The organism is Bradyrhizobium sp. 26S5, from assembly GCF_036923295.1.
Classification (GTDB): domain Bacteria; phylum Pseudomonadota; class Alphaproteobacteria; order Rhizobiales; family Xanthobacteraceae; genus Bradyrhizobium; species Bradyrhizobium septentrionale.
This window is the reverse complement of the sequence record NZ_CP145950.1, coordinates 1-85,920: the sequence shown is the minus strand read 5'-3', so window position 1 is coordinate 85,920 and position 85,920 is coordinate 1. Positions and strand designations below refer to the sequence as shown.

The window sequence follows — 85,920 nt, the reverse complement described above, 5'->3', positions numbered from 1 at the left end:
TCGCCGTCGGGATCGCAGCCGGAGCGGCTTCGAATGTCACGCTCGCAAGCTCGACCGCCGGCCAGGCGTCGCCACCCGTGTAATAGCCGTACGTCTTCAACACCGCTTCCAGCGGCTTGCCGCTGTCGAACAGGCCTTCGCTGGCGACGCGATCGATGGCCACCTCGATGCGAGAGCTTGGCATCATAAGCACACGTTCGACGAGAATGGCGGAATCTGCGCCTTCCTGGGCTGCAGCAATGCCGTCGCGCGCTAGGAGTTGCATGCGTAGCGGACGGCCGCTGTCTTTGGCCACAAGCGCGAGATCGTAGGTCATGTCGGCGCTGGTATTGGCGATCCGCCAAATCTCGCGCTCGCCCGACTTGACTGTGATGTGCGGGTAAACTTGGCCGTTTACGGTGAAGAGCCAGCCCTTGTCGTCGGCGAAGCAGGTGCCGCGCACCGTCGTTCCGGCGCCGCAAAGCCCGGCATCGTGGTCTCCGACCGGCAGGAAGCTGGCTTTGAGGGTCGCCGGATCGCCTCCCGAGACCGAACCGATCTGGTGATCCTTCAGCATCAGGAAGCGTTCGGTTGGCTGAGCGCCGCTTGTTACGCGCGCGCCACCGCTGGCGCTGCCGGTTGCGCCCTGGACGAAGATGAGCCCGGAGAGGCCAGCGCCGACCTGCGTGCGCGCATTCATGTGGACGTGCGGGTGATACCAAAACAGGCCTTCTGGATGATCCGACGGCAAAGCGATCCGGTAATTCATTTCTGAGGTTGTGTTGCCGTAGTAGGCGCCGTGAGCCGCGCAGTTCTTGGCGCTCGGCGAGGTCGTGCTCTCACCCTCCGGAATCGTGCAAACGTAAACGGTGTCGCCGACCGGCTCGAGGGCCTTTGCGCCCTTGGTGTCGAGGTCTGGCGTAACAAGAAGCCCGTGCGTGTGAAGGTTCGTGGAGCCTGTTTCGCCGGCGCTTAAGTGGTTGACCAGCTTGATCTCGAGCGTGCTGCCGGGGTTCACCCGCCAGACTTCGGGAGCGAGAGCATCATTGTAGAGCATCAAGCCATCGACCGAAATCCGGCGGGCTTCAGAGCCGGGAAAGGTGACGCCGTCGGGCAGATCGAAGCTGACAGAGCCGGCGTCACCAGGTGATTTGTTCAGATCGATCTGCTTTGCCGTCAGCGTGACTGCCAGTTTCTTGTGGTCGGCGGAAGCGCTGCAATTGCCGGAGGCGCCGACGCGATCACCCGCGATCGCCGAGCATGGCCGGGACGCGACCATGTCAATAAGTTCGGCGGCGCTTACGGGCCCCGGGTTGGCCATGAGACCAATCAAGATTGAAAGACTGCCGGTGCTAATAAGGAGTTTCGTGTTTGCCCGCATGTTTGACCTCCTTTCATTAGGTTGCGTTCTTTTTCGTGCTCCGCTTCCTGGGCTTTCGGCGCAACAGCCGAAAACGGGCTTGCTCATCGGCTTTCTCGGCTTCGGCTTTCGAGTTGACCTCGTCCAGGTACCGCTGGGCGTCTTCCCGCGTTTGGATGGACTGGACCTTCGCAAGGATCGCCTGCACCTCGGAGGGCGGCGAGAGCTCCTGATCGAGTCGCGCCGCCGCAAGGAGGACGCCTGGCAGATTGCCGCTGTTGACCGTATCGGTCGGCCGCGGCATGAGCTGCCGAACTCTGGGCGCCTCGAGGGGAACGGGTGTTGGCAATCGTTTCGGGCAGTCGCGCGGCTGTGTCAGCGACAGCAAAGGAAGCACCGTATTGGCTGCTGCGTCTCGTGCCGTCAGCGGCTTGATGCCGAATGCAGCCTCGACGGTCGCCGGGATCGTGGCGTGGTCATAAAGCCTTCCATCGACGACATTTGGCGGGATCAGCGGCGACACCACCACTGCTGGGACGCGAACGCCATACTGAGCGAAAGTGAAACCGAATTGATTGTATTTGGAGCCTGGCTGCGTATCGCCGGGCGGGACTGCCCGCGGCGGAATAACGTGGTCGTAGAATCCGCCGTGCTCGTCCCAGGTGATAATGAGGAGGGCGGTGGCCCAATGGGGCGAATTTCGAATTGCTTCGTAAGTTGACTTGATCAGCGCTTCGCCAGCAGTCACTCCGTCGAGAGGATGCTGGGAGTTGCCGCCTTTGTATGTGCCGCCAGGAACGTCGCCGTAATTTGGTTCGATCCAGGTATAGAGCCAAGGGTAATTTGCGTTGGCTACATCATTGGCGAACGAAGCGTAAGGCGTGACATTCGCATGGTGGATGTTCTTGAGCGCGGTCGCCATCGGCAGATTGTCGCCAGCATAGATGCGCCATCCCGAACCGAACTTCGCCCCGAGGGCATCGAAGATCGAGCCATGGGGCAGCTGAAACCCGGAGACGGTCTCCCACGTAAACAGTTCCCACGACGTCGGACTGTGGTCGAGTCCGCCGGACGAAGCGCCGCAGGCAAAGAATCGGTTTGGGAACGTAGGGCCTGGAATTGAGGCAAACCAGCTATCGCAAACAGCGAAGGTCGAGGCGAGTTTTGTCAAGACTGGCAGTTGATCCGGCGAGAAGCATTTCATGATGGCGCCCGCGTTGCTTCTAACATGCGCGGCGTAGTCGGCGACGAACCCGCTGTTGTTGATCGGCGGATAGCTGCCGCTTGGCGGGTAAGTTGCCGTCGGTCCACAGAGCTGCTCGACCGTATCCGTGAACTCGTGGCCGGGATCGGCAGCCATCGCCGAATCGGCTGGGTGGCTGACCGGGTAGGTTCGTCCTTGATATTGGTTGGCTTCCGACCCGGTAAGTCCGTTGACCGAACGTCGCCGGCCGGTGACAGCGTCCGTTCCGACAATGCCCGAGAAGCCGAGCATGTGATCGAACGAGCGATTTTCGAGCATGAGTACGAAAATGTGCGAAAGAGGAGGACTCACTTCGGCTCTCCGTGGCGGCCTTAAAATCGTCTTTGCTCGCGTGCGCTCTGCAGCCTTCTCGCGATCAGCTTGCGTGCGTGCACAACTTTTGATGTTAATAATGGGTCTGCTCGCTCAACACGATCCGGCAAGTGGCGTTTGGTGTCAATGGGCGCGCCGAAACATTCGGGGCAAGGGACGCTCACGCGAAGCTGACACGAGTGACTGCTAGACGCTGTTCAGCAGCGTCTGGTCCGTGCGTCCAGAGCGACGACGGGTAGTGGACGTTGTCCCGGTGCAACGGGAAGGCAACGACGAGATTGTGCTAAAGGTGAGGATGATCGACACTTGAACTTTCGATTGTCGTTGCTCCGTCGCGACCCTCTGTCCGGCACGCAAGCTCTCGTCCCAGACGGACTCCGCTTTTGCTGCCCAAGTCCGAAAACACACTTTCGCAGCTCGAAACGGACCTGAATTGACGTCCCGGCCGCATGGATTGGGGTTAAACGCAGGTGGTCACAAAATTCGGCCGGGCTTATTAGGAATTCTTCCTTCTTCGGCGGTTTTTTAGCGCAATCGGGGCATCGGGGGAGGAGTCCTACTGTCTACGCCGTCACGACTGCTGGGCATCCGCGCACCGTGTCGTGCGCGCGGTCTTGCGCTCTTCCTTTGCAGCCTTCGCTTGCGCGACCGCCGCATTAGTCCGGCGATGCCTTTTGTGAGGTGCGGCCGGTTCGCATGGGCCTTACCGCAAATGAGATACGGAGTTGGCTATCGCCTATTGCCTGAGTAATTTGCTCTGGAGAGTGATTCTTCAGGCGCACAAGCTTATGGGGATACCATGAACAAGCACTTTTCTTCCCAGCGCATTGTTTCTGAGAGGCGCTCGCGGAGTGACGGCGATGATGTCGTTCTCACAACGCGGATTGGGCGCACCTATAGGTTCGAATCCGCTCATCGCCTTCCCAATCTACCCGATGGCCACAAGTGCAAGAATCTACACGGACACAACTACCGCATGGAAGTCGTGATGCAGGGAGGGTTGGACGGTAGGGGCTTCGTGAAGGACTTCGCTGAGATGGATGCCGAGGTGGGGCCGTTGATTAAACTGGTCGATCATCGACTTCTCAACGATGTCGAAGGACTGGAGAACCCGACCGCCGAGATCATTGCCAGTTGGTTCTTTGAGCGCATTCCTGATTGCGAGAGCGTGCGGATTTATGAGAACGACGATTGTTGGGCGGAGGTTAGCTGATTGAGTTTGGGCCGGTCCGAGACGACTGGATCGCCTTTAACGACCCAACGCCTTCTCCAGCGTGATGTTGATCTCCGGCAATACGTAGCCGCGATGGTCGACCCGCTCGACCGCGAGGATGGACTTTGGGACAATTGGTGCCCGTACCAGGAATGCCGAGGAGAACCGAGTCTGATAACGGCCGCCGATCACAAGCTCGTTGGCGGCATGTGCCGCGATGACCTCGTCGTCCTGCCGGGCTAGGTCAAAGCACCCGATCCGTCCCTGGGTATCAGTGGCCGGGAGTGACCAGGCGCGATCAGCATAACGAAGGATTGCCGGGCCAAATAGTCTCCCAAGTACGCCTCGGCTTGCATCAGGATTTCCGAGCTGAAAGACGGTCGCGAGGAAATCTCGCCCGTCGATGACACACATTCCGCGTGTTGTAACGAATGTCCAATGCGACCGCGAGGATGACGCCGGTGCAGCCGACCTACGTTCCGCCGCCACGTATCCCGGTGCCGGCGCCGACCTATGTGCCGCCGCGCATTCCGACGCCGCCGATCGTGACTCCTGCGCCGCGCGCTCCGATTGATCTTCGCCCGATCAATCGCCCGTCGGCACCGGATGTCGTGCACCTGCCGCCCCAGCCCGTGCCTGCGCCGGCGCCTCGCTCCAGCCGGCTCACCGGCCCCACCGGTGAGCCGCCCAAATGGACGTCCTTTTTGCTGTCCAATCCCATCCAAACCTCCGTTCCAAGCCGGAGGCTTCTTCGCACATTCATTCTAACTCTGAAGCCAGGGTATCGGCTTCGCGCTTACGTTTGTTCTGTCGCGGGTGCCATTGTTGGGATGATTTGTTTGAGAGTTTGAAGCGCTTTGGTGGTCTGGACGCCAAGTTGGCTACGCTGCAACCAGTTTGGGGATGCGGATCAGGTTGTAGGCGATCAGATTGACCTTGGCTTCCTTCAGGCGTTGCCGAAGGGGCTCGTCGTCGACGAAGCGCCAAGCATTTTGCATCGCATCGATGAGGGTGCCTTCGTTGTAACGCGGCGGCGGCCGAGTTTCCTTGTCGTCAATTTTGGAATTCTGCAGTTGTGCGGTCTCACCTTGGCGCAGCTCCGGAAGCAATTGTGCTTCATCGCCATTTTCGTCGACGGGCTGCCAGTCCGGGAATGCTGCGTGCCAACCGAGATCGATGCTCTGGCGGCCGGAGGCGCGGAGCTCGAAGCCATGGACGTCGAGAGTTGCGTTTGTCTGCCGATAGCGGAAGTCGAGCATCAGCGCTGCCAGATAGGCCCGCGCGACGAGGTCGAACAGTTTCTTCTTATCGGATGACAGACGAAGCCAGACCTCGCGCAGCTTATCGATCGTGTTGACATTGGGAATGACGGCGTGATGGCTCGCGCCCTCCAGTCCCTTATCGTAGAAACTGCCGCTTGCACCTTTGCGGATCATCGGAGGCTCTGGCATGGGGATTGCGCTGAACGCTTGGCCTACCTGCAGTCCGGTCACGATCTTCGGAACGTCCGCTATCAAGCTCTGCGGCAGGTAGCGTACCTCCGCGCGCGGATAGGTGATGATCTTCTTGCTCTGACCGTCATAGAGTTCCTGCGCCACCTCGAGCGTCTTGCTGGCCGGCCAGCCGAAGCGAGAGCCGCACAGTTTCTGTAGTGACGGCAAATCGTGCAGCTTGGGTGGCCCATGCCGCTTTTCTTCGACGCGCACCGCAAGCGCGCCCTCGAAGCCCTGAGCTGCATTAACGATATCCTGGGCGACCTCGCGACGGACAATCCGCTCCTGCGGCGCGTGACGCATCTGGAATTGCCCTCCGGCAACCTTCGCGGTCGCAACAACCTCAAAATAGGAGAGCGGCACGAAGTTTCGGATTTCCAGTTCGCGCGTGCAGACAATCGCCAAGGTCGGCGTCTTCACGCGACCAACCCCGATCACACGCCGAGCACCTTGCCCCAGGATGACGGTCGCGGTGCGCGTGAGCGACAGGTTGTAGATCTGGTCCGCCTGCCGTCGGGCGACGGCCGCGGCGTAAAGCCTGGCATATTCGGCATTGGATTTTGCCCGCACGAACGCGTCGCGGATGGTCTGCGCGTCCTGCGCGGTGAATAGTACCCGGAGCACCCGGCCGCGGTAATTGTAATGCTCGAGAATTTCCTGACCGATGAGCTGGCCTTCGCGGTCGCAGTCGGTGGCGAGCCAAACCTGCTGGGCGGTGCGTAGGGCCTCTCGGATGGCTTTGAGCTTGGCGGCCTTGTTGCCGCCCTTTGCCGGGCGAGTACCATAAAGACCCTCCGGCCGCAGGAGAATCGGCGACCAGCGTTTCCATTCCGGCGCCACATCTTCCGGTTCGAGCAGGTCGAACAAATGACCCTCGGCCGGCAGAACATCTGCCGTAGCGCGACCCAACGGCTTCTCCAAGGAGGAGTGCGCCAACTATCTCAAAAATTCAGGGTACGTTTCCGTATAAACACATCATGCTCTAGCTGTACCGCCATTTCCGCTAGCCCGTCCTATTCGTGAGAGTGCGTTTTTTAGTCCGATTGATGTGGCCGCACATCTGCTCTGACGAGGCGCGCGGGATTGCCTTCGGCTTTCACCGCCTGACGACCGGTACTTTGCAACGCGCTTGAGGGATGGGTTGGGCGAACGGGGGGCGGACGCCCCGCCGGTCAAGGACCGAGCGGCAGCAGCGCGCCTGGCAAGCCGCGGATCAGGTCGGCTTCGGGACATGCCGCGGCAAACGCAAGGCGAATGCGGCTCGTGGTCTCGACGACACGGGCAGCGAGTTTCAAGAGACGAAGACGCAGCGTCGCGAACTCGGCTGTGGCCAATTCCCGGGCTTTGGGAATCGCGTCGCGCACGGTCAGCATCAGCCAATAAGCGGCGGTGTCGAGAACGAGGCGGACTTGATTGGCGAGCGCCGAACGGCAGCTGGTGCGATCGGAGGCGAGCTGTGTCTTATGCACCTTGATCAGATTCTCGGCTTGGCCGCGCGCGCAATACAGGCTGTCGTAGATCCACTCGGCCGAGCCGACATCGAGGCTGGTGACGACGAAACGGATGTCGAGGCCGAGCATCGTCGCCTCAATACGGGCGACGGTACGTCGTTCGCGATCCCAGGACTTTGCCTTGTGGCGCGTCTCGGTATAGCCACGCAGAACCGGCAGGTTCTCGATGGCGCGTCGCGTGCGGATGCCGTCGGCGGCCTCGTCGACTTTTCTGGCGAGCGGCTTGGTGCCGGACAGACCGAAGATGTAGTCGATGCCGTTGGTCTCGCACCACGCCATTGCCTCCGGCCGGGCATAGTGCCCGTCGCCACGGAACGTAATTCGCGTGTTGTGCCACCGCGTCCGGATATGCCGGATCAGGCGGCGCAGGTGGGCACGCACCTCGACGCCGCCCGGCGTCTTGCCGGGCCGCAGCACGACCGCCACGGGCCGGCTCTTCTCCGTGTCGTAGACGTGGATCGGCAGGAAGCAGCGTTCGTCATAATGAGCGTTGAACAGCGAGAGCTGCTGATGGCCGTGGACGACATCGCAGGTATCATCGATGTCGAGCGTGACGGATGCCGGCTCGCGCGGGTAGCTATCCATCCATGCGTCGACCAAAGTGTAGGTCAGTCGGATCACGTCGCGCAGGCGCGGAGCATTCTCCAGCCGCGACAGCGTCGGTTGGGAACACAGATCGCGACCCGTGTCCGGCAGCCGTCCGCAGGCCAGCTTGAATGCGGGATCGGACCGCAGATGATCGAGGTCGTCGGCGTCCTCGTAGCCGCAGCAGATCGCGAACATGCGCGCGCGGAACATATCGACAAGGCTGTGCACGACCCGCGTCGGATCGCGCCGATCCGGGAACACCCGGGCCAAATTGTCGGCCAAGCCGAGACGCCGCTCGGCCATCGCCAGAAGCATCACGTCCCCGTTCGAGGTCAGCCGACCGCCATCGAAGGCAGCTGTGACTTTCTTGGCGTGAACGGCTGGAAACGAGAAGGGCAGAATCATATCGTCGGTCATGGCGGGCGTGGCGTTCGCGGTTGAGGTGATGGGGTTGGCTTCGCAACCGAATCCTACGCCGCATCAGCGCTTTACACCAGGCTCGCCAGCCTCTCAGGCGCCCTCTGACGAATAAGACGGGCTAGCTCCTTTAGGTCGACGACTGTCATTTCTTTGCCTCAACCGATTCTCAACCGGCCGGCGGAACGTCGCCTAATCACTGCTTCTCTGCAGGGGCGCTGAGGCCACTAGGCGGTGCAGGCGGGGGTGATGGCGGTGGTGGAGTTTCCGCGGCGGGTGCCGCAGCAATGCAGTCGCCCGCCCAGATCTTGGTGCCCCTGACCGTGCCGACCAGTTTGCAACCCATTGGCGCTTGCGGCCTGATCTGAACGGGCGGCCTTTTAGCCGCCTTCGGGGGAGCGGCTTGTGCAAATGCGCCGGTCGTAAAGAGCGGCGCGATAAGTCCGATTAGCGGTTTCATGGGTAGGCCCGTTCTAGGTGGTGTGGACTCTAAGGATTCCCTTTTAGGAGCAAATCAGATTCAAGGCTGCTTTTGGGGAGGCCGCCTTGGGTGTGATGGACCGTTTGGTATTGAGCGACGCGGCGTGGGAGCGGATAGCGCCGCTGATCATAGGGCGCCCCGATCAGAAGGGCTCCACCGGGCGCGACAACCGGATGTTCGTGGAAGGTGTGCTGTGGATCGTGCGTACGGGGTCTCCCTGGCGCGATCTTCCGGAGGTGTTTGGGGACTGGAACAGCGTGTTCCGGCGCTTCAGTCGATGGAGCATCAAGGGTGTTTGGTGGCGGATCTTCGAGGCGATGTCCGATGATCCGGACTTCGAATATCTGATCGTCGATTCCACCATTGTTCGGGCGCATCAGCACGCCGCCGGCGCCAAAAAGGGGGGTCTGAAGATCAAGCGGAAGATCAAGCGATCGGCCGCTCGCGCGGCGGCCTGAGCACCAAGATACATATGGCCGTTCGAGGCTTGGGATGTCCGGTGCGGTTCACGCTTACCGCAGGTCAGAAGGGCGATGCACCGCAAGCCGCCGCATTGATCGAAGGCTTATCCGCCGAGGTCGTCATGGCCGATACGGCCTATGACGCCGATCACTTGCGCCAAGCCATCGCCGCCAAAGGCGCGCTCGCCGTGATCCCCAACAACCCGTCACGCGCGCTCAAATATCCACTCGACAAGCATTTCTATGCCCAGCGTCATCTCGTCGAATGCTGCTTCTCAAAGCTCAAGCAGTTCCGCCGCGTCGCAACCCGCTTCGAAAAAACGGCCCGGAACTACCGGGCCGTCGTCACTCTCGCAGCCATCGTTCTATGGATGCGCTAGTGTCCACACCACCTAGGGCGTCTTCCATGATATTTTCCCCACTGCTTCAAACATAGGCTTTCAAGCTTAATGCAACCCAAGGGCGCGCGAAAGCCGCCCCGGGAGGGGCTTTTGGCTGGGCTGGCGGGGAGATCCAGTGCCATGCCGACAAAAGTCGCTAACCCCAATGGCTAATGGCGCGAAGCTGCGTTTTGATACAACCTGACGATGCTGCCTATTCCGCGTGGGCGGCGCCGAGTGGAAGCATCCCTGGCTTCTTTACCTGAAGAAGCCAGGGAATCGCTGAGGCACCCTTGTGGCTTGAGCGCGATCAAGAAAGCGACGCGATTAAGTTGCTGCGGCGCATCCGCCATTTTCCGGCATCGATCGGCGGGGCACAGGTCGTAGCTCCGCCTCATTCTTTCGCTGACATGGTCAGTAAGTCAGCGCGGGACACAGGCGCGCGGGCGACTGCGCCCGGAGTGAAGCGCTTGCACCGCCAGCCGCGATCGCGCTCCTCCGGGCTGCGCTTCGCGTTGCAACCGCCGCTTTTCGCTACGGTTCTCCGTTGAATAGCTCAATACGCGGCGTAGCGTAGGGAAGCGCCACACTGGCCCGCCGCCCAGCGAGGCGTTGCCCCGGCTCGGCCGCCCACGGCCCCCAGCCAGCCGGGCTGGGGCAGCCGGCTCCATCGACTACGAAGATTAGGACGGTGCCAAAGCAGCTCAAAAACCTGCGCGTAGCCCGCCAGCAATATGATGGTGGATACCGATCTCAGCGCAGCGCAAACGGCTGAAATACTCCTCGGGCTGATTAGTGCAGCTCAGCGCTCAGGAGAGCGAGATCCGGATGCTGCAGCGGGCCGGCGTCCCGACGGCATCCGCTGAACTGCTGCTCGTCCGGATGCGAGCCAAGGTCGATAATCTCTGTCGGGAGCGGGATGCCCTCAAAAAGGCTGCCACTGGGCAAGCTACCCACCCGATCGAGATCCAGCGGACCTGAGAGCTGGTTCACACTCGCCGAAGCTGCCCTCGGCTATCCTCGTCACGCCGCTTACTCTCGAGGAGACCGACGATGATCGCATTCGCCAAAGTGCTGTTGCGTTCCGCGAGCGTGGACGTCGGCGGCTCCGATGGGCTCAAGACCATCATGATCTTTTGCGGCGCAGGCCTTTTGCTCTCCCTTCTTGCGGCGATGACCTATGGCCTGAACCTCGCTGCAGACTTTTTCTGAAGGTCTGGCCGCCGCGCTGCACATCCCTATCCTTCCTTCAGCACCGCCTTGACCTCACCTGCCGACCAGCTTTCGCCCTCGGCGATCGCCCGCACCTTTGCGTCTCCGCCGACCAGCAGGTGAGAACTGAGATCATCGTCAGCCGGCATGACGACGATTTCCGTCTCGGGCTTCCAGTTCAGCGTCAGATCGAGGTCGCCGGGAAATATCTTCCAGCGCGAGCCATCGTCGAGCTCGACGATGTGGCTCTCGGAATGAGATCTGATCTTCACGGCGCAGCCCAGGTGCTCGCGCGCTACTTCTGGCCCGAGGGAGCCTGAGCGTTCGAGTTGTTCGGGTTCTGCTTGTTGGCTTCGTGATATCCGACGACGCATCCCGCCGCCGCGCCGAGCTTGCCATGGCCGGCCATGTGGCCAGCGACACCGCCGACGATGGCGCCCTTAATGCATCCCTTGGCTTCCGCCGGCGACGCGAAGGCGAGTGCGGTCAGGCAGGCTATTGCCAATATCGTCTTCATGGTTCCTCTCCGAATTTATGCCTCTTCGGGAGATCAAGTCGCCTGACGGAGGGCCGTTCCGCTCTGGACGGCGGATGGTCGCCGAAAATCGTGAACATGCCGGCGAGGGCGCGACGAATTGCGCGGCTTTGCGCCACCCCGTGCACTGCGCACACGGTATTGTACGACCTTACCGAGCCTATCGGATCGCATTCCCTGAAAGATATGCTTCAGGACGCATCGGATCTGGCCGCGATGGCCGAGGCTTTGAGCCAGTCGGCCGACTACCGAGTGTTGCGGCGCCTGATACCGCGGGCCGCGTCCCAGCCGACCATCGGGCAGGTTGCAAGACCAGCGTCCTAGTGGACACCGAGACGACCGGCCTCGATCACGCCAGAGACGAGATGATCGAGTTCGGGATGCTCAAGTTCGACTATACGCCGGACGGGCGGATCGTCGGCGTCCGCGACACCTTCTCCGCCTTCCACGAGCCGAGTGGTTCTATTTTCGGCGGACGTTACGGCACTCACGGGCATCACCGCCGAGATGGTGGCCGGTCACAGATTCGACGATGCGGCCACCGCGACCTTCGTAGACGATGCAGTCATCGTCATAGCGCACAATAGCGGGTTCGACAGGAAGTTCGCCGAGCGCTACTGGCCGGTGTTCGAGCACAAGGCCTGGGGCTGCAGCATGAGTGAGATTGGCTGGCGCAAACACGGCTGCGCGGGTGCTCAACTCACTCCGCGGCAGGCAACGTAGGCAGAGCTACCTGGGTTAAACTTTGGCGGTCCTTGCATTCGTATTTATGGCCAGACTTTGATCGGGAACCGACAGTATATTGCGCCTCGATAAAAGCTTCTCGTCGACATCCAGTAGGCGAGGCAGGTCCGAACCCGGTCGAGCTCGTTGCAGCCGACGAGTCTGCGCCGGAAAGAGCGCGCCAAAAACATACGCTTCAGCAGGACATCGACGGACGAATTGGCGTGACCGTACAAAGTCAGCTCGCAGCACTTGAACGTTGCCGTGCTCGCACGATCAGGCGTCGAGCTGCACAAGCGCTTCCCGATCCAGCAAAACGAGTTGACGCTGGGTTTGTCCATCGAACCTTAGCATCTTATCATCACGCAAGATCGAAAACGCGCGCGACACGGTTTCGAGGGTCAATCCAAGATAGTCGGCGATGTCGCGGCGATTCATCGGCAAGCTCATGACGTTCGGATGAGCAAGCCGCTCGTCCATTTCCAGAAGGAATGCGGCTAACTTCTCGAGCGCCGTCTTTCGTCCTAGCAGAAGCATGTGGTTCTCGGCGTGCTGAAGATTGCGCGTGACGAGGTTGAGAAGGCTTGCCTGGCCCGGCTCCCGCTGCGCAATCGTATCGAGCAGGCTGCTTCGGCTCGTGATGCGAACCTTGGCCTGAGTCACTGCTTCGGCGGTGAAGCGGTGAATTATCCCATTCTCAAGCCCGAACATATCATCCGCGAGATGGAACGAGTTGATTTGCCGGCGGCCATCGCAGAGCATCTTGTAGGTCCGGATTGTACCAGAGACGATCTGGTAGACGTACTCGGCCTCCTCTCCCTCCCCAAATACTTCCATCCCTCTGCGATAGGTAAATTCGCTACAGATGATCTGCTGGCCGGCAAGGGCCGCCAATTGCCCATCAACCGCAGGGCGGCTCACTGTGGTAGTCCTGATCAACATCGCAGAACTCCGTACAAAATGGACGTGGCGGTGAACTCGGGAACTTTAGGCAACGGGCGCATGAGCGCACTTGATCTGGCGCAATTCAAAGCAGCCTACCGTGCCCGCCATCATCAGCGAGATCGCGGAAGTCCGTCCGACGGCAAGGTGACGCGAGGGACCCGAGCAGCGCATAGCCGAGGCTGCCCAGCATAAGACCGAAGATGCCGACCTGCGGCGGCAAGCCTGATAGGGGGTATCAAGATTCGGCAATGGCAATTCTTAAGTCGGATTAATAGCTTGTCCTCGAACTTGGCCGGCGAGTGTGGCTTCGCCGGTACAGCCTACCGGCAGCATCTCCCCTACAATTAGAACTGGAATAGTGAAGTAGGCGCTCCTGCCTGGCCTCAACGCTTCGGGGACAACTGAAGCGGACTGGGAGAAACACATATGAAGAAGATTTTGGTTGGCGCGATGGCGCTGAGCCTGTCGGTACCGGCAAGCGCGGCGGATTTAGCGGCCCGTCCCTACACCAAGGCGCCTCCGCCGATGGTGGCTCCGATTTACGATTGGACCGGCTTCTACATCGGCGCCAACGGCGGCTGGGGCCAAAGCCACAACTGCGTAGATTTCGTCACTGCTGTGGGGACCGTCGCGAGCGGCTGCGGTGATCGTTCCGGCGGCGTGGCCGGTGGACAAATTGGATATCGCTGGCAAACCAATCAGTTCGTATTTGGATTGGAAGCTCAAGGCGATTGGGCCGACATCAAGAACACGCGCGTGAGCCTTTTCGATCCGACGCTCTCGACCACCGCGAAGACTGATGCAATCGGTCTCTTCACCGGCCAGCTCGGTTGGGCCTGGAATTCGGCGCTGCTCTACGTGAAGGGCGGCGCTGCTGTGACCAGCAATCGCCTGACCATATTCGACAACACCACCGGGATCGGTTTGGTCTCGGCGGATAGCACGCGCTGGGGCGGCACCTTGGGTGTCGGCTTTGAGTATGGCTTCGCCCCCAACTGGTCGATCGGTGCGGAGTACGACCATCTGTGGATGGGGCACGCAAATAACTCCTTCTCGGTGGCCGATCCCCGCCTCGCTGCCGTACTCAACGACCGGATCAGCCAGGACGTGGATATGGTCACCGTGCGCTTGAATTATCGCTTTGGCGGCTACGGCGCTCCGGTCGCGGCGAGATACTGACCTTGTCCTAATACTTTTCTCCAATCAATTAGGCCGGCATCTCTGCCGGCCTTTTGTTGGAGAGAATATGTCTGAAAGATCATCTCCCAGATCGCCAATCTGGCCGGCCTAAAGCCGTCACGAGGTGGCCGACTACATCAATCTGGCCTTTGAGACGTCGGGCATCGCCGAAATTGTCAGGGCACCGGCGCGCCATCAAATGCGTTGATTCCGGATTGCGTGTATCGACGATCGTCGCGGACCAAAACTGGTTGCTCCGCGACGCGTCACGCCAGGTAGTCTAGTCGTCGTCATCTTCGGTTTCGATCTGATGTTCAATCGCATCTCGCATCCCGCGCATCGCCGCGTATGTCGCGAATGCCATCCTCTTCTTCTGGTCCGGTGTTAGCGTCTTATAAAGCGGTTCCCACGTGTCGGCGAGCTTCTTGAGGTCAACCGCGCGTTGACTCAGTATTTCTGCTCGACGTTGCATAAGTTCGACCGGATTGCGTTCACCAATTGCTTCCATTGGGCTGCTATCGCGCAGTTCGGCCACCCGCTCGAAGCGGACTTGTCGGTTCTTCGCTCTCGCACGGATGGCCCCTTCCACGGGCGGCCAGTATTTTTCCTGATCGGGCGTAAGCTGCAAGGCGGCCTTGATCATGCCGACGCGCGCATCCGTCAAGGCGTTGAGGTCGGCGGCGCTAGGATGCCCCATTCCTACCGTGGAAGAGGTCTCCGCTGCGTAGGCAAGTGTTGATGCTGTTAAGAGAACTGCGGTTGCTGCAAAGGCTATCGTTCTGATCCTCATCGCAAACTCCTGGGTCTCGTGTCGTTCGCCCCCCAAGCAGAAGGCCATAGGAGTTCTGAAGCAGATTGATTTGGGTCAAGTAGACCCTCACTTACCGGCGAGTTCCGCCGGCTGTCGACTCGGACGCTCGAAAGCAGCACGCGCAGACCTGACCGGCAAACCGCGGCTCGATGTCGGACAGCCCGTCCGGCCAGCGGTCAGCGTTCAGTAGTGCAATGTGACGCTTGCAGTGGCAGTAGGCGCGATGGCCCGCGATCGATCAGACGTTGTCCAATTCCATGTCGGAGCTATCGCTGAAAGTTGGTGACGGCGGGAATCGGGAAGGCGGCATATCGTGGGGGTGCTTGACGCCTCCACTTCTCCACCGAAGGAGCGATATGCCGTGTCCAAAGATAACATCATCAAGTTGGTTCAGCCAGGAAACGTCGACGATCAACTCACCGAAATCTTGCGCAATGGGGCGCGTGCTCTGTTGGCCCAGGCGGTCGAGGCCGAGGTCGCGGACTTTCTCGGCAAGCATGCCGATTTGAAGACTGCGGACGGCCACCAGCGCGTCGTGCGCCACGGTCACCTGCCGGAACGCGAGGTGATGGATGGTATCGGTCCGGTCGGCGTCCGCCAGCCGCGTGTACGCGATCGCAAGGCGGAGGCTACCGATCCCGACCGCATCCGGTTCTCTCCGTCGATCCTGCCGCCCTACATGCGCCGCTCGAAATCGATCGAGACGCTGCTGCCGATCCTTTACCTGAAGGGCATCTCCACCGGCGACTTCTCCGAGGCTCTGGCTGCGCTGCTCGGCAAGGATGCTGCCGGGTTGTCGGCATCCGCCATCGGCCGTCTGAAGGACGGTTGGCTTGACGAACACACCGCGTGGCAGAGGCGCGATCTGTCGGCGAAGCGCTACGTCTACATCTGGGCCGATGGCATCCATCTCCAAGCACGCCTCGAAGACGAAAAGCAGTGCATCCTGGTGCTGATCGGCGCGACGCCGGAAGGCCGCAAGGAACTGGTCGGCTTCACCGATGGCGCCCGCGAGAGCGCGCAGGACTGGCGCGATCTGCTGCTCGACCTGATGCGGCGCGGGCTCGGCGTGCCACCGCGGCTCACCATCGCCGACGGCGCGCTCGGGTTCTGGAAGGCCGCCGGCGAGGTCTGGCCGAAAACGCGCGAGCAGCGCTGCTGGGTACACAAGACCGCCAACGTGATCGCCAAGTTGCCGAAGAGCCAGCAGCCTAAAGCCAAACGCGCGTTGCAGGAGAGCTGGATGGCCGAAACCAAGGCCGCCGCCGAGCTGGCGTTCGACGCCTTCATCGAGAGCTATACGCCCAAATACGAGAAGGCGGCCGACTGCCTGAGCAAGGATCGGGACACGCTACTGGCGTTCTACGACTTCCCGGCCGAACACTGGAAACACCTGCGGACCACCAATCCCATTGAAAGCACCTTCGCTACCGTGCGCCACCGCACGATCCGATCGAAGGGCTGCCTGTCCAACAGAACGGCGCTCGCGATGGTCTTCAAACTGCTTGAGGCCGCGCAGAAAAGCCGGCGTCGTCTCGATGGCCACAACCAGTTGCCAAAACTCGTTCTCGGTGTGACATTCAACGACGGGATCGAGGTCATCGCCAAACCGACTGACCGTCAGCCCATAACCGCCGCCGCCTGACCGGCCGCGCCGTCACCAAAATTTGGCGATAGCTCTCCATGTCGCCGAGAACGATGAACCGCCCGGGGGCATCCCATTCGATGCATGGCACCAGACGGGTGACAAGCTGAGCGATCAACACCGGTCGGCTTGCGGGAATGGTCCAAGCTGATTTACTGTCAACGCGATTGCTTAAGTAGGAGACGGACGGTGGCGACAGGTGTTGTGAAGTGGTTCAACGCGACCAAGGGGTTTGGCTTCATTCAGCCGGATGACGGCGGTCAAGATGTTTTTGTGCACATAAGCGCGGTTGAGCGGGCTGGCCTCTCAGACTTGCGTGAGGGGCAGAAAGTCTCTTACGAGGTCAAGGTGGATCAAAGGCGTGGTAAGAGCAGCGCAGAAAATCTGCGTATTTGATCTTGTGTTGTAGGCACCTGATTCTCGGCCCCAGCCTCAGTCGGGCGCCCACTCGAAATGGTCCCACTGCGTTCACAGCGCTGGGGGCCGTTTCATCCTATAGATCCAGGGGCGCAGGATGCGGTCAGATCAGGCCGAGCTTCGTCGCGAGTGCCGTGGCTTGGGCGAGACTTCCCGCATCGAGCACCTTGCGGGCGTTGTTGAGATGAAAATTCACGGTCGCGAACGACATATTTTCGAGGGTGGCGATCGACTTCATCGGCTTTCCCTCAGCCGACCATTTGAGGCAGAGGGTCTGCTTGGCCGTCAGCTCGAAAGTTGGCTGCGCGGTCGGCTTCGCATTGTGCTCTTCAAGCTTGGCATGCAGGAACGCGACCGCCGTGACGGCGGCGATCTGATCGATATCCTTATCGAGGGTCAAGGACGGTTTGCTCGATGCGAGCGTCAGCATCGACATGTGCCGGCAGGCCGTCCGTATCGGGATGCTGATACCCGATCTGATCCCGAAGTCGCCGGCCTCGGAATAGAAACGCCGAACCTCCTTCGTTTCCGAATGGCGGGAGCCTCCGGAGCACCAGGTGAATGGGCGCAAAGTCGTGCTGGCGGTTTTTACGACCGGATCAATCGTCGTGTAGTCGCTGTCGAAATAGTGCTTCAGCCACTCCGGCGAATAGTTCGAGTAGGCATAAGTTCTGGATGGCTGGATGTAGAGATAGGCGTAGCAGTCAAAGCCCAATTCCTCCACGAGATCCGGCAGCGCGTCCCTCAGAACTTCCTGCGTTCTCGCGGCAGAAGTGACGTCCGTCAGTCGCTGAAACCAGGTTTTTAGGTCCATTCTCCTCGTATCCATTATTTCTCTGAAGACTTCTTTCTGGCGGCGAGCACCCGGCTCGATTCGGCGCAGGACGCAGTGATGGTGAGATTGATGTCTGGTGGTGGTGCCGGCTGTGAACGGTAAAAGCTGGCGATCTTCCACGCCACACAACGATTTTCGCTGCGCCGCTTCTTGTGCACATTGTCGCGAGGGTTCAACGTGAAGCGCTACGCGGTTCGGTTCACCGCGAGATCCTCATGACACATCGTGGACAGATAGATTAAGTTGACTCGCCAACTCGGCGAAGCTCCTGTTTTCGTGGTTATGACGTTGGTGCATAGGTGTCGTTCCACTCTCCTCGCGTCTCATGCAGTCTGACGTAGCTTGTTATTTATAATTGGCGCAACAAATGCGAAAATTTAGAGGCCGGATTGCAGAAACTGGTGGATCGAGCATCGCGATCGATGGCGGCTTCAGTCGCATTGCGTGTGATCAGCCCCGATAAGCGCCCGGGAACACGATGTCCTGATCGACAAGGACGTTGAACTGATAACCGGGGCGAATCTCCAGCGTCGGCTGCACGTCGAGGTTCTTGTTGATGGTGCGCTCGGCGACGCGGCCGAAGGTTTCCGCAAAATTCCGCCTTGCGGCGTCCGACGCGGTCTGCTGCGTCGCGAGCGTCGAGCTTTGCGGGGCCGCCATATCCATGCCCGTGCCGATGATCGCGAGCAGGATCGCGGAGCCGAAGGTCTTGAAGTAGTGGTTGTCGACCTGGTCGGTGAAGCCGCCATAGCCTTCCGCGTCCGTTCCGGCCATGCCGCCGATCTGGAGCGTCGAACCGTTCGGGAAGATGATGTCGGTCCAGATGACGAGGACGCGGCTCTGGCCGAAGGAGATCTTGCTGTCGTAGCGGCCCATCAGTTTCGTGCCTTGCGGGATGAGCAGGCGGTAGCCAGTGGCGCTGTCGAAGACGTTCTGGCTGACCTGAGCGGTGATGCGGCCCGGCAGATCGGAATTGATGCCGGTGATCAGCGTCGCCGGGATGACGGAGCCGCGCTTCAGCTCATAGTAGGAGCGCGGGGGAACGACCTGGTTCGGCAGATAGCCGAGCTTGGCGAGGTCGGAGTTGAAAAAAGTCTCCTTCTTCGCTTGCCCGTTGGGATCGAGGTTCTGGCCGTTGAGCCCGGTCAGAAGCGCCAGGCTGTAGAGGTCGGTCGGCGAGGATGAGGCCGGTGTCATCGCACCCGGTTTCGCCGGCGACGTGGCCGCCGACGCAGCCTTAGGTGGTGTGGACACTAGCGCATCCATAGAACGATGGCTGCGAGAGTGACGACGGCCCGGTAGTTCCGGGCCGTTTTTTCGAAGCGGGTTGCGACGCGGCGGAACTGCTTGAGCTTTGAGAAGCAGCATTCGACGAGATGACGCTGGGCATAGAAATGCTTGTCGAGTGGATATTTGAGCGCGCGTGACGGGTTGTTGGGGATCACGGCGAGCGCGCCTTTGGCGGCGATGGCTTGGCGCAAGTGATCGGCGTCATAGGCCGTATCGGCCATGACGACCTCGGCGGATAAGCCTTCGATCAATGCGGCGGCTTGCGGTGCATCGCCCTTCTGACCTGCGGTAAGCGTGAACCGCACCGGACATCCCAAGCCTCGAACGGCCATATGTATCTTGGTGCTCAGGCCGCCGCGCGAGCGGCCGATCGCTTGATCTTCCGCTTGATCTTCAGACCCCCCTTTTTGGCGCCGGCGGCGTGCTGATGCGCCCGAACAATGGTGGAATCGACGATCAGATATTCGAAGTCCGGATCATCGGACATCGCCTCGAAGATCCGCCACCAAACACCCTTGATGCTCCATCGACTGAAGCGCCGGAACACGCTGTTCCAGTCCCCAAACACCTCCGGAAGATCGCGCCAGGGAGACCCCGTACGCACGATCCACAGCACACCTTCCACGAACATCCGGTTGTCGCGCCCGGTGGAGCCCTTCTGATCGGGGCGCCCTATGATCAGCGGCGCTATCCGCTCCCACGCCGCGTCGCTCAATACCAAACGGTCCATCACACCCAAGGCGGCCTCCCCAAAAGCAGCCTTGAATCTGATTTGCTCCTAAAAGGGAATCCTTAGAGTCCACACCACCTAATCTTCTGCGTGTCGATGGCGAGCGGCGAATCCAGCGCGATGTTGCTCGCCTGCAGACGCGCCATTCTCTGGCGCTGCCGCTCCCGGAGGAGCTGTTCCTGTCCTTCGCGGGCCAGACGCGCCCGCCAGGCTTCTTCGGATTCGAGTGCGCCGCCCCTCGGCTCGGCGACGGCAGGCTGTTGCGGGACGAAGGGATTTTGCGGGGCAGGTTTCGGCTCGGGCGTCGGCGCCGCGGGCGGAGGCTGTTGGCCGTCGCCGATGAGGCCGTCGGCAACGCCGCGCTTCATCTGATCGGCGAAGGTCGTGGCGGGCGCGCCGCCGATCGAACCCGTGTCGGACGTTGAGCGGAATACAAGTCCCCGCGAGGTCAGTCCGTAGAAGATCACCGCGAGGAACACGATGCCGAGCACGGCCGCGGCGATGATCGGCAGGCGGTTGAGACGGCGAATGTCCTTCGGCGCGCCCGTCCCGCCGGAGCCGCCGCCGAGCTGCAGAGATTGGGTCATGCCTCCCCTCCCCTCAGCTGCGCTTCATCACCGAGACCGGGCTTGCCGGCAGCGCGCTGGTCGCGGTCGTGGAATAGACGCGACCGATCTCGATCGATCCGGTCGAGAGGCGGGCGAGCATCTGTCCGTCCATGGAGGCGAGCACATAGGCGAGCCGGATGGCTTTAGGATCCTTGGTGTCCTGATCGGTCGTGACCGCGTAACCCCAGCCCCGCAGCGAAGTCTCAAGGGCCGAACCGAAGGCGGAGCCGTCGGGCTTCAGGACAATCGTCGCCTTTCCCTGGCCGATTTGTTCGGCAAGGCGTGGAACGAGATCACCGGCGACGGCCGAAGCAGCGGGGGCCAAGAGTTCGGCTGGGGCGGTGCTGGCAACGAGTCCGCCGGTTCCGAAAGTCGCGCATCCGGAAAGAAGGGCGGCCGTGAGGAAGAAGGCGGCCGCGCGTGCCGGGCGAAAGGTGGAGAAGAAAGGGCGGATCATGCCGTCACCCTCGCCTCTGGATCGTGATTTTTTCCTGGCTCCAGCCGACGCCGGAGACAAGGATGGCCCTGTCGACCGCATAGTCGACGATCATCATGTTGCTCTTCATCCGATAATTGACGATGCGGTTCTGCCCGCCCGAGACTACGAACAGGACCGGCGCGTCGCGCGAGGCGACCGACTCCGGGAACTGGATGTACGTCTTGGTGCCGTCGCTATAGACTTGAGTCGGCCGCCAGCCCGCGCTGCCCGAGACCGAATAGCTGAAGTTCAATTGCTCTGCCGGCACGCCGGCGCCGCCCGTCTCGATCCGGGCGTTCACATCCGCCAGGCGCGAGGACACGTCCTCGGGATAGTCGAAGCCGACCCGCGCCATGTACTGCGTGGCGTGGGACTTGAGCTGGATGTGATAGGTCCGTCGCGACGTCGTCACCACCATGGAGGTGACGAGGCCTGGCTCGGTCGGCTTGACGATGAGGTGGATCGCCTGGCCGCCCGTCGCGCCGGAGGTCGCGGGCTCGACCTTCCAGCGCACGGTGTCGCCGACGAGCACGTCGCGCACGACCTCCCCGCCCTCCAGTTCGAGGTCGCAGACCTGCAGCGGTGAGCAGACAACAGATGGCTGCACTTCGCCATAGAGGAAGATCACCTTGCCATCGGCGCCGCGCGTCACGAGCCCGGTTCGGCCGCGCCATTGGCCGGAGATATCCATCCCCTTCGCTTCCTTCCGGTTGAGGCTCTGGGCATCGGCGCTGTGGAGGCCGGTGATGGAAACGAGGGCGGTCGCGATCAGAAGGGCCGCCCGGAATGTTGGTCTTGTTGCAGTCATAGGTAAGGGCGCGCCTTTCAGATCTGAGCGGTCCAGTCAAAATCCTTGAGGTAGAGACCGATCGGGTTGAGCCGGATCACCGCCTCATCCTGCGGCGGGATCAGCACGACGCTGGCCACGCCCCGGAAGCGCCGGGTCGCCACTTCCTTGCCCTTGCGGTCGCGCTCATACTCGGTCCAGTCGATCTGGAAGGACTGCGGCGACAGTGGCACGACATTGTTGACCTCGATCGCGACCGTCGCGGTCTTGGCCTTGTCGAAGGGAGAGCTCGAGCGGAACCAGGCGTTGACCTTTTCGGTCGCGGGGTCCGTCGTGCGCAGCATGGCGTAGACGCGGTCGATATATTGCTTCTGCACCACCGTGTCCGGCGTCACCGATCGGAAGTTGGTGATGAAGCCGGCGAGCGTGGCGCGCACCACGCGCGGGTCGGCGTATTCGATCTGGGCCGGAAAGCCCGCACTTACGGACGAACCGAGCTTGTCGACCTCGACGATGTAGGGAACGAGCTTGACCTTCGTGCTCTGGTAGAGCGCATAGGCCGTACTCATGAGCGCGAGGCCGAGGCTCGCGATCCCGACAATGCGCCAGGCGCTGGCGGCCTTCACATAGGAGCCGTAGCGCTCGGTCCATTCCTGCCGCGCGGCGATATAGGGATTTTCGGGACTGTCGGGGGAGGCCAAAACGCGTTTCTTCCGTCATTTCTCGTGTTTTTGGGGCGGAGGGGGCGGCGATCCGCCGCCGCTCTTCTCAAGCTTGGCGTTGGCGAGCCCGAGCAGAGATCCGGCATAGGCGCCGGGCGCACCGATCGCCTTGTCGCGGGCGGCCGAGGCGAGCGCGCCTCCGGCCGAGGCCGCGCCACGCAGCCCGGCAAGGGCGGCGCCGCCGACCGATGAGCCGCTCGCGCGCGCCGCCGAGAAGGCCGCTGCGCCGGCGTTGGCCCCGCCCATCGCGAGGGCAGCGCCTCCGGCCGCGAAACTCGCAGCCTGCGCGCCGTGCCGGATCACTTCCATGCCGCTGCTGACCGAGGCGCCTTGAACCACGCCCTGGACGATGGACGGCACGTACATCGCGAGGATGAAGACGACGACCGCGATGCCGGCGATGGCGAGCGCGGTCTGGTACTGGTCGCCGACCGACGTATCCTGGGCGAGGCCGATCAGTACGTCGGAACCGATCTTGGCGATCATGACGAGCGACATGAGCTTCATGCCGACTGAGAAGGCGTAGACGAGGTAGCGGATCGCAAAGTCCTTGGTGAAGGACGATCCGCCGAGGCCGAGCATGATCATGCCGGCGAGAAGGCCGACATACATCTCGACGAGCACGGCAAGGAAGATCGCCGCGACGAGCGAAAAGGCGATGACGCTGACGATCATGGCGAGCGAGGCCGAGAGCGCCAGTGCGTTGTCCTGAAACACGCCGAAGGAAATCTTCTGCGACATGGCGGAGGCGACCGTCAGGCCGGCATTGAAGACGTTCGCCGGTGAAGCCGAGCCGCTGCCGCCGCCGATCTGGAACAGGCTGTCGACCACGGCTTTGGCGAAACTCGGCCCCTCCGCCAGGACGAAGGCGAAGAAGCCGATGAACATGATCCGGCGCACGAGCTCGGCGAACCAGGCTTCGATCGTCGCGGCCTGGATGGCGAGCCAGACCGCGGCGATGCCGACCTCGATGCCGGCGAGGATCCAGAACAGCGATTTTGCGGCGTTTGTGACGGTCGATTCCCACCCCTTCGCGGCCGTGACCACCTGGTTCTCGACCGTCGTCAGCACGCCCCCATCCGCGGCGGCGATTGCCGGACCGACGGTGCGAAGAAAGACGGCCGCTGTGACAACAATGGCAAGCACCGTCGAAGGACGGGTGAGAAAGGAGGCCGTCACCATCGCGGACGCATCTCCTGCCCGCCCGACATCGACGGCGCCGTCGATTTGAAGAACTCCTGCCGGCGCGCCTGGGAGAGATCCTTCTCGGCCTGCTCCGACTGATACCAGGTCGCCATCATCGTCATCTGTTGCGAGACTAGCCCGCGCAGCTTCTGCATCTGGGCGACCTGCTGTGTCGCGATCTGGTGGCCGACCTGCAGCGCCTTCATCTGGCCGTCGGCGCCTTCCGACATCGTGCGGAGCTGCGACATGGTCGCCTCCTCGCTCGAGAATTGATCGGCGGTGAGGCTGGCGGCGCGCAGCGTGCCGCCGATCGTGTCGCGGTTGGTCGAGGACCAGTTCTGATAGGTCTGCGAGAAGCTGGCGTTGTTCGGCAGACTGGTCTTGAAGTCGGCGTAGCTCTGGAAGCGTTGCTTCAACACATCGTCGATATTGCCCATCGAGAAGGCGATGCCCTGGCCCTGGCTGACGACGTTCCTGAGCTGGTTAAGATCGTTCTGGACCTGCCCCCAGACGTGGTTCGGCAACTGCGCGGTGTTCTGCAGCATGTTACTATAGATCTTCAACTGGTTCTGAATCTGCTCGGCGAGCTGCGTGATCTGCTTGATCTGGTTGTTCACCTGCTCGGCCGATTTGCCGACCAGCGAGACGAGTTCGCTGTTGTTGAGCATCTGCGTCCACTCGGTCGCGCCGCCACTGAGGGCGCCGCCGTCGGCGACGGCGGATCTCGCCATGAACGGCAGCGCCATGGCCGCGACTGCCGCGCCGCGCAAAAATTCCAATCTAGTCATGGGCGAGTAGCGTTTCGGCATGAGCGATCCCCCTGGTCTGGAGCCAGTACGCCGGCCAGGTGCGGCCGTGCGCTGTCTTGAGTTCCGTGATGCGTTTGAGATCGTCCCGGCCGGAGGCGCCGACGAAGGCGAGCGCGACCGGACCCAGCGCCATCTCGAACAGACGCCGGCCGGCGGGAGAGGTGACGTAATATTCGCGCTTCGGGATCGCGTTGGAGACGATCTCGACCTGGCGCTCGTTGAAGCCGAGGCGTTCATAGAACTCGCGCGTTCCCGGTTCGCGCGCCGCGCCGTTCGGCAGGCAGATCTTCGTCGGGCAGGATTCCTTCAGCACGTCGATGATGCCGGAACGCTCGGCGTCCGAGATCGACTGGGTGGCGAGCACCACGGCGCAATTGGCCTTGCGCAGCACCTTCAGCCATTCGCGAATTTTGTCGCGGAAGACGGGATGGCCCAGCATCAGCCAGGCCTCGTCGAGCAGGATCAGGCTCGGAGCGCCGGTCAGGCGCTTCTCGATCCTCCGGAACAGATACGTGAGCACGGGCACGAGGCTGCGCTCGCCCATGTTCATCAGCTCCTCGATCTCGAAAGTCTGGAAGCCGCCGAGGGTCAGCCCATCGCGCTCGGCGTCGAGCAGGTGCCCCATCGGGCCGTCGACCGTGTAGTGGTGCAACGCGTCCTTGATCTCGCGCATCTGCACGCCCGACACGAAATCGGCGAGCGAGCGTCCCGGTGCCGCCGCCATGAGGGTGACCTGGCGCGAGATGGCATTGCGATGATCCGGCGTGACGCTGACGCCCTGCAGCACCACGAGTGTCTCGATCCATTCCGACGCCCAGGCGCGGTCGGCGTCGGTCGCAAGTTCGGCGAGCGGGCAGAAGGCGAGCTGTAGCCCCTCCCCGGCCCCGCCGCCGATCTCATAGTGATCGCCGCCAGCCGCCAGCGTCAGCGGCATCAACGACCGGCCCTTGTCGAAGGCGAAGATCTGCGCGTCCCTGTAGCGGCGGAATTGCGCGGCGATCAGCGCCAGCAGGGTCGATTTGCCCGAGCCGGTCGGACCGAAGATCAGGCTGTGACCGACGTCGTCGGTGTGAAGGTTCAGCCGGAACGGCGTCGAGCCGGATGCGACCTGCATCAGCGGCGGGGAACTTTCCCGATAAAACGGGCATGGCGCGATCGGGCTTCCCGACCAGACAGAATTGAGCGGCAGAAGGTCGGCGAGGTTGCGGGTGTGGATCAGCGGCTCGCGGACGTTCGCATACCAGTTGCCGGGCAACGAGCCGAGAAAGGCCTCCGTGGCGTTCAGCGTCTCGATGCGGGCGCCAAAACCCTCGGCCTGGACGACACGGCGAATGCCCTCGCACTTCTCGCGTAGCCGTTCGGCATCGTGATCCTGCAGCACGATGACGGGCGTGTAGTAGCCGTAGGCGACGAGCTGCGAGGCGGCTTCCGCGATCGCGTCCTGCGTCTCGGCGACCATGGCCATGGCGTCCTGGTCGACCGAACGCGACTGGGTCTGGAACAGCTGGTCGAAGAAGGGCCGAACCTTCTGCTGCCATTTCTTCCGGGTTCGCTCGAGCCGTTCGCGCGCTTCGATCTCGTCGAGGAACATGAAGCGCGATGACCAGCGGTAGGTCAGCGGCATCTGGTCGAGGACATTGAGGATGCCGGGCCAGCTTTCCGCCGGCAGGCCGTCGATCGCCACCACGCCGACATAGCGGCCGTCGACCGTCGGCGTCAGCCCGTGCTGGTATTCGGCGGTGACGAGCCAATCGAGGTACATCGGGACCTCGGGCAGCCGAACCGGATGGTTTTCGCCAGTGATGCAGAAGCGCACGAACTGAAAGAGTTCGTCATAGCGTGCGCTGCGGGATCCACCGCGCTCCTCGACTGTGCGGGTCCGCATGCGCTGGATCGAGAGCAGGTTCGACAGATATTGCTCGATCTCGCGAACCGATGCCCTGAAATTGCCGAGCGCCGTGTCGGCAAAACTCGCCGAGCGGCTGTCCTTGTCGGAATAGACATATTTGGCGAGCCCCGACTTACGCCGCTCCGGCGGCCGCCAGCTCAGGATCAGGGCGTGGCGGCTTTCGTAATGTCCGCTCTCCCGTTCGAAATGCGCGCGCCGCTCCTCGTCGATCTCGCGCGTGACCGCGTCGGGAAAATGGCCGTCCTTGCGGGCGGGATAGTCCGTGGTCGGAATGCGCAGCGCCTCGACCTGGATCATCCAGCCCGAGCCGAGGCGGGCCAGGATGGCGTTGATCTGGCGGGAGACGTCGTTGCGCTCGGCGTCGGTCGAGCTCTCCGAGTCCGGCCCGGCGAAATACCAGCCGGCCATCAACGATCCGTCCTTAAGCAGGACGATGCCGTCGTCGACCAGTCCCGCGTAAGGCACGAGATCGGCGAAGGACGGACCGGAATGGCGGAAGGAATGCAGCGCAACCATGCCAGGTCCTCAGAAGCGCCGCCAGGGCGATGAGGTCGGGCGATAGAGCTGGCGGTAGCCGACATGACGCATGTAGACGCGCCGCATCGCCGGATCGGCCTTCGCCATCATCCGCAGCAGACCGACGGTGAAGGTCCAGATCGCGATGCCGAACAGCGCCGCGTACCAGGTGAGCACCACGAAGATCAGGATGACGGCCGCAAGCCCCGTGAGCAGCACGAGTTCGCGGTCGGCGCCCATCAGCAGGTTGGGGCGTGACAAAGCACGGTGGATGCGCGAGCGGGCGAGCGCGGAGCCGGCTTCAGCCATGAGCCCCCTCCCCTGCCCTGATGTCGGACGAAGCGGGGGGTGCCGTCACCGGTATGCCGATGGAGGCGCCGGTCGAGCCGAACAAGGCGACGATCTGGGTCGAACCAAGCAGGATGCCGGCGACAAGCACGATGTACATCAGCCGCCGCGCGAAATCGTTGAGCTCGCCGCCAAAGATCAGCATGCCGCCGGCCACCGCCACGGCCGCGAGCGCGATGAAGCCGGCGACCGGGCCGGTGATGGATTTCTGGATCTGCTCGAGCGGACTTTCCCACGGCAGGCTGCCGCCCGAGGAGGCAAGCGCGGGATGAGCGATCAGCAGGCCGAGCGCGAGCCCCAGCACGATGCGGGCGGCAAGGCGTTCAGACGACATCGGCTTCCTCCTTTGGGACATAGGATTCGGTCTGGTAGCGGCCGTTGACGAAGCCCTCGACGTGGAGGATATCGCGCAGGACGCGGCCCCTCGTGGTCCGCTCGATCGAGACGATGAGGTCGACGGCTTCGCCGATCACCTCACGCATCGGTTGCTGGCTCACCTCTGCGGTGAGCTGCTCGAGCCGCGCAGGGCCGACTCGGCGGTGTTAGCGTGGACAGTGGCGACGCCACCGGGATGCCCCGTGTTCCAGGCCTTCAGCAGCGTGAGTGCGGCGCCGTCGCGAACCTCGCCGACGATGATGCGGTCGGGCCGCAGGCGCATGGTGCTCTTGAGGAGCCGGGCCATGTCGACGGTGTCGCTGGTGTGCAACGCGACGATGTTGTCGGCCGGGCACTGGATCTCGGCGGTGTCCTCGAGGATCAGAATCCGGTCGTCGGGGGCCGCTTCGGATATCTCCGCGATGATGGCATTCGCCAGCGTCGTCTTGCCCGAGCCCGTGCCGCCAGAAATGACGATGTTGAGGCGGGAGGCGACGGCGTTACGAATGATGCCGGCCTGGCGCTCCGTCATCACCCGGCTCTTCACATAGTCGTCGAGCGGAATCAGCCGCGATGCGCGCCGGCGGATCGTGAAGGCCGGCGCCTTGACGATCGGGGGCAGCAACCCCTCGAACCTGTGGCCGCCAATCGGCAATTCGCCGGAGATGATCGGCTGCTCGTCATCGGCTTCGGAATTGAGTGCGTGCGCCACGCTCCCGATGACGATCTCGGCAGCAGCCGCTGTCATCTCTCCGGTCGCCGCTATGCCGTGGCCGAGCCGTTCGATGAACAATCGGCCGTCCGGGTTGAGCATGATCTCCACCACCGAAGCATCATCGAGGGCGACGCAGAGCTGGTCACCCAGGGCCTCCTGAAGCTTGCGGATCAGGCGCGGATGGGAACGCAATTGCGTCATCGCGACGGGCTCCCTTCAGGCCGCTTGCGGGAGCGATTGATCGAAGAGCAGTAGCAGGCTGGCCGCACACGCTCGAAGTTTGCCTGGTCTGTCGGCAGCAGGCCGACGACCGCTGTGGTATTGCCGATCGGCTTGGGTGCTCCGATTCGGGCCATCGGCCAGCCCACGCGGCGCAGGATCCGCTCGATGCGAACGTCGGTTTCCGTGTCCAGTTCGCGGTAGCCGTTCGCTAGCGACCATTCGATGATCGCGGCGAACATCGTCCAGGTGGCGTCATGGAGCGCCTTCCCTGCCCTCCCCGTCTCGATCGAAGTGTCGACGCAGAACCGCGAGCTTTCGATCATGGCGGCGTGGGGCTTGAACAGTCCCGACGCTATGAGTTCAGGAAGGGGCACCGACAGCACGTTCGGTCCGGTCGCCGGCAGCAATCGGGCGCAGCCCGTGACCTCGCTCCGATCGGATAAAGTCAGGATGTAGGTCGGCCGGCAATTGTCGATCTGGTAGGCTTCTCGGCCGTCCCGAACCTCGACCTCCCAGTTCATACGCTCGCGGAAGGCGCGGGCGCGAAATCTATGCATCGAATCGAGCAGGACGGCCGAGTTACTGTATGTTTTGGGTGGGACGGCGATTGCCCGCATGCGTATTGCTCCGAATCTCTCGAGTTCGGAGGCCTAAAGGCCATCATCGTCAGGGCGGCGCGACTAATGAAATTATGAGTGCGATTCGCGCCTGCGGGGGTGAGTCGGGGCAAAATGGCCCCGAAAACGGTCTCGCAACGCGGAAATTTGGGCTTTGAACCCTAATAAAAGTATGAGTGTCTCGGCTGGAGTTTATAAACGGCCGCGCGCCGGCATGGCATTGAATTCGTTTGATGATTCACGAGACTAGCCCAGCTGAGAGGCGCAACTCTGGCACGAGGGTTAACGCCTCGTTAACTTTAATTGGCTGGACGGAATCGCAAAATCATGTCCATCCTCAAATCGGGTTGATGGCGATTTGCGGGCTATAACCCGAAAAGAGGGTTCAAGTTCGAATGCAAAGGCAAAGTGCGATTGCTGCGAGTCCTGAAGCACCCGAAGACAAGATCATACGGCACGCCGCGTTGCTGTCGGGTCAGCTTCAGTCGATTCGCGAGAAAATGTACCCGCCCGAGGCGCAAAAGACCCTCCGGCGGTTTATGACGCATGAAGTCTCGAAGCTGATCTCGCTCTCCGAAGCGACGCTGCGTGCGTTGCTACGCACCCTGTCGTCGGAGGGCAAGGGGCCGCTGCCCACACGCCTCGACAACAATTATCGCGTTTACACGCTCGACCAGGTCAACGAACTCAGGCGTCTGCTTGCGGAGCAGAGACCGTTAGAAGCGCTCCGCTTTCTCCCCCATCGGCGTGATGGCGACCACCTGCAGATTATCGGCGTCGTCAACTTCAAAGGCGGCAGTGCGAAGACGACGACGGCTGCGCACCTCGCCCACTACCTAGCGCTGAATGGCTACCGCGTTCTGGCGATTGATCTCGATCCGCAAGCTTCGCTTTCGGCAATGTTCGGTGCGCAGCCGGAGGTTGACGTCGGCGAGAATGAGACGATTTACGCGACGCTACGCTATGGGCCGGAGCGCCGGCCGATGGCCGATATCGTGCGCAAGACCTACTTCCCCGGCATTGATCTTGTTCCGGGCAATATCGAAGTCATGGAATACGAGCACGAAACACCGCGTGTGCTCGCAACGAGGTCAGCACCAAAGGATGAAATCTTCTTCGAGCGGCTGCGTCTGGCGATCGCGGAGGTGGAAGACGCCTACGACGTCGTCGTGCTTGATACGCCGCCATCCCTAGGCTTCCTCACACTCGGCGCCATCTACGCCTCGACTGGCATGATCGTTACCGTTCATCCAGCCATGCTCGACGTCATGTCGATGAGCCAGTTCCTGTTGATGATGGAAGGCCTCATCGGGACTATTCGCGACGCCGGCGGACGGCTTCAGCAGGACTTTCTGCACTACCTCATCACTCGCCACGATCCGAACGACCAGGCGCAGGCGCAGGTCGTCTCATTGTTGCGGCATCTGTTTGCCGATGATGTCCTAGCGCCAACCGCGGTTGAAAGCACTGCAGTTGAGAGCGCAGGGCTCGCCAAGCGAACGCTGTACGAACTCGAGTCTGGCAATATCGGGCGCGATACGTTCCGGCGCGCCAAAGATTCCATGGACGCTGTGAACGATAGGATTCTCGATCTGATCAAGCAAAGTTGGGGACGGCCATGACTAAGAAGCCGGGAGGCAAGTCGATCATCGCTAGCTTCGGCGCGTTGTCCGCGAACGCGGCCGAAGAACGAGATTCGCCGCCCGCATCCGGACATGGCGAGCCACCACGTCCGCTCGGCAGGGTTGGTGCGGGTATCATCGGCGCGACCCAGCGCACGCTCCAGGAGATGCGCGAGGAGCGCGATCGCCTACAGGCGCTTGTTGCGAAGGGCGGCGACCAAAAGCTGGCGCCGGACACAATTGACCCCTCCCCGTTTATCGACCGTTTGCCCGACGACGGCGATGCGGATTTCAGAGCTTTCAAGACGTCCTTTAGCGAGCAAGGACAGAAAGTTCCAATCCTTGTCCGTAATCATCCGTCGAATCCCGGTCGCTACCAGGTCGTTTACGGACGCCGGCGTCTGCGGGCGGCCCGCGAGCTTGGGATGCCGATCCGCGCACTGGTGGCCGACCTGAGTGATCACGAATTGGCATTGGTCCAGGGCATTGAGAATTCGGAGCGCCAAGACCTCAGCTGGATTGAGCGCGCGTTATTTGCCGCTCAGATGGATGCGCAAGGGCTCAGGCCGCGGGACATCAAGGCTGCGGTCAAAGCTGATGATGCTGAAATGACGAAGTTTCGAACGGTCGTTCAGGTCGTTCCGGACGACGTGATCCGGTCGATCGGCCGGGCTCCGAAGACGGGTCGACCGCGATGGACCTTGCTGGCGTCGTTGGTCAAGAGCGATGCCGCAGCGGGGGATCGGATAAGAGAAACCTTGGCAGCTGCCAAGGTTTCGTCGTCCGATGAACGCTTTCAGAGCGCGCTCGCCGCGGCTTCAAGCAAGGTGGATGATGGGGAGGCAACCGCCGAGATCTCACTCCAAGCGACGAACGGTCCGTTGATTGGCAAGGCCACTTTCGGGCGCTCCGGCGTGAGGATTCAGGTGCAAAATGAGCAAGGAGCGGCGTTTGCGACCTTTCTTCGTCAGGAGTTACCAGAGCTCGTCGAACGATTCATCGCGCAAGCGCGGTGAATGAGGCCGGGGCCAAAACCTTGGCAGCTGCCAAGGTTTTGGCCTTGCAGGCGACAAGAAAGTCGCCCTTGCCACTGTGTGCAACGAAGGAAAGGACGTAACCGCAAAAGAAAAAGGCCCCCGAAACGAATTCCGGAAGCCCTTCTCGTCTACCTAGCAGTGTTGAGAATCGCACTTCCCCGAATCGCAGTCAAGAGTCCCGCGAGGGAATAAGCGCTGTTTCGGCGAGCAGATTTCTTTTGCCTAGCGATAGGTGAAGAAAAATGCAGACGCACATTACAACGACGCCCTTCGGGCGGCGGCCGATGACGCTCGGCCAAATCTCAAATCAGATGGCTGCACGGACTGCGAAGCCCGAAGCGATCGTGCACAAGTGGCAGGTCTTCCAGAACATCCGGGAGGCGAGGGAACTTCTCGGCGCGACGGATCGATCGCTCACGATTCTCAACGCGCTCCTGACCTTTCATCCGGAGACGGCGCTCACGGGGGATGCCGAGATCGTGGTTTGGCCCTCAAACGTTCAGCTCATGGCGCGGGCCAACGGCATGCCGGCGACGACGCTGCGGCGTCACATCGCTGTGCTGGTCGACTGCGGTTTAGTCGTCCGGCGCGACAGCCCGAACGGCAAGCGCTTCGCCCGGAAGGGCCGGGGCGGGGAGATCGAGCAGGCCTATGGCTTCGACCTCTCGCCGATCGTGGCTCGGGCTGAGGAGTTCAAGGACCTAGCGGAGGCTGTTGGGGCCGAGAAGAAGGCGTTCCGTGTTGCAAAGGAACGCCTCACACTGCTGCGCCGGGACATCGTCAAGCTGATTGAGGCCGGCATTGAGGAGGGGGTGCCAGGCAACTGGGGTAGGGTTCAGCAAAACTACCAGACGATTATCGGTCGGCTACCACGATCGGCGCCCAGGCAGCTTCTAGATGACGTCTGCATGGATTTGCATGCGCTCTATGCGGACATACGCGCGGAGCTGGAAACATTCACGAAATCACAGAATCCGGACGCCAATGAGTCCCATTCTGGTCGTCACATACAGAATTCAAATCCAGACCCTAATTTTGAATCTGAATATAGCCTTCCAAAACAGGTTGAAGCGAGCAGCACCGTCGAGGAAACCGACAACGTTCGGAGCTTGCCGAAACGTGAGCTGCCCTTGGGAATCGTGCTCGATGCCTGTCCGAATCTGCTGGAATTGGCACGAGGCGGCGAAATCCGCCACTGGCGTGACTTCCTGGCGGCGGCGGAGATTGCTCGGCCGCTACTGGGGATCAGTCCCAGCGCCTGGCGCGAAGCACGTGAGGCCATGGGTGAACAGCATGCGGCGATCACGCTGGCCGCGATCTACCAGCGGGCGGATCAGATCAACAGCGCCGGAGGGTATCTCCGCAGCCTGACCGACAGGGCGAGGGACGGTAAATTCTCGACCTGGCCGATGGTCATGGCGCTGCTGCGGGCGAAACTCGATGCGCAGAGGACCGCGGGGAATGCCGGCGGTCCTCGATCTGAACGTTCGGTTGGCACCGCGCCAAGCCTCCGCGTGTCGGAAGCGCTGCTGAAAAACCTGCAAAGGCCAAAATCGCGATGAGGGCCGAATTCATCTTCCACGGAAGCCGCGGCGCTACGCCATATCCGTTTCGGCGAAATCATTGCCCTTGTAGAGCAGGGGCAGGTGATAGGCCTTGGCGCCGGCATAGGCGAAGCAGTCGCCGAAATTCAGGTCCGCCTTGTGGCCGACCACCTTCCCGTAGCATTTGGCGGCATCCACAGCCTTTCGGCCGATATCGGCTGAAACCATGATCTCCTTGATGCCGAAATCCTCCAAGAACTTTGCGACAGCCGACTGTGAGGTTTCGATGAAGTGCACAGGCACTGGCTTACCCTTCATGCCATTCTCGTCCGCCTTCTTCCGGGCGAGGCTGATCACCGCCTCATAGACGGTCGGCGGCGACACGAGTAACTGGGACGAGGAGCTATCAAGCCGCGCCAGCAGATCCCCGGCGTCATTTTCTTCTCCCAGGATGGCCACGATCGCGGAGGCATCGATATACATCAGATGTCGCCCCACATGTCGTCGGTGAAGGTTTTCATGTCGAAGGAGCCGCCACCCGGCCCCATTGTCCTGGCGATGGCAATGCTCGCTGCCGCGCGCTCGCTTGCCGGCTGTTTCTCACGGACGCGCTGCAGCTCATGCTCGAGCGCGAGACGCACAGCCTCGGTCTTGGTCCTAGACTTTGTGGCCGCCTGCAGCTTCGCCGCAAGGGCGTCGACATCATCATCACGAATGAACAGAGGCATCAGATATCCCTTCCGAGATATCTGAATATCGCAAATTAAATATCTACGCTAGGAGATTGAGATATCTTGGCCTCAGTCGAGCCAGTTCTCAACGATCAGGCCGTCGACACGGCTGAACTCGTTGATATCGGCGGTCACCAGCGTCAAACGGTTTGGTCGCGCGCAACCTTTATAGTAAAGTAGCGCGCAACTGATGGAGATCTCATATGGCGCGGCCCAAGCATACCGATGACGGCCTGACCAAGTTTCAGCGCTACCGCCAACAGCAGCAGCATCGCGGCATGAAGCAGCTGCGCATCTGGGTGCCTGATCCCCACAAGCCGGAATTTGCCGCCGAAGCGAGGCGGCAGGGATTGCTGCTGCGCGGCCGGCCCGAGGAAGCTGAGGCGCTGGATTTCATTGCCGCCGCGACTGAATGGCCTGAATCGTGAGGAGAGGGGATCTCGTCACGGTTTCGGCACAGGGCGACTACGGGAAGCCCCGTCCGGCGGTCGTCATCCAGTCCGATGTGCTCAATGCGGCGGACAGCGTGCTCGTGGTCTTGCTCACCGGCACGATCGCCGATGCCCCGCTATATCGTCTCACCATCGAGCCGACGGCCTCGAACGGTCTCAAACTCGTCTCACAGGTCATGGTCGACAAGGTTCTGGCCTATCCGCGGGCCAAATGCGGCCCGGTGATAGGCCATCTGTCAGGCGCCGATATGCTGGCGCTGAACAACATGCTGTCCGTGATGATCGGGCTCGCCGACTGATTGGACAGCAATAAAGAGGGGAAGGCCCGATGAAGATCATCTTCGACTGGAAGACACTGAGCCTTGGCAAGCCGCCAATCCACGCTCCAAAAGAATCGGCGACTAACCGATCTCTCGAACTGTGTAGAGTCTGCACGTCGAGTTGATCCTGGCTTTTGAACGTCTGGCAGTTCCTTCGTGACAACGGGCTTTCGAACCGCGTGTTCAAATCCTACAACGACATCCTCGATCACTGTTGCTACGCGTGGAACAAACTTATCGACCAGCCGTGGCGCACCATGTTTATCGGAATGCGCGATTGGGCATATCGGTTCTAATCAGCGGAGAGCGGCCTCAGAGGCCTGCCGCCTTGGTCAGATTGACGCGGAACCGATCCCGGCGGCGCTGATAGCGCCGGGTCATCTCGGCGGAGGCGTGGCCGAGCTGCTTCTGGACATAGCGCTCGTCGACCTCGGCCGAGGAGGCGAGGCCGGCGCGCAGCGAATGTCCAGCGAACTTCGTCTCTCGTTCGCCTTCGGGCAGGTCGGCGCGCACCCCGGCGGCGAGCGCCGCGCGTTTGACCAGTCGGGCGACCTGCTGGTCGGTCAGGCGATCGGGCCCGACGTCCTTGCCTTGCCCGCGCACCCGCCGAAACAGCGGGCCGTGGCCGATCCGGGCCAGTTTCAGCCAGATCTGTAGCGCGACGACTGGGCAGGTCGAGTCCGACGAGCCGCGGCCGATCTCGATCTCGCGCCAGCCGGTCTTGCCGCGCAGGGTGACAATCAGGCCTTGGTCGAGGATTTCGACCCAGCCACGGCCGTCCTCGGTGTCGTCGCGGTGGAGGTCGAGGCCGACGATTTCCGAGCGCCGCAGGCCGCCGGCGAAGCCCAGCAGCAGCATGGCGCGGTCCCGCAGGCCGCGGAGCGTGCCCCGATTGAGCGTCTCCAGCATGGCGATGACGTCCTCCGGCAAAACGGCTTCCTTCTGTCGGGGCGGGGCGGCGTGGATGTTGCGAATGCCGGCCAGGACGGTGGCGATGTGACGGTCCTTGCGGTCGAGCGGCGTGCCGCGCTGCGCGTAGGTCCAGGTCAGGGCCGAGAGGCGGCGCTCGATCGTGGACACCGAATTCGGCTTGCGGTCGGCGGTCGCGGCGCCGGAGGCGCAGGCGGTGATGTAGAGCCCGACCGTCTGCGGGGCGGGCGGAAAGACCTCGAGGCCCTGGCGCCGGCACCAGCCGGAAAAGTGCGTCCAGTCGGCGGCATAGGCCCGGCGGGTGTTGGCCGAGCTCGCCGCCTCGACATAGTCGCGGGCCCGGTCGGCGAGCCGTTCGAGATGCGCCGGCACGCCGGATTCCGCAGCCGGGAGCGGGGAGGGGAGGCCGCCGCGCGGCTCGGCCGACACCTCCGCGGTCGACAGATCGGCTTCCGCCCGCGGGCTCTCAGGCGGTGCGGCGCTCTGCGGAGCGCGATGTTCCGGGTTCTGGGCGCTGAAAACGGGCATGCCCTCTATAAAGAGCAAAACGACCGATAAGGCAACATTATCGGTCGTTGTTATCCACTGACAGGCCCGGCGGTTTCATGTAAAATGGATAGCAAAAAGCGCCGCGCAGGCTTACCCTTTCGCATGCTCGCGCGTCGCCGAATCGTCCCCGACCCGCCGCCGACCTTCGCCCCCGCGCCGGCCTGGTTGCGTCGTCGCGCACCGCCCGACTTCGTCACGGAAGCGGTGTTTTATGCCGGCGCGGCGCTGGCGGCGCTGCATCCGATCGCCCGTGACGAGCACCCGCTCGGCAGTCTTTGGCGCCAACGTCTCGCGCTCACTTGCGCGGCCGCGCTCGCGCGTCAGGGCGGGCGGACGGAGGACGAGGCGGCGCTGCGCGACCACTGGTACTTGCGCCGCGACGCCGACGACCCCGGACCGGGCGGGCGTATTCTCGCCGCCTGGCGCAAGCTCGGCGAACGCGCCTCCTCCAGCGACGTGGAGGGATGGATCTTTGCCCTTGCGACCGCGCTCGGCCATCCGCTCGGCTCGCTGCCGAGCGAGATCGTCGAACTTGCAAGCCGGCACACGCAGCGGCAGCACGCCATGCCGGTGCTGGCCGCCGCGGAGATCATCGCCGCGAGTGGCCGCGTCCTGCCGAACGAAGAATTGGTGCCGCTGTGGCTGGCCGACGCCGTCCTCGCCCACCAGCTGCGCTGGCCGGCACCGGTGCCGCTGCTCGCGGTGCATCTATCGCGCGGTGCGCTGCGCAAGGCGCAGCAGCACCTCGAAGGGGAGACTGTCTTCATGAACGCACTCTGTGCGGCCTACGCGACGGCGGCCGTGGCAGCGATCGACCTCTACAGTGATCTCGCACGGCGGGCGACACGCCTGCTCGCGGTCGCGCCGAAGTTGCGTGGCAAGGATGCCGACATCATGGTCGGGATCCTGATGGTGGAAGACGCCCAGTCCGCCGGCCCCGGCAAGACGGCGAGCGACCGCAGCACGCGGCGGCTGTTCGAGCGGCTGGTGTCGCTCGGCGCGGTGCGCGAGCTCACGGGACGGCCGACCTTCCGATTGTACGGGCTCTGAGATGGGCCGGCGCGCGCGAGCCAAAGCGGACCTCGACATCGAATTGGCCGACCTGCCGCCGGAGCTGCGCTGGCGCGAATGGATGGGCCGGGTCGAGGCCGTGATCTTCGCCTCGCCCGGACCGGTGACGCGCGAGGCGCTCGCGCGCGTCGTCGGTCGCGACTGCAGCATCGACCTGCTGATCGATGACATCCGTGAGGATTTGCGCGGCCGGCCCTACGAGCTCGTCACTGTGGCCGGCGGCTGGCAGCACCGCACCCGTAAGGTGTTCGCCGAGGCAATTAGGACTGCGACGGGATTGGGCGACCAAGTGCGCCCGCTCTCTCAGCACGAGAGCCTGGTCTTGATGTGCATTGCCTATTATCAACCGATCACCCGCGGCGAGCTCTCCCAGTTCTTCGGCAAGGAGGTCAGTCGCGATCTGATCGGCTACCTGCGCCGTCTCGGATTCATCGCATGGGGACCGCGCGCGCCCCAGCCGGGGGCGCCCTACACCTATGTCACCACCAAGGGCTTCTTGTCGCATTTCGGCTTCGAGACACTACGCGATCTTCCGGATATGGAAGCGCTGGAGGACGCCGGCCTGCTCAGCAAGGATAAAATGTTGGCCGGGGAGTTTCCTGTGCTGGCGTCGGACGAGGCCGACCAACTCGAGGCGGACCGAGACGAAGAGTAAGCGGCAAGCTGAGGCCGTTCACGCGGCGTGGTTCCATGGCATAAGCGCCTCGATCTGGCTGCTCGGCCAGCCGTTGGCGATGCGCTGAAGCGTGAGGGTGAGCCAGGCGAACGGATCGACGTTGTTCATCTTCGCTGTCTGCAGCAGTGTCGCGATGGTCGCCCAGGTTCGTCCGCCGCCGTCGCTGCCAGCGAAGAGGCTATTCTTTCTCGTAATTGTTTGTGGCCTGATGGCGCGTTCGACGATGTTGGAGTCGAGCTCAATGCGGCCGTCGGTCAGGAAGCGCTCGAAGATGGCACGGCGCGAGACGGCATAGCGGATTGCCTCGGCCAGTTTTGATTTGCCGGAGATCCGCCGCAAGGTCTGCTGCCAGAGATCAAAGAGATCTGCGACGACCGCCGCGGAGGCTTGCTGACGCGCGGCAACGCGTGCGTGGGGACTTTGACCGCGCACGGTCTTCTCGACCTGCCAGAGCTTTGCCATCCGCTCGACCGTCGTCGTTGCCACTTTCGAGCTTCCTGCAACATGCAGCTCGTAGAACTTGCGTCTGCTGTGTGACCAGCAGCCAGCCAATGTGATGCCATCATTGCCGCGATCGGCGCGCGCCAACTTGTTATAGGCGGCATAGCCATCCACTTGCAGGATGCCCCGATAACCATTGAGATGGCGGACCGCGCATTCGCCGGAGCGGCTGTCTTCGAAGCGATAAGCCACCATCGGGGGACCGCTGCGGCCAAAGGTGCGGTCATCTCTGGCATAGGCCCATAAGTAGGCCGTTTTCGTCGATCCGGAGCCGGGAGCGAGCGTCGGCAGGGTGGTTTCGTCGGCAAAGACCCGTTCGGCCTTCTTGACCTCGCTGAAGATGTAGTCGGCCATGATCTCGAGCTCGAAGCCGAGCTTGCCCATCCATTGCGCCATCAGCTGGCGGTCGAGCTCGACATGATCGCGCGCGTAGATCGCCTCCTGCCGGTAGAGCGGCATGCCATCGGCGTATTTGGCGACCGCGATCTGGGCCAGAAGCGCTTCCGTCGGAATGCCTCCTTCAATGATATGGGCCGGAGCCGGCGCCTGGATTACGCCGTCCGCGTTCTTGAAGGCATACTTGGGACGGCGCGTGACGATCACACGGAACTTCGCTGGCACCACATCCAGACGCTCCGACACGTCCTCGCCGATCACCACCTTCTGCTTGCCGGCATGCTCAGCAAGGTCTTCCGGCTCAATGACGGTTTCGATCCGTTCCAGATGGGGCGCAAAGCCCTTGCGCCGACGCGGTGCACGCTTGCCATCCGCTTGCTCATGGCCCTTGCTGACCTGGGCCTTGATTGCAGCGATGCCGGTCTCAATTTCCTCGAAGACAAAGGCCTGCTGTTCATCGTCGCCGTTCGCAGAGCCGAGCTTTTCCGATCGTCGGCCGAACCGGGCGCGGTCGAAGGCCTTCAGGATCTGCGTCAGCCGCTCGATACGCGCATCGGCATCGGCGTTGCGCACCCTGAGATCGGCGACTTCGCTCTCCAGAGCATCGGCGCGGGCCGCCCTCTCGGCCAGGGCAAGCACCATGGCTCTCAGCGTCTCTACGTCATTCGGGAGGTTGAGATCGGGCGGCGTCATTGGCCCGACCAGAGCACATTTTGCCCCGGTTCTCTTGCCTTTTCAGCTCACTGATTCACTTCGCCGCAGCGCTTTTACCCAACAATCTCCGGCGGCTTGACCGCCACGGTCCGGACCCGCTTCCAGTCCATTCCATCCACCAGTGCCATCAACTGCGCAGGATTCATCTGCACCCGATGATGCCCGATCCGCGGCCAGCAGAACTTCGCCTTTTCGAGACGTTTTAAATAGAGGCACACGCCGGAGCCATCCCACCATACGATCTTTATTCTGTCGGCACAGCTCGTTTCATTGTACGTCCCTTTGTCAGATACCGGGTAGGCGGATCATTCTATCATATTGATAATCAATGTAGTTTCTCGGCCGACGCTCGATCACGCGCTGCACCGCTATACGTACTGTTTCCGAGCTCAGCGCGTCGACAGGAACCAACCATTGCGAGCCCTTGATTGCTTGTGTGGCCGGCAAGATGTCCTTCAGCACCAAGCTCTTTGCTGATCCGACACAAATTCCAAAGTGTGCCGCAGCCTTCGCAAGGCTGATCATTTTGCCGTCGGACGATGCGGGGTCGTATTCCGGCAAGCCCAGGCGTTCGCGCATTTCCCGCACGCGAACAGTCGTCCAGGTCTCGCCGTCGCCGGTCTTGCAGCGCATCCGATTGAGCGACACGGCGAGCTCTCGATCAGGCCAATGACCAGCGAGTTTACGAAGTGCGTCAACGGCAGTCGGTGCCATGTCGCCCGGATATCGGCCCGTCTTAACGCGAGCAACGCGAACCTCCGTGTGCCGGCCGCCGGTCCAGTGGATGAGCAGAACCGCCTCATTGGTGTTCCTATCGAGATCGCAAACAATCTCTCGGACCACAATGTGAACCAGCCGCTGCTTGGTGCGCGTGTCCGTGGACGGTGCATTCCAAACCCGCGGAAGATCATGCGCAAGTTGCAGAAGCAGGGCGCGGTCGATCTTGGGACTTTCCGCCGATGCGGTGCGCAGCTCCTTTATACGACCTTCAAGCTCGGCAACCCGCTCCAATGCGCCATTCCAGCGCGCCTCGAGTTCGCGGGCAACGTGGCGCTTGGCCGGATCCACAAGCTCGTACCGGCGTGCGGCAAGAGACGCTTCGTAGCGTGCGACCTCAAGCTCCCGTTCGACGGCCGTGATGATCTCTTGTCTTGAGCGCTCAACCTGGTCGGACGCCAATATCGCTGCTTCAACAGCCCGATCGGAGACGGCCTCAAGGATTTGCAGCGCGACCGCACGATCGACCCGCACCCCGCCGATGCCGATGCCGATACATAGGCCAGCGCCGACATGGGCGTCATCGCCGCGGCATTGATAACGATGGGCATTCCCCTTGGCCTGGCCGTAGAACACACGCATCATCCGCCCGCAATGGCCGCACCGCATCAATCCGGTCAGAAGTGCGCGTCCCCCGCGCGCCGATTTTCGCGAGCAGTTCTTCTTCATGTGGGCGTTTTCCAGCAGCAGCCTCTGATTGTCCTCATACTCCTGCCAGCTGACATAGCCGGGATGATTGTCGCGCAGGAGAACATTCCATTCCTCCCGCGGCTTTTTGAACCCGCTGACCTTGCGGGCGCGACCGTCCACGATCCGTGTCTTCTGGGCGATTCGGCCAAACGCATAGGCGCCAGCATAGAGCGGATTGTGCAGGATCTGCATCACCGTGTGATAGGCCGGCGCCTTCCAGCTGAGCTTGTAGATTTGAACGTTTTTTAGAACCACAGGCATTTTGATGTCGGCAGCACGCAGCCAAAGAAAGACCTGCCGGGCGCTACCGAGCTCGCGGAACTTCGTGAAGACGAGTCGAACCAATCCCGCCACATGTTCGTCGGGATCCATTTCGATCTTGCCGAGTTCACTCCAACAAAATCCAGGTGGAAGCATGAAGCGGTACTCGCCGCGCTTGGCCTTAGAGTCCCGAGCGGCGATTCCACGTTGGCGAAGCAGGCTCAGCTCATACTCCGACATCGTTCCCTTCAGTCCGAGAAGCAGGCGGTCGTTGACAAGCCGCGGATCATAGGCGCCGTCGGGATCAATGACCAACGCGCCCGCGAGGGCGCATAGGTCGATCAAGTGATGCCAGTCGCGTCCATTGCGCGCCAGCCGCGACGCCTCAATGCAATAAACGGCACCGACGTTACCCGAACAAACCATCGCCACAAGCCGCTCAAATCCGGGCCGTTGAGTGCTGCCAGAGCCTGAGCGGCCAAGATCATCGTCAATTACCGCCACCGACTTAAATCCGGCGGTTTCCGCGGCCTGCGCCAAGTCATATTGCCGCCGCTGGCTTTCGAGATTCCCCATAACTTGGGACATTGTCGATTGGCGAACATAGACGACGGCGGCGCGGTCGAGGTGATCACGTGTGATCTTGACACTCATGGTCACCTCCCGACATCTGAGCGGGTTCGACGCCAGCCGCTTCCAGCAACAGATCGGCGAGCGCCTCGATCAGACCTTTGGGATTGGCGCCCAGCGGGTTCTGGGGAATCCGAAGACGCAGATCCAGACCCAGTTGCATCGGCTCGCGATATTGGCTTTTTCTCCGCACGTCCTTTCTCCCTCTTCAAAGAAGGACGGGATTGTGCGCCCGACGCCTGAGTCGCGCCCAGAAGCTTCAGAACAGCAGCAAATTCGTTCAGCCCCTCAATACTGACCTGCGGCGGTCCTAGCGCCATGCCGGCGCAGTAGCTTTCGTCGAGCATCCAATTGGGAACTTCGCGGCTAAACCCACGCCGCTCCTCTGTGTAGATGCATTTCAGCTCCTTGCCGCGTCGGAACGGTGCCACCTGAAGCGTCCGCCCAAAAAGCGGATGCCACGGATACGCAATCTTCGCGCTTCGAAGACTGTATGCAGAATGTCGAGTGTTGGGCTCTTTTGGCCCGGAAGACATAAAGCGCACCGTCGAACGGATCTGAGCCCGCATCGCGCACAAGCGCAACCAGGCCATCGATACCCTTGCGGAAGTCGACTGGATGGCTGGCGAGGAACACCTTCACGCCCGAGGGAATCATGCCGAACGCACCGCCCGGATCACTCGCTGCAAGTGCGCCTCGTCGACGTCCACGCCGGCACGCACGACGACCTCGCCAATGGCAATCTCAATCACTGTGCCTGCCACAGACGCCACCACGCCCTCGCAACTCGAGTGCCGCGACCGATAATGCCGCTCGGCCCGAGCATCACGGCGCCAAGCGAACAGCTGCGACGGGTGAATGCCGATCCGGCGGGCGATCGCCGAGACGCTCGCGCCAGGCTCCAGCGCCTCTGTCACAATTTGCGCCTTGAACTCGTCCGACCAGCGTCGGCGAAGCTGCCGCGGCGCTCCCTCAAGACGGTCGGCGACCGCTTCGATCATATGGAAGGTTCTAGTTCCAGAACTAGGCGCAGACATAGAAGCTCACATCGGCTCACAAACTCAGCAGCCGATAGCCGATCGCTTACCACTCCGCCAGACGGGGTTTCTTTGCCGCTTACGACGAAGACGACCATGTGACTTGAATTGCTGCCGAGGAGTCTCCGACAATGCATTGACGAGACATTTTCCCGGTGGGTTTTCCCTTGGGGGCGCGCTCGGGGGGCGCCTGACTGGCTCACTCGCTTTCTCGTCAGCAGCGAAAGAGGCGGGTCCTTCAGCAGCTAAAGCGGCCGTAAGCAGTCGTAGCAGCGCCGGTCAGCGCATCGCGCTACTGGCCGGACTCTGCCCGTCGGAGGGGGCGTTGTCGTAATTGATCCTCACTGCAACAGCTTATTGTTCGGGCAAGCTTTCGGAAAGCTGACGAAACCCACGGGAGTTCGGTTATACGCAGGGCGTCGTCTGACGCCCCGCGCCTTAGTCGCCCAAAGCAGAACTCAGCGCTCAAAAAGATTGCAGTTGGCGTTGCCGACGATCACTGTCCGCTCGATTTGCTCCGGACAATCCTGCAACCACGCAAAGACATCTTCGAGCCTATAAGGCGTTACGACTTCACGAGCACTCGGCTTGATGTCTGGACCTTCTATCAAATAGAAGCGTCCTTCAGCCGTCCTGACCATGCGGTCCCGTATTTCACCCTCGACCCCCGTGGTCGGGTCGAAATCTGAAAATACGCGCGTTGCAAAGTTGAACGCTCCGTCAAGTTGACGACGCGCTGTCCGCTTCGGCTTCGCTCGACGTCGCTTGGTTGCGCACTTAAGCTTGCGGCCCGACACCTGTCTCTTGAACATCTGCACTCTTCCTTTGCGATGCGCCGCCGCGGATTCGGCGAGCGCGCTCTTCGCTCGCCGCCATCGCAATATGGCCAATTGAAAGAGCCCGTGCTAATCAGTAGATACGTTTCTAACCAGCGGCTGTGACATTTGTAAGATCACAAACGCTCGCGAGTTTAGCGCGGCCGTTGGAATGATGCTTCAGCTAGCCTGCACACTCCGGCCGCCACCACTTCGCACCCATTGACCGAATGCGCGCGTGAGAGCCTTGGCGACGACGTTGCCGGACGACACCGCCAAGGCTCAACCACACAACGGATAGCCCCTTAGATGGCTCGTACCAGCATGGGGGCCATTTCGGCCAAACTTGGGCAGGGTAGCCCCCGTCAGCCGCGCGTACCCATCCTTGGCGGCTCATCGACCGAACGAATGATTGAGCTGCGCGCTTGCCTCAGACTGAGCAAGTGAACCGCGGCTGGAGATCGGATAGCGGCATCTCGTCCGGCCATCTCGCCGCGTCCATCTGGACGTTGTGCGAGCACCAGTCCTTGCAAACGTCGGTCAAGCCGTCTCCAGCCGCTGCTTAATCTGCTCAGCTTGTTCCTTCGTCAGCTTCTCAGCCAAGCTGTAATCCTTCAGTTGGGCCGCCCCCTTGCGATCCCGATCATAAACCATCCAGTCGACGCTACCTCTTCGTACGAGGAACCTAGCCTGTATCGGTGCCATGTAATTCTCCGTAAACTCCGTCACCCACTATGAACGACCGCAATAATATTCGCGAAGAATATGTAGCACCCGGTCTGCGATGCTTCTGTGAACTTACGCACACACACCGGAGCCCAGATATAGATACTTCGACCAACGCCAATCAGCCGAAAGCCCCTCGAAGATCCCGCCTGAGGTCGTGACTCACTCTAACTCAAATCTTGGCCGCAACTCACTGCAAATACGTTCGAGCCGAGAATGTAACTCATAGAGATCCGCCGGCGCCGCTACCACAGTTGTGCGGAACCCGAGCTGCCTGTCCTCGCTGACCTGAAAGAAGTTGATCAGTCCAAACCGTTCTAGGATCAATTCATGAAGCTGGTCTTTGGTGATCTTTTGCTTTTGTAACCCAATTAAAAAAGCCGATGCTAAGATTGCCCTCCTTTTGCGTCTTCCGCAGCGCAACTGCAAGGCGCGCGTTGCGGCACCCGTAATTGCCCGGGGGGCGATTGTGAATCGACGCTGAACATTGACCCCGCACGCGCGAAGTCAGTCAAGCACTTGCGACGCCGATCGGCGTCCGGAGCCCACGCAGATTCACACTGGTGGCGCTATGGGAGGCCTCGGATCGGATCTGCGGCAAGCGGCTCAGGGTAATGATTCCGACGTTGCTGCCTTCGCTGGAGCGGCATGGCCGGCTCAAGCTCGGACCAGGCCGATTGAGCACTGGTGCTCGGCGTCAGCGCAGCCAAGATTGATCGGCTGCTGGTCGAGACCAAGATTGCCGCGGCCGGCGGTAACCGCAAAGCGAAATCACGACTGGCTGGTCTCCTTTACAGTTCGATTCTTACACCGCACGGCGGCTACCGACACATATCGCCGGACGCCCATTGATCGGCCATGCAGTCGCGCTATGCATGCCAACTCGGTGGGCTCCGAAGGGGGTGACCACCGTGGTGGCTTGCCAACGACGATCCAACTGAGCAAATTGGGTTCGGGGAAGAGAGCTGTCCACAAATGGTGCTCTCGGCGACGGAGCAGATGATGCGACGATCCGCATGAAACCGCAGCCGGAACCATCAAGCCGGGAAGTTCTTGCTGGCCTTGTTGAGCGCGTCACATACCACAACGACGGGAATGGCTACTGCGTTTTGCGGATCAAGGCGCGCGGTCACCGCGAACTGGTCACTGTAGTCGGGCACGCCGCGGTGATCTCCGCTGGCGAGTGGATTACCGCATCGGGCGAATGGGTCAATGACCGCACCCATGGCCAACAGTACAGGGCGAAGTTCTTAAAGACCTCGGAACCGACATCGCTCGACGGCATCGAGAAATACCTCGGCTCCGGGATGATCCGCGGCATCGGGCCAGTCTATGCCAAGAAGCTGGTGCGCGCCTTCGGTGAGAAGGTGTTCGATACCATCGAGGCGGAGCCCGAACGGCTGCGCGAGGTAACGGGCATCGGCCCGGTTCGGGCCAACCGGATCACGGCCGCCTGGGCTGAACAGAAGATCGTTCGCGAAATCATGGTCTTCCTGCACAGCAATGGCGTCGGCACAGCGCGGGCGGTGCGCATCTATAAGACCTATGGCGCGGACGCCGTACAGGTCATGACCGAGAACCCCTACCGCCTCGCGCGCGACATTCGCGGCATCGGCTTCAAGACTGCCGACGCGATCGCGATGAAACTCGGCATCGAAAAGACCGCAATGATCCGGGTTCGGGCCGGGATCTCCTATGGGCTGACCGAGGCGATGGACGAAGGGCACTGCGGTTTGCCGACGGATGAACTGGTGCCGCTTGCCGAGAAGCTGCTTGAGGTCCCGGTGGAACTGGTGCGCATTGCGCTTGATCTCGAACGGACAGCAGGCACGGTCATCGCAGACAGCGTAGGCGAAACGTCCTGCGTATTTCTGGTGGGCCTGCATCGGGCGGAGCGCTCGATTGCCGAGCGGCTGATCCGGCTTGCGAATGGCACACTGCCCTGGCCCTGGATCAATCCAGACAAGGCACTGCCTTGGGTCGAGCAACGGATCGGGCTTACCCTTGCCGAAAGCCAGGTCGCTGCGATCCGGCTCGCATTGATGTCCAAAGCGTTGGTCATGACCGGCGGTCCTGGTGTCGGCAAGACCACCATCGTCAAAGGTATTCTCCGCATTCTCGCAGCAAAGGGCGTGAGGCTCCTGCTATGCGCGCCGACCGGCCGCGCCGCCAAGCGCATGACCGAGGCGACCGGTTTTGAGGCTAGGACGATCCACCGGTTGCTGGAGGTTGACCCCAAGGGCGGCGGCTTCAAGCGCGGCGAAGACAATCCGCTCGACTGCGACCTGCTTGTTGTCGACGAAGCCTCAATGGTAGACGTCATGCTGATGCAGTCACTCATCAAGGCAGTGCCAGACAAGTCTGCCCTTTTGATCGTCGGCGACATCGACCAGCTTCCTTCGGTTGGGCCAGGCCAAGTGCTGGCCGACGTCATCTCATCCGGTGCTGTGCCGGTGGTGCGTCTCACCGAGGTGTTCCGGCAGGCCGCGCAAAGCCGCATCATCATCAGCGCACATCGCATCAATCAGGGGGCTATCCCCGATCTCAGCCTGCCCGGCACGGATAGCGATTTCTACTTCGTGCAAGCAGGCGATCCAGAAACCGCCGTACAGCGTATCATCGAGTTGGTGAAGACACGGATCCCCAATCGCTTCGGCCTCGACCCAATTCGCGACATTCAGGTTCTGTGTCCAATGAACCGGGGCGGCGTCGGTGCGCGCTCGCTAAACATCGAACTGCAGACGGCTCTGAACCCCGCCGGCGAGCGCAAGGTCGAACGCTTCGGTTCGACGTTCGCGTCCGGCGACAAAGTGATGCAGATCGAAAACGATTACGACAAGGAGGTCTATAACGGTGACATCGGTTATATCGACGATGTCAGTTCCGAAGACAGCGAACTCACCGCAAGCTTCGACGGCCGCTCGGTCATTTATGAGTTTGGCGAGCTCGACACGCTGGTGCCGGCCTACGCAGCAACTATCCATAAGAGCCAGGGTTCAGAATACCCTGCCGTAGTGATCCCGGTGATGACGCAGCACTACACCATGCTGCAACGAAACCTGCTCTATACCGGCGTCACCCGGGGCAAACAACTGGTAGTTCTGGTCGGTCAGAAGAAGGCCGTTGCCATCGCGGTTCGCAACGTTTCGGGGCGGCGAAGGTGGTCGAAATTGAACGAGTGGCTGGCGTCAAGAATAGCGTCGATGCCGACAAGATGAGGGCCGACGATGAATGTGCGCAAAGCGCATAAGATTTGGATTGAACAGTGCGAAGCGGCTCAAACGATCAAGGCGCGATTCGGGCTCACGGCGGCCTTCGACTACCTTGTCGGTGAGAAGTTGATGAGTTTTACCAGTACTGCCTCCAGACATCCCCGACTTCGCGCGGGAACTGCCGCGGTTCTTTTCCGAGGTGAGGCGCATGTTCACGCCGGATGAGATTGGCGCAAACTTGGTGCAAATCGAGCTTTCGCAAAGCGAAAGGAACGTTGATGTTTTGAAAGATGATGGTTTTCTTCTTGAGATTCCGGCCGCAGTCGCGGAGTGCGTTCTCCAGTTCATTCTGGTCAAGGAATTGCTGACCGCGCCATCCTCGGTACTTCGTGACAGAATGGCAAATTACTTCTCGATGTGGCGCGCCGCTCACCACCAAAATCGCCAACATTTCCGGTGGGGTCGTAAGGTCCCACCGTCATGATGACGCTGGAACCCGTTCTCACCCCGCATGGTTTGCTGACGCTGCGACAAACGGCGCAAGCTCCTGCGTTGGAGCCCGATCAGGGCTTGCGGCTGGAGAAAGCATTTTTACGGGGCTCAGGGCACGGATTGTTGTGGCTCGGCGCCGACGAAGTCGCGACGGTTCTCCCGCCGGTGTTGTCGTATTGGCGAGAGCTTGGAATGCGCTACATGACTGCACTGTGCGCTCTTCCTAGTGTTGGAGACGGCCGGACCAAGCCGCCTGTGCCAATCCCCGCCGATGGCGAGCTGGACACGATGGCAGCGGCCGTTCCGCCGATGACCGGCGCGGAATACCTGACGACGTCTGTCCTGGCCAATCTTTGGCGAGGTATGGATGCGGCCTTTGATGCCGAGTTGGTGCAGGCCAAGCTCTCCGTGCAGGAGTTCCTCAAGAGCCGTCATCCGGCATGGAATTTGGTTGGGCGCGTTCATTTCAACCTCGCGGAGAACCGGAAGGACGAAGAAGCCCCGTTCGCGTTTCTTGCGACCTACACGACCCGACTTTCGGCTGAGGCCAAGGCCCAGCATCTGCCGCTCGGCAAGGCCTTGCAGGAGTATTCCGGTGCGAGGAACCGCCAACGCCTGCTCTCGCTGCTGATGCCCGTCCAGCGTGCCGCCGAAAGTTGCCCTTGGTTGAAGACCATGGTCGATGCCGGCGATATCTTTCACCCGCTGCGCTGGAGCCCACAACAGGCTCTGCAATTCCTGAAGGATGTTCCCGCGCTCGAAAGCGCCGGGGTGGTCGTGCGAATGCCAGCGAGTTGGCGCATGAACCACCCCGCACGCCCGCAAGTGAAAGCAACGGTCGGGGGCAATGCGCCATCACAGCTGGGGATGGACGCGCTGCTCGACTTCCGAATGGAGGTGACGCTCGAGGGCGAAAGCCTCTCGAAGGCCGAGATCAAGCGACTCCTGGCGCATTCCGATGGATTGACCTTAATCCGTGGCAAGTGGGTCGAGGTCGATCATGAACGACTGCATCGCACACTCGAGCAATTTGAGGCCATCGAGCGCCGCGCCGCCGCCGATGGTCTTTCGTTCGGTGAGGCGATGCGTCTGCTGGCTGGGGCTGGCATTGCCGGAGATAAAACTGCCGCACCAGCCGACATCGATTGGAGCCAGACCGTTGCCGGCCCCTGGCTGGCGGAGACGCTGGCGACCCTGCGCCATCCCGATTGGCTCATGCGGGTCGACCCCGGTCAACATTTTCAGGGTACGCTGCGACCCTATCAGCAGTCGGGTGTGCAATGGCTCTATCTGCTAACGCAGCTCAAGCTTGGGGCTTGCCTTGCCGACGATATGGGGCTCGGCAAAACCATCCAGGTGTTGTCGCTGCTGCTGGTGATCAAGAATGAGGACATGGCAATTCGGAAACCTTGCCTGCTCGTAGCCCCCGCCTCGTTGTTAGCCAATTGGGCCGCCGAGATTTCCCGATTTGCGCCAACTTTGAAAACAGTCGTGGTCCATCCATCGGCTGCGCCGTCCGAGAAACTGAACACTTACAGTGCGGACAGATGCGCAGATGTCGATCTCGTAATCACGAGCTACGGCTTTCTGACGCGTACGCCTTGGCTAGAAACTACATCATGGCGGTTTGTGGTGCTCGATGAAGCACAGGCCATCAAGAACCCGGGCGCTAAGCAGACAAAATCGGTCAAGAGGCTCAAGGCAGAAATGCGCATTGCGCTGACCGGCACGCCCATCGAGAATCGGCTCGGCGACCTATGGTCGATCTTCGACTTTATCAATCCTGGCCTGTTGGGATCGTCGAAGGAGTTTTCGGCATTCGTCAAACGCCTCGCCGACCGGCCACATAACCCTTACGGTCCGCTCCGCCAACTGGTGCGCCCCTATATCCTGCGACGGCTGAAGACCGACAAGAGCATCATTGCCGACCTGCCCGACAAGACCGAGGTGAAAACCTTCTGCCCCTTGAGCCGCAAGCAGGCGGCGCTTTATCAGCAAGCAGTGGCGGAACTGGCCGGCCATCTCGAAGAGGTCGATGGAATAAAGCGGAGAGGTATCGTCCTAGCTTTTCTCATGCGTTTGAAGCAGATCTGCAACCATCCATCACAGTGGCTCGGCGACGGTGCGTGGAATGAGGAGGATAGCGGTAAGCTTGTGCGTCTGCGCGACATCGCGGAAGTGGTTGCCGCCCGGCAGGAGAAGGCACTTATCTTCACCCAGTTCAAGGAGTCAACGGCGCCACTAGTGGCGTTCCTGGGCTCCATATTCGGAAGGCCCGGCCTCGTCCTGCATGGTGAGACAGAGGTTAAGAAGCGCAAGGACCTGGTGCGCCAATTTCAGGAAGACGAAGACGTCCCGTTCTTCGTGCTCTCGGTCAAAGCAGGCGGCACCGGGCTCAATCTCACAGCGGCCTCGCATGTCATTCATTTCGACAGGTGGTGGAATCCGGCTGTCGAAAACCAAGCTACCGACCGTGCCTTCCGGATTGGACAGACCAAGAACGTGCTTGTGCACAAGTTCGTTTGTCGCGGCACCGTGGAGGAAAAGATCGACCATATGATTGAGTCGAAGAAACAATTGGCTGGGGATTTTCTTAGCGGCGGAGCTGACATCCTGTTGACTGAGATGAAAGATGAGGAGTTGCTTAGACTCGTGACTCTCGATTTGGGTGCGGCGATGAAGGAAGGGGATGAATGAGCTACTACGGGTGGCATGCTTACGTGCCGGTAGCTGAGAAGCGGCGACAGGCAGAACGCAAGTTGGCCAAGCTCAAGAAGCAGGGACGATCCGTTGCGCCCGTGAGGATCGAGGGCCGCACAATTACCAAGAGCTTCTGGGGCAGATCTTGGTGCGTCAACCTTGAACGATACAGCGACTATGAGAACCGCTTGCCGCGCGGCCGGACCTATGTCCGAAACGGCTCCGTTATCGACCTGCAAATTGCCAAGGGCGAGATATCGGCAATGGTCGCCGGGTCTGAGCTCTACCAAATCAAAATTGTCATTGCACCGGTTACGCGGGCACGCTGGAAATCCATCTGTCGGGACTGCGCCGGGACCGTCGATTCGCTAGTTGAGCTCCTGCAGGGCCGCTTGGCGAAAGGCGTGATGGACCGGGTCTGTCGAGAGGGTGACGGCCTGTTTCCGTCGCCGACGGAAATCAAGCTGTCCTGCAGCTGTCCAGATTGGGCGGACATGTGCAAGCACGTTGCGGCAGCACTGTATGGTGTCGGCGCCCGGCTAGATGAAAAGCCTCAGCTTCTTTTTGTGCTGCGTGATGTGGATGAAACTGAAATGCTCGCCAGCGCTGGACAGGATTCTCCGCTAACAACGGCGCCAGGCGCGGCGAAGGTGCTTGATGAAGGCGATGTCGCCGCTCTATTCGGGCTGGAGATGGCCGAAACTCCTCATACCCCAAATCCTGCCTTAACAGTCGCAAAGAGACCCCAACAGTCCAAGGCGCAAAAAGGCAAGATATCTGCCAGAAAGACCAAACGAGCAGCGAAGACAGATGTCGCCTTACATCGTGCGACTCGGGTCAGTTCGGGAACGAAAAAGACAGCCCGAGCAAGTGCCAGGAAACGGCGCACATCGGGGATGTCCCGATCGTTGTTGAACTATGTCGGGCCGAGGTTGCCAGAATGAATGTTGCACTAAACCGCTACCGCGGTAGGGAGCAGCATGGCTGCGGCCTGAAGGGGGCCGCGCCACAGAGTGCGCGGCAGCGGCATTAACGATCCTTCGCTGCGCGTCGCGCAGTCCGACCCGTGGGTGTGAATCGACGCTGAACATTGACCCCGCACGCGCGAAGTCAATCAAGCACTTGGGGCGCCGATCGGCGTCCGGACCCCACGCCGATTCACACGCTGGTCGGGATGGCGAGGCGGCCCACGAACTGGAGGTCGAGAAGCTCCACGCGAAGATCGGACAATTGACGGTCGAGCAAGAGTTCTTAGCCAGGAGGTCCGGAAGATGAGCGCGCCGGATCGCCGAGGATTGCTTCAGCGCGATCATGAGAGTCTATCGATCCGCCGGCAATGCCAACTGCTGAGCGTTGCGCGATCGAGCGTATATAGGCCGCCGCGGCCGGCCAATGACAACGACCTTGAGCTGATGCGACGCATCGACCAGCTGTTCACGGCCTGGCCGTTCCTGGGCTCGCGGCGGATGACGGCGATGCTCAATGCCGAAGGCCGTCGCATCAATCGCAAGCGCGTGCAGCGGTTGATGCGCAAGATGGGCATCGCGGCGCTGGGACCAAAGCCCAGAACCACAAAGCCGGCGCCGGGACACAAGATCTTCCCGTATCTCCTGCGCCATATGGTGATCGACCGGCCAGGGCTTTCTATATCTGGTGGCGATCATCGATTGGGCGAGCCGTGCGGTACTGGGATGGCGCCTTTCGAACACGATGGACACATCGTTCTGCGTGTCTGCGCTCGAAGAGGCCTTGGCGCGCCTCGGCCGGCCTGAGATCTTCAATACCGACCAGGGTAGCCAGTTCACCAGCGCGGCCTTCACCGGCACGCTGGCCGCCACCGGCGTCAGGATCTCGATGGACGGTCGCGGCCGCTGGATGGACAACGTGTTCATCGAGCGGCTGTGGCGCTCGCTCAAATACGAGGACATCTATCTCAAGGGTTATTCGGATGGCCACGAGGCCAAAGCCGGAATCGCCCGACCCCATCAGGCGCTGGAAATTCGCGCGCCGATGGCGGTCTGGCAGGCCGGGGCGCATTCGGCGAAGAGGCTGTGGATATGACGCTTCTCGCAAGCGAGAAGCTTGGACAACGCTGCGCGTTGCCCACATCCCCACAGCCACAACAGCAGCAAGCAAGAGTAGCGTAAAGTATTGGGAAGAACGAACGGCAGCAGCTCCACTTAAGAACCGGACCCGGTGGTCCTCAGCAAAGGGTCCACTGCACCCAGCAGGCTACCCCCTCTTGGGTACGAAACGTTTGCGCCTGCGCAGTCTTAATGCTCGTCAGGATTTTGCACTTTACATCCTGGGGCTAGAGCCGACGTCGCCGGCGTGTATTTTAAGCGGGCGGCGTCGCGCCCTGGCATGGTGGTAATTTTACCACTGTTCCCCGGCGTCAAGACGCGGAACTCTGGTTCGCGATTGTCTCTTCTTCGGATTTGGTGTGCGATCAAGCTAACCAATCTCGACTGACGCGGGACTGGCCATGTGGCCCCAGCAATCGCCCCCCGGGCCTCCAAGGGTTGCTGGGGCCGCTTCGTTTGGATTCGCCAGACGGGCCCCAAATACCTATTTTACGGGCATGTCGATCAGCCGAAAAGCGATCGAGATCCCGCCCGAGGTGGCCCGACAGTTGGCAGCGGCGCCGCCTATCGCGCGCAGGCAAATGCGCTTGAGATCGAGGCGCAGGCGAAGCGCGCGGCTAGCGGATGAATACGACGCCGCGCAGGAGCGGGGGAGAGATCAAGAGCGCTGGCAAGCCTAATTCTTCCACGCTGGGCGAGCGTTACCGAGATCGGTCTTACTCACAAAGACATTCACGAAGCCCGCATCAGACCCAAGGCAGGCAACACTCGTCGATGGTCGGGCGCCCAGGCACATCCACGATCTGAAGATCGCGAAAAATCGATAGAGCCGCTTCCGCCTCGGCCGGAAACCGCGCATCGGGCGCAAAGCGTCGTCTCGCTGACGAGCCTGACGCCGCGCAGGAGCATGGTGAAGTAGCAAGGCGGCAGAACAATCCCGGAAGCGTTGGGCATGTTCCGGAGGAGAACATAACGCCACTGCTGGCGAACTCGGCCTTTCCCGCAAGGAGCGCGTCGGGCATGGCGAGAGCAGGTCTCCTTCGCAACGCCGGCTACCGGTGCCAGTGGGCGGAGCGCGGGCAGCACTGCGACCGGGCTGGCGCGCCTCCGACCAAAGCCTGGTGCCTCTGGGGACCTTGCCGAGCGCCCCCTAGCGGCTTCACTCCACGCCGTATCGTGCGCGATCATCCGCGATGGCTCATCGTCGTTACACGAAATGGTCCGGCCGCTTCTTGCCATCTGGTAGCTGCCCTGCGGAATGGCTCGCCGGCGGGCGCCTTGTGTGCACGGCAATGCGGCACGGTTGGCGCCGTGCACGTCGTTCCGAATTGGCATGACATGGTAGGCCACGCGGTGTAGGCCACGCGGTGCCCATTCACCAGAGCCCTGGAGATCGTGATGGAGTCGGCTGCCTTGGCGTCACAAGCCCGCTCGTCACCTTCGTTACTGGACCGGCCCTGTCGTCGAACCGAAATGGCTTCAAGACGGGTGCTTGGTCTTCTGCGTTGGCTGTCAGCATCACAACAGCCGGCTGAAACTTGCCGATCTTCCCGGATTGTGGACTGGTACGATATCTCCGCGCCGACTGGACTGGGGCGAAGTGATAAATTTCGCCAAAGGCGTCTCCGGCTTCGAGGTGGCCTTGCTGCGTTTGCTCACCGGCGCTAACGCTGGTCTTGAGGTTGGCGGAGAGGATGCACGATGAGCAAGGCGCGCGAGTTTATCGATTTCTGGATCGAGAATAGCGTTCACGCTGTCGAACAGTATCGGACTGTCGGCGCGTCGCAGGATGTGGCCGAGCTGAGCCGCCGCCTCATCGATGCTGCCAAGGAACAAGGTATACCGGAAGCGGACTTGGAGGCTGAGATCGGCGATATCTCCGACTACATCGCAGGGCAGCTCGAGGCGGCGAATAGGGCTGAGAGCGAACGGCGTAAGCTGACGTAGGACGCTATTCGTTCTTGACCCAACTCAGCTGTCATTTGAATACGACGACGATGATAATAAAGAGGCCGCCAACTGAGGCGCCCTTACTCATGGGCGGCTTTTGGTCCCGGGCCTTCTCCGTTTGACTTGCTCGATCAGAGGCCGGATTAGATGTTTAAAAGCAAGGCCGAGACATGTGATCACCACCAAGATCGGCCAGTATGCTCATTCCGCTCGATGTCGCCCACCAATCCGGGATGATGTCGCCCGGGGTGACGAGGCCTCTTCTGGCTCCGATACGGTCCCGCCTTTCGGCTTTGCGAAGGGGACCTGGATGCCGACGGAGAGGTTTGCGGTGCGCCATGTGCGCGATATGATCAGATTGAAGTCGGCCGGGATGCCGACCCGCGAGATTGCGCGGCGGGTCGGCACGGCCCCTTCGACGGTGCGGTTGACGATCCGCCGGTTCGAGGCGGCGGGGCTGACCTGGCCGTTGCCAGACGACGTCACCGACACGGTGCCGGAGGCCCGGCTGTTCGCCAACGCCGGAGCCGGTCCGGGCACCCGGCGGCAGGCGTCACCGGATACTTCACGCCGACTTTCGCCGCGCCGCCGACGCTCTTGCGCAGCGCGTCCATCAGATCGACGACGTTCTCGCCGCGCGGGCGCTCCTTCGGAGTGATCGGCTTGCCCGCTCGCTTCTGGTTGATGAGATCGACCAGCGCCGTTTCGTACTGGTCTTCGAACTTGTCGGGTTCGAAGTTGCCGGCCTTCTGCTCGACGATGTGCCGGGCCAGTTCGAGCATATCCTTGGTGACTTTGACGTCATCGATTTCGTCGAAATACTCCTTCGGATCGCGCACTTCGTAGGGGTAGCGCAGCAGCGTCCCCATCAGGCCTGTCAATCGGCCCTTTAATTGCGGGTTGTTGTCAAGCTGTCATTCTTTCTCTCCAGTGGCACGCCCGTAGCGATTGCTCCGTCGGAGCTGGTCGCGTTGCGGAGACGGAGCGATCGCGGATGGCGACACGATCGCCTGACGGGATTGGATAATCGATGTCGTTGGCTGCTCCGGCGTAAATGGATTGATGTCGTAGCTGGGGTCATGGTCCTTTCCGAGGTCGCGAGCGCCTCATGATGATGTCCGGATCGAGCGCCTCAACGTTTGCAGCGGAGTGCGGACGAACCGCCACCAGCCGATTGACCGAGGTCGCCACGACCACCGTCCCAGCGGGACATCGCCAGTCCGGCGGGGCCGGACCAGGAGCTTAGAAAATAGGATTATGCCTCCTTCGCCTGCCCCCAGTCGAACGATGTGCCGTCCACCCAGATGCAGTGCAGGATTACGGCGATCTTCCGGGCAATGGCTACCTTTGCCTTCCTCATCCCAATCCGCTTTGCGAGCTTCATGCCCCAGGCCTTGAGGCAAGACCATTTCTTTGTTCGGTACAGCAGAACGGTTGCGGCCTCGAATAGGTAAGTCCGTAGAAGTCGATCGCCCCAACGGGATATCTTGCCGTTGGTGTCAGTTTCGCCAGATTGGTTGCGTCGCGGCGTAAGCCCCAGATAGGCGCCAACTGTCGAAGCGGATCGGAAGCGTGAGGGATCATCGATCGTATGGCGGACAGTTAGGGCAGTCACGACGCCAACACCCGGGACCGTCATCCGACGGCGCGTCGTCTCGTCCTGTTTTGCCAACCGGCGGACTTGGTCATCGAACTTATTCTGTTGCTGACACACGTTCTCATGGATCGACAAGAGCGGGGATATCACGCTCAGGAGCTGATGATCATCGCCCAAGAGCTCGTGGACCTGGTGGCGAAACTGCAGGCCGATTGCGCGAGGGAATAGTAATCCATACTCCTTGATCAAGCTGCGAATCTGGTTCTCGATATCCCGGCGAATGGTCACGAGACGAAATCGCGCAACGAGTATCGCACGAATCTTCTGGCTTTCTTCGCTCTTGACCTTCACGTCCCGGTACCAACCGACCCGCACCAGCTCGGCGAGGCCTCGCGCGTCGTTTTGATCACTCTTGTTCATGCGCACCGACAAGGCTGCGTGCGCGTGCCGAGCGTCGATACAGACCACAGGAAGATCAACCCTGCGGAGTTCATGCCACAGCCAACTCGCCATCGCGCCCGTTTCGAATCCGATGCGCTCGGCATGAGGCGCATGCTTGCGAAGCAAGTTGGTCAATGCGACCGGATCAGATTTGGCCTTTCCTTCGAAGATTACTTTTCCCATCTCGCCAACTACGCATATCGCCGTTTCCCTCTGCGAGACGTCCAGCCCAACGTATTGCTTCATCATAGCTGCTCCGAATCCTTTTGATTGCGAGAGCTCGACTATAGCGAGAGTACCTTCCTCCCGAGCGTCGACCGCAATTACGTCATCGTTTGCAAATTTGACCCCTCGTATTGCCTCAGGAAGTAATGTTACCCGGGATGAAGGTCTACGAACTGCCCCAGACCGGTCTCGAGCCTCGGGCCGTATTTCATCCACGGGCATGGATACGATGGCTGTCTCCGCCACCTTCTGCCGGAGGGACCGAAGCAGGCGCTGAACGATCGAATGCTGCTTGTCGCTGAACATCGAAGGATCGATCGTGGCGAGCCTGCCCACGATGGCCAGTGCAGTGAGCTGTGGCTCGACGGCGAGCCAGTTCTCGATGATCGCGAGATGGGGATCGAGCTTCGAGGGCATGCGAATACGCTTTTTGTATCGCCGTTTCGGCCGGCGGTGCGTGCCCCGCACTTCGGCGGTTTTTGCCGCCGTGCCGAGCGATCGGGCAAACGAGAGCGGATCAGCCGGCGATACGGTGGGAACCTTCGCAAGACCGCGCTTGCCGATCCGTTCGCCGAGCTCTTCCTGCGCCGTGCGGACCCATCGCGATTCCGATCAGCATCGAGCGTCGGCGCCTATCTAGGTCTTACACCTCGGCGCAATCAATCTGGCGAAACTGACATCAATGGCAAAATATCACGATGGGGCGACCGTCTTCTTCGAACTTACCTGTTCGAGGCCGCGACCGTCCTGCTTTATCGAACGAAGAAGTGGTCGTCCCTTAAGGCCTGGGGAATGAAGCTCGCCAAGAGGATTGGCATGAGGAAGGCGAAGGTCGCCATCGCGCGCAAGATCGCCGTTGTTCTGCACTGCATCTGGGTCGACGGCACATCGTTTGACTGGGGCCAAGCAAAGGAAGCCTGATCCGATTTTGTAAAGTTCCTGGTCCGGTCTGCCGGACTGGCGATGTCCCGCTGGGACGGTGTTGTGGCGACCTCGTTCATTCGGCTGGTGGCGCTCGACCGTACTCCGCTGCAGACGTTGAGGCGTCCGACCCGGACATCATCATGAGGCGCTGCGCGACCTCGGAAAGGACCATGACCCCGGCGAAGACATCAACCAGCCCGTACTGTCCAATGCCTGGCCAGTAGAGCATGTATCATGCCGCGCCCGCGCCGTCTCCGCAACCCCGACCAGCTCCGACGGCGCGGGCGCTACCACCTTGCCGTTGGAGAGTTCGAAAATGTGAGCTTGACAACAAACCGCAATTAAAGGGCCGAATGACATCTATGCTACCTCCGGCAAGGTCTTCACTCGGTACTTCTGATAATCGAGAACGGCCGCTGCAAGTGGCATCGAGCGCGGCACGCTCACAGGTCTGAGGGAGACGATAAGCGCTCTCATCGCCGTCCTCAATGCCTATGACCGGCCGTCAGGGAATCACGAATCGCTCGAAAGCAAAATCCCAAAACGCAAGAAACCGCGGCCCAACACCCGGCTTTCCTGCAAAATCGAATACTTTATCGAGATAACTTCTGCCTCCGTCTCAGGCCGATCTGCATTCTTCACGGACGACCACAAAGCTCTCAACAATTGGGCCGAGAATTCTCATCAGCCGACGCGGCGACGCCATGAAGCGTTTTAAATCGTCCCGTCAGGCTCAACGGTTTCTGTCAGTTCACGATCAGGACGCGAACCTTTTCCACACCCCCTATTCCGGAGCCGTCACTGCCGACTTCCGTCGCGCTTCGCGCGAGCGATCTTCAGTGCGGCGTCCGGCTTGGCGCGCGTCGACAGCCTGGCGGGATCGCGCCGTTTGGCCCCATGGGCGTGGTAGGTCGAGGGGGCGATCAGGCAACACCCGACAGATCGGCTCGACCCCATGCGCCCCACGATGATCGTCAATGAAGGCGATCATGGCTTGGACCGGCGGTCGAGCTCCGCCATCGCAAAATAAGCGCTCGCCTTGCGCAGGATCTCGTTGGCCTGTCGAAGCTCACGGTTCTCCCGTTCCAGGGCCTTCAGCTTCTCGGCCATCTCCGTCGGAACGCCGTCCGCTGCCCGCTGTCGATCTCGACCTTCTTGACCCAGTCATGTAGCGTCTGCGGTGTGCAGCCAATCTTGGCGGCAATCGATCTCACCGCCGCCCACCGCGAAGGGTGCTCGCTGGCGTGATCCGGAACCATCCGAACCGCACGGGCCCGAACCTCGGGTGAAAACTTGTTCGTCGTCTTGCTCGTCATGGCTCCATCCTCTCGGGAGTTGGAGCCTCCGGCAAACCCGGGGCGGTTCAGACTGCAACAAAAGTGAGTCAGAGCCAATTTTTACGTCGCCCGACAGCGCTCGTCAGGTACTCGACAGCTTCCTCTCATAGCAAAAATTGTGGGGAAGAACATCCGAGTGGCCGACTGCCTGCGGCGCGGACGGTTCGGACCCACGGTGGTTTGTTGCTGGATCCAACGTTGAGAGCTCATTCTGTGCCGCGGATTTGGTCGCCGCGCTGCCGTCTCGATTGCCCCGCGCATGAGATCCAAACCGAGCTCTGATTCGCCTACATCTTCGAAAGTGAGAACGGATGGATTTCACCTCAACTAGCCGACTGCAGCAACAATCGAACAGCGCCGCCCAGCAAGAGACTGCACCGGTGCCCCCGTCGACAGACGCGGCGGCCTTTGAGCGGCAGCTAAGCGAGATCACCCGTCCAGGTGATGGTGTGCTGATGCAGGCCCCCCCCCATCAAGTCGCCGCATCGCCATCGGAGGCGCAGCCCATCATGCAGGCGAGCGGGCACGAATGCCCTCCAGCGTCGCAGGATGGAGGCGGCGGGCCAATGCCAGGCGCCTCGGCGCTGCAGCCTGGCCAGTCAGCAGAGGCTTACGGTACCCGCAGGCGTCCTCTTTATTCCCAAGATGCTGACCTTATTTTGGGGCTTGAGGAGGCCCTCATCAAAGGGGGGGCTGTCAAACGCACTGCCAAGGAGAATGTAGGTCATCTTCTTAGATTGGGCCGCTGGCTCTTTGAAAACAAAAAGCAGGCCATTGCTGCTCGGCTTAACGACGAGTCGTTGATAGTTGATGCGTGCGAGTTCTTCGGAAAGGGTAATCCCACGAGACTCCTTACGGCAATAGGTCATCTCCGGACCTCGCAGTCGACGGGCGGAATCGTGCCGATCGCAGACCGCGCTAAGCTGAATCCTTATCCCCAGGACGCGGCTCTCATCGAAGAGTACAAAAACGAAGCAACGACAGGTACCGTCAGTACCTATGCATTTACCCTTAGCAGTTTCAGTGACTACCTGCGTAAAAACAACAAGAAGGGCATTGCTGCTCGGCTTTCCGGCAAGGCGTTGGATGGAGATGTCGGAGACTATAAGAAGGACGTCGGTGGTAATAGGCGGATCGGTGCCGCACTGGCTCATCTCCGAAAATCGCGGGCCGGCGCTAAAGCGATGGAGCTCGAGCGCCATATTTCTCCCGGTCCTGATCCCGAACGCGCGGCCCTGATGGAGCCGAGGCGGGTCAGCGACGCCGCTGCGGAGCACCGCGCGTCGCAGGAAGCTGGCAGTTGGCCAGAGAAGCTTCCTGCAGAAGGCTACGATCAGGATTTGGTTTTGGGGCTGATGGACGAACCCGGTCCGTCGCACTCGGCGCTGCAGCCGGCTCAGTCAACTGGAGTTTTGAGAAGGCAGAGGAAGCAGCCACTTTATTCCGAGGATGGTCCCCTTATTTCGGGGCTTGAGAAGGCCCTCATCAAGAGCGGGGCCACCGAAATCAGCGCCAAGGCCAATGTATATTCTCTTCGCAGCTTTGGCCGCTGGCTTGTCGCAAATAACAAAGAGTCCATTGCTGCTCGGCTCGACGACGAGTCGTTGACCATTGATGCGCGCGAGTTCTTCGGAAAGGGTAATCCCACGAGACTCCTTAAGGCAATAGATCATCTCCGGACCTCGCAGTCGACGGGCGGAATCGTGCCGATCGCAGACCGCGCTAAGCTGAATCCGTATCCCAAGGACGCGGCTCTCATCAAAGAGTACAAAAACGAAGCAACGACAGGTACCGCCAGTACCTATGCAGTTGTTCTTAACAGTTTCAGTGACTACCTGCGTGAAAACAACAAGAAGGGCATTGCTGCTCGGCTTTCCGGCAAGGCGTTGGATGGAGATGTCGAGAGCTATAGGAAAGACGCCGCCGGGGGTAATCGGAATATCGGTGCCGCACTGACCCATCTCCGAAAATCGTCGGCCGGCGCTAAGGCGATGGAGCTCGAGCGCCATATTTCCCCCTTTCCTGATCCCGAAGACGCGGCCCTGACGGAGCCGAGGCGGGTCGGCGACGCCGCTGCGGAGCACCGCGCGTCGCAGGAAGCTGGCAGTTGGCCAGAGGAGCTGCTTCCTGCGGAAGCCCACGATCAGGATTTGCTTTGGGGGCTGATGGACGAACCCGGCCCGCCGTCCTCGGCGCTGCAGCCGGCTCGATCAACTGGGGTTCGCAGGAAGCAGCCTCTTTATTCCGAGGACGCTCCCCTTATTTCGGAGCTTGAGGAGGCCCTCATCAAGGGCGGGGCCGCTGAAGCCACCACCAAGGATTATGCAGGTTCTCTTCGCAGGTTTGGCCGCTGGCTCTTCGAAAATGACAAAAAGGGCATTGCTGCTCGGCTCGACGACGAGTCGTTGACCATTGATGCGCGCGAGTTCATCGGAAAGGGTGATCCCGCGAAACTCCTTGCGGCAATAGATCATCTCCGGACCTCGCAGTCGACGGGCGGGATCGTGCCGATCGCAGGCCGCGCTAAGCTGAATCCTTATCCCCAGGACGTGGCTCTCATCAAAGAGTACAAAAACAAAGCTGCGACAGGTACCGTACGTACCTATGCAGTTGTTCTTAACAGTTTCAGTGACTACCTGCGTGAAAATAACAAGAAGGGCATTTCTGCTCGGCTTTCCGGCAAGGCGTTGGATGGAGATGTCGAGAGCTATAGGAAGGACGCCGGGGGTAATCGGAATATCGGTGCCGCACTGGCTGATCTCCGAAAATCGCAGGCTGGCGCTAAAGCGATGGAGCGCGAGCGCCATATTTCCCCCGTTCCTGATCCCGAAGACGCGGCACTGATGGAGCCGATGCCCGTCGGCGGCGCCGCTGCGCAGCACAGCGCGTCGCAGGACGCGGGCAGTTGGCCAAAGGAGCTGCTTCCTGTAGAAGGCTACGATCAGGATTTGCTTTGGGAGCTGATGGACGAACCCGGCCCGTCGTCATCTCTTCTTGAGCCAGCCGCGCGCCATGACCAGTCATCGGATCCCGGAGAGTCCATTCGTCCCTTGAATTGGGGCTACGACCGCCAGCAGTTCCCGGACGAGCCGATCGGTGCACTTGCCAAGAGCAACCTCCTGCCAAGCAAGGAGGTCCTCATCAACGATGAGCATGACACAGCTGAATTGAGGCCAGCGAAGAGGCCGAGGACCCTAGACAATCTGCACGGCGTTGCCATTGAGCGGCAACTGAGCGAGATCGTCGCTTCAGGCGGTCGCCTGCTGACGTCGGCCCCCACCCATCAACTGGGTGCATCGCCATGGCAGGCGCAGCCGACGATGCAGGGGAGTGGGTACCAAGATGCCACGGCGCTGCAGCGAGCTGTCAGTCGGCCATTGGTCCTCCCGGAAGGTTATGATCAGGATCTGCGTTTGATGGTGGAAGACGGCCCACCGTGGCCCGGGGTTCCCCCGGAGCAGGCGCAGGACATAGTCCAAGCTGGACAGCAGGAACCTGCCTGGTCCGCCTCAACCTGGTCGCCGCAGATGCCGCTCAACTTTGATTGGAGTATGTGGCCGATGCTGGAAGCATCGCCAGCGCACTCTACCAGGGCTCCCTCAGACATCTACGCTGGTCTTGAGCCATTTCTTGCTCTGAATGCGCCGACACCGTCCGAGTTGCGCGACGATGCTCACTTTGCGCCAGCGCCGGCTGCCAGGGCTCGCTCAAGCACCTACGGCGGTCCTCCATTGGTTGATCTGACTGCGGCCACGCCGTCTGAATCACGCGACGATGTTAATTCTGTGCCGGCGTTTCCGAGCACCTCCTACGATGCTCAGATCGGGGCTTTAGGTCCGACAGCCTCGTCTCACGGCCGCGGGCTGGTGCTCGAGGACACGGAATGGCTGGGCGACGAGCATGTCCTGAGAGATTACCAGCTCCTGGCGCAAGAGTTGGGGGGGGACAATCCGAATCTCGCCGCCCGGACGCGGTTCGTGGATCCTCTCATAACCCTTGTTAGCCTGCGCTTGGGCACCGAGAGCGAAATGCTACGCGCATTCCAGCGCATCGTCCATGATCAGAATGGTGACGACACAGCCGACTTCCTGTTCCTGCCAGTGAACAATGCCCGTGCTACGAATCTCCCCGGCACCCATTGGTCGTTGCTGTTTGTTGATCGCCGCGACCGCGAAAGGCCGGTTGCCTATCGCTACGACTCCATGGGGGAATACAACAACACGCCCGCAGCAGAGCTCGCAGCAAGGCTGGGCGCCCGCCTGGAGTCACGCGGCATGACCCAGCAGCTGAACACTTATGATTGCGGCGTCTTCGTGGTGGACGGCACGCGGGCGCTGGTTAGGCAATTGGAGCAAGGACGAGCACCACACCTGCTGAACCTCAGCAGCCTCGTTGCCAATCGGCAGGCGCTGCAGAACCGACTCGGGGGCTGATGTCGTACGCATACGACGAAGCTTACGATTACCCACATTTTTGAGTCAGAGTGTCGCTCCCGTTGCGATATCGATGACTCGCGACAATCCGCGCCACATGATCAGATTCCCTGGTGGCGGATCGTTGGCACGGGCGAGGTAGCCGCCGAGCCTGGCGATCTTGATGAGATAATGCGACAATGTCTTTCGTTGTGCGCTGACTGGAATCTTGTCTTTGACGAGCCGATCAAGCAATTGGATTTCACCTTTGGTCAGCACAAACTCCGGTGAGGCATTTGGCGCTGAACGATTAAGCATCGTCATCCAAAAAATGCGCCAGCTCACAATGCAGAATACCGAGATCAGATTCGTCAGTCGCTGAGCGGTCCGCAGTTGCGAGACCTTCATCCCGGGTAACATTACTTCCTGAGGCAATACGTCTGGCCGACATTCCGCGCCTATGGCCATGGTCGCCGACAAGATCGTCGTGATCAGCCGCCGCGCCGGCGAGAGCGATGTCTGGACCTGGACCTCGTCCGGCGGCTCCGGATTCGAGATCGCCCGGGCCAGCGACGAGGACGCGGCACGTGTGGTGCGCGGCACCGAGATCGTCCTGCACCTGAAGGACGACGCGAAGAAATATCTCGAGACCTACGAGATCGAGCGCATCGTCGGTGCCTATTCCGACAACATCCTGTTTCCCATTGAGCTCGTGCCCGGTGAGGGCGAACCGCGCCAGATCAATTCGGCGAGCGCGCTGTGGCAGCGCTCGAAATCCGAGCTGACGGCGGAGGACTACAAGAAGGCCTATCAGCAGATCAACTCCGCCTTCGACGATCCCGCGATGACGCTGCACTACCGCGCCGAGGGCCGCTATTCCTACGCCGTGCTGCTGTTCGCGCCGTCGACGAAACCGTTCGACCTGTTCGAGCCGAACCGGAAGGGCCGGGTGAAGCTTTACGTCCGCCGCGTCTTCATCACCGATGATGCCGATCTGCTGCCGGGTTACCTCCGCTTCATCCGCGGCGTGGTCGACAGCGAGGATCTCCCGCTCAACATCTCCCGCGAGATGCTCCAGAACAATCCGCAGCTCGCACAGATCCGCAAAGCCGTGGCGACGCGTGTCGTGTCCGAGCTCGAAAGCCTCGCCGAGAAGGATCCGGAGAACTTTGCCAAGATCTGGGACGCCTTCGGCGCGGTGCTGAAGGAAGGCATCTATGAGGATTTCGAGCGTCGCGAAAAGCTGCTCGCGTTGTCGCGCTTCACCACCACGTCGGGCGAGAAGCGGTCGCTGAAGCAGGTCATCGCCGATTTCAAGCCGAACCAGACCGAGATCTATTATCTCGTCGGCGACAGCATCAAGCGGCTGAAGTCCAATCCGCGGCTGGAAGCTGCGACCGCGCGCGGCATCGAGGTGCTGCTGCTGTCCGATCCCGTCGACGCCTTCTGGACCTCGATGCCCTCGGAGTTCGAGGGCAAGCCGCTGAAGTCGCTGAGCCAGGGCGATCTCAATCTCGACCTGATCCCGCGTGTCGACGAGGCGGACGAGGCGAAAAAGGACGAGCCGGCCGCCGACGAAGCCGCCACCATCGCGGTGATCAAGGCCGCGCTCGGCGAGCGTGTCAGCGACGTCAAGGTCTCGACGCGCCTCACCAGCTCGGCCTCCTGCCTCGTTGCCGACAGCCAGGGGCCGAGCCGCGAGCTCGAGCGCATCCTGTCGCAGCAGAACCGCGGCATGCGGACCAAGCCGATCCTCGAGATCAACCTGCGCCATCCGCTGGTGACGGCGATCACCAGGGCCCAGGCTAGCTCAGAGGTCGTCGACGACCTCAGCCTGCTACTGCTCGAGCAGGCGCAGATCCTCGACAGCGTATAGCGCGACAATCAGGATGAGAGCGGCGCGTCAATCAAGATGAGACGAGGCGGCCGAGTCAGGAGATAATTGACGCTGGCCGCCTACTTGGCAAGCGTTGATTGACGCTGCGCGACAATCAAGCGGCGCTGCCAGCGTCAATCACAGTCTTGTCGAGTTCGTTGGGGGTCGTGTGAACAGGTGGCCGGCCTGGACCGCGCTTGCGATCGAGGGCAACTTTTCGACGGTAACTTTCGACGTTCATCTCGAGGATCGTGGCGTGGTGGACCAAACGATCGATGGCAGCCAACGTCATTGCCTGGTCCGGGAAGATACGCCCCCATTCGCCAAATGGCTGATTGGCCGTGATCAGCAGCGAGCGTCGTTCGTAGCGGGCGGCGATCAACTCGAACAGCACACTGGTTTCCGCCTGATCCTTGCTCACATATGTGATGTCGTCGAGGATCAGGAGGTCATAGCGATCGAGTTTGGCGATCGCGGACTCCAGCGCCAGCTCGCGCCGCGCGACCTGCAGCCGTTGCACCAGATCAGTGGTGCGCGCGAAGAGAACGCGCCAACCGTTCTCGACGAGAGCCAGGCCGATCGCCGTGCCGAGATGGGTCTTGCCGCCGCCCGGTGGACCGAACAAGAGCAAATTGGCGCCGGCCTTCAACCAGGCGTCGCCAGCGGCGAGCGCCATCGCCTGTGCCTTTGATAGCATCGGCACGCTTTCGAAGTCGAAGGTGGCGAGCGTCTTGCCGGCGGGCAAACGCGCTTCCACCATGTGTCGCTCGATCCGACGGCGGGTGCGATCGGCCGCCTCGTGCTCGGCAAGGGCGGCGAGGAAGCGGGCGGCAGGCCACCCTTCCTTGTCCGACTGTGCGGCGAGCTTCGGCCAGATCGCCTTGACGCCCGGCAGGCGGAGCTCATTGAGAAGCAGCTCGACACGGGCAGCATCGACGGAGGTAGCGATACCGGTCATGCTGCCTCTCCCAGGTTCGAGCGGCCCGACATGACGCTGACGGAGGCGAGTTCATCGTAGACGTCGAGCGGCGCCAGCTTGACGGCGACACGCGGGATCGAGGCCGCCTCGGGTCGGAAGCGGTCGCGCAGCGCGGCAAGATCGGGTAACTGTCCGGCGTCCAGATCCATCGCGATCACCTCGGCGAGTTCTGCTTCGCAGGCGCGCTCGTGAGCCAGCGCCAGAAGCTCGACCGTCACCTTGCAGGCGCGCCGGTCATCACCATGCTCCCGCAAGGTCTCGAACAGACGTTTGTAAGCTGCACGCGGGAAGAGTTGGTCGCGATAAACGAGATTGAGGAGCGCCATCGGCTTGCGCCGCAGGGCATGGATGACGTGCCGGTAATCCACAACATGACCGCCCTGGCTCTCGGACACAGGCCGACCGCGCCGCAGCGTCACGACCGGCGTGACGCCAAGGAAGCATTCGAGCCGGTCGTCGAAGATGCGCACACGCAGGCGATGGCCGATCAATCTTGAAGGCACGGTGTAGAATACGCGCCGCAGGATGAAGCCGCCTGACGACGTCACCGGGATCACTTTCTCCTCGAAGTCGGTCGTGCGGCCTTTTGGCAGCGGCGCCAAGGCCTCCTTCTCGAGCGCGATCGGCTTGGCGAGGTTGGCGTTGCGCCGGCCGACAATCTCGTCGACAAAAGCCCGGTACGCATCGAGACTGGCGAACTCGCGCGTCCCCCGCAGCAACAGCGCATCTTCCAGTGCCCGCTTGAGATGGCCGTGCGCGCTCTCGATCGAGCCGTTCTCATGTGCGATGCCCGCATTGTTGCGCGTTGGCGCCATGCCATAGTGGCCCATCAGCCCGGCGTAGCGCTGCGTCAGATCCCCCCGTGCGTCGGCGGCCAGATTGCGGAATGCTGCCGACAGGCTGTCGCTGCGATGCTCCCGCGGCACGCCGCCAAGCGCCCACAGCGCGTTCTGCAAGCCCTCCGCCAGGGCGACGAAGCTTTCGCCGCCGAGCACGACATGGACATGCTCGAAGCCGGAGAACGCCAACCGGAAGTGATAGAGCCGGTGATCGAGCGGCTCACCCGCGATGGTAATACCGAGCGCGCTCACGTCGGTGAAGTCGGACAGACCCAGGCGGCCGGGCTCGTGCTGCTGGCGGAAGATCACGTCCTGTTCGGGGCCGTTGAGCGCCCGCCAGGCGTTGATGCGCCGCTCCAGCGTGCGGCGGATGTTCGGGTTCAAGTCATGATGCCGTCGGCGCAGCTCGTCCAGCACGCCGATCACGCGGATGCCGGGCGCAGCCTTCAGGATCGGAACGATCTCGGCGTCCCAATACTGCCCGAGCGGATCGGACCGGCGCCGGCCCCTCGGCGTCTTCTTCTGCGATGGCGGGCGACAATCGCCCTCGATTCGATACGCGCTTGCCTTCGAGAACCCCGCCTTGGCCGCGGCGGCCTCGGGGGACAGTGTCAGTCGGTACGTCATGTACAGCCTCATCTGGTGGTCGGTGATGTGGAGGCCAGGCAAGGCATCGATTCCCTCTTGTCGAGACGAACCAACAGCTTGCACCAGCCGCACCCGGCCGCCAGACGGGTCCAAAAACGCGCGACGCCGATGGGGACGGTCCTCCGGTCGGGCTGCGCCCTCCCTTCGGTCCGTCCCCATCGGCGCAGTCTCACCTTGATTGTCGCTGGAGTCTCACCCTGATCGCCGCCGCGCAACAGCGAGTTGCCGGAAGACCCGGCTGCGTTCGCGGCGAGGTTGAACCAGCTGGTGCTGCAAGGACTCGGGTAACTCGCAATTCTCAGTGTGCCCAACGGCGCGGATCACCAATGGAGGAAGGTGCCACCCAGACAGTAGGTTTGATCTGGTAGCTGGCAAGCGGCTTGTCTGAGCAAAGGCCGCCGAGGGCGGTTGAGCATCCATTGGGCCGTAACGTGAGGAAAGCCTGAGCAGATATCGAAAGTGAAATTGCAGATGCCAACCCGCCTGAGATTCGGGGAAGGCAGCGTGGGACAGGTAGCAACCGACACGAGCACCTGTCTCGATCTGCCGGGGTGGGCACGGCACGCCGGAATGGTGATTCGGGGAATTGGGAAGGCCCGCAGGGGGCGGAGGTCGCGTCTTCAACGTCGCAATTGGCGGCTCGCCTACAACCTGATCCTCATCCCCAAACTGGTTGCAGCGTAGCCAACTTGGCGTCCAGACCACCAAAGCGCTTCAAACTCTCAAACAAATCATCCCAACAATGGCACCCGCGACAGAACAAACGCCCAATTCCTTGGATTTTTCAGTAAACTGCTAGGTCGCGCTTCCTGGCAGACGACGGGGTAGCGGCCGGCGAAGCGGTGGAGACCTGAGCGCCAATGCGGCCGTCATGCGGGCGGAGGCGCTCTCGCGCAAGCCCGGCTGCGTCGGCGCGATCGCGTTCAGCCGCAGCGGGGATCCGGCGACCGGCGAGTTCGGCGACGTGCCGGACGACCTGAGCGCTTTGTGAAGCCCGACTAACCCGGGAGCGAATGCTCAAGGAAGAAGCGCAGCATCTCCCTCGTCGCGTCCGGCCCGCGGGGATCGGTGTAGGAGCCGGCGGGACTGCCTCCCGACCAGGCGTGGCCGGCGCCGTGAACGTTCCAATGCTCGGAGATGGCCCGCCCTCTCGGATCGGTCAGGTTCGTGCGGGTGTAGGCGTGCCCATGGGGCACTCGTCCGTCGCTCACCTTCGCTTTCAAACCTGCCGCCTTGATGGACTGCTCGACAATCCGGTCGCCGTTGTTCGGATGCACCGTGGTGTCGCGATCGCCATGGAAAACGATGGTCGGCACTGGCGGTCCACCATCGGCAATTTCAGACCCGCCTCCCTGCCGCATGGCGACGAACGCGGAGGGAAGATCGCTTGCCGCCCCGCAGGCGAGGCCGGAATGGATCCCGACGGCCGCGTACAGATCGGCGTGGGTCGCTGCCATGATGGCGGCGAGCGCCCCGCCGGCCGACAGACCTGCGACGTAGACCCGCTTCGGATCGATCGGATAGTCCCGCATGACCTGGCGAGTGATGCCCGCGATCAGCGAAGGCTCCCCGCCGTCCCGGTGCTGGTCGCCCGTGCGAAACCAATTCCAGCATTTCGCCTGGTTGGCTCCGCTGGGCTGCTCCGGATAGACCACGAAGCAATTTCGCTCTTCCGCCAGGAAATTCATCCGGGTCCCGGCCGCGAAGTCGTCCGGCGACTGGGTGCAGCCGTGAAGCATGACGACCAGAGGAAGCGGCTTTTCTTGGGAGCGGCTTGGGACGAACAGCTTGTAATTCCGGCTTCCATTCGCGCTGCGGAAGGCGCCTGCGATGAATCTCGTGCCTTGGGGCGCGATATCCGTCGTGGCAGGCGGAGCGCGGGTCATCGGACCACGCAGGTTGAGTCCGGGGAAGTCTTTCAAGCGATCGAAGCTTTGCAAAGGAGCGGGAGAAACCCGGGTGGTTCGTCGGCTTTCCTTCTCCTCGACGATGCTGGCCTTCACGTCGATGGTCGGCGGCTCGAGCCGAGCTGGCGAGACACGAGCATGGGACGGTTCTGGCGACTCGCCGCGGAGCATGCGCTGCAGGAGCGCGGTGGCCTCGACCAGTTGGCCCGTAAGCGTGAGGCGCGTGGCCTCGGAAATCAAGTTCTGGCTCAGCATCGCATTCACCTTGTTCTGTCGGAGAGGGCGGCCTTGACCGCGGGAGTGGCGTGAAGGGCACCGAGCACCGAGACCGAAGCAATGGTGGCGCCGGCCAGCTCGGGGGTGACGTCCTGGGCGATGGTCGCGAGACCCAGCACGTTGATGTGCAGCATCTCACCGGCGCGCCGCGCCGCTTCGAGATCCTCGCGGCTGTAGTTCCGCACGCCCAAGTCCAAGCCCTTTCGGACCGTCGACTGCTTCACGACGTCCGCGTGGCGTTCGAGCTGGTTGCGGATGGCCGTCCGGATGAAATCCGTGCGGTTCGAATAGAACCCTTCCTGCACCATCAGATCGACCTGACCCAGATCGACATAGCCAAGGTTGATCGTGATCTTCTCTGTATCGGGGATCCGAGGTCGCAGCTCGCGCACATTGTCGACCATGAAAGCATCCATTTTCACCATCCATCGGGATGGCGTAGGGATTTTATGTGGATGTTCAGGAGCTGTTTTCAAGGGGGCAGCGAAAAATCGGTTAGACGCTGGCAGTTCGTCGGCCGGCCTCGTCTCGCGCCGACGTTCAGCGTTTGGCGCCGCGAACGCCGCAGCCGAGTTCCCGGCGGCGGCAGAAATCAATCCGCGGTACGCGCTTTCATACTCGCGCGCCATTCGGTCCGCGGAGAAGCGCTCCTCGAAGCGGGCGCGATGGCGTCCTGGTCCACCCCCGGATCTTCCACGATCAACCCGCGCGGGGTCGGCTACGCGAAGCGTGCCGCCGCTTGGCTTATGCCGGCGCGGTGATCGCGACCGGGGCCGGTCCTTCGAGGAGCCATCGAGCGGGAATTCCCCCGCTCCGGATGGAGCCTCAAGACAATGTCCTATCTCAGCCTCGCACAAAAACCACGCCTTCAACCTTGCCCGCACCCTGATGGTCCCGGTCACGCTCTTCCAGGTCGACGGCGAATACGGCGTCATGCCCAGCGACGAGATCGACGAAGGTAACGGCCTCGACATCATCCACGAATATAATCCGCACGATGAACGGCCGGCTCACTGAGCCGGCTTCGCTTTCGCGGAGGCTCTGTTCCGTGGGTGCCGCCACCCAACCGGTGGGAGCCTACCGCGTCTGCGCAGACAGCGATCTGGTTACGTCGCCGCCTTCTTTCCTTTCGGATGATATCCGCGATTGCGCTTCTGGCGCAGCAGGTCGAGGAACAGCCTGACCGCTTCGTCCTCGCGCGCGAAGCTGTGCTTCATCATCTGACCTTGTGCGCCGATCCGTCCCCAGCGGCGTGTCAGGCAGATGTCGCCGAAGAGCGTCGGTTCGATGGCCATGGCGTAGAACCGGGCCATGTTCTTCGAGGCGTCGGTGCGTTCGATATAGAGCTGGTAGGGCTGCGCGATCATGACGACAGAATCCCGCATCGGAGAATCCGCGTCCAATGAGTTTTTTGAATCGATCAGGGGCATATTGATTCATTTTTGCGAAGGGTGGCTTTTGGGGGCGGGCAGCTCTGGCGAGCGGACGGCTCTATGCGCCAAGCGCACCGAACCCGCGATGCGGTTTCGTCCTCCGGTGACGATCCTCCCGCGGTAGGTGGCACGGTCGAGAAAACCGATGATCGTAGCGTGTGCGGCGGGATGCCGCGATCAATCGAGGGCGCACCAATCGCGTCGCGGCTCGTTCCAGCGCCGGGCGAGACCTTCCTCGACGAGCGTCGCGCCAAGCGAACGATCCGCGCGCGTGACCGTGCGCAGCTTGCGCCCGTACCGGTCAGTGTCGCGCCAGCCCGAGACTAGCGTGAAGCTGCCGGCGTTTAGTAGGACCAGCAACCGATCGCGGGCGATTTCGCCAGCCTGCCTCTCGTCGCGGCAATGCGGCGTGAAGATTTCCGGGGCGCCGATATCGGCGATCCTGATCTTATCACCCCTGAACCAGAATGTGTCACCGTCGACGACGCAGTTCACGCGGATCGGCCCATCGCAAAGCGTGAAACGGGCCCTCAGCGTATCGCTCCGCAGAGGCGGCGGGATGACCAAAGTGGTGGTCTCGTATCGCTCCGGCATATCCGGCGAATGCCGCGAGGGGACACCGATGGCGATCGCCAGGATCGCAATGATCGCCATTGGCTCCCACAACAAGAAAGCGCAGCGCCGTCATGCTTTTTCTTCCGGTTGGAATCGGTTGTGACCGACGCAAGCCTTCATATCGTCGCGCCGGAACCAGATGGCGCGGCCGCACCGCAATGGTGCGTTGCCGGCGGTGAACACGATCTGCTCGTCGGCGCGCATGCGCAGCACTTCGTGCGGCTGGATCAGCGGCCGCGAGGCCAGCTGCTTCGAGCGCGTCCGCGACGAACCGGACGCCTGCGAGGAGCGGCTGACCTGGTCGATCTCGACCGTGGTCATGCCGCAGCGCTTTGAGATGTAGTCGGCGGTTTCCGGGTCGTTCACGGCCGCGAAGGCGATCCAGCTCGCGCTCTCGAACCATTTGCTTGCCGCGTCGCGGCCGCCATAGGTTTCGCGCATCTGACCGATCGACTGGAACAACAGGAGGAGCGTGATGCCGTATTTGCGGCCGGCGTCGCGGGCGGTCTCCAGGATGCGCATGAAGCCGAGGCGTGCCACCTCGTCGAGCAGGAACAAAGCCCGTCCCGTCACCGCGCCGTTGCGGTTGTAGATCGCGTTCATGAAGGAGCCGATGATGACGCGGGCGAGTCCGGCATAGGTCTCCAGCGTCTTCAGGTCGAGATTGATGAACACGTCGGTCTGGCCGCCGGCGAGATCGTCGCTGACGAAGGTCGAGCCGGACACGAGCGCGGCATAGTTCGGATAGGAAAGCCAGTGGGTTTCCTTGACGGCGTTGGCGTAGACGCCGCTGAACGTCTCCGGCGTCATGTTGACGAAGACGGCAACGTTCTCCTTCACGAAGCCCGATTCCGAATTGTCGTAGATCGCCTGCAGACGAGCGCGCAGCTTGGGCTCCGGTTCGGACAGATTGGCGCGGACCTGGCGAAGCGTCTGGTTCTTGTCTTCCGTATGCCCTGACAGGCAGACATCGGCGATCAGCGCGGTCAGAAGCTGCAGCGCCGAGGCGCGGAAGAAATCGTCGCGCACACCGCGGGCGCCGCCGCTGTCGCTCATGATCCATGAGGCGACGGCGGCGATGTCTTCCTCCTTCGTGCCGCCGAAACGACCGATCCAGTCGAGAGCATTGAAGCCGGTTCGCGGCAGGTTCGTCGCTTCCTGGGCTGCTTCTGGCGGACGACCTTGCGCGGTTCGCTGTCCCGCATGTGGATCGAGCACATGCACGGTGCGCCCCGCCGCGCGCCGATGGGCGATCACCATTGGCGCGACTTCGTTGGACGGGTCGAGGACCACGAGCGCGCCGCCCCATTTGAGTGCGGTCGGAACCGTCACCGACGTCGTCTTGAAGCCGCCGGAACCGGCGAAGACAATGCCGTGCGACGAGCCGAAAGAGGCGTCAAAACAGAGCAGCGGCGGGCGGCCGCCGAACCCCCAGCTCTGGCGATCCGTGGTGCGAAACGGCTGAGCTGCCGCGCTGTCCCTATCGACGCGGTAACGCTCGCCGACGACGATGCCGCCAGCGTTGCCGAAGAGCCGTGCGGCTTCTGGCATCGACATCCAGTCCGCGTCGCCGTGCAGCGCGCGACGGCCGCGAACGCGCTTCGGGTCTGGCGCCGCAAAGGCGGCATTGCCCTTCACGGCGACGCGGAGCGCGAAGATGCCGCCCATCAGCACAACGCTGGCTGCGACCATGGTCGCCGGGTCGATCTGGGCCACCGCTGATCGGCCAGGGACGATGGTCTCGGGAGCCCCGGACAGGCGCATCGCTTCGCGCGCGAGGGCGATGGAAATCGCCGATACGCATCCTGCGACGACGCTCCACGCCGCCGCGCGGATACTCGCGGAGCCGGCGGTGGCGAACAGGAAGATGACGCCGATCCCTGCTGCCGCGATATAGGGCATCGCCAGCCCGGCGCGGGCGAACAGGAGACGCTGCGCCTCCGTCTTGCCGAGGCCGGCAAGCCCATGCCCGATTCCGGTCAACCCGAAGATCGCGCCGAGCATCAGGGCCATCGGCACGATCAGCAGAAGGAGCCTATTCGCCGTCACGGCCGAACGCCTCCGCCCCGATCGCGGCAAGCCGTGCTCGCTCGGCTTCGTCGGTTCTCAGCCGGCGACCGAGTTCGATCAGCGCGCCGAGCAGGACCGCGCGCTTCTCGTAGCGCAGCCCCGCCTTTGCGATCAGGCCACCGAGCTCGATCTTCTCGCGCGTGTCCTTCTTGCGGGCCTCGGAGGATGACGCCTGGCGCATGCGCTCATACCTCGCCAGCGCCATTCGCATGCGCGCCAGACGCGACCTTCGCGGCAGGAGCGCTCGGATCGCCTCCGGCCTCGGCTCCCTTCCTTCCGGTCGCCTTCCCTGCCTTCCCGCGAAACCGGCCGGCGAGATCCTCGAACGTGGCCAGAAGCTCGCCTTCCTCGATCTCGATCTCACCGAGTCCGGCCCTGAGCGCGATGCGCCCGATCCGCTCGGCCTCGCGTGTCTCTGCGGCCTTCAACTGTTCCTGGAGGCGAGTGATTTCTTCGCGGATCTTCGACGACGGTTTCTTCATTTTCGGTTGAGCCTCCGTGCTGGGCAGTGTTGCGGGACTGCGCGGAGGATTTCGGAAGTCGCTGGCCCGAGCGACTAATAAAAAAGCTAGTCGGCAAAGCCGACGCCGCTTGAGATCATCCCGGCCGCTCGATGAGAGCGGTCCAAGGGCGCAGTAATACGTCGCATCCGCGACGTCCTGTTTTCCCGCCTGCCGGGGTGTCCCACCCTGGCGTGGCCCTGCCGCCGCCCCCGACGAGCATCTGTGTTCCGCCCTCGTCCGGGAGATCGCGCCGCCTTGGCCATCACGCATTTCACGCCCCAGCTCATTTCGCGCGGTTCCGGCCGCAGCGCCGTGCTGTCGGCCGCGTACCGGCACTGCGCGCGCATGGAGCATCAGGCGGAGGGGCGGACCGTCGACTATTCCACCAAGCGGGGCCTGCGGCATGAGGAATTCCTGTTGCCGCCGGATGGCCCACAATGGGCGCGTGAGCTGATCGCCGACCGCTCGGTCGCCGGCGCCGCCGAGGCGTTCTGGAACGCAATCGAGGCTTTCGAGAAACGCTCCGATGCGCAGCTCGCGAAGGAATTCATCATCGCCCTGCCGGTCGAACTCACCGTCGACCAGAACATCGCCCTGGTGCGGGAGTTCGTCGCAACCCAGGTCCTCGCGCGCGGACAGGTCGCCGACTGGGTTTTCCATGACGAGCCCGGCAATCCGCACATCCATCTGATGACCACTCTTCGCCCTCTCGGCGACAACGGATTTGGGCCGAAGAAGGTGCCGGTCATCGGTGATGATGGCGCACCCCTGCGCAACGATTTCGGCAAGATCGTTTACCGGCTTTGGTCGGGAGAGAAGGCCGAGTTCCTCGAGCAACGCGAAGGCTGGCTCGACCTTCAGAACAAGCATCTGGCGCTCGCCGGCCTCGAGATCCGCGTCGATGGCCGCTCCTATGCCGAGCGCGGCATCGATCTTGCCCCGACGACGCATATCGGCGTGTCGACCAAGGCGATCGACCGGAAAGGAAAGAAGGCGGGCTGGTCCCCGAAGCTCGAGCGTATCGCGCTCCACGAAGAACGAAAGGCCGACAACCGTGAGCGGATGCTGCGGCGTCCTGAGATCGTGCTCGATCTCGTCACGCGCGAGCTGAGCGTCTTCACCGAGCGTGCAGGGTGGTGCACCGCTATGTCGACGATGCCGGAACTTTCCAGCATCTGATGGCGCGTATCCTCCAGAACCCGGATGTGCTGCGGCTGGAGGGCGAGCGCATCGCGCTTGAGACCGGAATCCGCGAGCCCGCCAAATACACGACGCGCGAGCTCATCAGGCTCGAAGCCGAGATGGCGCATCGCGCCGTCTGGCTTGCCGGCCGATCCTCGCATGGCGTCCGGGAGAAAGTGCTGGCGGCGGCCTTCGAGCGTCATGACCGTCTGTCGGAAGAGCAGCGCGTCGCGATCGCGCATGTCGCCGGTGAGGGGCGGATCGCGGCTGTGGTCGGGCGCGCCGGCGCCGGCAAGACCACCATGATGAAGGCGGCGCGCGAAGTGTGGGAAGCGGCCGGCTATCGTGTGGTCGGCGGCGCGCTTGCCGGCAAGGCGTCCGAGGGATTGGAGAAGGAAGCAGGCATCGCCTCGCGCACGCTGGCCTCGTGGGAGCTTGCCTGGTCGAACGGGCGCGAGCAACTCGACGACAAGACCATCTTTGTCCTCGACGAGGCCGGCATGGTGTCGTCGCGGCAGATGGCGCTGTTCGTCGAAGCGGTTGTGAAGACCGGCGCTAAACTGGTGCTCGTCGGCGACCCCGATCAGCTTCAACCGATCGAGGCCGGTGCTGCGTTCCGCGCCATCGTGGCGCGCACCGGCTATGCCGAACTCAAAACCATCTATCGCCAGCGCGCGCAATGGATGCGCGATGCCTCGCTCGATCTCGCGCGGGGCCGCGTTGCCGAGGCGCTGCAGGCCTATGGCGCGAACGGCAAGCTGGAAGCGCGCAAGTTCAAGGCGCAAGCCGTCACGGCGCTGATCGAGGACTGGAACCGCGACTACGATCCGGCGAAATCCATCCTGATCCTCGCCCATCTCCGGCGCGATGTCCGCGCCCTCAACAACATGGCGCGGGCGAAGCTGATCGAGCGCGGCCTCGTCGAGGATGGTCAGGCGTTCTGCACTGAGGACGGCCAGCGCAAGTTCTCGGCCGGCGACCAGATCGTCTTCCTGAAGAACGAGGGGTCGCTCGGCGTCAAGAACGGCATGATCGCGCGTGTCATCGAGGCGCGGTCGGGCTGGTTCGCGGCGATAATCGGCGAGGGCGAACGCCAGCGCCGCGTCGAGGTCGACCAGCGCTTCTATGCGAACGTCGACCATGGTTATGCCACCACGATCCACAAGAGCCAGGGCGCGACCGTCGACCGGGTGAAGGTGCTCGCCACGCTCTCGCTCGACCGGCATCTTGCCTATGTCGCGCTGACCCGCCATCGCGAGAATGTCGCTCTCTATTACGGGGCGATTTCCTTCGGAAAGGCCGGCGGGCTCACCAAGATCCTGTCGCAGAGCCGGGCGAAAGAAACCACCCTCGACTATGAGCGCGGCCCTTCCTATCGCGCCGCGCTGCGCTTTGCCGAAGCGCGCGGTCTCCATCTCATGCGTGTCGCCCGCACCCTCGTCGCCGACAAGGTTCGTTGGACCGTCCGGCAGAGCTCGAGGCTCGCCGATCTCGGAGCGCGGCTCCTCGCGCTCGGCGCCCGGCTTGGCCTCGGCGCAGCTCGGAAACAGACGATTCCCAACGGCACAAAGGAGGCAAAGCCGATGGTCGCCGGCATCACCACATTCGCCAAATCGATCGACCAGGTTGTCGAGGACAAGCTCGCCGCCGATCCCGCCTTGAAGAAGCAATGGGAGGAGATCTCGACCCGCTTCCGCTTCGTCTTCGCCGATCCCGAAGCCTCGTTCCGCAAGGTCGATATCGACAGCATGCTGAAGGACAAGGCGACTGCGCAATCCACCCTGTCGAAACTCGCGGAGAAGCCCGACAGCTTCGGTGCGCTGAAGGGCAAAACCGGCCTTCTGGCCAGCCGTGCCGACAAGCAGGACAGGCAGCGGGCGGACCTCAACGTGCCGGCGCTCGCCCGTGATCTTGAGCGGTTCTTGCGGCTGCGCTCGGAGGCGGAACATCGCTACGAGGCGGAGGAGCGCGCCGCCCGGCTGAAGGTCGCTGTCGACATTCCGGCGCTGTCGCCGTCGGCGAAGCAGACACTCGAGCGCATCCGCGACGCCATCGATCGGAACGACCTGCCCTCTGCCCTGGAGTTCGCGCTCGAGGACAAGATGATCGAGGCGGAGCTGGAAGGTTTTGCGCGTGCCGTGTCCGAGCGGTTCGGCGAGCGCGCCTTCGTCGGCCTCTCGGCCAAGGATGCCGACGGCAAGGTTTTCGAGGCGATTTCCGGCGGGACGAACGCCGCGCAGAAGGAGGAGCTCAAAGCCGCCTGGCCCGATCTGAGAACCGCGCAGCAGCTCGCGGCTCAGCAGCGAACCGCGGAGGCGCAGAAAGAAGCCGACATCCTTCGGCAGGCGCGGCGTCCGGGGTTGTCGCTGTGATGACCTCGACCGCCGAGCGGCGATCGGAGCCGTCAGGGTCGGATGCCGCGACCAGAAGGAAAGGCTGTGTTCAGCGTCGGCGAGCATCCGCGATCATGGCGGCCGGCGGCGTGGCGATGATTGCGATCGCCGGCATCGCCTGGCTCGGCGGCTTGCGCCTCAACCTGACGCCAAGCGAGCCGCTCGGGCTGTGGCGGATCGTGCCGATCGATCGGCAAGTCGTCGCCGGCGATCTCGTGTTCGTCTGTCCGCCGCCTGGGCCGGTTTCCGTCTTCGGCCTCGAGCGCGGATACTTTCGGCGGGGGCCATGCTCCGGCGGCGCCGCGCCGCTCATCAAGACTGTCGGTGCGCTCTCGGGTGCGCGCATCGACATCGGCGCCGTGGTCATGATCGACGGCGTGCTTCTGCCCCGATTGCGCCTCAGCCCCGTCGACGGTCAGGGACGACCGCTTCCGCCTTGGGCTGGGGGCGTCGTTCCGCCCGGCAATTTCTTCCTTCACTCCACTTTCGCAGGTTCCTATGACTCGAGGTATTTTGGGCCGGTTCCGGAGGCCGGTCTCCTCGGTCTGGCGCGGCCAGTCCTCACTTTCGATCCCTGATCGCCGGCGCGCGCTCCTTCTCGCCGTCGCGGCGGTCCTCGTCGGCTGGATCGGTTGGAGCGGGGATGTCCTCGCATTGCCGCTCGCGATGCTGTTTCCAGCGCTCTGGGCGTGGTCGCAGGATCGTGCCGCGTCGGTGGCGATGGGATATTTCCTGGCGGCTTCGCGTGGCTTGCGCCAGGGCGTTGCGCCTTCTTCGGCGCGTCGGTCTGGGCCGGCATTTTGCTGTGGGGCGCCGCGTCCGTCTGCTTCGTCGCGGTCCATGCCGTCCTATGGAGTCCCCGGCCGGGAAGCCAAAAGGCGTTCTGCTATCTGATCGCGGCCGTGCTGATGGCGGTTCCGCCCTTCGGCATCGTCGGATGGGCGCATCCGATCAGGGCGGCCGGCGTGTTGTTTCCCGGATGGGGATGGTGGGGGCTTGCGGCGACCGCAACTGGCCTGCTCGTCATGACGACGAAGGCTTGGCCGGTGGCCGCCATTGCCCTGGCCGATGCTTGGGCCCGGCTGTTCGGTCTTCCCCGCGGTCACCGTCTTCAACCTCTGAACAGGAATTCGCCCATGGCCGTTGATGCCGATCTCATCCAGAAATGTGCCGATCCCACCCTGAAACCCGCCATCGTCGAGAAATTCTTGCATGCCGCGGGAGCGCCCGATCCGCTTGCCGTGTTGGTACGCAGCGGCGATCGCATCATCCTGCTGCCGCCGGTCAAAACCCCGGAGGAGGCGCTCGAACTCGCCCGCAGCCATATCGGTCGAGCCGTCGTGCGCGTCGGCATCACGCAGTATCCGGCCGGTCTCGGCGTGAAGGATCCATCGGAGATGTCGCCGGATCTGTTCGACGCTTGCAAGAACATCCGCGCGGGCACGGCCCTCTTCGGCAAGGTCTGGCGAATCGTCTGGAAATGGTATGGCAATCCGACCGACGATAGCGTCATGTCACAGATGTTCGACGACGCGGTCGAGGCCTGGACGCGCGGGCAATTTGAGGGGACGGCGGTGTTTACCGCTCCCGATCCTGGCGGACCGAAGCCGCCGGAGCCGAAGCGGGAGGAAGCGTCTCAGCCGGCTGCGGCGGCACCATCACCGTCACCGCAGGAGCCGGCGCCCGGCGATCCCCACAAATCGGGCATCCGTATTGATCTGTCCGGCATCGGCGGGCGCGCTCCGTGAATGCAGTAGGACTCTGCGTATCCAGCGGAGACTATGCTGCCGCGATGTCTGTCAGGCTGAAATCATTGCCCTTGAACAAGAGCGGCTCGCCGGTGGCCTTCGCCAGAGCGTAGGAAAAGTAATCGTCATAGTTCAGGCCGGCTCTGTGCCGCCCTTTCCCGAAATCGAGGAAGGCCTGTCGGGCAAGTTCGCCGTGCTCGACCGTCACCGGCTCGACCGTGATGCCGGCTCGGCGGAAGAAGGCCTCGGCCTGCCGCATTCCTTCCGGGCCGAGCTGGTTCTCGATCACCATCGACAGCCCGACATGGTTCGCCACGCTGATGCGGCAGGCGTCGGCATCGTGAATGAGACGGGCGAAGGCTTCCGCTTCAGGTTCGCGGTAGAGGATCGCCACCATGGCCGAGGTGTCGATGATCATTTCGGCAGAGCGGCCTGGCGCTCGCAATTGTGCCGGGCGCGCCGTCGCGGTCGGAAGCCCTTGTTGGCCTCGATCATGCCGGCCGCGACCCATCGCAAGGCCATACCGGCATCCCGCCAGCGTTTGATGTTGCGCGTGACGCGGCGAATGGTGCCCATCATGTTCTCGGCGATGTTGGTACAGGCGAGCGATCGACGAAGCTCCTTCGGCAACTTCAACCGGACGACAGTCAGGATTTCGTCGAGGCCTTCAAGGATGCTCGCCGCTACACCGGGCCATTGCTGGTCGAGTCGACGCGCGAGATTGCGGATCAATTTTTCAGCCTTGTCGGCGTCATCGAGCTCCCAGGCCTGGCGCAGCACCCGACGGGTGGCCGCATGATGCTCTTTCGGCAGGCGTTCCATGATGTTGCGCGCCTTGTGGATCTGGCAGCGCTGGATCGCAGCGGCCGAACCGAAGGTGCGGCGGATCGCCTTCGACAACGCCTTCGCGCCGTCGGCGATGAACAGTGTTGGCACCGTCGGGTCGAGCCCGCGCGAGACCAGGTTGTCCAGCAGGGCTTGAACCGTGGCGGCATTCTCGGTCGCCCCTTCCACCAGCGCCAGCGGATGTTTGTTGCCTTCGCCGTCAACTCCGATCGCGGCGACCAGCATGAGATCGTCGCCGAGATGCAGCCCGTCGATTTGGATCACCAGAAGGTCGAGCGCGGACAGATCGGCAGCCATGAAGTCAGCCAGCCGCGCCGCCGACAGCGCTACGAACCTCCGCGAGGCCGCCGACTTCGAAACCCCGATCCGGGCGGTACCGGCACGTCACCTTCGGGCAGCCGGACGGCGCGGCCGAACCGGCGCGTCGACACATTGATCAGCATCAGGTTCATCGCCCCGCGACCGAGCCAATCCTCCTGCGCCGCCGTTTCCCAGCTCGGGATCGTGACCTCGCCGCCATCCACGCCCCGGACCCGCGGGCGCTCGACCTCGATCTTGCCGCCGTGGAAGCCGATCCGTCCCCGCGTTCGGCCCCAACGGTGCGCCGGCCGCGCCGCGTCGCGATCGTGGCGCGGCCCGCAGGCCGCCACAACATCCGCCTCCATCATCGTGCCGAGCGCCTCGATCCCTGCCGCAAGGCAGAACCGATCGAAGCTCGCCCGCACTTCCGCAAACGCTTCGTCCACCGCCCCGGTCGCCGGCCAACCAGCCGGTGTGATATCTCTCGTCATGGCGTTGCTCTCCTTTGTGGAATCAGCACCCCGAGCCTACCGGCTCAAGGTGGGCAACGCCGACCTCTTCAGAAATTCAACAGAACCCGGGACATCCCCCGAGCAGCTCATCCGGTCATCGCCAGACGAAGGCAGCTAGTACCTCGTCACAGTGATTATGACTCTTTGGAAGAGGCGGGATAGGCGCCTGCCATTTTGGCGCGAGCCTTGTCTGTTGTGAACATCCATTTGATGCGGGAGCGGGCGGCATTTCGTTGTCGTTCCCAGGCGGTGATTTCGCGGCCCAGTCGCTTGGAGTCGTCGATCCTGCGATCCAGGCACTGGCCTCGCAGGACGCCGATTTCGATCTCGACCATGTTGAGCCAACTTGCGTGCTTTGGGGTGTAGTGGAACTCGAGCCGTCGCAAAATCCGCCTGGCTTCGGCGGGCGGGAACGCCTGATAGAGGGCGCCGGCGGAGTGGGTCGATAAATGGTCCTGGACGACCCGGATGATCTCGGCGTCGGGATAATGGATGTCGACGAGATCACGCATGCATTGGGCGTAATCTCGTGCCGCTCGCCGCTCGGTGACCTTGACCTTGCGCCAGGGACGATGCACGTCGAAGAGAACGAAGAGATTGACCGTGCCATTGCGACGATACTCATAATCGTAACGTTCGAGGTGGCCGGGCTTGGCCGGAATGGGCTGACGCACCTCGCCGATGAGTTGCACCGGGCTTTCGTCGAAGCACACCACTGGCCGTCTGGAGTCGGGCACCTCGGCATAGAGGTCGAGCACATCCTCCATGCGGGCGACGTATTCGCCGCCGACCTGCGGAATGCACCACATGTCTTTGCGCCAGGGCTTGAGGCCATTCTCGGCCAGGCGCCGCCGAACCGTCTCGTGCGACAGGCTCTTGTGTTCGGTGAGCTTGACCATCGCAGCCGCCAGCAGCTTTAGCGTCCAGCGGGCACGGCCCTTTGGGGGACTGGCGCAGGCTGTCGCCACCAGCAAGGCTTCTTCCTTGCCGTGAGTGTCATTCGGCCTGCAATATTGACCCCCTAAGCCGGGGGATCGGCGTCCAAAATTGACCCCCTACAGATTGGTCTGTTGCGCTGCCTGCTTTGGAACGAAGCAGGTGGTGGGGGATGCTGATCGTGGAGACGATTGCCCGGATCCGGCGCGAGCACTTCATCAAGGGCAAGACAATCAAGGAGATCGCCCGTGACCTGAAGGTGTCGCGGAACACGGTCCGGAAGGTGCTGAGGTCGGGAGAGACCTCCTTCGAGTACGAGCGGCAGGTGCAGCCGCGGCCAAAGCTGGGACGATGGGCAGTAGAGCTTGACGGATTGCTGGCGGCGAACGCGGCCAAATCGGCTCGTGAACAGCTGACGTTGATCCGGATCTTCGAAGAGCTGCGCGGCCGCGGCTATGACGGCGGTTACGATGCGGTGCGGCGTTACGCCAGGCGGTGGAGCAAAGAACGCGGGCAATCGACCGCGGCCGCTTATGTCCCGCTGAGCTTTGCCCCAGGCGAAGCCTATCAGTTCGACTGGAGCCACGAGGTGGTCTTGCTGAGCGGCACCACGGTAATGGTGAAGGCCGCCCATGTCCGGCTCTGCCACAGCCGCATGCTGTTCGTGCGGGCCTATCCGCGGGAGACGCAGGAGATGGTGTTCGACGCCCACGACCGGGCGTTCGCCCTGTTCAAAGGTACCTGCACCCGCGGCATCTACGACAACATGAAGACTGCCGTAGAGACGATCTTCGTCGGTAAAGGGCGTCTCTACAATCGCCGCTTCCTGCAGATGTGCAGCCACTATCTGGTCGATCCGGTCGCCTGCACGCCAGCGTCGGGCTGGGAGAAGGGGCAGGTCGAGAACCAGGTCGGGCTGGTCAGGGAACGCTTCTTCACGCCGCGGCTGCGGTTCAAAAACCTCGACGAGTTAAACGCCTGGCTGCTCGACAAATGCATCGCCTACGCCAAGGCTCATCGCCATCCGGAGCTGGTCGATCAGACGATCTGGGAAGTGTTCGAAGCCGAACGCCCCAAACTCGTTCCCTATGCCGGCCGCTTCGACGGCTTCCATGCGGTGACGGCATCGGTCTCGAAGACCTGCCTGGTGCGCTTCGACAACAACAAGTACTCGGTCGCAGCCAGCGCAGTCGGACGACCGGTCGAGGTTCAAGCCTATGCCGATCGCATCGTGATCCGTCAGGATGGATGCATCGTTGCCGAGCACCCGCGATCCTTTGGCCGCGGCGATACCGTCTACGACCCCTGGCATTATGTGCCGGTGCTCGCCCGCAAACCCGGCGCCTTGCGCAACGGTGCTCCCTTCAAAGACTGGGTGCTGCCGGCCGCGATCGAGCGGATCCGGCGCAAGCTTGCCAGCACCGACGATGGCAATCGGCAGATGGTCGACATCCTCAACGCGGTGCTGACTGACGGTCTGCCCGCGGTGGAAGCGGCCTGTGCCGAAGCGCTCGGTCATGGCGTCCATTCCGCCGATGTCGTGCTCAATATCCTGGCCCGTCAACGTGAACCCGCCCCACCGGCCAACATCATGACGCCGGCCGCACTGACGCTCCGTCATGCACCGATCGCCGATTGTGCCCGCTACGACAACCTCCGGAGGACCATCTGATGGAACGAACCCAAATCTTCGACCTCATGGGCGAACTGAAGCTCTACGGCATGAAGGCCGCCTTCGACGAGATCATGGCAACCGCCGTCAAGCGCCAGCACGAACCTCAGCGCATTGTCGGCGACCTGCTCAACGCCGAGATCAACGAGAAGCAAGCAAGGTCGATCAAATACCAGCTCACCATTGCCAAGCTGCCGCTTGCCAAGGACATCGCCGACTTCCAGTTCGACGGCACGCCGATCAATCAGACGCTCGTCAATGATCTCGCTGGCGGCGGCTTCATCGCCCAACAACGCAACGTCGTGCTGGTTGGCGGAACCGGCACAGGCAAGACCCACCTGGCCATTGCCATCGCCAGAAGCTGCATCCGATCCGGTGCCCGCGGCCGCTTCTTCAACGTAGTCGACCTCGTCAATCGCCTCGAGACCGAGACCCGCAACGGACGGCAAGGACGGCTCGCCGAGCATCTGACCCGGATGGACTTCATCGTGCTGGATGAACTCGGCTATTTGCCCTTCGCCCAGTCCGGTGGACAGCTTCTCTTCCACCTCGTCAGCCGGCTCTATGAGCGGGCCTCCATCATCGTGACCACCAATCTCGCCTTCGGCGAATGGCCGAGCGTGTTCGGCGACGCCAAAATGACCACCGCGCTGCTCGACCGATTGACCCATCACTGCGACATCGTCGAGACCGGCAACGACAGCTGGCGATTCAAGAGCCGAGACGACGATCACGCCACCCGCGCTCGTCTCGCCTCCGCTATCCCGGCCAGCTCCGACGAGACGAGCGCTACCAGCAAACCCCGCCGCACGAAGGGGTCAAAATTGGACGCCGATGAGGGGTCAAATTTGCAGGCCGATTGACATGCTGGTGTCGCAAGACGCCAGAAGGCGCTGCACTTGGTCAGAGTTTGCCGCCGTTTTGCGCGCGTTGCGCCTATCTTGAACCACTCGTGATCTTTGTCCGGCTTTTCGATCGCAAGGACGATCAGGCGCTCCTCGCCGGGCAGCAGCGGTTTGCACTCTTCGACGGAGGGCAATGGCAAAGGATGCTCGTTGACGCCACCGGCGTGCAACATGTGATCGCCGCCGAAAGCCGGGTCGGGCCCTGGTGCGCGCGCGTCTCCCTTAACCGCACGCGCGGGCGGTGCGGCCGTGTTTGGCGACGCGGACGGAGTCCATGCGGACACCCGCAGCGGCTCCAAGGCCTTTGTCACCGAAGGAACGCCGGCCGTCACGTGATGGGGAACAACCCGTGGCC

At 62.1% G+C, this 85,920-nt stretch carries 68 protein-coding genes, 16 pseudogenes and 1 other annotated feature; of the genes and pseudogenes, 34 read left to right on the top strand and 50 right to left on the bottom strand.

What is annotated here, in order from left to right:
* Positions 1–1,376: 1,376 nt before the first annotated feature.
* Entirely contained in the window at positions 1,377–2,894 is a 1,518-nt protein-coding gene (locus V5279_RS46820) for an alkaline phosphatase family protein (protein WP_176535497.1), read from the bottom strand.
* Between the two features lie 820 nt (positions 2,895–3,714).
* Between V5279_RS46820 and V5279_RS46815 the strand changes: the two genes are divergently transcribed.
* The gene (locus V5279_RS46815; RefSeq protein ID WP_166218067.1) at positions 3,715–4,128 is read left to right on the top strand and encodes a 6-pyruvoyl trahydropterin synthase family protein; all 414 of its coding nucleotides are present in this window, start codon (positions 3,715–3,717) and stop codon (positions 4,126–4,128) included.
* Between the two features lie 36 nt (positions 4,129–4,164).
* Here the strand turns inward: V5279_RS46815 and V5279_RS46810 are convergent, their stop codons facing one another.
* From V5279_RS46810 to V5279_RS46800, 3 genes are all read right to left on the bottom strand, one after another.
* Positions 4,165–4,542, bottom strand: coding sequence for a hypothetical protein (locus V5279_RS46810; protein ID WP_166218064.1), 378 nt, complete (start codon positions 4,540–4,542; stop codon positions 4,165–4,167).
* Between the two features lie 467 nt (positions 4,543–5,009).
* The gene (locus tag V5279_RS46805) at positions 5,010–6,488 is read right to left on the bottom strand and encodes a DNA topoisomerase (RefSeq protein ID WP_248114221.1); all 1,479 of its coding nucleotides are present in this window, start codon (positions 6,486–6,488) and stop codon (positions 5,010–5,012) included.
* Positions 6,489–6,793: 305 nt separating this feature from the next.
* Positions 6,794–8,137 carry an IS1380 family transposase gene (locus tag V5279_RS46800; protein WP_224925054.1) on the bottom strand — a complete coding sequence of 448 codons (1,344 nt, stop codon included), beginning with the start codon at positions 8,135–8,137 and terminating at the stop codon, positions 6,794–6,796.
* 546 nt (positions 8,138–8,683) lie between these two features.
* On the opposite strand from V5279_RS46800, the gene V5279_RS46795 reads away from it, so the two are divergent.
* Together V5279_RS46795 and V5279_RS46785 are read left to right on the top strand one after the other, a co-directional pair.
* Positions 8,684–9,459 (top strand): IS5 family transposase gene (locus V5279_RS46795; protein WP_414646008.1). Its coding sequence is split into 2 segments (ribosomal slippage): positions 8,684–9,010 and positions 9,013–9,459, totalling 774 coding nucleotides; the frame shifts between segments, so codons are not numbered across the junction.
* A 1,053-nt stretch (positions 9,460–10,512) separates the two neighbouring features.
* Positions 10,513–10,671, top strand: coding sequence for a hypothetical protein (locus tag V5279_RS46785; protein ID WP_166107226.1), 159 nt, complete (start codon positions 10,513–10,515; stop codon positions 10,669–10,671).
* Between the two features lie 26 nt (positions 10,672–10,697).
* Here the strand turns inward: V5279_RS46785 and V5279_RS46780 are convergent, their stop codons facing one another.
* Positions 10,698–10,943 carry a hypothetical protein gene (locus V5279_RS46780; RefSeq protein ID WP_166107227.1) on the bottom strand — a complete coding sequence of 82 codons (246 nt, stop codon included), beginning with the start codon at positions 10,941–10,943 and terminating at the stop codon, positions 10,698–10,700.
* A gap of 23 nt (positions 10,944–10,966) precedes the next feature.
* Positions 10,967–11,188: a hypothetical protein gene (locus V5279_RS46775; RefSeq protein ID WP_166107228.1), complete on the bottom strand. Its 222-nt coding sequence runs from the start codon at positions 11,186–11,188 to the stop codon at positions 10,967–10,969.
* Positions 11,189–11,662: 474 nt separating this feature from the next.
* Between V5279_RS46775 and V5279_RS46770 the strand changes: the two genes are divergently transcribed.
* A complete protein-coding gene (locus V5279_RS46770; protein ID WP_224497273.1) occupies positions 11,663–11,929 on the top strand; it encodes a hypothetical protein in 267 nt (88 codons plus the stop codon).
* Between the two features lie 276 nt (positions 11,930–12,205).
* Here the strand turns inward: V5279_RS46770 and V5279_RS46765 are convergent, their stop codons facing one another.
* On the bottom strand, positions 12,206–12,871 hold the full coding sequence (locus V5279_RS46765; protein WP_176535494.1) for a helix-turn-helix domain-containing protein: 666 nt from the start codon (positions 12,869–12,871) through the stop codon (positions 12,206–12,208).
* Positions 12,872–12,964: 93 nt separating this feature from the next.
* A pseudogene (locus tag V5279_RS46760) lies at positions 12,965–13,103 on the bottom strand (SulP family inorganic anion transporter); the annotation flags it as partial.
* 197 nt (positions 13,104–13,300) lie between these two features.
* Here V5279_RS46760 and V5279_RS46755 point away from each other — a divergent pair.
* Positions 13,301–14,053: an outer membrane protein gene (locus V5279_RS46755; RefSeq protein WP_166218055.1), complete on the top strand. Its 753-nt coding sequence runs from the start codon at positions 13,301–13,303 to the stop codon at positions 14,051–14,053.
* Between the two features lie 280 nt (positions 14,054–14,333).
* Here V5279_RS46755 and V5279_RS46750 read toward each other — a convergent pair whose 3' ends face one another.
* Positions 14,334–14,843, bottom strand: a complete 510-nt coding sequence (locus tag V5279_RS46750) for a Spy/CpxP family protein refolding chaperone (protein ID WP_224497274.1) — start codon at positions 14,841–14,843, stop codon at positions 14,334–14,336.
* 382 nt (positions 14,844–15,225) lie between these two features.
* Here V5279_RS46750 and V5279_RS46745 point away from each other — a divergent pair, with 382 nt between their 5' ends.
* Positions 15,226–16,509, top strand: coding sequence for an IS256 family transposase (locus tag V5279_RS46745; protein WP_338702339.1), 1,284 nt, complete (start codon positions 15,226–15,228; stop codon positions 16,507–16,509).
* Positions 16,510–16,698: 189 nt separating this feature from the next.
* Positions 16,699–16,905 (top strand): cold-shock protein, encoded by a 207-nt coding sequence (locus V5279_RS46740; protein ID WP_166107232.1) that lies wholly within the window; start codon positions 16,699–16,701, stop codon positions 16,903–16,905.
* Between the two features lie 124 nt (positions 16,906–17,029).
* Here the strand turns inward: V5279_RS46740 and V5279_RS46735 are convergent, their stop codons facing one another.
* From V5279_RS46735 to V5279_RS46670, 14 genes and pseudogenes are all read right to left on the bottom strand, one after another.
* Complete coding sequence (locus V5279_RS46735; protein ID WP_224581099.1) at positions 17,030–17,881, bottom strand: autoinducer binding domain-containing protein; 852 nt, start codon at positions 17,879–17,881, stop codon at positions 17,030–17,032.
* A 330-nt stretch (positions 17,882–18,211) separates the two neighbouring features.
* Positions 18,212–18,985 (bottom strand): annotated as a pseudogene (gene trbI, locus V5279_RS46730) (IncP-type conjugal transfer protein TrbI); the annotation flags it as partial.
* Positions 18,986–19,014: 29 nt separating this feature from the next.
* Positions 19,015–19,790 (bottom strand): IS5 family transposase gene (locus V5279_RS46725; RefSeq protein ID WP_414646008.1). Its coding sequence is split into 2 segments (ribosomal slippage): positions 19,015–19,461 and positions 19,464–19,790, totalling 774 coding nucleotides; the frame shifts between segments, so codons are not numbered across the junction.
* Positions 19,791–19,843: 53 nt separating this feature from the next.
* A complete protein-coding gene (locus V5279_RS46720; protein ID WP_338702334.1) occupies positions 19,844–20,368 on the bottom strand; it encodes a hypothetical protein in 525 nt (174 codons plus the stop codon).
* A 13-nt stretch (positions 20,369–20,381) separates the two neighbouring features.
* The gene (trbH, locus tag V5279_RS46715; RefSeq protein ID WP_166107236.1) at positions 20,382–20,846 is read right to left on the bottom strand and encodes a conjugal transfer protein TrbH; all 465 of its coding nucleotides are present in this window, start codon (positions 20,844–20,846) and stop codon (positions 20,382–20,384) included.
* Between the two features lie 4 nt (positions 20,847–20,850).
* The gene (trbG, locus tag V5279_RS46710; protein ID WP_166107238.1) at positions 20,851–21,675 is read right to left on the bottom strand and encodes a P-type conjugative transfer protein TrbG; all 825 of its coding nucleotides are present in this window, start codon (positions 21,673–21,675) and stop codon (positions 20,851–20,853) included.
* Positions 21,676–21,692: 17 nt separating this feature from the next.
* Positions 21,693–22,355 (bottom strand): conjugal transfer protein TrbF, encoded by a 663-nt coding sequence (gene trbF, locus V5279_RS46705; protein WP_176540780.1) that lies wholly within the window; start codon positions 22,353–22,355, stop codon positions 21,693–21,695.
* A gap of 15 nt (positions 22,356–22,370) precedes the next feature.
* Positions 22,371–23,558: a P-type conjugative transfer protein TrbL gene (trbL, locus tag V5279_RS46700; RefSeq protein WP_224925056.1), complete on the bottom strand. Its 1,188-nt coding sequence runs from the start codon at positions 23,556–23,558 to the stop codon at positions 22,371–22,373.
* Complete coding sequence (gene trbJ, locus V5279_RS46695) at positions 23,552–24,370, bottom strand: P-type conjugative transfer protein TrbJ (protein ID WP_166107246.1); 819 nt, start codon at positions 24,368–24,370, stop codon at positions 23,552–23,554. The genes trbL and trbJ overlap by 7 nt, the downstream gene beginning before the upstream one ends.
* On the bottom strand, positions 24,342–26,795 hold the full coding sequence (locus tag V5279_RS46690) for a conjugal transfer protein TrbE (RefSeq protein WP_338702325.1): 2,454 nt from the start codon (positions 26,793–26,795) through the stop codon (positions 24,342–24,344). The genes trbJ and V5279_RS46690 overlap by 29 nt, the downstream gene beginning before the upstream one ends.
* A 9-nt stretch (positions 26,796–26,804) precedes the next feature.
* Complete coding sequence (locus V5279_RS46685; protein ID WP_166107251.1) at positions 26,805–27,104, bottom strand: conjugal transfer protein TrbD; 300 nt, start codon at positions 27,102–27,104, stop codon at positions 26,805–26,807.
* Positions 27,097–27,477 carry a TrbC/VirB2 family protein gene (locus V5279_RS46680; protein WP_224581100.1) on the bottom strand — a complete coding sequence of 127 codons (381 nt, stop codon included), beginning with the start codon at positions 27,475–27,477 and terminating at the stop codon, positions 27,097–27,099. The genes V5279_RS46685 and V5279_RS46680 overlap by 8 nt, the downstream gene beginning before the upstream one ends.
* Positions 27,467–28,434 (bottom strand): annotated as a pseudogene (gene trbB / locus V5279_RS46675) (P-type conjugative transfer ATPase TrbB). The gene V5279_RS46680 and the pseudogene trbB overlap by 11 nt, the downstream one beginning before the upstream one ends.
* Entirely contained in the window at positions 28,431–29,072 is a 642-nt protein-coding gene (locus V5279_RS46670) for an acyl-homoserine-lactone synthase (protein WP_224925057.1), read from the bottom strand. Before V5279_RS46670 ends, trbB begins: the two are co-directional and overlap by 4 nt.
* Positions 29,073–29,467: 395 nt before the next feature.
* Here V5279_RS46670 and repA point away from each other — a divergent pair, with 395 nt between their 5' ends.
* From repA to repC, 3 genes are all read left to right on the top strand, one after another.
* Complete coding sequence (gene repA / locus V5279_RS46665; RefSeq protein ID WP_224925058.1) at positions 29,468–30,694, top strand: plasmid partitioning protein RepA; 1,227 nt, start codon at positions 29,468–29,470, stop codon at positions 30,692–30,694.
* Positions 30,691–31,710: a plasmid partitioning protein RepB gene (gene repB / locus V5279_RS46660; protein ID WP_338702312.1), complete on the top strand. Its 1,020-nt coding sequence runs from the start codon at positions 30,691–30,693 to the stop codon at positions 31,708–31,710. Before repA ends, repB begins: the two co-directional genes overlap by 4 nt.
* A 263-nt stretch (positions 31,711–31,973) precedes the next feature.
* The gene (gene repC / locus V5279_RS46655) at positions 31,974–33,293 is read left to right on the top strand and encodes a plasmid replication protein RepC (protein WP_338702310.1); all 1,320 of its coding nucleotides are present in this window, start codon (positions 31,974–31,976) and stop codon (positions 33,291–33,293) included.
* 33 nt (positions 33,294–33,326) lie between these two features.
* Here the strand turns inward: repC and V5279_RS46650 are convergent, their stop codons facing one another.
* On the bottom strand, positions 33,327–33,758 hold the full coding sequence (locus tag V5279_RS46650) for a type II toxin-antitoxin system VapC family toxin (RefSeq protein ID WP_338702307.1): 432 nt from the start codon (positions 33,756–33,758) through the stop codon (positions 33,327–33,329).
* Positions 33,758–34,003 (bottom strand): type II toxin-antitoxin system VapB family antitoxin, encoded by a 246-nt coding sequence (locus V5279_RS46645; RefSeq protein ID WP_176540770.1) that lies wholly within the window; start codon positions 34,001–34,003, stop codon positions 33,758–33,760. The genes V5279_RS46650 and V5279_RS46645 overlap by 1 nt, the downstream gene beginning before the upstream one ends.
* A gap of 206 nt (positions 34,004–34,209) precedes the next feature.
* Between V5279_RS46645 and V5279_RS46640 the strand changes: the two genes are divergently transcribed.
* From V5279_RS46640 to V5279_RS46630, 3 genes and pseudogenes are all read left to right on the top strand, one after another.
* Positions 34,210–34,434 carry an antitoxin MazE-like protein gene (locus V5279_RS46640; protein WP_028152591.1) on the top strand — a complete coding sequence of 75 codons (225 nt, stop codon included), beginning with the start codon at positions 34,210–34,212 and terminating at the stop codon, positions 34,432–34,434.
* Positions 34,431–34,757, top strand: a complete 327-nt coding sequence (locus V5279_RS46635) for a type II toxin-antitoxin system PemK/MazF family toxin (protein WP_130230294.1) — start codon at positions 34,431–34,433, stop codon at positions 34,755–34,757. The genes V5279_RS46640 and V5279_RS46635 overlap by 4 nt, the downstream gene beginning before the upstream one ends.
* Before the next feature lie 158 nt (positions 34,758–34,915).
* Positions 34,916–35,074, top strand: a pseudogene (locus tag V5279_RS46630) (IS630 family transposase); the annotation flags it as partial.
* A 16-nt stretch (positions 35,075–35,090) separates the two neighbouring features.
* Here V5279_RS46630 and V5279_RS46625 read toward each other — a convergent pair.
* Positions 35,091–36,236, bottom strand: coding sequence for a tyrosine-type recombinase/integrase (locus V5279_RS46625; RefSeq protein WP_176535488.1), 1,146 nt, complete (start codon positions 36,234–36,236; stop codon positions 35,091–35,093).
* A gap of 84 nt (positions 36,237–36,320) precedes the next feature.
* Between V5279_RS46625 and V5279_RS46620 the strand changes: the two genes are divergently transcribed.
* Positions 36,321–37,307 (top strand): DUF1403 family protein, encoded by a 987-nt coding sequence (locus V5279_RS46620; protein ID WP_224497275.1) that lies wholly within the window; start codon positions 36,321–36,323, stop codon positions 37,305–37,307.
* Between the two features lies 1 nt (position 37,308).
* A complete protein-coding gene (gene scpB / locus V5279_RS46615; protein ID WP_338702286.1) occupies positions 37,309–37,983 on the top strand; it encodes an SMC-Scp complex subunit ScpB in 675 nt (224 codons plus the stop codon).
* Positions 37,984–38,001: 18 nt separating this feature from the next.
* Here scpB and tnpC read toward each other — a convergent pair whose 3' ends face one another.
* From tnpC to V5279_RS46605, 3 genes are all read right to left on the bottom strand, one after another.
* On the bottom strand, positions 38,002–39,594 hold the full coding sequence (gene tnpC, locus V5279_RS46610; protein ID WP_338702284.1) for an IS66 family transposase: 1,593 nt from the start codon (positions 39,592–39,594) through the stop codon (positions 38,002–38,004).
* Positions 39,595–39,668: 74 nt separating this feature from the next.
* Positions 39,669–39,863 (bottom strand): IS66 family insertion sequence element accessory protein TnpB, encoded by a 195-nt coding sequence (tnpB, locus tag V5279_RS47190; protein WP_224581116.1) that lies wholly within the window; start codon positions 39,861–39,863, stop codon positions 39,669–39,671.
* Positions 39,864–39,900: 37 nt separating this feature from the next.
* Complete coding sequence (locus tag V5279_RS46605) at positions 39,901–41,997, bottom strand: recombinase family protein (protein ID WP_338702282.1); 2,097 nt, start codon at positions 41,995–41,997, stop codon at positions 39,901–39,903.
* On the opposite strand from V5279_RS46605, the gene V5279_RS46600 reads away from it, so the two are divergent.
* Positions 41,981–42,271, top strand: coding sequence for a hypothetical protein (locus tag V5279_RS46600; RefSeq protein ID WP_173637249.1), 291 nt, complete (start codon positions 41,981–41,983; stop codon positions 42,269–42,271). The two genes, V5279_RS46605 and V5279_RS46600, sit on opposite strands and share 17 nt — an antisense overlap.
* Positions 42,272–42,339: 68 nt before the next feature.
* Here V5279_RS46600 and tnpB (V5279_RS47185) read toward each other — a convergent pair whose 3' ends face one another.
* From tnpB (V5279_RS47185) to V5279_RS46585, 4 genes are all read right to left on the bottom strand, one after another.
* On the bottom strand, positions 42,340–42,630 hold the full coding sequence (tnpB, locus tag V5279_RS47185) for an IS66 family insertion sequence element accessory protein TnpB (RefSeq protein ID WP_414646007.1): 291 nt from the start codon (positions 42,628–42,630) through the stop codon (positions 42,340–42,342).
* Positions 42,627–42,974 (bottom strand): transposase, encoded by a 348-nt coding sequence (locus tag V5279_RS46595; RefSeq protein ID WP_029085231.1) that lies wholly within the window; start codon positions 42,972–42,974, stop codon positions 42,627–42,629. The genes tnpB (V5279_RS47185) and V5279_RS46595 overlap by 4 nt, the downstream gene beginning before the upstream one ends.
* A 494-nt stretch (positions 42,975–43,468) precedes the next feature.
* A complete protein-coding gene (locus V5279_RS46590; protein ID WP_166309244.1) occupies positions 43,469–43,822 on the bottom strand; it encodes a hypothetical protein in 354 nt (117 codons plus the stop codon).
* 543 nt (positions 43,823–44,365) lie between these two features.
* Positions 44,366–44,530, bottom strand: coding sequence for a hypothetical protein (locus V5279_RS46585; protein WP_166218292.1), 165 nt, complete (start codon positions 44,528–44,530; stop codon positions 44,366–44,368).
* Between the two features lie 708 nt (positions 44,531–45,238).
* Between V5279_RS46585 and V5279_RS46580 the strand changes: the two genes are divergently transcribed.
* The 8 genes and pseudogenes from V5279_RS46580 to V5279_RS47180 all read left to right on the top strand — a co-directional run.
* Positions 45,239–45,403, top strand: coding sequence for a hypothetical protein (locus V5279_RS46580; protein WP_166218004.1), 165 nt, complete (start codon positions 45,239–45,241; stop codon positions 45,401–45,403).
* A 164-nt stretch (positions 45,404–45,567) separates the two neighbouring features.
* The gene (locus tag V5279_RS46575; protein WP_166107273.1) at positions 45,568–47,769 is read left to right on the top strand and encodes an ATP-dependent RecD-like DNA helicase; all 2,202 of its coding nucleotides are present in this window, start codon (positions 45,568–45,570) and stop codon (positions 47,767–47,769) included.
* A 202-nt stretch (positions 47,770–47,971) separates the two neighbouring features.
* Positions 47,972–48,247, top strand: a complete 276-nt coding sequence (locus V5279_RS46570; protein ID WP_224944385.1) for a hypothetical protein — start codon at positions 47,972–47,974, stop codon at positions 48,245–48,247.
* Positions 48,244–50,952 carry a DEAD/DEAH box helicase gene (locus tag V5279_RS46565; RefSeq protein ID WP_176535485.1) on the top strand — a complete coding sequence of 903 codons (2,709 nt, stop codon included), beginning with the start codon at positions 48,244–48,246 and terminating at the stop codon, positions 50,950–50,952. Before V5279_RS46570 ends, V5279_RS46565 begins: the two co-directional genes overlap by 4 nt.
* Positions 50,949–51,899 carry an SWIM zinc finger family protein gene (locus tag V5279_RS46560; RefSeq protein ID WP_176535483.1) on the top strand — a complete coding sequence of 317 codons (951 nt, stop codon included), beginning with the start codon at positions 50,949–50,951 and terminating at the stop codon, positions 51,897–51,899. The genes V5279_RS46565 and V5279_RS46560 overlap by 4 nt, the downstream gene beginning before the upstream one ends.
* Positions 51,900–52,134: 235 nt before the next feature.
* Positions 52,135–53,016 (top strand): annotated as a pseudogene (locus V5279_RS46555) (IS3 family transposase); the annotation flags it as partial.
* 1,724 nt (positions 53,017–54,740) lie between these two features.
* A complete protein-coding gene (locus V5279_RS46550; protein ID WP_166107283.1) occupies positions 54,741–54,986 on the top strand; it encodes a hypothetical protein in 246 nt (81 codons plus the stop codon).
* A 313-nt stretch (positions 54,987–55,299) separates the two neighbouring features.
* Positions 55,300–55,437, top strand: a pseudogene (locus V5279_RS47180) (helix-turn-helix domain-containing protein); the annotation flags it as partial.
* 34 nt (positions 55,438–55,471) lie between these two features.
* On the opposite strand, the pseudogene V5279_RS46540 reads toward V5279_RS47180, so the two are convergent.
* Both V5279_RS46540 and V5279_RS46535 read right to left on the bottom strand, forming a co-directional pair.
* A pseudogene (locus tag V5279_RS46540) lies at positions 55,472–55,864 on the bottom strand (Ku protein); the annotation flags it as partial.
* A gap of 380 nt (positions 55,865–56,244) precedes the next feature.
* Positions 56,245–57,273 (bottom strand): IS110 family transposase, encoded by a 1,029-nt coding sequence (locus tag V5279_RS46535; RefSeq protein ID WP_338702383.1) that lies wholly within the window; start codon positions 57,271–57,273, stop codon positions 56,245–56,247.
* 576 nt (positions 57,274–57,849) lie between these two features.
* On the opposite strand from V5279_RS46535, the pseudogene V5279_RS46530 reads away from it, so the two are divergent.
* Positions 57,850–58,173 (top strand): annotated as a pseudogene (locus V5279_RS46530) (transposase); the annotation flags it as partial.
* 652 nt (positions 58,174–58,825) lie between these two features.
* Positions 58,826–59,012 (top strand): annotated as a pseudogene (locus tag V5279_RS47175) (IS6 family transposase); the annotation flags it as partial.
* On the opposite strand, the pseudogene V5279_RS46520 reads toward V5279_RS47175, so the two are convergent.
* Positions 59,008–59,492: pseudogene (locus V5279_RS46520) on the bottom strand (transposase); the annotation flags it as partial. The pseudogenes V5279_RS47175 and V5279_RS46520 sit on opposite strands and share 5 nt — an antisense overlap.
* Positions 59,092–59,209, bottom strand: a sequence feature (AL1L pseudoknot). It overlaps the preceding pseudogene by 118 nt.
* Before the next feature lie 332 nt (positions 59,493–59,824).
* Here V5279_RS46520 and V5279_RS46515 point away from each other — a divergent pair.
* Positions 59,825–63,946 carry a Ulp1 family isopeptidase gene (locus V5279_RS46515; protein ID WP_338702369.1) on the top strand — a complete coding sequence of 1,374 codons (4,122 nt, stop codon included), beginning with the start codon at positions 59,825–59,827 and terminating at the stop codon, positions 63,944–63,946.
* Positions 63,947–63,991: 45 nt separating this feature from the next.
* Here V5279_RS46515 and V5279_RS46510 read toward each other — a convergent pair whose 3' ends face one another.
* Positions 63,992–64,333: an IS4 family transposase gene (locus tag V5279_RS46510; RefSeq protein WP_224581103.1), complete on the bottom strand. Its 342-nt coding sequence runs from the start codon at positions 64,331–64,333 to the stop codon at positions 63,992–63,994.
* A gap of 58 nt (positions 64,334–64,391) precedes the next feature.
* Here V5279_RS46510 and htpG point away from each other — a divergent pair.
* Positions 64,392–65,792, top strand: a pseudogene (htpG, locus tag V5279_RS46505) (molecular chaperone HtpG); the annotation flags it as partial.
* Positions 65,793–65,916: 124 nt separating this feature from the next.
* Here the strand turns inward: htpG and istB (V5279_RS46500) are convergent.
* The gene (gene istB / locus V5279_RS46500; RefSeq protein ID WP_176535476.1) at positions 65,917–66,759 is read right to left on the bottom strand and encodes an IS21-like element helper ATPase IstB; all 843 of its coding nucleotides are present in this window, start codon (positions 66,757–66,759) and stop codon (positions 65,917–65,919) included.
* The gene (gene istA, locus V5279_RS46495; protein WP_422389058.1) at positions 66,756–68,288 is read right to left on the bottom strand and encodes an IS21 family transposase; all 1,533 of its coding nucleotides are present in this window, start codon (positions 68,286–68,288) and stop codon (positions 66,756–66,758) included. Before istA (V5279_RS46495) ends, istB (V5279_RS46500) begins: the two co-directional genes overlap by 4 nt.
* A 788-nt stretch (positions 68,289–69,076) precedes the next feature.
* Here istA (V5279_RS46495) and V5279_RS46490 point away from each other — a divergent pair.
* Positions 69,077–69,258 (top strand): annotated as a pseudogene (locus V5279_RS46490) (hypothetical protein).
* A 7-nt stretch (positions 69,259–69,265) separates the two neighbouring features.
* Here the strand turns inward: V5279_RS46490 and V5279_RS46485 are convergent.
* From V5279_RS46485 to traC, 8 genes are all read right to left on the bottom strand, one after another.
* Positions 69,266–70,429, bottom strand: coding sequence for a PHB depolymerase family esterase (locus tag V5279_RS46485; RefSeq protein WP_338702366.1), 1,164 nt, complete (start codon positions 70,427–70,429; stop codon positions 69,266–69,268).
* Positions 70,430–70,434: 5 nt separating this feature from the next.
* Entirely contained in the window at positions 70,435–70,854 is a 420-nt protein-coding gene (locus V5279_RS46480) for a CopG family transcriptional regulator (protein ID WP_029084654.1), read from the bottom strand.
* Positions 70,855–71,293: 439 nt separating this feature from the next.
* A complete protein-coding gene (locus V5279_RS46475) occupies positions 71,294–71,431 on the bottom strand; it encodes a hypothetical protein (RefSeq protein ID WP_166107071.1) in 138 nt (45 codons plus the stop codon).
* A 125-nt stretch (positions 71,432–71,556) separates the two neighbouring features.
* The gene (locus V5279_RS46470) at positions 71,557–71,817 is read right to left on the bottom strand and encodes a WGR domain-containing protein (RefSeq protein ID WP_029084652.1); all 261 of its coding nucleotides are present in this window, start codon (positions 71,815–71,817) and stop codon (positions 71,557–71,559) included.
* Between the two features lie 243 nt (positions 71,818–72,060).
* Positions 72,061–72,477 carry a thermonuclease family protein gene (locus V5279_RS46465; RefSeq protein WP_224581113.1) on the bottom strand — a complete coding sequence of 139 codons (417 nt, stop codon included), beginning with the start codon at positions 72,475–72,477 and terminating at the stop codon, positions 72,061–72,063.
* Between the two features lie 90 nt (positions 72,478–72,567).
* Positions 72,568–74,547 (bottom strand): Ti-type conjugative transfer system protein TraG, encoded by a 1,980-nt coding sequence (gene traG / locus V5279_RS46460; RefSeq protein WP_338702362.1) that lies wholly within the window; start codon positions 74,545–74,547, stop codon positions 72,568–72,570.
* Positions 74,534–74,749 carry a type IV conjugative transfer system coupling protein TraD gene (traD, locus tag V5279_RS46455; protein WP_035681106.1) on the bottom strand — a complete coding sequence of 72 codons (216 nt, stop codon included), beginning with the start codon at positions 74,747–74,749 and terminating at the stop codon, positions 74,534–74,536. Before traD ends, traG begins: the two co-directional genes overlap by 14 nt.
* Positions 74,750–74,753: 4 nt before the next feature.
* Entirely contained in the window at positions 74,754–75,050 is a 297-nt protein-coding gene (gene traC, locus V5279_RS46450) for a conjugal transfer protein TraC (protein WP_166107075.1), read from the bottom strand.
* Positions 75,051–75,326: 276 nt separating this feature from the next.
* Between traC and traA the strand changes: the two are divergent.
* The 3 genes and pseudogenes from traA to V5279_RS46435 all read left to right on the top strand — a co-directional run bounded on the left by traA (position 75,327) and on the right by V5279_RS46435 (position 80,394).
* Positions 75,327–78,625, top strand: a pseudogene (gene traA, locus V5279_RS46445) (Ti-type conjugative transfer relaxase TraA).
* Positions 78,626–78,720: 95 nt separating this feature from the next.
* Positions 78,721–79,224: a conjugative transfer signal peptidase TraF gene (gene traF, locus V5279_RS46440; protein ID WP_234633915.1), complete on the top strand. Its 504-nt coding sequence runs from the start codon at positions 78,721–78,723 to the stop codon at positions 79,222–79,224.
* A gap of 222 nt (positions 79,225–79,446) precedes the next feature.
* Positions 79,447–80,394, top strand: a complete 948-nt coding sequence (locus V5279_RS46435) for a TraH family protein (RefSeq protein WP_338702352.1) — start codon at positions 79,447–79,449, stop codon at positions 80,392–80,394.
* A gap of 31 nt (positions 80,395–80,425) precedes the next feature.
* Here V5279_RS46435 and V5279_RS46430 read toward each other — a convergent pair whose 3' ends face one another.
* From V5279_RS46430 to V5279_RS46420, 3 genes and pseudogenes are all read right to left on the bottom strand, one after another.
* On the bottom strand, positions 80,426–80,812 hold the full coding sequence (locus tag V5279_RS46430) for a type II toxin-antitoxin system VapC family toxin (RefSeq protein ID WP_166107305.1): 387 nt from the start codon (positions 80,810–80,812) through the stop codon (positions 80,426–80,428).
* A pseudogene (locus V5279_RS46425) lies at positions 80,809–82,031 on the bottom strand (IS256 family transposase). Before V5279_RS46425 ends, V5279_RS46430 begins: the two are co-directional and overlap by 4 nt.
* Before the next feature lie 155 nt (positions 82,032–82,186).
* A pseudogene (locus V5279_RS46420) lies at positions 82,187–83,047 on the bottom strand (IS630 family transposase); the annotation flags it as partial.
* 113 nt (positions 83,048–83,160) lie between these two features.
* Between V5279_RS46420 and istA (V5279_RS46415) the strand changes: the two are divergent.
* A pseudogene (istA, locus tag V5279_RS46415) lies at positions 83,161–84,651 on the top strand (IS21 family transposase); the annotation flags it as partial.
* Positions 84,652–84,659: 8 nt separating this feature from the next.
* Positions 84,660–85,523, top strand: a complete 864-nt coding sequence (gene istB / locus V5279_RS46410; RefSeq protein ID WP_338687724.1) for an IS21-like element helper ATPase IstB — start codon at positions 84,660–84,662, stop codon at positions 85,521–85,523.
* Positions 85,524–85,920 lie beyond the last annotated feature (397 nt).

Bases quoted from the DNA above. Each gene is read 5' to 3' on its own strand.
- V5279_RS46815 (WP_166218067.1), top strand. From the start codon at position 3,715: ATGAACAAGCACTTTTCTTCCCAGCGCATTGTTTCTGAGAGGCGCTCG.
- V5279_RS46810 (WP_166218064.1), bottom strand. From the start codon at position 4,542: ATGTGTGTCATCGACGGGCGAGATTTCCTCGCGACCGTCTTTCAGCTC.
- V5279_RS46800 (WP_224925054.1), bottom strand. From the start codon at position 8,137: ATGACCGACGATATGATTCTGCCCTTCTCGTTTCCAGCCGTTCACGCC.
- V5279_RS46785 (WP_166107226.1), top strand. From the start codon at position 10,513: ATGATCGCATTCGCCAAAGTGCTGTTGCGTTCCGCGAGCGTGGACGTC.
- V5279_RS46775 (WP_166107228.1), bottom strand. From the start codon at position 11,188: ATGAAGACGATATTGGCAATAGCCTGCCTGACCGCACTCGCCTTCGCG.
- V5279_RS46765 (WP_176535494.1), bottom strand. From the start codon at position 12,871: ATGTTGATCAGGACTACCACAGTGAGCCGCCCTGCGGTTGATGGGCAA.
- V5279_RS46755 (WP_166218055.1), top strand. From the start codon at position 13,301: ATGAAGAAGATTTTGGTTGGCGCGATGGCGCTGAGCCTGTCGGTACCG.
- V5279_RS46750 (WP_224497274.1), bottom strand. From the start codon at position 14,843: ATGAGGATCAGAACGATAGCCTTTGCAGCAACCGCAGTTCTCTTAACA.
- V5279_RS46720 (WP_338702334.1), bottom strand. From the start codon at position 20,368: ATGACCCAATCTCTGCAGCTCGGCGGCGGCTCCGGCGGGACGGGCGCG.
- trbH (WP_166107236.1), bottom strand. From the start codon at position 20,846: ATGATCCGCCCTTTCTTCTCCACCTTTCGCCCGGCACGCGCGGCCGCC.
- trbG (WP_166107238.1), bottom strand. From the start codon at position 21,675: ATGACTGCAACAAGACCAACATTCCGGGCGGCCCTTCTGATCGCGACC.
- trbL (WP_224925056.1), bottom strand. From the start codon at position 23,558: ATGGTGACGGCCTCCTTTCTCACCCGTCCTTCGACGGTGCTTGCCATT.
- trbJ (WP_166107246.1), bottom strand. From the start codon at position 24,370: ATGCCGAAACGCTACTCGCCCATGACTAGATTGGAATTTTTGCGCGGC.
- V5279_RS46690 (WP_338702325.1), bottom strand. From the start codon at position 26,795: ATGGTTGCGCTGCATTCCTTCCGCCATTCCGGTCCGTCCTTCGCCGAT.
- V5279_RS46685 (WP_166107251.1), bottom strand. From the start codon at position 27,104: ATGGCTGAAGCCGGCTCCGCGCTCGCCCGCTCGCGCATCCACCGTGCT.
- V5279_RS46680 (WP_224581100.1), bottom strand. From the start codon at position 27,477: ATGTCGTCTGAACGCCTTGCCGCCCGCATCGTGCTGGGGCTCGCGCTC.
- V5279_RS46670 (WP_224925057.1), bottom strand. From the start codon at position 29,072: ATGCGGGCAATCGCCGTCCCACCCAAAACATACAGTAACTCGGCCGTC.
- repA (WP_224925058.1), top strand. From the start codon at position 29,468: ATGCAAAGGCAAAGTGCGATTGCTGCGAGTCCTGAAGCACCCGAAGAC.
- repB (WP_338702312.1), top strand. From the start codon at position 30,691: ATGACTAAGAAGCCGGGAGGCAAGTCGATCATCGCTAGCTTCGGCGCG.
- repC (WP_338702310.1), top strand. From the start codon at position 31,974: ATGCAGACGCACATTACAACGACGCCCTTCGGGCGGCGGCCGATGACG.
- V5279_RS46650 (WP_338702307.1), bottom strand. From the start codon at position 33,758: ATGTATATCGATGCCTCCGCGATCGTGGCCATCCTGGGAGAAGAAAAT.
- V5279_RS46645 (WP_176540770.1), bottom strand. From the start codon at position 34,003: ATGCCTCTGTTCATTCGTGATGATGATGTCGACGCCCTTGCGGCGAAG.
- V5279_RS46640 (WP_028152591.1), top strand. From the start codon at position 34,210: ATGGCGCGGCCCAAGCATACCGATGACGGCCTGACCAAGTTTCAGCGC.
- V5279_RS46625 (WP_176535488.1), bottom strand. From the start codon at position 36,236: ATGCCCGTTTTCAGCGCCCAGAACCCGGAACATCGCGCTCCGCAGAGC.
- V5279_RS46620 (WP_224497275.1), top strand. From the start codon at position 36,321: ATGGATAGCAAAAAGCGCCGCGCAGGCTTACCCTTTCGCATGCTCGCG.
- scpB (WP_338702286.1), top strand. From the start codon at position 37,309: ATGGGCCGGCGCGCGCGAGCCAAAGCGGACCTCGACATCGAATTGGCC.
- tnpC (WP_338702284.1), bottom strand. From the start codon at position 39,594: ATGACGCCGCCCGATCTCAACCTCCCGAATGACGTAGAGACGCTGAGA.
- V5279_RS46605 (WP_338702282.1), bottom strand. From the start codon at position 41,997: ATGAGTGTCAAGATCACACGTGATCACCTCGACCGCGCCGCCGTCGTC.
- tnpB (WP_414646007.1), bottom strand. From the start codon at position 42,630: ATGATTCCCTCGGGCGTGAAGGTGTTCCTCGCCAGCCATCCAGTCGAC.
- V5279_RS46595 (WP_029085231.1), bottom strand. From the start codon at position 42,974: ATGATCGAAGCGGTCGCCGACCGTCTTGAGGGAGCGCCGCGGCAGCTT.
- V5279_RS46590 (WP_166309244.1), bottom strand. From the start codon at position 43,822: ATGTTCAAGAGACAGGTGTCGGGCCGCAAGCTTAAGTGCGCAACCAAG.
- V5279_RS46585 (WP_166218292.1), bottom strand. From the start codon at position 44,530: ATGGCACCGATACAGGCTAGGTTCCTCGTACGAAGAGGTAGCGTCGAC.
- V5279_RS46575 (WP_166107273.1), top strand. From the start codon at position 45,568: ATGAAACCGCAGCCGGAACCATCAAGCCGGGAAGTTCTTGCTGGCCTT.
- V5279_RS46570 (WP_224944385.1), top strand. From the start codon at position 47,972: ATGTTCACGCCGGATGAGATTGGCGCAAACTTGGTGCAAATCGAGCTT.
- V5279_RS46565 (WP_176535485.1), top strand. From the start codon at position 48,244: ATGATGACGCTGGAACCCGTTCTCACCCCGCATGGTTTGCTGACGCTG.
- V5279_RS46560 (WP_176535483.1), top strand. From the start codon at position 50,949: ATGAGCTACTACGGGTGGCATGCTTACGTGCCGGTAGCTGAGAAGCGG.
- V5279_RS46550 (WP_166107283.1), top strand. From the start codon at position 54,741: ATGAGCAAGGCGCGCGAGTTTATCGATTTCTGGATCGAGAATAGCGTT.
- V5279_RS46535 (WP_338702383.1), bottom strand. From the start codon at position 57,273: ATGAAGCAATACGTTGGGCTGGACGTCTCGCAGAGGGAAACGGCGATA.
- V5279_RS46515 (WP_338702369.1), top strand. From the start codon at position 59,825: ATGGATTTCACCTCAACTAGCCGACTGCAGCAACAATCGAACAGCGCC.
- V5279_RS46510 (WP_224581103.1), bottom strand. From the start codon at position 64,333: ATGAAGGTCTCGCAACTGCGGACCGCTCAGCGACTGACGAATCTGATC.
- istB (WP_176535476.1), bottom strand. From the start codon at position 66,759: ATGACCGGTATCGCTACCTCCGTCGATGCTGCCCGTGTCGAGCTGCTT.
- V5279_RS46485 (WP_338702366.1), bottom strand. From the start codon at position 70,429: ATGCTGAGCCAGAACTTGATTTCCGAGGCCACGCGCCTCACGCTTACG.
- V5279_RS46480 (WP_029084654.1), bottom strand. From the start codon at position 70,854: ATGGTCGACAATGTGCGCGAGCTGCGACCTCGGATCCCCGATACAGAG.
- V5279_RS46470 (WP_029084652.1), bottom strand. From the start codon at position 71,817: ATGATCGCGCAGCCCTACCAGCTCTATATCGAACGCACCGACGCCTCG.
- V5279_RS46465 (WP_224581113.1), bottom strand. From the start codon at position 72,477: ATGCCGGAGCGATACGAGACCACCACTTTGGTCATCCCGCCGCCTCTG.
- traD (WP_035681106.1), bottom strand. From the start codon at position 74,749: ATGCGCCAGGCGTCATCCTCCGAGGCCCGCAAGAAGGACACGCGCGAG.
- traC (WP_166107075.1), bottom strand. From the start codon at position 75,050: ATGAAGAAACCGTCGTCGAAGATCCGCGAAGAAATCACTCGCCTCCAG.
- traF (WP_234633915.1), top strand. From the start codon at position 78,721: ATGGCGGCCGGCGGCGTGGCGATGATTGCGATCGCCGGCATCGCCTGG.
- V5279_RS46430 (WP_166107305.1), bottom strand. From the start codon at position 80,812: ATGATCATCGACACCTCGGCCATGGTGGCGATCCTCTACCGCGAACCT.
- istB (WP_338687724.1), top strand. From the start codon at position 84,660: ATGGAACGAACCCAAATCTTCGACCTCATGGGCGAACTGAAGCTCTAC.